This window comes from Luteolibacter sp. SL250, from assembly GCF_026625605.1.
Classification (GTDB): Bacteria; Verrucomicrobiota; Verrucomicrobiia; order Verrucomicrobiales; family Akkermansiaceae; genus Luteolibacter.
This window is the reverse complement of the sequence record NZ_CP113054.1, coordinates 1,654,785-1,770,127: the sequence shown is the minus strand read 5'-3', so window position 1 is coordinate 1,770,127 and position 115,343 is coordinate 1,654,785. Positions and strand designations below refer to the sequence as shown.

Genomic DNA, 115,343 nt, shown 5'->3' with positions numbered 1-115,343 from the left:
TGGCTTGGTGGAAAACTTGGTCATCGGCCTGATCGGCGGCGTAGCCATGGGCATCACGCTGTCCGTGAACCGGACCGCGCCTCCCGTGCTGCTCACCCTCTCCTTGTGTGGGATTCTGTTTTCCATCCTGCTCATCCTGGCAGCGAGCAACCGCCCGGCCTGGGCCTTCGCGGGATATGCCGCCGCAGGAGTGGTGTTTTTCATCTCTCAGTGGGCCTACATCAGATCGTTCCGCATTTCCGGAACGGACCCGGCCGGGATTGATCCTTCTCAAGATCCCGGGGAGCCGCTCTAGTTCCCCGCGATGACCGACCGCATCCAGGACCTGCCCAGCGGCGAACGCCCGCGCGAGAAACTTTCCCGCCTGGGCCCCGCCTCGTTGGACAATGCGGAGCTGATGGCCCTGTTCATCTCCACCGGGACGAAGGGTCGCAGCGCCATCACCATCGGCCGAGATCTGCTGAGGAAGTACGGGTCCATGAGCGCTCTGGGTGCCCTGCCGGTCACCGAGCTGGCGAAAGAAAAGGGCATGGGCATCGCCAAGGCGTCGAAACTGGCGGCGGCGTTCGAGCTGGGTGCCCGCGTGGCCCGGGAACAGATCGACCAGGAAACGCTGGACGCCCCGGAGACCATCCACCGCTTTTTCGCCCCCCAGATGGCCCACCTGGCGCACGAACAGGTGGTCGTGGCGGTGCTGGACACCCGGAACCGCCACATCGGCACGACGGTCATTTCCATGGGCGGGGTGAATGAGGCCAGCGCCCACCCGCGGGAGATCCTGCGCCCCGTCATCACCCGCGCGGGATACAGCTTCGTCCTCATCCACAACCACCCGTCCGGGGATCCCTGCCCCAGCCGGGCGGACGAGATGATCACCCGCCGGATCGCCGAGGCTGCGGAACTGATGCAGATCAACTTCCTCGACCACATCATCATCGGAAAACCCTCTCCCGGCAGGCGGCCCTACTTTTCCTTTCGCGAATGCGGCATCATCCGCTAAATTGCGGCCTCCGGCAAAATGTGGCGCTGGCATTTCATCCGTAATCTCCGAACGGCGCTATTCATCGCCGCAGCCCTGTCGTTGGTTGCCGTCGGGACCATCATCTGGTGGGCGAACCGCACCGGCCTGCCGGAAACCTGGCGCGCGACGATCGAGGAGGAATGCGGAAAGCAGGGCACCTTCCTCACCATTGATTCACTCTCCTACATCCCGTTCAAAGGGATCATCGCCAGCGGCGTCCGGGTCTTTTCCGACAAGGAGAAGCGGCTGGAGGTCTCCCAGCTCGAACGGATCGTCCTGGATTTCAACAAGGCCGAGCTGATCCGGAAGAAATTCCGCCTCACCAAGGTCGAGCTGAGCGACGCCCGGCTCAGCATGCCGCTGGACCCGCGGAATCCGGATTCCACCCGGCTGGAAATCACCGACCTCAACGGCACCGTGCTCATGCCCGGTGGACGGCTGCTTGAGGCACGGGACGTCCGCGGAAAGATCGCCGGCATCGACGTGATCTTCGGCGCGCGCATGCTGGGCTACCAACAGAAGGAAGGGGAACACAAGGAGGACCCCAACGAGGCCAAGCGCCGGGAAGTCGCGGCGCGCTTCATCCGCGAACTGGAGAAATGGACCTTCGACGAGAAGCGGCCTCCGGTGCTGAGGATCTTCGCGGAAGGAGACCTTTCGGACAAGTCCACCTTGAACGCCCGCATCAGCCTCCAGGCGCGGGAAATGGAGAAAAACGGCCACGTGCTCGACCAGATCAACACACGGGCGACCCTGATCGGGAATTTGCTCACCCTGACCTCCCTCCATGCGGTGGATGAACGCGGGGAACTGGAGGCGCGCGTGGACTACGACATCCATTCCGGGGAGGGCCGTTTCGAAATGACATCCGGTCTGGAGATCCCCGGCCTCCTGAAATCCTGGGCGGACCTCCCCGCCATCCCGCAGATCACTTTCGGCGGCAGCCAGAAACTCGAGGCGGTGGGGAGCTTCAAGCTGCGGAAGGACGCCCCTCCGGACATCCGGGTGACAGGCAGCGCGGCATGCGAATCCGTGATGATGAAAGGCGTCGCCTTCGACACGGTGGGAACTTCCTTCTCGTGGCACGAAGGGAACCTTTACCTGCTGGACACCGTCCTCACCCGGAAAGACGGAGTGGCCACGGGAAAGGCCCTCATCCAGGGTCCCATCGTCCAGATGGCCCTCAGGTCCACCCTTCCCAGTGAGGTCTATCTGCCGTTCTTCACCGGCCAGCCGCTGGAGATCGTGATCAATGATTTCGGGAAACTGCCCGGGGCGAAGGTGGATATCGAGCTGGAAGGCGGATTCGATACCCGTGAAAGGAAATCCTGGGCCTACACCGGCCGCGGACAGGTGGACAATGTCACCTTCAAGGGTGTGCCGGTGGCGATGGCGAAGTGTTCGTTCGACCTCAGTCACCACGCCTTGGACTTCTACGACGGCACCGTGGTCTTCAACTACGACAACTATGGCCTCCGGAATGCCTACGGCGGTCCCAGCCGGGGCACCACCAAGGTCGGACGCGTCCGCTACGACCCGGCCCCGCGGCACGTGGAGATCGAAGGAGTGGAGGGCACCATGTGGGCCGCGCCCCTGGTCCGCCTGTTCGCCCCCAAGATCGCGGACGATCTGGAGGCCTACCGGTTCCAATCCCCACCGAACCTGAAAGGATCCGGCATCGTCGATGTGACACCGCAGGGCCGCACCAACCTCACCGTCTCCTTCAGCTCCGAAAGGGCGGCGGATTACAAATTCCTGGGAGAGACCATCACCCTGTTCCAACCGCGGGGCCAGGTGCTGATCCTCGGGGATCAGGTGCTGGTGGATGACCTCACCTTCCGGGCGTTCGGCGGGCCGGTCAGTTCCCGGTTTGAATTCCACAAGGGCAAACTGGGCGGAGAAGTGAGCTGGACCAAGGTCGGCCTGCCCGAGGTGGCGTCCACCTATGGATTCCAGATGGAAGGCGGCGGGACCACCACGGGCCGGATCGAATTCGACTGCAGCAACGGAAAGATTGAGACGCTCAACGGCACGGGATTGCTGGGTCTTGAGAAGGCGGAACTCTTTTCCGTGCCGGTGTTCGGCCCCCTCTCCAAGCTGGTGGCCGCCGCGCTCGGTGACCGGAGGGCCGGCCATGAGCGGGCGAAGGACGCCTTCCTCAACTTCCAGATCCACAAAGGGGTGCTGAGCAGCCATGACTTCCGGACCAGCACCTCTTCCTTGGTCTTCACAGGAGACGGCAACATCGACCTGGCCACCCGCAACATCGACATGACCGTGCGGATGAACGCGCGCGGCTTCCTAGGTCTCATCACCCTGCCGCTTCGGCCGTTCTACGGCCTGTTCCAGTTCCACGGAACCGGACCGATGCGGGACGCGGACTGGAAGAGCGAATTGTTCACCTCCCCGCCGAAAGATCAGGAAGAAACGCTGCTCAATCCGCCGAAGGCACGCGCCGTCGAAGAACCCGCCCCCAGAGCGCTCCGGGTCAGATAAGCGCACCACGCTTTTCAACCGCCCGGCTCCAACCGGAAACGGGAAACCGGAAGGCCAGGATCCTTTCTGAGAACCACCTGCCCCTTCCCTGCATCCACGGCCAGGAAGAACCCCGGGAAATTCACCGCTTCCAGCCTCACGGCCCCGTCATCGAGGGGGACCACCTTGAACGTCGCGTCCTCGCGGAACAGCGGCGTCATCTGGTCCGGCCGCTCGTGGCAGTTCAGCACATATTTGATGTGCCGGAGATAGGAGCCTCTGCCCGGCGGATACTCAAAGGAAACGTGATCCGGATCCGACAGCCCGCAGACCATGCGGACCGTGTCCGCCTCCTGACTGGTCCGGGCGGGCCTTCCCTTGCTGAAGGAAAGACCCGTCTTCGCGTCATCCGCCAACCTCAACCGGACGGTCCTGCCATGATGGGGGTTCGTCACCTTGGTTGCCGATACCTTGCCGCCGTCCGCGAGTGAAAGTTCGAACGAATCCCAACCCGGGCCGAAGACCCCGGTATTGCCGGCGGCGGATATGCGGAAAGTGCGCGCGTCATCGCACGACCATCCACCCAGCTTCCTCCCGTCATCGGCGGTCGCATTTCCATCCATGCCGAACTCGATCCTGCTGCGGATGGAACCGCTGCCACCGGTCACTTTCCAAACCGATCCGGCAAGGAACGCTCTGAGATCCTCCGCCGTCCGGATCTCCGGCAGGCTGACAGAACCGGGGGAAGCGGCCATGCCTGCTCCGGTCCCGGATCCAGCCATGTCCTTGGAAAGCTCCCCCAGCAGACGTTCCCCGTCACGACGGATTTCCAAAGCTCCATCCACATCACCGGCTTTCACCAGCTCGCTCTCCTTCCCCGTGACCGCCTGTTTCACGCCTGCCAACAGTTTCGCCCGCTCCTTGTCCGTCTCCCTCCGCAGGTCCTCCCGTAGCTGGAGGTACTTCCCGCGGAGCCCGACCAGAGCGGTACCGGAATGTCCCGACGCCGTGCCATTCTCCGCAACCGCCTTCTTCTCCTCCCGCAAACCGACAATCCCGTCCAGATCCCCCTCCGCCGCCAGTTTCTTTTCAAGCAAGTCCAGTGCAGCCAGGTATTTCTTGGCAAGCTCCGCCTCTTTGAAAACCTCGTCCGTCTCCAGCTCCGCCATGGTTTTCCCCGCTGTCTCACGGAGAACCCCGACCACCGGATGTTCCTCCGCCCTGACATCCGCCGCCCACCAGCAGATGAACGACCATCCAACGACCAGATACCAGGTGGAACCCAAGCACATGGAAATCCGTATATGCCGGATCCAGGCCTGATTGCGAACCCTTTCTCATCTTTCCCGGCTTCCCGCCATCCGCCACGCGCCCGTGCCGTCCGCGGATGAACGTGCCATCCGCAATTGGCTAACAGGATGACGCGGCCCGGCAGGAATCATGAAGTCACTCCTTGCACCCCGGCACTTGCGGTGCCAACCTTGCGGAAGTTGACGCTTCAACCAAGTCATCGGTAATTCAACCTAACCACCCAAATGTCAGACTCATTCGCCACCCCTAACAACCTGGATCCGGAAGCAGGCTTCACCCAGGGTTCCCCATCGGTCGCGCAGGCCGCAAATGATCTCCGTGCCGCAGCCGGCGAGAAAGTCCGCGAACTGGCCAGCACCGCCTCCGCCCAGGCGAACGCCCTCAAGGAGAAGGCCGTCGAATCCGCCCACCAGTTCCGCGAGGTCGCCAGCGAGAAGGCCTCCCAATTCAAAACCACCGCAGCCGAAAAGGCGGAGGCCCTCAAACATGCCGCCTCCGAACGCGCCCACCAGTTCCGTGAAACCGCCACCGAGCAATGGCAGGATACCCGCGTGAAGGCGAAGGAACTCCATGTCACCGCAGAGGACTACATCCGCCAGAACCCCACCAAATCCGTCCTGGGTGCCCTTGGCGTCGGTTTCCTCATCGGCCTGATCCTCCGCCGCTGAGTCCTGTCCTCTCCTTCCACCCGTTGCCGTCCTCCACCGGGAGCGGCAGCGGGTTTTCTGATATGAATCATCCTACTGGCACGAATCCATCTTACCCGGCGGCCCCTTCGGGCGGCCCTTCCGTGCCGCCCAACTGGCGCACGGCGCTGGCGGACCTGGTGGGCTCGCGGATCGCACTGGTCCAGCTCGAGTTCCAGCAGGCCGCTGGTTCCGGGTTGAAACGGGGCATCCTGTTCGCGGCGGCGGCCATTCTCCTTCTGCTCGCCTGGATCGTCCTGGTGGCGGGCGGGATCGGTGCCATCTCCGCTTCCGCAGGCTGGCCCTGGTATTGGGTGACCCTATCCGCAGGCGGCATCCACCTGTTCATCGCCCTGATCCTGATCCTCATTGCCAGAAAGCCGGGACCCGCCACATTCGAGTTTACCCGTGCCGAATTCAAGAAAGACCGCGAATGGCTAGCGAACTTCCAATCTCCGAACAAATCCAACGACTGATCCGTACCAGCGCCGAGGCCCGCGGTGTCCTCGGCTCGGAGATCCGCACGCTCAAGCACAAGCTGGACGTCCCCTCCAGGGTGAAGGATTCCCTCCGCAGCCACCCCACCGGTTGGCTCGGCGGTTCCTTGGTCGCGGGCATGGCCACCAGCCTTCTTTTCCGCCGCAAGGCGAAGAAAGAGAAACTCCCGGCGAAGAAGAAAACCCTGCTGGGAGTGCTGTTCACCCTCGCCATCGCCGCGCTCCGTCCGTTCCTGAAAGTCTGGCTCACGGGCCAGTTGAAGAACTACATCGCCGCAAAATTCGCCGGAGATGAAATTCCTTCTCGCCCTCAGCGGCGTGTTACTCCTTTTTATAAATAAAACCCCATCCCATGTCCGACCATCAGGTTCTCGACCACGTTGACCAATACCTCCAGTTAGGGCGCGAATACCAGTGCTCCGATCTCCATCTGCCGACCGCCTACCCGCCCGCATGGCGGCGTTTCGGGCACCTGTCGCCGATCTGGTCGGACCATCCACCGCTGTCCGCGACCGATACCGAACGCCTCGCGCGATCCTTCCTCACGGATGACAAATGGGACCGCCTGCAGAGCCACGGGGACATCGACTTCGCCTATCAGAACGCCCAAGGCCGCTTCCGCGCCTCCGTGGTCAAGCAGCGCCTCGGCTATGACATGACTTTCCGGATCATCGACACCAACATCCGCTCGATCGAGGAGATCGGCCTGCCGCTGGAGAGCGTGGTCCCGCTCACCCGCTACCAGAACGGCATCGTCCTGGTGACCGGGGCCGTGGGCTCCGGGAAATCCACCACCCTCGCCGCGTTGGTTGACTTCATCAACAGGGACCGCGAGGACCACATCCTCACCCTGGAAGACCCGATCGAGTATGTCTTCGAGTCCAAGGGCTGCCAGGTGAACCAACGGGAAGTCCACACCCACACGGATTCCTTCGCGAAGGCGCTGCGTGGCGCGCTCCGGGAAGATCCGGACGTCATCATGGTCGGTGAAATGCGCGACCTGGAGACCATCCAGCTCGCCCTCACCGCCGCGGAAACCGGTCACCTTGTCCTTGGAACGCTCCACACCGGCAACGCGCCACGGACGCTGGACCGTGTGCTGGACGTGTTCCCCACGGACCAGCGGGACCAGATCCGCATCATGGTCTCGGAATCCCTGCGCGGCATCCTTTCCCAGCAGCTCGTCCCGCGCGTGGACGGAAACGGCCGGACTCTGGCCGTAGAGCTTCTGGTGAACACCCCCGCGGTCGCAAACTGCATCCGTGAGGGCAAGACCTTCATGCTCCCCGGCATCATGCAGACCGGCAAGCACGTCGGCATGGTCACCATGGACGAGTCCCTCCGCCGTCTGGTCACCGCAGGCGTCATCTCCCGCGAGGAGGCGATCTTCCGCTCCGAGGACAAGGCCCAGATGCATTCGTTCTTCAAATCCTGAAGCGCTCCTTCCTTTCCACCAAATTTTCCAAAACCCACCATCATGGCTCAGATCGACGCCTACTTCCAATACCTCATCGAATCCAAAGGTTCGGACCTCCACCTTTCCGAGGGCCAGCCCCCGAAGATCCGTGTCCACGGGGCGGTGACCGCCATCCCGGAGCAACCTCCGCTGGAGGGCGATTCCTTCCGCGACCTGCTCGCCGAAATCTGCGACCCGAAGGCGTTCGAGCGCTACCTCGCCACCGGCGACCTCGACTTCGCCTACGAGATGGATGAGAACTCCCGCTTCCGCTGCAACTACCTCAAGCAGCAGAACGGCCTTGGCGCCGTGTTCCGTCTCATCCCAACGGAGATCGCCGCGCTCGAATCCCTCGGCGTGCCGGAAGTCGTGAAGGAATTCGGCCACATGCGCTCCGGCCTGGTGCTGGTCACCGGCCCCACCGGCTCCGGAAAGTCCACCACGCTCGCGGCCCTGCTCGACTACATCAACACGAACTTCAACCGGCACATCATCACCATCGAGGAGCCGATCGAGTTCGTTCACTCGAACAAGAAGTCCATCATCACCCAGCGCGAGGTGCCGATCCAGACACCGTCGTTCTCCGATGGTCTGCGGGCCGCCCTGCGGGAAGACGCGGACATCGTTCTCGTCGGTGAGATGCGGGACCTGGAAACCATCTCCCTGGCGCTCACCGCGGCGGAGACCGGCCTGCTGGTGTTCGGAACCCTCCACACCAACAATGCCCGCAAGACGGTTGACCGGATCATCGACGTGTTCCCCGCCGACCAGCAGTCGCAGGTGCGCACCATGCTCGCGTCCTCCCTCCGCGGCGTCGTCGCACAGCTTCTCTGCAAGCGGGTGGACAAGCCCGGCCGGACCGCCGTGCACGAGATCATGTTCGCCACTCCCGCCGTCAGCGCCATCATCCGTGAAGGCGCCACCCAGAAGCTCTATGACGTCATCACCGGCGGCAAGGCGGACGGCATGCAGTTCATGGACGAGTCCATCTGGAACAAGCTCCGGGAAGGCATGATCTCGCCGGAAGAAGCCTACATGAAGGCGATCGACAAAAACCGCTTCAAGAAGTTCCTTCCGGAAGACAAGCAGCACCTCGGCGATGCTTCCGGCGGAGACCCGAAGGCACATTGAGCTGACTTCGCAACACGTTCAAAAAAGAACGCCGGTCATCCGACCGGCGTTTTTTTTTGATGGGATATGATGGGATAAAGTGTGATGGAGATATCTCGCACTGGGACCGCGGGATTCATCCCGCTTGGCTTGACTGATGCTGGATTCTCCGGAGCGGAATGAATTCCGCGGTCCCAGTGACTCACTTCTCCGCCGCCCACTTCACGGCATTCGCAAGGAACTTCCGGAACTCCGGCTTCTCGAAATCCGACTGCACGCCCAGCGAGGTGTAGAACACCTTCCCGCCCGCGTGCTTACGGGTCCACGCCACCGGTTGGCTCTGGCCGGATGCATTCTTCGCGGTCATCAGCACCGTCACATCCACAGCCAGGTTCTCATTCTTGTAGAGTTTTCCATCCGTGGTGAAAACGGCTACGTCCTTGAAAACGGGATGACCTTCCTGCCCGGCATTCCTGGAAAGCTCCGCCGCCTCATTGTTCTTGTAGTGACCGTCATAGCTGCCCCCCAGCACCTCTTTGTCGAAGGCCTTCACATCCGGCACCCAGTTCTGGATGCCATGACTGGCCGTGCGGATGCCCACGACCGGCTTGCCCGCATCGACATGCTTGCGCACCAGCTCCATCTGTTCCGGAGGAAGCACGATGCGGCGGGTGAAAAGCACCAGCACATCGGACTCCGCCAGTTTCTCCAGACCCGGCACGCCGTTCCCCTTGTCCTCGCCGAAAGCACGGAAGCAAGTCATCCCGTTCTTTTCCAGATCCTCCTGCAGCTTTGCCAGCGAATCACGGGAGCCATACTCCGCGGAGGCGGAAACCAGACAGACCTTCGTCTGCGAGAAAACCATCAGCGGCAGGGCCCATAACAGAAGCAGGAGTTTTTTCATCATGCACCGTTACCTTCCGGATGCTGTCCATCTTTCGGGCGGACCTTCCACCACCTCACTCCGCGTTCACCTCGTTGAGCGCCGCCTCCACCACGGCGGAGTCCTTCTCCCCATAGAACTTCACCCCGCGCACGATCTTCGGACGCCCCTTCGACACGTGCCACGCGTTCGTGTCCCGCAGGGAGTAGATGCAGCCGCAGTATTCCTGCTGGTAGAAATGTTCGCGCTTCGAGATGTCGATCATCCGCGCCGAACCGCCGCCCTTCCGCCAGTTGTGCTTCCAGTAGGTCACGCCGGGGTATTTCGCCGCGGACCGCTCACCGGATTCATTGATCTGCTCCATGCTTTTCCAGCGGGAGATACCCAGGCAACTGGTGATCAGCGGAAAGCCGTTCTCGTAGGCATACAGCGCCGTACGCTCGAACCGCATGTCGAAGCACATCGAGCAGCGCGCGCCGCGCTCCGGGTCCATCTCCATGCCCTTCGCCCGCGCGAACCAGTTGTCCGTGTCATAGTCGCAGTCGATGAACGGGATGCCGTGCTTCTCCGCGAAGCGGATGTTCTCCGCCTTCCGCAGGTCGTACTCCGTGCGCGGGTGGATGTTCGGGTTGTAGAAATAAATCGTGTAGTCGATCCCGGAGGCCGTCATCGCCTCCATCACCTCGCCGGAGCAGGGCGCGCAACAGGAATGCAGCAGCACCTTCTTGTGCCCGCCGGGTGTCTCCAGACACGGCCGGCCGGCCATCGTGTCGTCGGGGAAAGGCTCGCTCATGGAAAGGAGTGTCCCGCACCTTCCCTTTCGCGTCAATCCCGGCGGAAACAGCGGAGTTTTTCCCCTTGCCGTGCCTCAGCCCGCTCCGTAGAAACCTCCCGTCCTCGCGCTTCCAAATCGGTCAATCCACTGAAGAAGCCATTCCAATTCCTGCTTGTCCTGCTCGGCTGCCTCCATCTGGCGGGCGGACCTTACTCGATCATGCAAGGCTACGCATGGATCGGGATGCTGGTCAGTTACTCCCAGCAGGATGGTCTCGTACAGGCGGCCAAGGATACCTTCAGCGGTGAGAAGCCGTGCGACCTCTGCTGCAAGATCGCAGACGCGAAGAAAGCGGAGCCGGAGAAAAAGGAACCCATCACTCCCCTGCCAACCATTTCCTCCGCAAAGTTCGTGCAGGACATGCTGCCATCGAAAGACATGGCGCTGGCTCCCCCTTCCTCGACCGATCTCCCCCCTGTTTCCTTTCCCGGCGTGGCAGTTCCCGCCGATTCCCTCCGGGCATCCCCGCCCGTGCCGCCGCCGTGTCTGGCCGCATGAGGCGGACATCCCCGTCCGCTGACTGATCCATGGATACCGGCATGCCCATTCCGCATGCCGCCAAACTTTTCCGGCCTGCACACCGTCGAAAACCGGTAGCGCAAGGACAAAAGGCCGGACCTTCCGCCGGATCACGCCCTCATGTGTCCCCGGCGGAAGGAATCCTCCCTTCCCAAATTTTTTCCCAAACCATTTCCGTGAAATTCATCCCCTATCTTCTCACTGCCACCACCACCGCGGCCATCGCCCAGACCGAACTCGAAACCCTGACCGTCGAGGCCGCCCGGGAGCGTGCCTCCAAGACCGTCCCCACCGTGGCCGAAAGCAAGGTGGAGCTCGCCAAGACCGCGGGCGGAACCGAGGTCGTCGATTCCGAACGCTACCTCACCGGCCGCGCCAGCACGCTGGCGGACACCTTCGCCCTTTCCCCCGGCGTCTTCGCCCAGCCGCGCTTCGGCTCGGATGAAGCCCGGCTTTCCATCCGCGGCTCCGGCCTCCAGCGTACCTTCCACGGCCGCGGCATCCGCGTCCTCCAGGACGGCGTGCCCGTCAACCTGGCCGACGGCGGCTTCGACATGCAGGCGCTGGAACCGTCCGCCTCCCGCTACATCAACGTCTGGCGCGGCGGCAACGCCCTCGCCTACGGCGGCTCCACCCTCGGCGGGGCCATCGACTACGTTTCCCGCAACGGACGCACGGATCCCGGCGGGTTCGCCCGGTTGGAAGCCGGATCCTGGAACTACTTCCGCGGCACGCTCGCCGGAGGCTTCTCCAATGATGCCACCGATGCCTACTCCTCCTTCACCTGGCAGTCGCAGGACGGCTTCCGGGACCATGCGGAGCAGAACAACCAGCGCCTGTTCAGCAACATCGGCTGGAACATTTCCGACGGCATCGAGTCCCGCCTCTACATCACCGGCGTCCTGACGGATTCGCAGATCCCCGGCAGCCTCAGCAAGGCCCAGCTCGAGGACGACCCTCGCGACGCGAACCCCACCAACGCGACCGGAGACTACCACCGCGACTTCGAGCTCTACCGCATCGCCAGCAAGACCACCTTCACCAACGGCGACAACCAGTGGGACCTCACCGCCTCATGGACGTACAAGGACCTCAACCATCCGATCTTCCAGGTGATCGACCAGCGCTCCAATGACGCGCTGCTCGGTGTGACCTTCACCAATACGTCGGACCTGTTTTCCCATGAGAACCAGGTCCGCGCCGGGGTCTTCCTCACCCGCGGGGTGACGCATGCCGCCCAATTCCAGAATCTCAATGGCTCGCGCGGAATCCTGCTCCAGAACAGCGACCAGATCGCGACCAATCTCGAAGCTTTCGTTGAGAACCAGTTCACCATCGGCAACGGCTTCACCGCCATCCTCGGAGCCAGCGCGGCCCACAACCGCCGGGAAATCGAGCGCATCCTCGCCGGACCTCCGGACTACACTTACGAATACAACGAATTCGCGCCGAAGGTGGGCCTCCGCTACGACGCGGAAAACTACCAGATCTATGCCAATGTGAGCGGCAGCTATGAGCCGCCGTCTTTCAGCGAGACCTACACGGCGAACACCGCCCGCGACGCGCAGACCGCCACCAGCTTCGAGCTGGGCACCCGCGGATCTTGGAACTTCGTCCGCTGGGATGCCACCGCCTACCATGCGGAGATCGAAGACGAACTCCTCACCGTTCTCGACCCGGTTACCGCCATGAGCACCACGACGAACGCGGACCGCACCACGCACTCCGGCCTGGAGATCGGTGCGGAGATCGACCTGCTCGGCAAAGATTGGAATGACGATCCGGCGCACCGCCTCGTCTTCCGCACCGCATGGACCTACGGCCGGTTCGAGTTCGACCGACACTCCGCAGCAGGGTATGACTATTCCGGCAACAAAATCGCCGGGCTGCCGCCGCACCTCATCCGCGGCGAACTCCTGTGGGAGAACGACCAGGGTTGGTATGCCGGTCCGTCCTTTGAATGGGTGCCCGTGAAATCCTACGTGGACCACCGCAACACGCTCTCTGCGGATCCCTACGCGCTGGTCGGCTTCAAGTTCGGCCGCCGCCAAGAGCAGGGACTCTCGTGGTTCATCGAGGCACGGAACCTCACCGACGAGCGCTACGCCGCCACCCATGACGTCGTTGATAATGCGCTGGCTGTCGTGCCGCAGCCTGCGCGCGTCTTCCTCCCCGGCGATGGCCGCAGCGTCTTCGGCGGCATCGAGTGGCGCTGGTGATCCGAATTGGAGAAACCACCTCTTTCCTCTGGAAGCGCCGGCATCACGCTGGCGTTTCCTTTTTCCATCCCCCATGCCATCCTGACTCCGTGCAGTCACCCGTCTCCCCCGAAAAGCAAACCGCGCTGGAACAGCGGATGGCCGCGCTCGGCATCACGGAGGACAACCTTCTTGAGAAATTCGTCCACGGCTCCGGCGCCGGCGGGCAGAAGATCAACAAGACCTCCAACTGCGTTTTCCTGAAACACCTGCCGAGTGGAGTGGCCATCAAATGCCAGATCGACCGTTCACGGGAGATGAACCGCTTCCTCGCCCGCCGTGAACTGTGCGAGCAACTGGAGATGATCCGTGACGGGAAAGCCGTGGCGAAGACCCAGGCCATCGAAAAGATGCGCCGCCAGAAACGCCAGCGTTCCCGGCGTTCCAAGCAACGCTCCGTCGCGGACAAGCGGATCCTCTCGCAGAAGAAATCCCTCCGGCGCCCCCCTTCCGATTGAACAAAGGAGAAGCCCGGAGGATTCCTCCCCCGGGCTTCGCCAGCCAATGTACGTTATCTCCCGTCAGAATCTCACGCTGATATACACGCCGTTGCCCCTGTAGGTGGCAGGATACCAGTAGCCACCGTTGGCGTAGTAGTAGCGGTGGCCGCCGCGATAGACGGTGCGGTAGCCGCGCGGCAGGTGGCTGATGTAACGGTAGTCAACGTATCCCGCCGGTGGATAGGAACCGTACCAACCCGGACGGGACCAACCACGGTGGACCGGGCGATGATGGTAGCGGGGAACCGGGCGGTGGTAGCCACGGTCATAGTGATGACGGTGGTGGTGACCACCGTGGAAGCCATGGCGGTGCGGGTGGCCGCGGCGGCCGTCGCCGGGGCGGGCTTCAGCCATGGGCAATGCCAGTAGGGCAGCCAGACCAGCGAAGACCAAAATCTTGGGAAGCCTGGTGAGCCTGTGAAGGAAGCCTTGTTTTGATGTCGGATTCGTTTTCATAGGATGGTTTCTTGTCACCCGATATGACCCGCGTCATCGCCCCGTTATTCAAAGAAATCTCCACCGCCTTCCCCAACCGACTGTTATCCAGTCGGTAAGGAGTCGAATTTTTTCAACGAATCCGGACTTGTGCGGAATCTCCGCTCCCCGACACTTCGCGCGTGATCTCTCCCGGTGCCGTCATCATCTCCGTGCTGCCGGTGTACCTGCTCATTTTCACCGGAGCCCTGTTGAGGAAGGCCCGTATCCTGAAGGCGGAGCATGATGATGGTGTGATGCGCGTGATCTACAACGTGCTCTACCCCTGCTTCATCCTCGACAAGATCCTCGGCCATGAGGTGCTGCGCAGCGGGCCGACCATCGCCTGGGGTATGGGCCTGGGATTCACCATCCCGTTGCTGGGTGTGGGTCTCGGTTGGTGCGTGGCACGCCTCTTCGGCTTCCAGCGCGGGACCGGTCTGCGCACCTTCGCCATCGCATCCGGCATCCAGAACTTCGGCTTCACCGCCATCCCCGTCGTTCAGATCCTGTGGGGCGGCGGCGCGCTGGCCGTCATGTTCATCCACAACATCGGCGTGGAGATCGCCATCTGGACGGTCTGCGTGATGATCATGAGCGGCGACCGCGGCTTCACGCTGAAGAAGCTGCTCAACGGCCCGGTGGTCGCCGTCGCCACCGGCTTGCTGCTGGTGGCACTGGGACTGGACACGAAGATCACCGGCCCCGCACGGGAGGCGATGGCCATGCTGGGCATCGGCAGCTTTCCTCTGGCCATCCTCATCACCGGAGCTTCCATGGCGGACCTCATCGCCAGCGAGCGACCTTCTCTGAAGATGATCACCGCCTCCGTGGTGGTGCGGATCATCCTCGCCCCGCTGCTCATCCTGGCCGCAGCGAAGTTCCTGCCCATCCCCTCTGAATTGCGCCAGGTGCTGGTGGTGCAGGCCGCCATGCCCGCCGCCCTCAGCACGGTCCTGCTGGCACGCCTCTACAACGGGAGGCCGGCCGTCGCCGTCCAGGTCATCATTGCCACCACCATCGTCAGCATCGGTTCGTTGCCATGGATCATCACCTGGGGCTGCCAGTGGGTGGGTCTGAAACCTTTGTTGCCATAGGCCGGTTCCAGCTTGAAGATCCGGCCATGAGAGCCATCGGCGCACGCCAGTATCTGCCCGCTTCCGATCCCCTTTGCCTGGTCGAATTTGAGACCGCGAAACCGACTCCCGGACCGCTCGACCTGCTGGTGAAAATCTCCGCCGTGGGCGTGAACCCGGTGGACACGAAGGTGCGCAAGCTCATCGGCGACGGACCTCTCGATGCCCCGAAGATCCTCGGCTGGGACGCCGCCGGAACGGTGGAAGCGGTCGGCCCGCTGGTGACCGACTTCTCCCCGGGGGATGAAGTGTTCTACGCCGGGGATGTCACCCGCCCGGGGTCGAATGCGGAATACCAGCTCGTGGACCAGCGCATCGCAGCGAAGAAGCCGGCCTCATTCAGCTTCGCCCAGGCGGCGGCCCTGCCGCTCGTCACCATCACCGCGTGGGAACTCCTGTTCGAGCGGATGGGCGTTGACCCGGACGGAAAGGATGCGGGCAAGGCGCTGCTCATCATCAACGGAGCGGGCGGAGTGGGCTCCGCCATGATCCCGCTGGCCAAGCGCGCGGGCCTCATCGTCCACGCCACCGCCTCCCGCCCGGAGACCCGCGAATGGTGCGTGAAGCTGGGCGCCGACCACATCCTCAACCACCGCGAGCCGCTCCGCCCCCAGGCGGAGGAGGCCGGTGTGACGGAGTATCCGTTCATCGCGAACCTCTTCGACACCGACGGCTACTGGCAGATCACCGCCGACCTGCTCGCCCCACTCGGTGCGCTCGGCCTCATCGTGGAAAACCAGCACCCCATCCAGATCGGGAATCCCTTCCGCCTGAAAAGCCCGCGCATCGTCTGGGAATACATGTTCTCCCGTTCGAAATTCCAAACCCCGGACATGAAGCGGCAGGGAGAGGTCCTCGCCTCCATCGCCGCGCTCGCGGACGCGGGACAGTTCCCTGACCTCGCCAACCGCATCTTCGGCAGCATCACCCCCGAAACACTCCGCGAGGCGCATGCTGCCATGGAGTCCGGCACCGCCGTCGGAAAGTGGGTGCTCGAAAACTTCTGATCCATGGCCGCGCACACCGCCAGGTTCAGCCTCTCCACCCGGGGAAAGGGAACGGTCGAGATCACCGGTCAGGTGGAGTCCATCGTCGCCGCTTCCGGCATCCGCAACGGCACGGTCACCGTCTTCGTCAGGCACACCAGCGCCAGTCTGGTTATCATGGAGAACGCCGATCCCAGCGCCCGCAGGGATCTGGAGAAATTCTTCGACCACCTGGTGCCGGAGAACACCCCTTGGTTCATCCACACCGCGGAAGGCCCGGATGACATGCCCAGCCATATCCGGATGGCGCTCACCCGCACCAGCGAGGTCATCCCCATCATGGATGGCCGCATGGTCCTCGGCACCTGGCAGGGCATCTTCCTCTTCGAGCACCGCCGTGCGCCCCACCACCGGGAGATCGCCGTCGCCGTGGTCGGTGAGTGATGATTTCCGCAAAGAAACACGATCCCCCAAGCGTTCCGAACCATGATGAAAGCCACGCTCCTCCTGTCCGCCGCCCTGCTTGCCCTGCATTCGTGCGCCAATGTCGCCGCGCCATCCTCGTCCGGAGACACCCCGGATCTGGTGGCCGGTGTCCTTGCCGGTGAACTGGTGGATGAGAACGCCTACACCTCGAAGGATCCCGCCCGCATTTCCGTCCCCATCCTGCGCGCGCCGGATCTGGAGGCGAAGTATGGCAAGCCGGAGTACTCCGTCATGGCGGACGGCAGCTACGCCGCCCGCCACCAGATGCCCGGTGGGAGTTACCTCAGGATCGTCGGCACCCCGCGTCCTCCGAAGAAACTCCCCTATGACGCGCACGGCCCGCTCACCCTCATGGGCCGGGACATCGGCTTCTTCACCACCGGCAACGAGGATCCGGAGATCACCTCGGAGTCCATCGTCATGAGGGCACCGGACGGCAGGTCCGCCACCTATGTGGTCACCCACGGCGGACGGACCGGCAGCGTCACCGAAAGGTCGCTCTCCAGAGGCCTGCCGCGCCTGTCGTGGTGACGGTGGCAGGGACTGCATTCCATGCGGTCCTTGCCATATCCCGCGGAAGCCGCCCAAAGCATTTCCGGACATTCACCTTGGATGCCGGAGGGAGACCGTCTAGCATCTCCGCCAAGCATGTCCCAGACACTCATTGATCTCGCCCTTGCCGAGGATATCGGCGCGGGTGATGTCACCTCGCTCTATTTCATCCCGGAAGAACGCAAAGCACGCGCCTTTGTCGCTGTGAGAAAGGAAGGTGTCGTCTCCGGGGTCGAGACCGCCGCCCGCGTTTTCGCCACGGTGGATCCCTCCCTGGATGTGGAAATCCTCATCCACGACGGCAGCAAGGTCGCCTCGGGAGCACTGCTTATCCGGGTGGAAGGCTCCGCCCGCTCCATCCTGACCGCGGAACGGACCGCGCTCAATTTCCTCCAACGCCTCAGCGGGGTGGCCACCATGACTGCCCGCTATGTCGAGGAGGTCCGCGGCACGAATGCCCGCATCCTGGACACGCGCAAGACCACTCCCGGCTTCCGCCTGCTGGAAAAGAAAGCCGTCGCGGACGGTGGCGGCACGAACCACCGCATCGGCCTCTACGACCGGGCGATGGTGAAAGACAACCACCTCGTGGCGGAGGGCGGACCTGCCGTGATCCAGGCCGCGATCCACAAGCTCCGCGAGGAAAGGCCGGGCGTCGAGGTCGAGCTGGAGGCGGACAGCCTGGAGCAGGTCCGCACCTTCCTCTCCATGGATGGCGTGGACCACATCCTGCTGGACAACATGACCCTCTCCCAGCTCCGCGAAGCGGTGGAGGCACGCGGTGAAAGCCACAAGCCGTTCCTGGAAGCCAGCGGGGGCGTCACCCTGGCCACCCTGCGGGACATCGCGGAAACAGGCGTGGACTTCATCTCCGTCGGAGCCGTTACCCACTCCGCGCCCTCGCTCGACGTAGGCCTCGATTTCACTCCGGTCTGACGTGGACGAGTTCTCCGCCATCGCCCCGGATCTCCCGGAACCATTCCGCCTGCTGATCAAGCAGACCGTGGACTCCACGAACGATGAAGTCCGCCGTCTGGCCGACCAAGGTATGCCGGAAGGGCTGATCGTCATCACCGACCACCAGACGCAGGGCCGTGGCCGGCGGGGTGCCGCGTGGTTTTCGCCTCCGGGGGAATCGCTGGCCTTTTCCGTGCTGTTGCGTCCGGACGTGCCGAAGGCACTGTGGCCGCGTCTCGCCCTGGTCGCCGGTCTTGCGGTCGCGGAGGCGCTGGAGGAATACATTCCCCTCGTCGGCATCAAGTGGCCCAACGACGTGTGGGCCGGGGGAAAGAAGATCGCCGGCATCCTGGTGGAGGCCGGGCGGGACTTCGCCGTCGTCGGCATCGGGCTGAATGTGAACACCCTCGCCTTTCCCGATGAGGTCGCGCAAACAGCCACCTCGCTCGCCCTCGAAATGGGGCGCGAGGTTCCGCGCGCGGAGATGCTCGCAGCCATCATCCGCCGCCTTTCTCTCCGCCGCCACCAGATCGGCACGGAATTCGGGGAAATCATCAACTCCATCCGCCTCCGCTGTGTGCTGACCGGTCAGGACGTTTCGCTCACCGCCGCATCCGGCCCCCTGTCCGGAACGGTGGAAGGCATCTCCCCGCAGGGCGAACTGCTGCTGCGCACGACCGCCGGGCTGCAGCCTCTCCTGCAAGCGGACGAGGTGAGGATCACAGGACATAGTGGACAGACCGCCACCTGAACGGAGCGCGAACTTCAGTCCGCCTGGCTTCGCTGGCATGATTCTCCGGGGCGGACTGAAGTCCGCGCTCCATCCTTACGCCCTCCTCAGCGGAAACACCGCCACATCCACCGCATCCGCGAGGAGCATGGAGTCCGGCGGGCGTCCGGGATCCGCGAAGCCGTTCAAGCGCAGTGGCTCCACCGACCATTCCAGACAGCTTGCAGGGGCGATCCGGTAGGGCGTGTGGTTCACTTGCCCGGTGAAAATACGCCCGGCGCGGTTCGTCGAAAAAAGTAGATACCGCTCGGCGAGAAACCACTCCAAGGTACCCTCTCCCGCTGGCACGGCATCCACCGTCCTCGCATAACGGAAAGTGGCGATGGGATGCCCGGCACCTCTGCGACGGCTGTGATACAGGATCTCGCCACCAATCCGCTCCGCACTCATCCTCGCATGCTGGTAGGGCAGATGGAAAAATTTCCGGGCGAACTCCACCGCGAGCGGCTGGTTGCAGTCCAGGGAGAAAAACCACACGCCCGGCCGCCCCAGATCGTCATGCACATAGGTCCTCACGTTCAGCTCCAGGAACCACGACAGCCATGGCACCGCCGGCAGCCCCACCGGACGGATGCGCTCCATGAAAAACGGCACCACTCCGATCCACGCCTCCCCGCCGAACGTATCCACATGCAGCCCCTCCGGCAGACGCCGCTGGATTTCCGCAGGTTCGATCTTCCAATGCAGGAACAACAGCTCCGACCACCGCTGGAACATGACGGGCCTGCCCGACGGACGCTGCCGCATCTCCAACCTCAGCTCATCCGTTGGAGCTACGGCACCCACGGACCGTCACCCCTCCCCCCCGCCCTTTTCGTTGGCGGAATCCACGGCGGTTTCCTCAATCTCACGGCTCCGCTTCGCCGCATTCCGGAAAATGGTGAAAAGGATCAGTGCGACCACGACGAATGCCGAAAGCAGCACCAGAAGCATGGTCAGGGCGAAGGCGTCGCCTTCCGCTGTGGGTCCCGGAGGCATGGCAGGTCAGTCGATGATCCGCCGCATGGGGATCATGTTCGAATACTCGAAGCCGTTCTTGGCGAAGAACTCCTGGGATTCCTCGCTGATCTTGTCCGTCAGGAGAGTGATGCGCTTGAAATTCTTCTGCTTCGCGAACTCCACCACGTGCTGGAGCAGCATCCGCCCGTAGCCTTGGCCGCGGTGGTCCGGATGGACGATGACGTCCTCCATCAGGATCACGAAGCCGCCCCGCGCGGTGGAGATGGTGAACAGCAGGTTCACCATGCCGAAAATACGGTGGTTGTTCCGCAGGACGAAGATGCGCCCGCGGCTCGGCTGCTCCAGGATCAACTGGAGGCCCTTTTCCTGGACATCATGGTCAGGGGCGAAGTCCTTCGACTTGGAGAACAACTCCATCACCAGCTCCACAAGGGCTGGCAGGTCCTCGATGGTCGCGGACTCCACCCTTGGCGGATCCTCGTCCATCGACTCACGGGCGTCTTTCATCGCTGCCTCCACGGCCAGAGGCTGGCACGATAAGGGGCCGGGATCACGACATTTTCCCGATTCCGGGAAAATTCCGCCGGATCCAAGGTTCCGGCAGCCTTCAACCCCGGCGGGGCCGCGTTCCGAGGATCAACCGGAGAAGGACAAGGGGAACCGCGGAAATCAGCACGGCGGCGGCGGCCACCTGCCAGCCGGTATAGACCCTGGCCTTGTCCGCATCCAGCGCGGAAATGGACTCCGCAACCACCTGTTCCTTGTCCACGTAAAACCACTCGCGGCCCGGCATGTCGGAATCGCCGCCGTTCTGGCGGGCGACTTCGCCGAACTCCGTGTGGACCGGTCCTGGGCAGACCGCCAGCACGGAGATGCCGTATTCGCGGGCCTCGATGCGCAGAGCTTCGGAAAAACTGGTGACGTAGGCTTTCGTCGCCGCATAGACGGCGAAGTCCGGAATGGGCAGCAGGCTGGCCAGCGAGCTGACATTCACCACCGCACCATAGCCGCGGTTCATCATATGCGGCAGCAAAGCGTGTGTCAGGTGGGTCAGCGCCGTGATGTTGAGCTGCAGCATCGCATCGAGCTTGTCCCAGTCAGCATTGGCGAACTCCCCGTAGTCGCCCATGCCCGCGTTGTTGACGAGCAGGTCCGGGATGAAACCTCGCTGTTCCAGCAGATCGACAAGCTGCTCCCGGTGGGATGGCAGGGTCAGGTCCGCCGAAAAAACCGCGACGGCCACATGCGGGAACCTCTCCCGCAGACGGTCCGCGATGACGGCGAGCCGCTCCTCCCGCCGCGCCACCAGAACCATCTTGTGAACCCGTGGCGCGAGCTGGAAGGCGAACTCCTCACCGAGGCCCGCGGAGGCCCCAGTGATCAGGGCGCATGAATAGTGGTCAGACATGGCCCTCAACAATGTGTGTCAACTATCAGGCAAGCTGGGCTTCGCCGTTCGCGCCTTGGTTGACGAGGAGGACGCGCAGTGGCAGGCGGACGAGCACTTCGCCGTCGCAGCCGATGTCGATCGAGTAGATGCCGGCTTCCGGGAAGCGGAGGCCCTGCAGGTTCATGACGATGTTGCGGGTCAGGAACGGGACGTTCTTCGGAAGCTGGACCTCGAACTCGGGTTCAATCGGCATGTTGTTCGGATCAAGGGAATCACCATCCTCGTTGATGATGTTGATCGAGAGCTTGTGACGGCCCGCATCTTCGGGAGTGAAGCAGAAGCGGAGTGCCAGCGCGCAGGAAGGATGCACGACCGGGACGGCACGCGCCGCGAGGGTATCGAAAGTTCCCGAGATCACGAGCTTGCCGTTATAATCCGCAGCGAAGTCGCAGAGGGTGGCGATTTGGATGTCCATATTGATAGTATAATTGGGATTCCCGCATGCGGCAAACCGCTGGAGGGGTCACCTGTCTGAAGGGATCAGGGCGCGGCGTCCAGCCGAAAGAGACGGGACGGAATGTGGTAAAGCCGCCCCCTGCCGATCTCCTCCCCTGCCCGTGTCGAGCCGGACAGGGTGGTCCGGAGATATGTCCGGAGGCGTGCTTTCAGCGCTTTCCTTTTTTCCCGGGTCTGGGATGCTCCTCCCGGTTGAAAGCAGAGGACTACAGGGCCATTCATGCGGAACTTCCGGAGCTCTACCGGCTGCGCGACGCCGCCGCCCTGCCGGGCGTGATGCTGGAAGCCATCCGCAGGCTGATTCCCTGCCTTTTCTGCACTTACAACCACGTCAGCCAGCGGACGGGAGCCTTGGTCGCCGCCTATCATCCTGCGGACTGGCAGCCACGCATGGAAGCGATCATGCCAAGGATGGCACCGCACATTGGCAGTCATCCGGTCTACCGGAACGTCTATGACAACGGCGACAGCAGCCCGCATTTCGTCTCTGATTTTGCCAGCGAGGAGGAATGGAGCATCACTCCTTTCGCCAGCGCGCTGGAGACGATCGGAGTCCGCGACAGCCTGATCTTCTGCCTCCACACATCCCACCAGGATTTGATATTCATCGCGCTGAACCGGGGGGAGCGTTCGTTTTCCGAGGATGACCGTGAAATGGCGGCCTATCTGCGGCCCCATCTCACCGCCGCTTTCGAGAACGCCGCCGCATTCACGGAGGCCCAGGCCCTGGCCCTGCTGTCCGCACGGGCGATCGAGCAGTCTTCACAAGGAGTCGCGCTGGTTGACCGCCACGGAAACATCCTCCACATCAACGCTCCCGGCAGTGATCTGCTCCGGCGTTTCTTTCCTCATGGCTCGTCCTGGAAAGCCATACTCCCGGATCTGTTGAAGACGTGGCTGGAGCGCCAGATGGCACCTACACCCGCCCCCGCCGAGCCCCTGCTGGTGGAGACGGATGGTGCGCGTCTTTCGATCCGTTCCGCCACCCTGGCCAACGACCGCTTCGTCATCCTCTTCCAGGAAAGCGACCCTCGCGGCAATGCGAGGAGGTTGCAATCCCTCGGCCTCAGCAGCCGGGAGGCCGAAGTCCTGCTCTGGGTGAGCGAGGGCAAGAGCAACGACGAGATCGGCACCATCCTGGGCATCAGCCCGCGCACGGTCGCCAAACATCTCGAATTGATCTTCAGGAAAATCAAAGTGGAGACCCGCGTCGCCGCAGCCCTGCGGGCAAAAGAGGTCTGCCCGGGCTAGTCCACCACCCCGGCGTCATTCACTTCCTCATCCTCCCCCACGGGAAGAGCACGGATGGGCATGTCTTCCGGAGCAGGAGCATCTTCCATCTCCTCCTCCTCGACGATCAGCGCCCGCCTTGGCTCCTCCACCAGTGTGCCATCAGGATTGATCAAGGGAGCCTCCCCTCCCTCCGGACTTTCCGCATTCTCCAAATTCTCTCCGGACTCCTCGACCACAAGAAGCGCCTTCTTCGGCGGGGCGATGATGTCCTTGATGTCGTCTTTGATCGGCTCGAAGAAGTTCCTCACCATCGGCGCCGCCATCCTGCCGCCGGAAACCACTTCGTTCGGCCGGCCTTCGTAGAGAACCGCGAACGCATAGCGGGGATTGTCGAACGGAAGGAATCCCGCGAACCACGCCAGCCGCTGGTTCTTGGACGGAGGCCCCCACTGGGCCGTGCCGGTCTTTCCACACAGCGTGGTGTAGCTGAGACCCGCACTGCGGCCCGTGCCGTAGCCGGAGTTCACCACGTCCCGCATGCCCTCACGAACGATCTCCACCGCTTCCGGCTTCGTTCCCAGCCAGTTCCGCCGCTCTGGCAGGGTGGCGCGCACGACCTTGCCACGGGTGTCCTGCACCTGGCTGACCAACTGGAGCTTCGGCAGTACCCCGCCGTTGGCGATGCCTGCCATGGCCTGCGCAACCTGCAGCGGAGACGTCAGCAGGTCCCCCTGGCCGATGGACATGTTCGCGGTGTCTCCGTCCAGGATCCGGCGCTTGTGGACACGCATCATGTACTGGTCGTTCGGGACCAACCCCTCCGCCTCACCCACCAGCGGCAATCCGGTCTTCGATCCCATGCCGAGGCGCCGGGCGATATCAAGGAACGACGTCGGCCCCACATCGATGCCCACCTGGTAGAACCAAGGGTTGGTGGACCTGGCGATGGCACGTTTCACATTGATCGAACCCTCCGCCCTCTTGTTGTGGTTGTGGAACACGTGGTTCCCGATCCGGATCGACGCGGGGCAGTAGACGGTCGAATTCTCCGTCACCACACCGTTGTCCAGTGCGGCAAGGGCCACCAGCGGCTTGAACGTGGAGGCGGGAGGATAGAGGGACTGGAACGCCCGGCCATGCAAGGGGGCTGCGGGATCCTCATTCAGCGCCGCATAGTCGGTTTCGCTGATTCCGGGGATGAACTTGTTGAGATCAAACGAAGGACGGGACGCCATCACCAGAACCTCTCCGGTCACAACGTCGATCACCACCAGCGCACCACGCTTGCAGCCTTTCCGCAGCACCTCCTCCGCCAGCTTCTGCCACTTCAGGTTCAGCGTGGTGACCACGGTGCCACCCGGCTTCGGACGCCCAACCTGTTCCTCCTGGAGCTTCGCGCCGCTCTCGTCGAACAGCAGCTTCTTCATCGCGGGCTCCCCGGTCAGTTCCTTGTCGAAAAGTTTCTCCAGCCCGGCGCGCCCCTCACTTTCCTCCCACAGCGGCTCGTTGAAATTGATCGGCCCGGTGGGCAGCTTGCCCACACTGCCCGTGTAACCGACAATGTGCGCCGCGGAGTCCCCACCGGGATAGTGGCGGCGGTACACCGCCTGCAGCGTGAGCCCCGCCGTCAGCTTCGGCTCAATCGCCTTGGCCTCCTTCGCGCTCATCTGGCCGGATACCAGCAACGGCAGCCAGCGGCGGTGGCGGTAGTGGTCATAAAGCTCCGCGTCCGTCTTCGGGATCGAGTTTTTCACCAGCCCCTGGAGGGCATCCAGACGCTGCCGGCCCCAGTTCACCACGAAATCCTGGTCCGCCACCTCGAATTGCTTGTATTGCAGCGCCACTTGGTAGGCCACCTCGTTCTGGGCGAACGGATTGCCCTCACGGTCAACAATCTGCCCACGCGGAGCGGGGATCTTGAGAGTGATGGTCCGGGCATCCTTCCGGGACTGGATGGATCCGTCACTGGCCGACTTGCCGACCGGCGGTGCGATGCCCGCCACTTCCTTTGAAGCGAGATCCTGTGCCGGAAGCATTGGTCCGCTGGTGATGGCGGCGGCCAGAAGTCCGTGGAATGGGCGGAATTTCAACATGGTCGGTTGAGGAAGCATGGAACAATTCCCGCAGGGCCGCAATGCCCAATCCCGGGGCGGGCGGGGCACCGGATCCGCCCTCCGCCACACCCGCCCTTGCGGCACCCGGCACCGCGTGCATCATCCCCCCCAATGACCGACTGGAATTTTCTCACGATCATCATCATGATCGCCCTCCTCGCGCTGTGGAAACTGGAGTTCGCGGCCACCCTACTGAACCTGAAGGCCTTCCCGTCGAAAGTCCCCGCCGGTCTGGAAGACGTGATGGACGCGGGAAAGCTGGAGAACGCGCGCGCCTACCTGATGGCGAACTCCCGCTTCCACCTCATCGAGTCCATCGCCTCGCTGGCCGTGCTGCTCGTGTTCTGGGTGCTGGGCGGCTTCAACTGGCTGGACGGACTGGCCCGCTCCATGGGCGGCAACGAAGTCGTCACCGGCCTCATTTTCCTGTCGCTGCTCATGCTCGGCCAGTCACTGGCCTCCCTGCCCTTCCAGATCTACGGCACTTTCGGGATCGAGCAGAAATTCGGCTTCAACCGTTCCACCCCCGCCGTGTTCATCATGGACCGGCTGAAAGGTCTGCTGCTGGCGGCGGTGCTGGGCCTGCCCATTGGCGCGGCGGTGCTGTGGATCTTCGGCAACGTGCCGAACGCCTGGTTGTGGGCATGGATCACCGTCACGGTCTTCCAGCTCCTGCTCACCTATCTGGCTCCGTCGCTCATCATGCCGCTGTTCAACAAGTTCACCCCCATGCCGGAGGGAGAGACGAAGAAGTCCATCGAAGCCCTCGGTGACAAATGCGGTTTCCCGCTGGACGGCGTCTTCGTCATGGACGGCTCGAAGCGCTCGACGAAGGCCAACGCCTTCTTCACCGGCCTCGGCAAGCGGAAGAAGATCGCGCTGTTCGACACGCTGATGGAGAAGCACACGGAGCCGGAGCTGCTGGCCGTGCTGGCCCATGAGATCGGCCACTTCCGCTGCGGCCACATCAAGCAGCGGCTGGTGGTCGGCATCCTCCAGATGGCGGTGATCTTCTTCCTCCTCGGCCTGGCCACGGATCCGACGGGAAAATTCTCCCGTCTTCTCTTTGATGCGTTCGGCGTGGCGAAGATCTCGCCGCACGTCGGTCTGGTCCTTTTCGGCATCCTGCTGGAGCCCGTCTCAAAGCTGCTCTCCATCTTCGCCAACGCATGGTCCCGCAAGCACGAGTTCGAGGCGGATGCGTATGCCAAGAAAGTCACCGGCGACCACCAGCCACTGGAGGAAGCCCTGAAGAAACTCTCCGCCGACCACCTTTCCCACCCCACCCCCGCCGCGCTCCGCGTCTGGCTGGACTACTCCCACCCTCCGCTGCTCACCCGGCTGGCGGCGATGAGGCGTGACCAGTAAGGAGGGGGGACATTGCGGCTGCGCCGCTATGTCCGCTGCGCTCCCATTCCTGTTCCCCGGCTGCAACCGGAACCCGGAGCAAAGACCTCCCGATTCCCGGTTAGCCTTCTTCTCTTTCCTGAACACTTCTCCTTCTTGATTCGCCAATGCCCCCGGGGCACAAGAGTGTGCCCCCTCCTTACTCCATCTATTTCTTGGCAGCCTCCTCTCCTCCATCCAGAGTCCCCACCATGTTCGACCCGAATCGCTATGATGGCCGCATGCCCTACCGCCGCTGCGGGAAATCCGGCCTCCTTCTGCCGGCCATCTCGCTCGGCTTCTGGCACAACTTCGGCCATGTGGATGACTTTGAGGAAGCCCGCCGCATGATGCGCCGCGCCTTCGACCGTGGCGTCACCCATTTCGACCTGGCCAACAACTACGGCCCGCCCGCCGGCTCCGCAGAGGAAAACGTCGGCCGCATCCTGGTGGAGGACTTCGTCGCCCACCGGGACGAACTCATCATCTCCACCAAGGCAGGCCACAACATGTGGCACGGACCGTATGGCGAGTGGGGTTCCCGCAAGCACCTGCTGTCCTCCCTGGACCAGTCCCTCAAGCGCCTGCGCCTGAACTACGTCGATATCTTCTACTCCCACCGCCCGGACCCGGACACCCCACTGGAGGAAACGATGTCCGCACTGGCCACCGCCGTGCATTCCGGCAAGGCGCTCTACGTAGGGCTTTCGAAATACCCGCTCAAGAAGCTGAAGAAAGCGGTGAAGATCCTGAAAAAGATGGGGATCCGCACCCTGGTCTACCAGCCGCCCTACTCCATCCTCAACCGCTGGCCGGAGTCCGAGGGCATCCTCGACTGGCTGCAGGAAGAGGGAATCGGCTGCGTGGTGTTCAGCCCTCTCGCCCAGGGCATGCTGACGCCGAAGTATTACAACGGCATCCCGGAAGGCTCCCGCGCCGCCCGCTCGGAAGGATTCCTCCAGACCTCCCAGGTGGAGGCCCAGCAGGAAAAGATCCGCGCGCTCGGCGACCTCGCCGCCGCCCAGGGCACCCCGCTCCACCACCTGGCCATCCAGTGGACGCTGCGCTCCCCCGCCGTCACCTCTTCCATCATCGGCGCTCGGACCGTCGCCCAGCTCGACGATTGCCTGGACGCGCTGCAATCCACCCCGCCAGATGACGCGGCGCTGGAACAGATCGACGCCATCGCCCCCGGCACCCGCGGCCGCGACGCGGAGGGCTGATCCGCTTTCCCGTTTGAATTCTGGAATTCCGTGCTCTCTTTCACCATGACCTGGAACGACCGCTTTCTCGCCCTCTTCGACCGTTGCGTGGCCACCTACCGTGGCGGCAACACCGACTTCGGAACCTACTACTCCGCCGAGGACCTCTCCTTCCTCGGCTCCCTCGGCTACAAGCCGCGCGAGTTTTTCGATTTCGTGGAAGACTTCTGCGAGGAGGGTGAACCCAGCGCGTCGGACGCCCTGCTCATTGCCGCCGCCCGCCGCGACTACTTCCTCACCGTTCAGAACGGCGGCTCCAGCGACGCAGTCCTGACCCGTGACAACATTCCCAGCTTCGGCGACGAGCTGGAGGGAATGACCTATTTCCCCCGCATCCTCGCCAAGGCGAAAGCAAAGCTCCGCGGTGAACTGGACCCCGACCTCATGTTCTCCTGCGGCGGAGACCGCAACTTCCTCCAGAAGCACGGCGGCATCCACCCGGCGGATTTCCTGCGCCATGTCTGGGCCGAGGGCGACGAGCCCGCGAAACTCGCCACCTGGGTGAAGGCGCAGGGATGATTTCCCCTTGAAATGAGCATCCACGGAGTACTCCCGCCCCCCATTTCCCACGGGGCGGCGGAATTCCGGCTTGCGCTGGCGGCCCTCCCCGCCTAATCCCTCCAGCCCGAAACCATGCCAAGCGTACCCGCCATCAACCTCCGCAAAGGACACGCCGTCCGCCACAACAACGAGGTCTGCCTCGTCACCGAGACCGAGCTGAAGACGCCTCCGCGCATGGCTTCCTACGTGCAGATGTCCATCCGCAGTGTGGCCACCAAGAAGGTCTTCAACCTCCGCATGACCTCGAACGACTCCCTCGAAGGCGTCGTCCTGGAGCGCACCCCGCACGAATATTCCTACAAGGACAGCGGCGGCTACCACTTCCTCGACCCGAACACCTACGAGGACGCCATCGTCTATGAAGATCTGATCGAGAACGTGAAGAACTACCTCATTGAGGGCCAGATCTACACCCTCCTCATCGCGGATGGTTCCGTGGTTTCCGTCGAAGTCCCCCTCTCCATGGTCATGACCGTCGCCGAGTCCTCCGAAGGCGTGAAAGGCGACTCCGCCAACAACGTCTACAAACCGGCCACCATGGAAACCGGACTGGTCGTGCAGGTCCCTCTCTTCATCAACGTCGGTGAGCGGATCAGTGTGAAGACCGAGGACGGCACCTATCAAGGCCGCTCGAACTGATTTGCCCGAATATTTTCCCGGAATTTCCGTCCATAAAGGCAACCCTTCGCTGGGTTGCCTTTTTTTATACCCATCCGGCAATTTTGAAAATTTAGTTAACTTTCATTAAATTAATCTTGCGACCTTGGTTCAAATTTGAAAAACATCCCACCATGAAAACCACGCTGTGGCTCACCACTTTCTCGATGCTCGCCGCCTCCCCCCTGGCTTTCTCAAACCCGGAACTGGACAAACTCCGGGCCTTGGTGACCGAGCAGGACCGCCAGATCCGCCAGCTTGAGGAGGAGAACACCAAACTCCGTCACATGGAGGAGGAGAACATCAAGCTCCGCGCCTTGAAGGAGGACGTCAAACCCGCCGTCACCAACACGGCCCCCGCGAAAAACGCCGCCACTCCGGCCACCGCAGGCTCCGCCGTGCACACCGTGAAGGCCGGCGACACGCTCGCCAGGATCAGCCGCAACGCAGGGACCACCCCGGCGGCGATCGCCCGCCTGAATGGCATCAAGGATCCGTCCAAACTGCGGATCGGCCAGAAGCTCAAGCTTCCCGGCGCCCCCGCGGCGAACACCCGTACCGCAGCGGCGACACCTTCCCCTGCACCAGCTCCCGCCAATCACGGCGAGACCTATGTGGTCCGGGATGGAGACACGTTCTACAGCATCGCCCGCAAGCACAAGGTCTCCGCCGAATCCCTCATCGCCGCAAACCCGGACATCAAGCCATCCGCCATGCGGGCGGGCCAGCTCGTCCGCCTGCAGGCGAAACCCGCTCCCGCACCGGTCGCAAAGTCCTCTCCCGCTCCAGCGGCCGGACCTGCGGAACCCACCGCCGGCAAACCTACTCCAGAGAGCACCCCGGTGGCCAACCACAGCCCTGTCGCCAGCCGGCCAACCTCCCCTTCTCCCGCGGAAATTCCGGACAGCCCAGCCCCTGTCAGTCCGGAACCACCGAAAGGCGCCCTCAAATCCGTCATCATCGACGGTGAGATCACCTATGGAGAATTCGCCGCAAAACACGGCACCCAGATCGACCGGCTGAATGAACTCAACGGGCTCGATCTGATGCAGGACACCGTTCTGGCCAAAGGGTCGGAACTCTACGTGAACGCCCAGCCATAAGCCCACGCAGGCCCCCTTTTGGCCTCCCACAGAACGAAGAAAGCCCGCCGGAGGAACTCTCCCGGCGGGCTTTGTTTTTTCCGCCGGGGCGGAGAAAAGTATCTTCAGGGAATAGTGACAGGATACAGCCCTCCATGGGACCTCACCTGGAGGCCGTCACGTCCGGCGGTGCGCTTGAGATAGCCCAGCAGGTAACGCGGGCCGTCATCCGCGATGGGGGCGACGCTGGTGACGGCGCCGCATTCGTCCCCTTCCTCCGAAATCAGGATGTCACCCGGCTCGACGGGGACGTTTCCTCCGGCCGTCAGGCGGACCAGATTGCGGTTCACCTTTCCGGCGGTCTTAACCCGGGAAATGACTTCCTGGCCGATGTAGCAACCCTTGTGGTAGGAGATATCCGTGGCCTCGAGGGCGGCTTCCGGCGGGAGCATGCCCTCCACCAGCTCGCTGCCCCATGCTGGCACGCCGTTGGTGATGCGGAAGGTTTCCAGGTCATCGGCGGAGATCTCCGGGAGCGTCGCGGGAAAATCGATGGGATAGTCCACCGGCACCCAAAGGTCGATGCCCTCCACGCCGTAGCGGTTCGACCTGCGGGCGAGAGAGTGACCGGCGGCAGGGGCCGGCGCTCCGACGAGGTGATAGAGCTGGTATTCGCCCGAGTTGTCCGTGACCTCCACGTCATCCGCGATGAGATACTTCGTCAGGCGGGCTTCCAGTTCCTCCGCGACACCGACCGGGGCGGTCACCCAGATGACCCCTTCCTTCATCGCAGTGAGGTGGACACGGAACTGGAGCTTTCCTTTCGCGTCGGTGATGCAGGAAGGCAGCGCCGCTTCACATGTCGCCAGCTTCACATCCTGGGTCATCTGGCCGTTGAGGAAACGCACGGCATCCGGGCCGCGGAACTCCAGGATGGTGGGATAACCGAGATCGACACGGAAAGAGCGGCTCATGGATCAGGATGGAGATAGGGTTTCGCCAGCGCGGAGAAATCCAAGTCCGCGAGGCCATCGTCACAAAGTTCCTTCATGCGCCCGGAGACGGCGCGGATGGCGGGGGCGTCCAACCCGGCCTGCTCCGCCAGGGTCATGGCGTAGCTGCTGTCCTTCCACATGTTCGCCATGGAAAAATGGGTGTCGAAGTCCCCCGTCGCCATGCCGGACAGCTTCATGGCGCTGAGACCAGAGGCGTGCGCGTTCAGCGAGACGGCCCGTTGGAAATCCTCCGCGGAGACACCGTGTTTCACGGAAATGGCCAGCGCCTCCGCGAGAGCCTGAACGGTGCAGGCGGAGATGAGATTCGTCGCCAGCTTCACCACCGTGGCGGAGCCGATACCGCCGCAGGGCAGCAGCGACTTCGCGGTGAGCATGAGATACGGTTCCACCTCCGCCGCCAACGCGGGGTCTCCGCCGGTGTAATAGACAAGCTGGCCGCCTGCCGACGCGTTCTTGCTGCCGGTGAACGGCGTGTCGAGAAAACGGGCGCCGCGATCCGCGCACCGCTCCGCCAGCCACTGGGTGGTCTCCAGATCCACGGTCGCATGGTTGAGCACGATCTGTCCTTCCGTGAGGTGTGGGGAGATGCGCTCCACCACCTCACGCACGGCGGCGCGGTCCTTCAGGTAGATGGAGATGACCTGTGCGTCGCGGATCGCGTCTTCAGGCGTGACCACTTCATCCGGCAGGTTCTTCGGCGTGCGGTTCCAAGCTTTCACCTGCCAGCCCGCTTCGCGGAGTCTGGCCAAGGCGCGGGAGCCGATGATCCCCAGCCCCAGCACGGCAGCCCTTTGGATGGTCGGCGTGCCGCTCATTTCTGCCGTTGCAGTGCCAGTTCAGCCAGCTTCGCCGCCTGCTTCCGGATCTCCGAGATCTGTTCCTTGGTCGGCTCCTTGCCGTCCTCAATGACCATGGCGTGGCGCAGACCGGAAAGGATGTCCCGCATCTGGGTGTAGTTGGGCCGCTCCGAGATGCGCGGCTCCAGTCCGGCGACGGATTCCGTGTAGTAGTCCGCGATGTCCTCACGCATGACTTTTCTCGCCCGTTCCGGGGAGAATTGCTTGTCCACGGCAACCGTGGAAACTTCCAGCGCGCGGATCCATCCGCCGAGGGAAATGAGATGGGCAAGGTCCGCATCACGCAGGGTGATGAGCTCCCGCACCACATCCCGCTGGGTGGAGGCCAGCTCCTTCTTGAGTTGTTCCACTTCCTGTTTCTTCGAGCTTTCCAGCAGGCTGGCGGCGTGGCTGTTCACACGGTCGCCCACACCGAGCGCCTTTCCATAACGGGTGAGGTCGGCGGCCAGCGCCTCCACCTTCTCCATCTGTCCGGCCTGCACGACGAGGAAGCCATCCGCGATCAGGAAACCCAGCTCCATCGCCAGGTCCGCGCGTTCCCGCGGGGTGGACGGCGGGTATTTCCGCTCCGTCTCCGCCACTGGCAGCGGCATCAGGAACTGGAGGGTGTCGAAAAGCTTCGCGATGGACGGCGCGGTGAATTCGTTCACCGCCAGTTCCTCCAGCACGTGCGGATCATCCAGCAGATCCGCGGGAACTCCGCCCGGGGAGGCATTTTCCGCAGGTGCGGGCGGTGCCGGGGCTGGTGCCTCATTCTGCGCCGCGAGCGGCAGACAGAGCACGGAGAGGAAGGTCACGATCCGATGTTTCACAACAGAATCGTGACATCGTCCCGCAGCTTCGGCAACCGGCAAAGTGGGTATCCGGCCATCATCGCCCCCACCGCGCGGTGAAAAGGAAAAGCGGCCCGACTGATCATCTCGAAGGAAAAACCCATTAACCCTTGAGCATCTCAGTCGGACCGCCTGTGTCTTGCGACATCCATAGAAAAGCACCCGGCATGCCAACTTTGGAACCGAAACACGGAAACAGATCCGTCACCCGTGCCCGGCAGACGGCGGGATGCTCCTGCTTCCGTCTTGCGGCCCCAACTGGTCCGTGAGAATCTGGGAACACATGGCCGACAAAACGCTGTTCCAGAAAATATGCGACAAGGAGATCCCCGCGAGCATGGTCCATGAAGATGACGTCTGCGTCGCCTTCCGCGATATTTCCCCGCAGGCGCCCGTCCACATCCTCATCGTCCCGCGCAAGCCGATCCCACGGATCGCCGCCGCCACCGCGGAGGATGCCGCCACGCTCGGCCACCTCCTGCTCACCGCCGGAGAGATCGCCCGCAGCGAGGGCATCGCGGACACCGGCTTCCGTGTCGCCATCAACAACGGACCGCACGGCGGGGAAACCGTCCCCCATCTCCATGTCCATCTCCTGGGCGGACGCCCCCTGCAATGGCCACCCGGCTGAACCCCACCATGAAACGCCTCCTTTCACTGGCCCTCGCCTCCCTCTTCACCGCCTCCGCCCACGCCGGCGAGGGAGTCTCTGGGAAGCCCATCGCCACCCACGCCGTTCTGGTCCACGGGATCTTCGAGGACGGGAGCAAATTCAAGAAAATGAAGGCGCGGCTGGAGAGCCACGGCATCCGCTGCATCGCGCCGAAGCTCATCCACCACGACGGCATCGGCGGGCTCGACTTCCTCGCGGAGCATCTGAAGAAGGACATCGACCAAGCGTTCGGAAAGGACGAGAAGATCATCCTCATCGGCTTCAGCATGGGCGGCATCGTTTCCCGCCACTACCTCCAGCAGCTCGGGGGTGCGGAGCGTTGCGCCACCTTCATCACCATTTCCTCACCCCACCACGGGACCGCCGCCGCGTGGACATTCCCCAGCGAGGGAGCCGTCCAGATGCGCGCCGGGAGCGACTTCCTCGCGGAGCTCGCGCGCACTGAGGACCGGCTGGGTAACATCCCCATCGTCTCCTACCGCACTCCCATGGATCTCATCATCCTGCCGGCGGAAAGCTCCGTCTGGGACCGGGCGGAAAACGTCTCCTTCAACATCCCCGTCCACCCCATGATGATCCAGTCGCGGAAAGTCATCGCCGACATCGAGCGGCGGATCCTGAAACCTCACCAGGATACCCGCTCCTGACACGGAGGAGTGGCCATGAGATTTCCGTCTTATTTTTGCTATTGCATTTTAAATGCGCTATTGGAGATTCCGGCACCCGATGTCCGAATCCCGAATGCGCACCCAGCTCGCCGATGCCACCCGCGGCATGGCCCAGCAGATGATCTTCTGGGGACATGACGTCCGCCACCCGGATGGCAACGCGCTGGTACGCTTCGGTCTGGTCCGGCGTCCGTCCACCGGCCTGCAGGGGACCAGTTGCTATTCCGCGGAGTGGGAGGACGGCCTGATCGAGTTGCATGGGACGGTCGCCTCCTGGACCGCACCGTCCGGGAAATGCGGCTGCATCTACTGCCGCGACCGGAAGCTCATCACGGTGTGGAACTCCGACCAGCCACCGGTTCCCGGCCGGCATGATGCCCCCGCCGCCGCGCCCGCGCAGCGCTGGGAAGCCTTCCAGCCGCTGTTACGCTGGGTGGTCCGCTACGAGGAGTGGATCGCTTCCCAGTTCCAGCCCTCATTCCGGACCAGCATCTGGAAGACCATCCGGCGGCTGCCGAAAGGAAAGCCGTGGCTCGCTCCCACCTCCGCCATCCAGTGGTGGACGCTCGCGCTTTCCGGCACCCCACCCCGCCCGAAGCAACTTTCACCCCAGGCATGAGCCCAGGGTCAGCGTGACATGCGGGCGAGGGCTTTTCCGGTTGGAGATGCCTTGTCCTTCCGGATCTTCGCCGGTGATCCTTCGCTGACGAGGCTGCCGCCATGCCGGCCGCCCCCAGGTCCCAGCTCGATCACCCAGTCCGACGCGGCGATGACATCGAGCTGGTGCTCCACCACCAGCACGCTGTGCCCGGCATCCCGCAGCTTCATGAATGCGGCCAGCAGTTTTTCCACATCGCCGAAGTGCAGGCCGGTGGTCGGCTCATCAAACAGATAGAGCGTGTGCGGTGCCTGCGGCTTCGCCAATTCCACGGCCAGCTTCAGCCGCTGCGCCTCCCCGCCGGAGAGGGTGTTCGCGGGCTGTCCCAGTTTCAGGTAACCGAGGCCGAGTTCCTCCAGGATTTCGAGAATCTTGTGCAGCTTCGGGATGGGCCGGAAAAACACGCGGGCATCGCTCACCGCCAGCTCCAGCACATCCGCGATGGACTTGCCCTTGTAGGTGACCTCCAGCGTCTCGCGGTTGAAGCGCTTTCCGAAACATCCCGGACAGACCACCCAGGCATCCGGCAGGAAGTGCATCTCGATCTTCAGCCGTCCGTTGCCCATGCAGCGCTCGCACCTGCCGCCCGCCGCATTGAAACTGAAACGTCCCGGGCCGTATCCACGCTGCTTTGACAGCGCCAGCTTGGTGAACAGGTCCCGCACCAGATCGAACGCGCCGGTGAACGTCGCCGGGTTCGAGCGCGGACTGCGGCCGATGGGTGACTGGTCCGCCACCACGCACTTCTCGATCTGCTCCAGCCCGTCGATGCCATCATGCGCGCCCGGCATCTCGCCGGAGCCGTTGAAATGGCGCATCAACACCCGGCGGAGGATGTCATCCGCGAGGGTGGACTTCCCGCTGCCGCTGGGACCGGTGAGGCACACCAGCCTGCCGAGCAGGATCTTCACATCGATGTTCCGCAGGTTGTGCTCCCGCGCGCCGCGGATGACCAACTCCCCCAGACCGAGCGACGATGGTGCCGCCGGAACGGAGATCTTTTTCCCACGCAACCATTCCCCCGTGGGCGATGCGATCCCATCCGGAAGCCCCTCCGCCAGCACCAGCCCGCCGCCCGCACCCGCGCCCGGCCCCATGTCGATGACCCAGTCCGCCGCACGGATGATCTCCTCATCATGCTCCACGACGATGACCGTGTTCCCCAGATCCCGCAGGCGGGTGAGGGCGCCGACCAACCGTGCGGTGTCCGCCGCATGCAGGCCGATGCTCGGTTCATCCAGCACATACAAGACTCCCGACAAGCCCGCGCCGAGCTGCGTTGCCAGCCGGATGCGCTGGGCTTCACCACCGGAAAGCGTGCCACTGGTGCGGTCCAGCGTGAGGTAGTCCAGCCCCACCTCCGACAGGAAGGAAAGGCGTGAGCGCACGTCATCCGCCAGCCGCTTGCACACCTCCGCCTTCGACGGGTCCGGTTGGAATCCCTCCAGCCACTCGACCGCCCCGGCCACATCCAGCGCACAGAAATCCTGGATGCCCAGCCAGCGGTCATCCGGCCCCTCGATCCGCACCGCGAGCCACTCTCTCTTCAATCTCCTGCCCCCGCACACCCGGCATGGCCGGTGCGCCATCACCCGCGCCAACCTGCGGCGCCCCGCCTCACTGGAAGCCTCGCGGTATTTCCGCATCGCCTCGACGGTCAGGCCCTCGAACCGTTTCGTCTGCGGCTTCTTTTCTTTGCCCAACTTCCATCCGGTGACCAGGTGGCCACCTTCCAGCAGCACCCGCTTCACCTCATCCGTCAGACTGGAAAATGTCGAAGCCTCCGGCAGTTCATACTGTGCCAGCAAGGCGGTGGTCTCCCTCTTGAACTGTCCGTCGCGCTGGGACTTCTCCTTCCACCATCCCTTCATGCCACCCTTCAGCAGGGGCAATTCCTTCTCCCCCAGCAGCAGCGCCGGGTCGCAGAACATCTCCGTGCCAAGGCCCTCGCACGCCTCACACGCACCGAGGTGGGAGTTGAAGGAGAAATGCTTCGGCGAAAGCTCGCCCACGGTGAAGCCTGTCTCCGGATTCCGGTAGGAGGTCTGGAAGGAAAGGTCCGACCAGGCGTCCGCCTCCGGCTCCTGAACGGAAGCCCTCGCCTCACTGCCACAGAGGCGCAGCGCGGTTTCCACGGAGTCCGCCAGCCGCGACTCCACACCCGCCCGGATGACGAAGCGGTCCACCACGATCTCCACGGCGGACGGCAGCTCCGGCCAGTTCTTCGACGCTTCCTCGATCTCCATCACCTCTCCGTCCACCCGCAGGCGGATGAAGCCCTGCCGCTGCAGGTCCCCCAGCAACCGCACCGGCTCGCCCAATTCCTCCTTCGGCAGCGGCGCGAGCAGGATCACCTTCGTGCCTTCCGGCAGTCCGGCCAGCCGCGTCACGATATCCATGGGCCCCATTTTCTGCAGCCGCGCACCGGTCAGCGGGTCATGCGGCACGCCCGCCGCCGCCCACAGCACGCGCAAGTAGTCATAGATCTCCGTAGCGGTGGCCACGGTGGAGCGCGGGTTCAATCCCCCGCCCCGCTGCTCGATGGCGATCGCCGGGCTCAGCCCCTCGATCGAATCGACGTCCGGCTTCTCCAGTTGGTCGAGGAACTGCCGCGCATAGACGGACAGGGACTCCACATACCGCCGCTGCCCCTCCGCATACAGGGTGTGGAAGGCTAGGGAGGATTTCCCGCAGCCGCTGGGTCCGGTGATCACCACGAGCTTCCCCTTCGGAAGATCGACGTCGATGTTCCTCAGATTGTGCTGTCTCGCTCCCCGGATCCGGATGGTGTCCACGCCCCCACCTCACCGCTGTTCGCGCGAACTTCCAACATCAATCCTTCGCGGAGATCTTGAAATTTATGTGGACCCATCCTATCTACGACATGCCATGAAACGATCACTGTTAGCCGCCATCGCGTTGATCTTCATATCTCCACTGGCCCTCGCCAAGGACGCCGCAGGGTCCAAGGACCACCCGGATTTCAAGCGCATCACCGGATCGGAGATCATCTGGCACAAGGCGTCGAAGTTCGACGAACTCAACATCGCGCTGGAGCGGGTGGAGTTTGACTACGACAAGCAGGCGTTCAAGAAGACCAAGCGCGACAAGGCGGAAGGCCAGCTCACCACGCTCTACTACAAGCTCCCGGCTGACTCCACGACACTAGAGGCCGTCCGACAGTATGAGGCGGAACTGAAGCCCGCCGGCTACGAGACGCTCTTCACCGCGGAGAATGACAAGCTGGATGATGGCTACGGCCGCTTCGTGGAGCAGACCTTCCCGATCGCCAAGAAGACGGGTCAGCTCCAGTACCTGCATGAGTTCAACAAGGACGAACAGCGCTACTCAATCCTCAAGGGAAAGGGCAAGGAAGGTAACGCCATCTATGTTTCCGTCTATGCATTCAGGCTGGATGACGTGAACACCGGCTTCGACAAGCTGGTGGAGGGCCACAAGCTGGAGAAAGGCAACGTCGTCGCCCGCGTGGACATCCTGGAGACGAAGGCCATGGACACCCGCATGACCGCGGTGAAAGCGGAGGAAATCACCAGTTCCATCGACACCGAAGGCCGGATCGCCATCTACGGCGTCTTCTTCGACACCGACAAGTCGGACATCAAGCCTGAGTCCGCCGAATCCCTCGCGGAAATGGCCAAGGCCATCAGCGCGGGAAAGGGCACCTACCTCATCGTCGGCCACACGGACAACCAAGGGGACCTCAACTACAACCAGACGCTGTCCCTGAAGCGCGCCACCGCCGTCACCGCCGCGCTGACCGGCGAATACAAAATTCCAGCGGACCGTGTGATCCCCGTAGGTGTCGGCATGGCGGCCCCGCTCGCCCCGAACACGGATGACAAAGGCCGGGCGAAGAACCGACGGGTGGAGATCGTGAAAATGTGAGTGGCTGGCTTCCGATCTGAACGGACGGCAGGGACCTCATCGCATGCGGTCGCTGCCGATACTTCTATGATCACTTCACCGGCAGCAACTGGACCGCATCCACGGACACGATGCCGTCCGCGTCCGCGTTGCCGACCTTCACCACCACTTCCTCACCCGCCGCAAACTTTGAGGTCCCCAGCGAGGAGAAGGCCGCCAGCTTCCGCTGGTCCACCTCCATGGTGGAGCTGCGGTCGCCGCGCAGGATGGTGACCTTCGCGTTGGACGCGCGGTTGGAGGCGGCGCTGTAGTAGAATCTCAGCTCATGGTTGCCGGCCTTCGGCACCGTCAGGCGGAAAGTCGCGCTCTTTTCCCCTTTCCCCAAGCCACCGTCATGGCTGCTGCTGAGATTCACAGGCGCCCCGTAGCCGCTGTGCGTCCAGTCCCCCACAAACTCCGCCTCCGCGTCATCCATCACCACGCCCGGCAGATCCTCCACCATGATGGCACCGGGAACGTCCAGTTCCAGCACCGCTCCCTGGTCCTTCAGCCGGGCACGGAGCGCGGCCACATCGATCTTCTGCACGGGCACCTTCCCCCGCGCCGCCCGCACCGCCGCAAGACCGGATGCCTGGCCCATCGCCATGTACACCGGCTCCATCCGCATGGAGCAATATGCGATGTGGGACGCGGAGAAACACACCGGCACCAGGAGGTTCACGCATTCGTCCTCCTTCGGCGTCAGGCTCCGGTAGGGGATCTGGTAGGGCTGGGACGGGGCATCCGGGAATGATCCCTCATCCGCCACGGTGCCATCCTCCGCCACGATCCGTTGCACGATGTGGCAGTCGATCACGAACGACCCCATGCCCACGCTGTCCGGCTTCCTCACCGCGCGCTGGCAATCCGCCTGCACCATGACATACGCCCCCTTCATCCGGCGGCCTTCCCTTATATAAAGTGCGTACGGCCAGTTCGCATGGTCCGTGAACTCGTCACGGCACAGGCCCCACGCGTTCGTTTCCTCTCTGAGTTCCTCAGGCACGCGTTCATCATTCCCCAGGAACCACAGCATGCCCTGGATGTAGTCGATGTGGTCCTGCCGGATCTTGTTCCTTTCCTCCCAGTCCCCGTCCGGATAGCCGGTGTTCCCACCCGGATAGTCGGTGGAGAAAAGTCCCTGCGCGTTCAGGTCATACTTTCCGTTCGCGATTTCACCCAGGTGGAACAGCCTGTTGAACGCCACCTTAGGGAAAGCATGGATCAACCGCAGCAGCAGTTCATACCGCTCCGGTTGGTAGGTGGCGGGCTTCGGGAAAGGAATCCGGATATCCTCCCGCTTCGTCACCAACACGCGGAAATTGTAGGCTTGGGTCAGGCCATCGGCACTGCCCGGCTCCGCACGGATCTTCCTGACTCCGAAGACCGGCTTTCCATCCGCATCCAGCGCGGAAATCTTCGCGGGCGTACCGTGGATATAGCTCGGCCCGATCTTCCCGCTGGCCATGACTTCGTTCGGCCGCGGCCTCACCGGCATCGGGTGGTATCCCGCCAGCGGCTCGTCATACTCCGCCCTGCTCTCACGCCCCACGCGGTAGCCCACGCCGGACATCGCCATCAGATCACCCTCATAAGACGCATCGATGAACTGCAGCGCGGAATACTCCGTCCCATCAGCAGTGGTGAGCGATTTGATCACTCCCCCTTCTTTCCGCACGGACTTCAACGTCTGGCCTTTCACCACCTGCACCTTCGCCTCCGCCAGCATCGCCTCGAACGCCCTCATGTTCGCCTGCGGCTCCGCATACCACATCCACTTCGCATCCAGGCCTTCGGCCGCCTTTGTGAAAAACTCCTTCGGAAACCCGCCGATGGTTTCCTTTTTGCCAATGTCACTCCGCGCCAATCCTCCGGTCACCATGCCACCGATCCATGGTGTCGGCTCGATCACGACCACCGATGCCCCTTCCCTCGCCGCCGTGACGCCCGCCGCGATCCCCGCCGGAGTCCCCCCATACACCACCACATCAGACGAACCGGCGCGGACGATGCCAACCAACATCAGGAATATCGCAATGAACCTCATGGACACACTCCATTCTCTACCCTTTCCGGCAGATGCCCGTCCACCGAAACTTCCCCATTCACAAAGGCGGATTCCGCGCTAGTTTCCCCCGCGTGACGCTCGAACGTTTCCTGGATTCCGACCATGTATCGCTGAAGATCTGCGGCGTGACAACCCGTGCCGACGCACAGCGGTTGGTCGACATGGGAGTACCTGCACTGGGCGCGAACTTCTGGCCCCAGTCGAAACGCCATCTCCCCCCGGAAGATGCATCTTTTCTCAGAGACTTCGCGGGGAGAATCCTCCGCGTGGGAGTTTTCGTGAACCAACCGGACGAACTTGCCATCCGCCTCTTCGAGGAAGGCATCATCGATGTCGTGCAGCTTCACGGCGATGAGAAACCGGCGGATGCGGCGCCCTATCAGGCTGCTGGCATCCCTTTCATCAAGGCAATCGGAGTGAAGACACTCTCCGACCTGTCCCGCGCCGCGGAGTTCGGCGCGTCCGCCATCCTGCTGGATGCCCATGCACCCGGTGTCTATGGCGGCACGGGTGAAGTCTTCGACTGGAACGTTGCGAACTCATTCAAGAAAGACCACCCCGAACTCCCCATCATCCTTGCCGGAGGCATCATCCCCGGAAATGCGGCTCTCGCCGCGGACACCGTGGCGCCAGCCGCGCTCGATGTCGCATCCGGCGCGGAGATCTCCCCCGGCGTGAAGGACTTCGACAAAGTCGCCCAACTCCTCTCCGCGCTCCAAGACTGATCCATGCTGACGGATTCCCACTGCCACCTCGCCTCCCACCGCTTCACCACCGATGAAGCGCCCGACCTCATCCAGCACGCGCACGATGCCGGCGTGAACCGCCTCGTCACCCTGGCCACCTGCTTGGATGACGTGGAGCCGAACCTTTCCATCGCGAACGACCCATCCGTCCACGCCTGCATCGGCATCCATCCATGCGACGTCCACAATGCTCCGGATGATGCGGTGAACCAACTGGCCGCCTACGTGGCGGACCCGCGCGTCTGCGCCATCGGCGAGACCGGGCTGGACTACTACCATCCCGCGCCGGATGGCTGGGAGGAAGAAGCGTTCCGCTCCCGCCAGCGGAAGTTTCTACACCAGCATTTCCGCCTCGCCGCGGAAGCCGGTCTCAATGTCGTGATCCACACCCGTGACCAGAATGGCCAGGCATCGCTCGATGACGCGCTGTCCATCTACGCGGAGTACCACCGGGATGTCCGCGCGGTCTTCCACTGCTTCATCAGCACCGCCGCCAACGCACACCGCGTCTTCGATCTCGGCGGTATCGTTTCCTTCGGCGGCGTTGCCACGTTCAAGAGCGCGCGCGAGGTGCGGGACACCATCCTCTCATGCGCTGCCGGCACTTTCATGCTGGAGACGGATGCACCTTACCTCGCTCCCGAGCCCCATCGCGGAAAGCGCAACGAGCCTGCCTTCGTCTTCCACACCGCGTCGTTCATCGCATCACTCCGTGGAGAAGACATCGACACGCTGGCCTCACACACCAACGATGTCGCGTCATCCTTCTTCCGCTTCCGCGCGTGAATCATTTTGAATGAACCCCGCGCCCCGCATCGTTTCATCATGTGATGGGAGCAACGTGAGATTTTCATCTTCCGTTCTTTCCAAAATTCAAACCATCCGCTAACAACTCATACCAATGAACCCGATCAAGCTGATCATTCCATCGGCCATCGCCATCGCCCTCTCTTCCTGCGCGACGAAGAACGACGAATACGACACCAGCTACGCTCCCGCGGACGCCGGTTATGACGCTCCAGCGCCCTCCAACCAGACCTATGATACGCCCGCGGCGTATGAGGACGCCGGCTCCGCTTCCACTCCCAACATCCCGGTGCCATCCACTCCGTACGCACCATCCGCGCCAGAGTCCGCTCCTGCAGCGGGCGGAGGAGTTGCCACGACACACACCGTTGTCAAAGGCGACACGCTGGGTGGCATCGCGAAGAAATACAAAGTCTCCATCGCATCCATCAAGGCCGCCAATGGCATGACCAGCGACATCGTCGTTCTCGGCAAGACGCTCAAGATCCCCGCCAACTGATCATCGAGTTCCAGCGGAGCAACGCGGCCCCGGCAACCCCCACTCCATGCGCCCCCACCTTTCGTTCCTCCCTTTGATCCTTTCCGCGCTTGCGGCGGCCGCCGAGCCGAAGCAAGCCGGACCAGGATCGCCGGAAGTTTCACAGAAGGAAGCGGCGATCGAGCATCTGCTGGGGGAACGTTCCTCTCCGGAAGCCCTGGAAGCGGCGATCATCGAAGCCAAAAAGCACGGGGTGACGGATCAGGCCGTGTTGGAGGCACGCTTCATCTTCCACGTGGACCGCAATGAGAACGCGGAGATCGCCGCATTACTCCCGCAGTTCACCGGACGGAAGGACAGCTTCCGGCTGGGAGATTCCGAGATCTTCGCGACGCGTGACGAATGGCTGGCGGTGATCGAGTATGTCAGCGCGCTGGACGCGCTGGAGAAGAAAGACAAGACCGCTTTCAAAACCCACATCACCGAAGCCTTCTGGCTCAGTCCGAAACAGGGAAGCGCCTTCGCCCCGCACATCGAGCGCGTCCGGCTGGAGGAACGGCTGGCAGGAATGAAGGTGGACTTCTCCGAAACCTTTCTCCCTGTCACCGACGGAGATCCCACATCGCTTTCGAAAGCCATGGGCGGAGGCAAAGCGCTCCTGCTCCAGTTCTGGTCACCGCTCAGCGCGGAGTGCGAGGCATTGCTCCCTGACTTCGCCAGGATCGTGGATGAAGTCGCTCCAAAAGGCATCGCCGTTGCCACACTCGTCATGGACCACTCTCCATCCGCGCTGGCCGACACCCGCACGATGATCGGAGGAAAGCCCGCGGGAACATGGCTCATCGATGACGTGCGTGATCCGCTCAGCCCGCGCATGGGCATCCAGAAACTGCCTACCTTCGTGCTCCTATCAAAGGACGGCGGCATCATCGCCTTCGGCTCCGCGGGTGATGCGGAACTCTGGGCCGGACTCAACCGCATCAATCCATCCATCAGCCGTCCGCAGCTCGATTCCACCCGCAGTGATGACACCAATGAATGATACTATTCATATAGTAATAAACGGTTCCTGCGGGATGATGAAAAATATTTCACAAATCTTTAAATTCCGTACGTTTCAACTTGACGTTTTACCAAACTACTAGTTTCATCGTTGAAACCACTGAGGTGAATCCAAATGGCCAGGCCATCCCATCCATCCAACCTCGAACTCCAGGCGCTCTCAGTCATCTGGCACGATGGACCCTCCACCGTCTCCTCGGTGCATGCGGCGCTGCCGGATGGAAAGGAACGCGCCTACACCACCGTGCTCTCCGTGATGCAGAGCCTCGAGCGCAAGAAGCTCGTCAAGCGCATCACCACCGAAGGCCGCGCCCATGTCTATGACGCGACCTACAACCAGGAAGTCATCGTCCGCAGCGCGACTCACGACTTCCTCAACGCTTTTGGAGGACGACTCGATGAGGCGATCCTCGCTATCCTCTCCGCCGGTCAGTTAACTCCGGAAGAGAAAACCAACATCGAACGCGAACTCCAAAGACACAAAGCCATGGCTGCAAAAAAAACAGCGAAGAAGGCCGCGGCCAAAACCGCGAAGAAAGCCGTAAAGAAAGTTGCCAAGAAAGCTCCGGCCAAAAAAGCCGCAGCCAAAAAGGCTCCTGCCAAAAAGGCACCGGCTAAGAAAGCACCCGCCAAAAAGGCTCCTGCCAAAAAGGTAGCCAAGAAAGCGGCGAAAAAGGTGGCAGCGAAAAGCGCCAAGAAAACCGTGAAGAAGGCTGCGAAGAAAACCGTCGCAAAGAAAGCGGCTCCCGCCAAGAAAGCTCCGGCCAAAAAAGCCGCCGCCAAAAAGGTAGCCAAGAAAGCTCCGGCCAAAAAAGCCGCCGCCAAGAAAGCCCCAGCCAAAAAAGCGGCCCCCGCTAAGAAGGCACCGGCGAAAAAGGCAGCTGCCAAGAAAGCCTGATCCTTCCACACCGCAAACAGCTCGCCCCAAACCAACCAGCGAAACCGCTGTTCGCGTAGTTCCTGATGTTTCATGAAAGGCGGGAAGTCTCCGGACTTCCCGCCCTTTTCTTTGCCCTTCTTTGCGTCCCGAAACACTCTCTTCAACAAACACAAAAAAAGGGTTGCGCGGGGGGCATCCACCATCCTAGCTTCGCGCCCGCCCGAAGGGGCACACAAACAAAGCGCGGTTAGCTCAGTGGTAGAGCACTACCTTGACACGGTAGGGGTCACTGGTTCGAACCCAGTATCGCGCACCATTTGTCATCAACCGGGAAGGAGCCACAACGGCTCCTTTTTTTTGTGCACACCCGAGACATGGATTTCCGCTGTAACGGAGATAGATCGGACGGATGTCCGATGAGGATGACCGGAATCTGCTGTGTGCCTGGTGCGGCGGGACAGCGATTTTCAACGCATCGTCTCTTCCCGGTTCCACTCCGACAGGCCCGCATCAAAAAGCCCGGAGGCATGGACATGCCACCGGGCTCGTAGAGAGACAGGATATGGAATTGATGAATCAGCGGCGCCTGCGGCGCAGGATGCCGAAGCCGAGGGCCGCCGCACCGAGAAGTGCCGCAGATGGCTCCGGAACCGCATTCACGTGGATGGTGAACGTCGGAGAGGTGATGTATGTCTCCCCTTCATCGACGATCCTGAACTGGGCGGAGTAGCTGCCCAGCCCGGCACCACTGGCCAGCGCGAAATCGATCTTGTTGATTTCGGCCAGGCTGAGGTGCTCGGCGTTCCCGCCAACCGACATCGTATGGGTGTGGTCGTCATGCCAGAAGCGGACGATGAGGTTGTCAGTGTCGATGCCCGTAAGGCCGATGAGCTCAAGATGGAAGTCGCCTCCCGGTGTCAGGGTGGTGGTGTAGCGCGAGGAACTGAAGGGGGAAATATCCATGGAGGCGAGATCCAGGGTCGCCATCCCTGATCCGGGAATCACCACGAAGGGCTCAGGGACGTGGCTGCCGGCAGTTCCATTGTTCTGCGTGAAGCCGTGATAGTGGTCATCGTGAAGATCTCGCACCCGGATCTGGTTGAAGGTCGTCGGGGAACCCGCATTGGTATCGACACCGAAGGCGAGGTGGAGGGCGGCATCCGCTCGTTGGGCAGAGGACGATGCGAAGACCAAGGCGGCAACCGCGCCGGATCGAAGCAGAGATTGGCTTAATTTACTGATTTTCATGGTAATACACTTGAAGCAGCGAGGCATCTCAACTGCGCGGGCAATCCTCCGTCAAACGCAATCAATATGCAATAGTATATTTTTTACTTTTCGTGCGATGAGCCACTTTATCAAGGCAGACAGCGATGAGCCGACTTCCACCCTATAGCCGCGCCAACTTGCTCGGCCATGGATCGGCGAATGTTCCACCATTCCTCCAGGTGCTGATCTCCCCGGGCGTGCAGAAGCATTTCAGCAACTCTGCCTCGAAGATCCTGACATCCTGCTCCAAGCCGATCAGGGTGAGTTCACAGTTCCGGTCACCGAAGACCGGATACTGTCCCGCAAGCAACCGGCGCAGGTGATCCTTCTCTTCCGGAAGCAGCCGCGAATCGTGCTCCAGCATGTGCACCTTCCAGAACGCGACAAGCTCGATGCCCAGGGCTCCTCCGGCTTGGTTCCAGAGCAGCACCTGGTCCGGACGGCTGGCGAACCAGATGAACCCCTTGCTGCGGTACACACCGATGCCCAGCTTGCTGCGATACAGTTCGTGGAATCGCGCGGGATGGAGTGGACGCGGATCCCGGACCACCCGTGAAACGATCTCCGGAAGATCCCTGGGGGCCTTGACCGGAAGATCGGCAGCAGGAGGTCCGGCCTGCGAAAGGATCTTCCAATCCATCTTCCCGTAGGCGCAGGCAACAAACACGGCCTCCGGGTTCAACGCCATCATCCCCCGGAAGATCGTGCGCAGTGAGTTCTCCGGCACCAGATCGATCTTCGTCATCACCACCACGCTTGCAGCCCCCACCTGGTCGGCGAGAAGATTCTCCGTCGGCCGATCACCCTCGAGGACCGCCTCGATCAGCGTACGGCCTTCGTCGTAGTCGTGGAGAATCATCCTTGAATCAACCAGCGTGACAACCGCGCCCAGATTCGCGCCCGGGGTGGCACGGATCGCTTCCAGCACCTTCGCGGGATGGGATCCTCCGGATGTCTCGATCATCAGTCGCCCGATTCCCCGTCCGCGCATGGTCCGCAAAGCTTCCGAGAAGTCCGTGCTCCTTCCCGAGGAAATGGAGCCATTGAACAAACTGATCAGTGTACCTTTCTCTTCGGACACCTTGTGCCCTCCGCGGATCAACTCGCCATCCACCTCCAGCTCGCTGAGGTCGTTCACGATGACCCCCAGCTCGGCCCCGTCCGCATACTCGCGGATGAATCGGTTCAGGAAGGTGGTTTTGCCAGCTCCGAGAAATCCGGTGATCAACGTGATGTCCATGGTATCAGGAGGAACAGTAGTGGAGTGATCCGGGGGAGTGCTTGCCCCATGCGCCCATTCTCATGCCCGGCATCTGGAGCGCCGGAGCAGGACCGCCGCCAAGCCAGCAGCCGCCAGGCAAAATGAAGTAGGTTCCGGTACCACGTGGAAATAATATGTCTCCGTGGCACTGCCCAATGTCCCGTCAGGCAGGTAAGTGCTGGCGACGGTGAAGTCCACTTCCCAGAGACCGGCCTCCGTGAATCCCATGAAATGGTGGACGTGACCATTACCCGTCAGCGTGAACGAGTCCTGGCTGACGCCTTCCACTGTCGAGAGAAGAGGATTGATGCCTCCTCCATCCAGCCCCGTCCACACGGCGAACTCCCCGCTTCCGGAAGGCGAACGGACCTCACCGAGAGTGAACTGGAAGCCCCCCCACAAGGAGCCATCGAATCCCTCCGTCGAAAACCCGAGGAATGGTGCGACGATGGGATAGGGATCATTGGTCGGAATCACCCAGACCGACTCTCCGGCGGACCCTGCGAGCAACGGAAACTCTCCGGGGAGCGTGGTCGTCAGTTGGACGGGCACGTTCACCCAGATGTCCGATGCGGCGAAACTTTCTCCGAAAACGAACTCTCCGCCGACGATCGCATAGTCCGACTCAGGGGCACCGATGTAGTACTGCAGACTGAGCTGGCCACCCACAGCCCCAACACGGATGTCGCCATGCCCATAGGTATAGAGCGACGCCCCTTGGGAAGACACGAGCGGAAGGAAGACACCTGCAACCAGGCAGAGCGTGCGGAACGGATGACGTTTCGTTTTCATGGTGATCTGTAATGGAAGGTCCCGCCGGAGTCAGGGGCTGGTGATCTGGAAGCGGAAGAACGCCCGGGGTTCGGGTCCGGGCATCATCCGGACACGTCGTTTCATGATCGCGCCCCGGGCATTTCCTTCTTCGGCACTCGTCTCGAATGTCTCCAGCGGGAAGCTGATGATCACCGGCGAAAGGGTCTTCCACTGGATCAGGTCCCGGCTCGCTTGCGGAAGGATCCTCCATCCTGCTCCGGTGAGGGGATCCTTCAGGGTATCACGCAGGAAATCAAAGGCGGCAAAGCCCTCGGCAGTCGGGAAAGCCCGGGGCATCTTCCCCCCATCGGCAACCGCCGGATCGAAACCGTGCCAGAACAGCGCATACTCGCTGCCGTTGGTCAGCCCATCGCCGTCATGGTCTCCCGTAGGATCGGACAACGCTCCCAACGCGATGTCCGCCGACCTTTCAAAACTTGTCGCCCAATCCTGATAAGTGAAATCCGCACCCAATCCGGCCCCGTAGACCACGGTGGCCGAATGATAGGCGGCTATTCCCTGATAGACTCCGCTCACAACGAAGTGGACGCGGTAGATCCCCTTCTCTGAAAAGGTGGCGGTGACGGTCCGTCGCTCGGAGCTGCCGATCGGCAGTCCCGACTGGAGATCGAGCGGAGAACCATTTCCATCCAGCCAGGCGAATTGCCCCGGACCTGTGACCCCGATCATTTTTACGGTCAGATTGGACCATCCGGCCGGCAGCAGCGATGCGGCTTCGGGCGTCACTCCAACCCCGTTGGCGATTGCCAATGGAGCTGTCGCCATGGTCCCGGTGGTCTTCCACCCGGGACCGTCCGGAACGTTGGCGCAGATCATGGCCCTGTCAGCCTTGTAGGCCACTGACTCGGCCGGTTGGGACAGGAGGGGTTCCGGCGATATGCGGATCTCATGCCCCTCAAGCACCTCGCCGGAGAAAGGGACATGGAAAGTGAAGGTTTTCTGCGCTTTGGTGATGGTTTCGGCATCGGGTTGTCCCGGATTGATTTTCCCAAAGACTTCGAAGGTCACATGGTAGGTGCCCGGCTTGGTCATTCCCCAGGAATAGTGGGTGTGACTGCTCGCAGGGATGGTCGGGATCTCATCCGCCGCGGAGATCCCGTTGCTGGTATCGAAGGGAAACACCAGACCACCAAAGGTATCCGTGTACCAGGCACCGAACCTGCCGCCCGCGTCCGGCCCCGTGCCCGTGACCGAAACCAGACGCATCGAGACACTTCCAGCCGGACTCGGCGCGTAGTTTCCGCCCGAACGGGACTGGAAGATACCGGGATTCATGATGGTCCTGACCCCGATATATAGAGCACCGGTGACCTGGTTGATGGGCAGGATCCACATCCACTCCCCTACGGAACCGAACCGTGATAGCGCCGGTGTGATCGGCTGCCGCGTGACCGGCGTCGCCACAAATGGCGTGGTGCCAGGGTCGAGACGGATCACCTGATGGCGGTCGAGGAAATTGCCATCCAGGTCGTAGGACGTCGAAAATTTCCACCCCGCATCGGGATTTCCCGGAGTCAGCGTGTAGTCCACGTGGATCTCATAGTGTCCGTGAATGATCTCACTGAGCGGGTCCGACGCTGAGGCAGCGAGAGGTAGCAAGGTCAGCGGCAGGCTGCGAAGCATCATCCCCAAGACAATCGCAATGATGTTGCTAACGCAAGTCATATGCGTATTTATCCGTTCATGCAGCCTTGCCAGTCGTCCTCCGTGTGGACCACCATCGTTTTTCTTCTAACTGGGAATCTCGTTCTCGCCCAAGAGGTTACGATCTACCCCAACGAATCGGAGGAGGAGTCTCCACTTCTCGACGAAATCGTCGTGAGTGCCTCCCCTGATCCAGGCTCGCAGCTCGGGTTGGGCCAGTACTCCCCTCACGCCGTCAGGGTCGTGGAAACCGAAACTCTCCGCCGGAACGCCACTGGAACTCTCGGCGAGACCCTCGGGTGGGAGCCTGGTGTCTCTTCCAGCTATTTCACGCCAGGGGCCAGCCGACCGGTGATCCGTGGCTTCGAAGGCTACCGGGTGAGGATGCTGAGGGACGACCTGGACACCTTCGACCTCTCCGACATCAGCCCGGATCACGGCGTCGCACTGGAGCCATTCCTTCTGGAAAGCGTGGAGATCCATCGCGGACCTGCCGCTCTTCTCTACGGCAACTCAGCGGTGGGTGGGGCGGTCAACGCCCGTAGCCGCAGCATCGCCCGCATCATGCCGAAGCGGGTCGCCACAGGCGCCCTGGAACAGAGGTTCGATTCGGTTTCCAGCGGATATGAATCCGCCGGATACATGACCCTCAAGGCCGGAGAGTTCCTGTTCCAGCTCACCGGGTCACACCGCGAAGCGGAGGACATCCGCATCCCGGGCAACGCGTGGAGTGACGACTACGAAATGCTGGAACGCCCCTCCGTCTGGGTCCCGGGCACGGGCGGTGCCTCCGGCCAGGTGGTTCCATTGGAGAACCCCAGCGGGAGACTCCCGCATTCGTTCCACGACAGTTCCACCTGGTCCGCGGGGTTTTCGTGGATACCGGAGAATCTTCCCCTGGTCCTGGGAGTTTCCTACTCCCGTTTCGACAGCCGGTACGGGATGCCCTACATCTACCCCGGTGATCCGACCGACTTCTTCGGGGAGTATGACCTGGATATCAGCCAGGACCGATTTGATTTCGAGGGCAGCATGGACTTCGACCAAGGCTTCGTCTCAAAGCTGCAGGCAAGGTTGGGTTACGGCGCCTACCGCCACAGCGAATATTTCATCGGCAGGGGAAAGGATGAGGGAAGCGAATTCGTGGATTCGTATTTCGAAAAGGATGCCTTCGAAGGCCGCATCGACATGCACCACCGGGGATTCAACGACGCCTGGACGGGTGTGATCGGCTTCTCCGCCAGGCATGAGGACTTCACCGCGGTCCGGACCATCTACCCACCACCGGATCCGGTCACCACTGATACCTTCCTGCGCAGCGACAACTACGGCCTGCATGCCCTGGAGCAGTTCGAAGGCGGTGAATGGACTTTCCGTCTCGGCCACCGCCTCGAGTATGTCGAAGTCCTCGATCATAGCATGGAGAGCTTCGGGTTCCTGCGGGGCGAGAAAGACCACTCATCCGCCACTTCCGGATCGGTGACCTGGGCGAGGGAGAATTTCATCGAACTGGATCGCCTCGCACTCACCGGCACCGTCTCGCTCACCGAGCGGCAACCGTCCGCGATCGAACGCTACGCCTTCTGGAACAACGCGGGTATCGGGCGCTTCCTCATCGGCGGGGACCTGGACGGCACACCGCTTGCCAATGAAGAGTCGTTGGGATTTGAAATCGGTGTCGAAGCGAGCCGCGGGCCGGTCGGCTTCCGCTTGAATGCTTACCATTACGATTACGAAAATTTCATCTTCATGCAGGAGGATCCCGCCGCCACCGGTGGATTTGGCAAGGCCGTCCGCTACATTGGGCGCGCGGCAACGTTCACGGGATTTGAAACGGAGCTGGATTGGAAGATCCATGAAGAGGATGGCAAAGTCCTGAAGCTCACGTTGATGAGTGACTACGTGCGTGGGACCAATGAAGACGAAGGCCAACCGATCCCGCGGATGCCCCCGCTCCGGTTTGGCTCCCGTCTGGAATGGCAGGATGAGCGTTTCACCGTGGGACTGGAAATCCGCCACGCGACAGGGCAGGACCGGGTGAAGCCGGAACCCCGCGCCGAACTTCCCACGGATGCCTATACAATGGTGAACATGGATGCCTCATGGAACATCCCCGTCCGGGATCACCAACTGACGCTGTTCCTACGGGCGACCAACCTGCTGAACGAGGAAGCGAGGCTTTCCACCTCTTTCCGCAAAGACGTGGCGCCACTGCCCGGAAGGGGCCTCTCGGCTGGATTGCGTTATGAATTCTGAACCACTGCGGGCAGGGAATCCGGATCGGGATCCAGTCCCATCAGAATGCCCGGTCGTTCCATCGGCCGTCGCCAGGGGGTGGCAGCCGTCGGGACCAAAAGCGAATCGGCAGATAAGCCGGGGGGAGCTCTTCTGCCGATCTGCTTTCGGGGGGATGTGTGTGGGGTGAGTGTCTCCGCTCGCGTCGGGGGCCGTTCGCGCTGACAGGGATAGACTGTCACAAAAACGGCCTTACCAACATTCCGTGATCGCGGCAGAGGTGGCCTCCAACGCACCGGATTCATGGAACGTGTGACCGGATTCACGGCCGTTCCATCCCACCAAAGGAAAACCCCTCATCCCGCGGAGGGATGAAGGGTTTCCGGTTGTCGATCTGCAGGATGGGCTCAGAGCACCATTTCCTTGAGCTTCTTGAGCGGACGGACCTTCACGGCGACGGACGCCGGGCGGGCCTTGAAGGTGACTTCTTCCTTGGTGAACGGGCTGATTCCCTTGCGGGCCTTCACAGCAGGCTTCTTGACCGTGCTGATCTTCAGGAGACCCGGGAGGACGAACTCACCGACGGACTTCTTGTTCACGTGGAGCTGGATCACTTCAGCGAGGCTGTCGAGAACCGCGGAAACCTCTTTCTTGGCAACGCCGGTGCTGGCGGAGATGTGCTCGAGGATCTGGGTCTTGTTGAACTTCGATTCAGTGGAACTGGATTTCTTGGCAGGCATGTGTGAAATGCGCCCACTTCCGGCTTGATTGTCAAGCATGACACGCTGGTCGACTCCACCGTCCCGCGGATGGGATCACGAATTCCAATATACGGGGTGTTCCGAGGGAATCTTTCCCCGTTCCACAGGACATCCATCCCCCACGAAAGAGTCATTTCCCGGCACCGGGAAATCCCTTGTGGTCCGGGGAAATCACGCTAATTTCCACCTCATGTCCAAGACCATTTCCACCCTGACTTTCAAATCCCTTCTCGGTGCCTTCGCGCTCGCAGCCGCCTCCCTTTCCGGCCACGCCATCGCCGCAGAAGCCAACACCAAGTGCCCGATGATGACCGACGAGGACGTCGAGGCGGAGAAGGTCGTCGAGTTCAAGGGCAACAAGATCCTCATGTGCTGCGGCAAGTGCGAGAAGGCATGGAACGCCGCCAGCGACGCGGGCAAGGCCTACTGGGTGAAAGCCGGCATCGAGGAAGGCGTCCTTCCCCAACTGAAGGGCAAGGAAAAGGAACTCGGCCTGGAGGACATCAAGCTCCAGGAACAGAAATACAGCGCCATCAGCTTCAAGACCATCGTCACCCCTGAGAGCCCCACCGTTGAATACAACGGCAAGAAATACTTCGTCTTCAACGCGAAGGAACAGGAGAAGTGGGCGAAGGATCCGGAAGGCTCCTACAAGAAAGCCGTCGATGCAGGTGTGATCAAGTGATCCCGCCTTCCACGGGAGTTTTTCAGAAAACCGCGTGTTGCTTCCGGGCGGCACGCGGTTTTTCTTTTCAGGATGAGGCGCTGTTTCGATCACATCGACCTGCGGGTTCCGGATCTGGCGGCTGCCACGCCGTTTTACTCCGCGCTGCTGCCCGCGCTGGGTTTCACCCGCAAAATGGAAATCGAAGGCTGGCTGCAATACGAAGCCGACAGCGCGGGGATCACCGAGTTTTTCGGCGTGACGGAATCCACTGAGCACCGGCCGAACGAGAACCGCATCGCCTTCCGCGCGGCGAGCGTCGCGGAGATCACCAGACTGGCGGAAATCGCCGCCGCTGCGGGTGCACGGAACATGGAGGGGCCCATGCACTATGAGCAGGGCTACCACGCCGTCTTCTTCGAGGACCCCTTCGGCAATCGTCTGGAAATCTGCCACCGGGTGCCCGCGTAAGCCTGCGGATTTCCATGTCCAAGCGCCTCCCTGTCCGGTATCTACTTTCCATACCCATGAACCCATCGTTCCCATCAGGTTCCCCGTTGCTGCCGCTGACCATCGTGGCACTCGTGTCATCCGCGATCCTTCACGGCCAGTCGGTCATCCCCACCACCCCGCCGTCCGATGGCATCACGGTCACCGCAGGCGACTGGAAATCCGCTGATGGCTCCACGGTAAAGCTCCCCGCCGCGACCCTCAAGGTCTCCGCTCCGGAGATCCGAAAACTGGAGAAATCCGGTGACATCCCGGTGAACTACCTCCCCCGTTTCGAAAGCTTCGACATGTGGCCCGCCGACAAGGGTACCCCGGGCCCGCTCAACCTCAGCCCCGCCCGTTCCGATCATGGCAACACCCAGATCCTCGGCGGCCTTTACCGCCAGTTGGTGCCGGGCAGCCTCACGCTCCAATCCGAGGACGGATCGAAGACCTTCAAGGAAGGCGAGGACTTCAAGCTCCACCCCACCTGGCCGCAGGTCACGAACCTCTCGGACCGCCTGGGCAAGCCCGGCTCCGGCAAGCTGAAGGCCTCCTACGGCATCGCCACCCAGCGGCTGGACCTCCTCCAACTCAAGGACGGCACGCTCACCATCAAGCCAGGGAAATCCTACCTCGTCTGCCCGGTGCTGCCGGAGCCTGATGCGGGAGCGACCGCCATCGCCGGCATCTACGTCGCCCCTTGGCAGACGGACGGAAAGCATGTGGTGTCAAAGGAGGACATCTTCCCCATCCGCGCCTTCACCCCCGCCCCCCCGGTCAACCCGGATGGCATCGCGAAATCCGCCGCCAAGCTCAAGGGCGGAGAGCCTCTCAAAATCGCCTTTATGGGTGACAGCGTGACCCTCGGCGCGGAGGCCACCGCATGGACGCTCAACCTCTGGACGGAAAAGAACCTCACCTATGCCAGCCGGGTCGTAACTGGACTGCGGAAGGCATTTCCTTCCGCGAAGATCGAGCCGATCCAGGCAGTGCAGGGCGGCACCACCTCGAAGGTCGCGCCCCAATTCTTCGATGAGAAGGTCGCCCCACAGAAGCCGGACCTGCTGCTGATCGCCTTCGGCCTGAATGACGCGAACTCCACCATCGGCGGCAAGCCGCGCGTCCCCGTGGAGGAATACAAGGAGGGCCTTCGCGGCGTCATCGGGAAAGCACGGGCCATCGGCACGGAGGTGATACTCGTCACGCCCATGCAGCCGGGACCTTTCCTGAAGTCCGGCATCGCCACCCGCATCGCGGACTACCGGGATGCCATGCTCGCTCTCGCGAAGGAGGAAAAGGTCGCCTGCGCGGACGTCTATGCGGACTGGATGCACCAGGCGGACCGCGGCATCCCTCCGTTCAGCCAGCTCCACAACTGGATCAACCACCCCGGCAACCACGGCCACGGTGTCTATGCGGACACCATCCTGCGTTTCTTCACTCCGGGAGGAGCTGTGAAGAAGGAAACGTCCGCGGTCCCCGCCATCGGCTTGCCGCAGCCGGACGCGGAGTCCCCGCTGTGGCGGACCAAGCCGCGCGAGCTTCCATCCGCACAGGAAATCGCCGCCAAGGCCCGCCCGAACGCGAAGATCTACGGCCTCTATAGTTGGTGGAACGAATACAAGGCCCGCCGCTCCGCACTGAAGGAAGTGGGCTGGAAGTCCATCCGCCTCGGCGGCCCGCTGACGGACGAGGCGATGACCGCCCTGGCCGAGGACGGCGTGGAAGTGCTCCACACCTTCGGCGCACCGAGATTCGACCATGCGAAGGATGGTGGAAAGGAGGACGAATATGTCGTCCGCTACGTCGCCGCCTTTACGGAGAAACTCCGCCGCTACGGACCGGGCGGGAGTTTTTTCAAGGATCACCCTGAAGTTCCGAACCGGCCCATCATCCATTGGGAGATCTGCAATGAGCCGAACTTCCAGTATCTGGTGCCGCCGGACGGGCGGCCGAACAAGGAACTCGAGGCGTTCCGGGAAAATATCTACGCCAAGCTCCTGATCGCGGCCCACCAGGCCGCGAAACTCGTTTCGGACCAGATCAAGGTCGTGGGATTCAGCACCGGCGGCGTCTCCGCGGGTGACCTGCGTTTCATCAAAAACGTCCACACCGTGGATGCGGGGGTCGCACGCTCCTATGACATCCTGGCCACCCATCCCTACGTGGACCCCGCACCGCCAGAGGGATTCTCCATCCAAAAATGGGGGGACTACAGCATCAGCACGAACCTCGCGACCATCCGCAAGAACCTCGCCCAGCACCAGCGCGGCGACGCACCCATCTGGTACACGGAGATGGGCTGGGAGATCCCCCAGGAGGAAGGCGGCCGCTTCCCCGGCAAACGCGCGGGTTCCGTCACCTCGAACCTCCAGGCGGCCTGCATCGTCCGCAACTACGCCCTCGCCATGCGGCTCGGCGTGGAGCGCGTGCATGTCATGTTCATCCACGACTCCGACCAATACAACGGCGGCTTCTTCAACCGGAACGGCACCTGGCGCCCCTCCGCCCACGCGGTGAAGACGATGGTCTCCATCCTCCCGGAACCGAAATTCCTCGACGCCATCCACGAAGGTGAGGAGGACACCTACGCCTACCGCTTCGCCCCCACATCCTCCGCCAGCGGGAAGCCGGTGATCATGGCATGGAACATCAAAGGGCCCGCCACCGCACGCATCCCCTTCCCTTCCGCCCATGCGGTCGTCACTGACATGCTCGGCGGGAAATCCACCGTCGCCGCGGAGGGAGGATTTCTCGTCCTGCCCATTGGTCCGCTTCCCGTGTATGTGACTGAACAGTGAGAGACAGCGGACTTCATGGTAGCGTCATGGCTGCGCCATGACGGCTGAGTGGATCCACGAATTTCTCTACGACTCCGCATGGAAAGGATGCCATCCATGGCGGATTGGGATCGGAAGATGGCACCGCTCCGCCCCGCCGTGATGGCGCAGCCATCACGCTACGGGACGTCAACGCTTCACCTCGTGGTAGCGGCATGGCTGCGCCATGACGGTTGGGAAGATCCACGGACTTCCCCATGACTCCATATGGAAAAGGACGCCATCCATGGCGGATTGGGATCGGAAGATGGCACCACTCCGCCCCGCCGTGATGGCGCAGCCATCACGCTACGGGAGACATCACCGCTTCACCTCATAGTAATAAGCCGCGCTGGTGCCATCGATGGTGAAGGTGCCGTCCGCCTGTGGGGTGATCGCTTCCTTTTTCGGCACTCCCTGGTAGTCCAGCGCGCGGACCTGCGATGGCTTCGCGCCCTTCAGGCGGATGGACGCCTGAACCGGTTCCAACAGCAGCGGCGCGGTGCCCACGGCCTCCAGTTTCGTGCCGTCGTCACTGTATTTCGCGCCGCTCTGCTTGTCCCGCGCCAGCGCGGTGATGAGCACATGCTTGCTCGCCTCCAGCGGTTGGTCGTCCAGCGGCGTGAACAGGAGGCTGACAAAGTCCGTCGAAACCTCAACGGCGACACCCGGGAGGTCGATCGCACGGCCCGCCGCCTTTCCGACCACTCCCTGGGTCTTCGGGGACTTCACCAGGATCGTTTCCCTGCCGTAGTCCCATACCAGCTCGCCCGTTGCACTGGTGATCGTCCTGGCGCCCTCATCCCACAGGCCTTTGGCTTCCGCCTGTTTCGGCTCGCCTCCGTCGAAACCGACCGTCACCCGCCCCACGGCGAACATCTCATCCGCCACCGCGCCGGGTGAGTTCACCTGGGTCTTTCCATCATAGTAGTTCTGAGCCCACGCCGGCGTGCCGGAGAAAAGCTGCTCCGGCCTGGCGGTGCGCGCCGCCACAACCGGAGCTTCCTTGAAGTGCCCCTTCCTCACCGCGAACGCGAGCGCGGGGAACTGGCCCATGTAGTGCGGCGTGTCCGTGCTGTAGCTCCTCATCCCCGGCCAGCCGTCGCCGATCCGGGAACCGCCCTGCGCGAAATGCAGCGAAGCATCCCAACCCTGGAGGCCCATGCCATAGAACGCCATGATCGGCGCGGCCTCCACCTTCCATTGGTTCGGCGGGCACATCGTCCATTCGCTCAGGGAAAACGGCTTGTCCCCCACCTGCTTGAAGCCGATGGAGAACAGGTACTTGCCTGGTTTCCCAAGATGGGAGTCCGCGTAGATCGGCCCCTCATGGATGTTGTGGCCGCCCGCACCGCCGCCCGCATAGTTATGGCGGTCGATCATCGAGCCAATGGTGTCCGTGTAGATGTTCGCCTGATCGACCAGCGAGGATCCTCCCAACCAGTTCGTGGTCACGGTCTGCGCCTTGAAGCCGGTGGCCCGCACCGCTTTCTCGGTCTTCTCATACAGGCCGCGCTGCATTTCCGTCATGAAGCGGATCTGGTCCCCCGCCCGCTTCGTCTGTCCGGGCAGCCTGCCGCGGATGCGCCGCGCGTCCATGTCATACGGCCCCATCAGCGCGAGTTCCCCGGAGTCCAGGGACTCGTTGAATCTGCCCCAGGCCGCCTTCACCCCGGCGTCATCCTTGTAACGCTCCTTCACCCACGCGGCGAACCGCTGGCGCAGCAGCTTCGCGTGCAGCGGCCACTTCTTCCTCCCCGGATTGGAAAGCTCTCCCAGCGGATTCCAGAAAAAGATGCAGTCCTCGTTCTGGAACTCCACCGTCGCCAGCGCCGGATCATCCGCGTAGCGCAGCCCCGTGTACGGGTTCTTGTGATCGAGGAGCCCGGTCAACGCCTTCAGCCGGAGATCCCACAGATCCGGCGACATCTGGATGATCCCATAGGTGTCCCGCAGGCGGCTTTTCCCCAGTTCCGGCAGTTCGTTGAAAAGCTCCGCCGGATAACCGTCCGATGCGGAGACCGGGAAATGGTAGAACACGCTCCAGCACGAATAGATCCCCGCCTTCTTCAACTCCGCGAACCACCAGTCATACTCCGCCAGCTTCTCCGGATCGATCCTGCCATTGGTCGCCACCGTATCGAACAGCGGATGCTGGCGTACATAGTTGATCCCGTGTTTCCGCAGATACCGGATTCTCTGGAGCGATTGCTCCCTGGAGTCCTTCGCACTGAAGTCCGCACCCGCCCCCCACAGCTTCACCGGTTCCTTCCCATCCGCGAAACGGAGCTGGCTGCCGTCCGCCACCACCGGGCCGAATTTCCCCGCCGGGACATGGTTGAGCGATGACATGTCGATGACGGACTCCGCCGAGAATCCATCCCCATCCGGCATCAACGGAAACCAATCCGCAGGCCCCGCCGCCGTGACCGCATCCGGCCTGACGATGCCCTGCGGCACGAACGCATCCGTCGTCAGAACGAAGCAATCCAGCCCGCCGTGGTTGTTGTTGGCGCTGGCCATCCGAAACTTCATTTTCAGCGTCCCCTTCTTCAGATCCAGCACGCCCGCCTTCACCCAGGTGATGAAGCGCATGTCAGGCTTGTTGTCCTCCGCGATGTTCTGCTGGCCGCGCGTTTCCTTGAAATCCACCGCCACCCACGGTCCGTCACCGATGGAGTAGTCGAGCTTCGCCTGCAGCGGGTTCGCGCGGATCCAGAACGTGTAGGCTCCGTCCTCCGGCACCTCGATGGCATATTCGCCGGTGCCTTCCTTCGCCCCGTAGTTGCTCAGCCATTCGCCACCGCTCAGCAGATCCTTCTTCACCTTGTCATACCACCACGGGTGCCGCTGCACGCTGGCAGGGGATGCGGATTCACCCTCGGTCCAGATGCTGGCCGCGGAAACCGGGGCACCGGAGAAAGTAAAGGCGGCCGCCGCACAGAACGCGGCGCGTGGAATGACGGTTCTTTTCATGGATGGGTTGTCGGATGAATGATGGAAAGCCGTCCTCAATCCCGGATCTCCGCTTCGGAGATCTGGAGCAGGTCACCGGCATCGAGAACGGAGATGGAAAGGTTCGCCAGCCGGGTGCCGGATATGCCCGCGCCGTTCGCCGGGGAGAGTATCCCAATCCCGGCGATATCCCCCTCATAGACCCTCCAGCCCGTGGCATCCTCCGGCAGGGAGGAGGCGCGGAACTTGACCTCGCGGTTCCCGGCGAAGCCACCCTTCCCATCCCGGCAGTGGAGGAATATCCGCACCTGTGCACGGGGGTCCGCCACGCGGAACTTCACCCTCAGCCTGCTCTTCTCCCCCAGTTCCACCATCCCGTCGAAAACCCGCTCCCCGTCCTGACGGAACATCACACCATGATGGATGATCGGCTGCGCGGACGTACCTCCCGCACGGAACGGCTGCGCCGTGAAGTATCCCCCTTGTGGCGGCACCGCCCTCCATGAGACCGGTGCGGTGGAAAATGTCCGGGTCTCCAGCCCGCTGCGGGCATCCAGCGTGGCGGTCGCCATCCTCTCCTGCGGGATGTCCACGGTGTCACCATCCGCCAGCCGTTTGAACCTCACCTTTCCGGAAGTTACGGCGACCGTCGTACTGGATGAAGTCGCATCCACGGAGAAGCGAGTCCCAACCACCTCCACCCGTGCCGTCGCCGTCTCCACATAGGCGGGCCGGCCCGCCGGTTGCGGGGTCATCTCCACCTCCAGGTTCCCGTTGCGGAGGACCAGACGCTTCGACTTTTCCCCGGGCACCTTCAGTTCACCCTCCCCCGACAGCATCACGGTGCTCTTGTCCGCAAACCGCAGCTTTGCGAACGAGCCGGCCCCCTCCGTCAACAGCGCCCCGTTCCTCCCCAAGGTTTGCCCCACCTCCAGCGGATGCTTTCTGCCTGCGGCATCCAGCCAAGACCATTCGCCGTAGCCCTCCACCAGCACCGGAGCCGGTGCCGGCCGCAGGCCCCACCATACCGCCACGGAAAGCAGGAAGGCTGCGGCGATACCCCAGCCCGCCATGGTCCGGGACTTGCCCCTCTTTCCGGTGACCGGAGATACCACACCCCGCTGCGGCCTGCGCACCAACGGCGCGGGCTCCCGGAACTCCGCCATCCGGGGAAACTCATGATGGAGCATCGCCTCCATTTCGATCACCGCGCCATACGTCTCCCTCGCCGTAGGATCATCCCGCAACCGCTCCAAAAGCACGCCGCGCTGTTCCACCGGTAGTTCCCCCGCCATGAGGGCATGCAGCAGCTCCTCCGTGGCGGGTTCGGGTGATGACGGACCGTCTTGCATCGCTCTCAGGTGGGGGAAGTGGGCAGGCGTTTCTCGATGCAGGCCTTCAGCGCCCTGCGGATCCTCAGCAACGAACCACGTAGGGCGACCGCGCTGCGGCCCAGCTCCTCCGCGATCGACTTGATCGGAGAGCCGTCCGCGTAGTGCCATTTCAGCAGCCGGGTGTCTTCCGGACGCAGATGGACCAGGCAGTGCTTCAGCGCGTTCGCCTTCTCATCATACTGTGCCAGGCGGACCTCCGCCTCTTCCGACAGCAGGTTGAGCAATTGCTCGTCCAGCTCGAAGAACGACGGTCGCCGGGAAAGCCGCTTCCGCTCCGCGAGCGTCTGGTAGTAGGCGACTTTGAACGCCCAGGCGCGGAAATTCGTCCCCGGTTCGTATTCAGCCAGCTTCTTCCAGACGGTGACGTTCGTTTCCTGCAGGATGTCCTCCGCATCCACCCGGTTCGGGTGGAGGCTCAGGATATAGGCATACAGGGCCGGCTGTAGCTGGCTCAGCATGCGGATGGGTTCGTCCGGCATCATTCGTCATGGTTGTACAGCCGCGCGGACCGCCGCGTTAGGGTGAAATCGGGAAAAAATTTCCCCACGGATCACTGCGCGGTCAGAACGACCGCTCCGGGGAGTGCGTCGAACTTCACCACCCCGTCCTTCACCTCCACGGTCGCCTTCGCATTCCCCTGTGAAATGACCGCCTTCTTCCAGTCACCGGGGACCTCGGTGATGAAGGTCAGCACACCATCATACCACTGCGCGTCCACGGAGCACTTCACCTCCAGCCGGATCTCAGTGGGAGACGCTCCCGCCACTTTCACTTCGGTGGCCTCCCGCTGCACCTCGTATTTGTGCTGGGTGATGTGATCGGTGATCCAGAGTTCGCCCCTGTCCGACTTTTCCTTCAACCGGTCGAGCAGCGGGAAAAAGACATCCTGCTTCAGCGCCCAGAAATCCTGGTAGCCCCAGTCCGGTTCCTTCCGCTCCACACCATGGAGAACGAGATACTCCATGCCCTTCTCTCCGATCGCCTTGTCAGCCAGCGCCATCATCTGGTCCGTCGTCTGCAGGTGATAGACCGCACCATGCCCCTTGAATGGCGGACGATCGATGAGGTGGTGCTTCTTGAGCAAATCATCCAGCTCCTCCTTGGTGATGTTCCATTTCCCCGGTCCCACTCCCGGCTGCCCGTAGGACAACAGTTCCGGCTTTTCCTTCGCGGTGACCTTGCGGATGTATTCCGCACATGCGCCCACCTCATATTCCGCATGCTCCGCGTCCCTCACGCCCTGGTGGGTCATCGTGTGGTTGCCATAGACCATGCCCGTCCCGGGAATCTCCTTGGTCCATTTCTCCTCATACTTCTTGTACTCCCCCTTCTCCGGGTTGATGTAGAAGGTCCCAACCAGACCACGCTTCACCATCTCCGGGATGGCCACCTGCCAGTGGCTCGGCCAGCCGTCATCGAACATCAGCAGGAAGGCCCCCGTGCGGTCGTCCTTCCATTTCGCGATTTTGGTGTCGCCGGGAGCGGCAGCCGCCAAACCGCTGCCCAGAGCGGCCAACATCAGGATCATCCAGTGCTTTTTCATCGATGGTTTTTGGGGAAAGGAATCCGTCCGCCGCAGCATGACATCCTGAGCATTCCGAAAAGTGGAAAGCCTGCAAGCAAAGCCTGCCGCCCACCCCACGCACCTGCGGATACGCCATCACGGAATGGAGTACGGGCCGGTTTTGTGTCATCTTCCTCTCGTTGCCGCGAGGAACTCGCCCCAACCCGGAACGGCAGCCACACATCCCCCCAAGCCAAATCCCCCCGAAGGAACAACGGCGGCAGACCACTCCCCCCTGGTCTCCGCCGTTTCTCTTTCCCAGGAAGCAATTCGGGAGAAAATAATCACACTTTCCCCATCCGGGAAATCGTCCATTGGTGGATCGCCGTCCACCGCCACGCATCCCACCATCCCGGAACCCATGCCAGAGATCAACGAATACACGGATGTCGTCCAGGCCCACCACTCCGGCCTCCGCTATTTCATCCGCTCCCTTGGTGTGCAGTCCGCGTGGGTGGATGACCTCGCCCAGGAAGCCTTCCTCCTCGCCTACCGGAAATGGGATGATCTGGACAAGGCGGAGAACGCCGGAGCCTGGCTCCGTACCATCGCCCGCAACCTGGTGATGAACGAGTTGACCAAAACCAGCCGCCGCCAGCGCCTCATCGACGAAAACCTGACCACCCTCCTGCTGGACACGGAGAACGAAGGCCGCGGCCCGGGCGCCGCCGAGGATCACGCCATCCGCAACCGCGCGCTCATCGAGTGCATCGACGGCCTTTCCACCCGCTCCCGCGAGATCATCCGCGCCCGTTACTTCGACGACCGGAACTCCAGCCAGATCGGTGATGATCTGAACATGCAGTCCGCGACGGTGCGAAAGGTCCTTTTCCACTCACGGCAGCTCCTCGCGGACTGCCTCCGCTCGAAAGCCATCTACGACGCCCACTGACATGCCAACTCCGGACCACCCACAGGAACTTCTGGAAGAGCTGCTCGACGGGCAGGCGGACGAGCTGTCCCGCGCCGCCCTCATGGACGCGCTGCGCGGGGATGCCGCGTTGCGCGCGGAGCTGCGGCTGCATCTGGAAATGTCAGACTCGCTCGGGCGGCTGAAAACGGAACGCCAGGATGAGAACTTCGTCCGCAGCGCCGCCGGCCATGCCATGGCCGTGGGCGCGGAGCAGGCGGATGATTTCGTCAACGGCCTCACCCGCAGGATTTCCCGCCGCACGTGGGCACGCCGGCTGGCAGTCGCCGCCGTCATCACCCTGGCGGCCACAGGGGCCTTCGTCGCCTACCGGCCATCCACCACATCCGCAGTCGTGGCCTCCATGATCGAGCTGGATGACCAGGGACGGGTCATCGCCCGGCATGACATCACGCCCGGCTACCACCACGCCCCGCAGGAGGGTCTGTTCCGCCTCAACTTCAGCAACGGGGCCGTCGTCGCGGTCGAAGCTCCGGCGGATTTCAGGATCGAGTCCGCCATGAAGATGAGGCTCCATTCCGGGAAGCTGAACGCCTGGTGCCCGGAAAGCGCCCATGGCTTCCAGGTGGCCACCGCCACCGGCATGGTCACGGATCTGGGCACTTCCTTCGGTGTCTCCACCCACCGCAACGGCGCATCGGAGTTCCTCGTTCTGGACGGACTCATCGAGGTGAGCCAAGGCAAGGAAACACGCCGCCTGGAGGAAGGTCAGGCGGTGCGAACCGCCAGATCCGCCGGCATCGAGGATCTGGCATTCGAGGCCACGCCCTTCGCACGGACCTGGCCGCTGGCCTCCGGCATCATCGCCACCCACGGCTCGGTCAAACCCGCCCCTCCGGGGACCGCGGAACAGCTCTCAAAGCTCGAAAGCAACGACACCGTCCTCGTCATCCCGGAAAAGCGGAACGTCATCTTCGACCAGTCGTTCCAGGCGGAGATCACGGAACCCGGCACGTTTTCCTCCGCCAACGCCAGCCAGCTCCATGTGCTGCGGGAGGATCCGGAAAAACGCCTCCGCAGCTTTCTCGTCCGCTTCAATCCTGTCTATGACTTCGGCTTCAAACGGTTCGACGGAGCGGTCACCTTTGACCGCCCGGTACTTGGAATCTGCTGCCAGGGAAAATACCTCGATGCGACCGATGGCATCTTCGCCACCGGCGCATGGACGGATGTGAGCGAGGAGGCCCGCCAGTTCCGCGGGATCGATCTCAACCAGCCATCGGGATATCCGGAGCAAGTCACCCTGTCGGAAGACCGGCGCACCGTCACCATCGTCTTCAACGCGGGCGTCTCAAGCGATGACATCCGGGTGATCCTGGAGGAGGACTGAGATCTCATCCGCGGATCTTTGCCAGACGTCCGGACATTTCCTTCACCTTGTCCGGATGCTCCGCGGCTACATTCCGGCTCTCCGCCAGATCATCGGCCAGGTTGAAAAGCTGGGGTTTTCCCTTCTTCGGTAGGATCAGCTTCCAGTCCCCTTCCCTCAGCGCCAGTTGTCCGCCGATTCCCTGTTGCACGACGAACGGACGGCCATCAGGAGAAGCACCGGTCAACGCCGCCGAGATTTCCTCACTGTCCGGGAACGCGCCTTCCGGAGAAGTGGTTCCGCCCAGCTTGGCGAAAGTCCTGGGAAAGTCGATCTGGCTGACCACCGCATCGCTCGTCCCGCCGTCCTTGATCTTCGCCGGCCATCTCACCAGGAACGGAACCCGCGTTCCCCCTTCATGGATCGAATACTTGCCACCCCTGAGAGGTCCTGAGGGTTTGTGGTCCCCGACTTTCACGACAGATCCGTCCACATAGCCGTCATCCAGCACGGGGCCGTTGTCACTGGTGAAGATCACCAGCGTGTTGTCCGCGATGCCCAGGTCATCCAGGGTCCGCAGTACCTCGCCCACCTGCCAGTCCGTTTGGATGATCGCATCCCCACGTGGACCCATTTCCGTTTTTCCGACGAACCGCGGATGCGGCACGCGCGGCACGTGGATGTCATGCAGAGCGTGGAACAGGAAGAACGGCTTGTCCTTTGATTCCGTGATGAAGCGCACCGCCTGCGCCGTGAACGCGTCCGCCATGTCCTCATCCTTCCACAGCGCCGCCTTTCCGCCGCTCATGAAACCGATGCGACCGATGCCGTTGATGACCGCATTGTTGTGCCCATGGCTCCAGTCCATCTTCAATCCGGAACGTTGGGTGATGCCCGTCGGCAATCCGGGAAACGGCTCCTTGTAGGAAACACGGATGGGGTCCGCAGGATCCAGGTTCACCACCCGCCCATTCTCCACATACACACACGGCACGCGGTCACCCGTCGCCGCCATGATGTGGGAGAAGCCGAAGCCGATCTCATCCGGCCCCGGCTTGATTTCTCCGTTCCAGTCCGGCCCCCCTCCGCCACCCAGGCCCAGGTGCCACTTCCCCACGACGCCGGTGCGGTAGCCCGCCTGCCGCAGCACGGAGGCCAGTGTCGGCATCTTCGTGTCGATGATGAGACCGGCATCTCCCGGCAGGATGCCGGTTCCTGCCTGACGGAACGCGTACTTTCCCGTCAACATGGAGAAGCGCGAAGGCGTGCAGGTCGCGGAGCTGCTGTAGCCTGACCGGAAATTGATGCCCTCCTTCGCAATGCGGTCGATGTTTGGAGTCGCCACCGCCGTCGCACCATTCACCGAGATATCGCCGTATCCCAGGTCATCCGCATAGATGAGGACGATGTTCGGTGGTGCGGCCATGGTGGTGGCAACGGCAAACAACGGAGCGAGGAACATGAGGAATCTCATCGGAATGGGTCGTTTGGAACAAAGGATCACACCCCCTTATTTCCCGAGATGTTCCGGTGTTCCAAAAAACACCCGGAATCCAATGGAAATTTCATCTCAAGCCTCCGTTTTCCGGAGCTGGTCCACCAACCTGCCGACGAGCTGCTCCACCGCCGCCATCTGCGCGCCGTCGGTCAGCCGGTCATCCGCCGTGAATGCCTCATACGCCTTCGGGATGGTGACTTCCCCGTCGATCACCTCGACGCGGATATTCCCCAGCAGGATGCGGAGCTGCGCCAGGCTGCGCGCGCCGCCATACCCTCCGGGGGATGCGGCGATGATGGCCGCGGCTTTCCCCTTGAACGCCAGCAGCGGCGGCTCGTCATCGGAGTCCGCCCTGGACACCCAGTCGATGGTGTTCTTCAGCACCCCGGTGATGCCGCTGTTGTACTCCGGTGAAGCGATGATGAAGCCATCGCTGCGCACGAACAGCTCCTTCAGCTTCTTTGCCCCCTCCGGCTTGCCCTCCGCCTCCTCATCATCCTCGTCGAACAGAGGCAGGCGGTAGTCCCTCAATGAGATCAGCGTCACCTCAGCACCCGCCTGGTGGGCGGATTCCGCCGCCAGTGCCGCGAGCTTCTGGTTGTAGGACTCAAGGCGGAGGCTGCCGCCAAAAACAAGGATGCGTGGCTTGCTCATATTTACCGGGAGTATGTCACAAAAAATGGCGGCGTCAGCAAGAACACTGACGCCGCCTTGACGATATTGGCACGATCAGGCGCCCGCCTTCACCTCAAGCTTCAGCTCGATGACGACTTCATTGCGGATCAGGTCCTCCGCCTTGCCCGGATAGACCACGCCGAAATCCTGGCGGTTGATGTCGAACTTCGCGTCGATCTTCACAAGGTCCCCGCTCTGGGTGACGGTGGCGGGGAAGGTGATGTTCTTCGTCACGCCATGAAGCGTGAAGTTTCCGGAGACCTGATAGGAAGTGTCCGACTTCTTCTCCAGGGAGGTCGCGGCGAAGGTGGACTCCGGGAATTTCTCCACGTCGAAGAAATCCGCGCTCTTCAGGTGTTCGGTGAGCTTGTCCGCATCGGACCAGGTGGAGTTCATGTCGATGGACACCTTGTGGTCGTTGCCGGAAAGAGCGCCGTCCTTCACGCTGAAGTGTCCGGTGACGGTCTTGAAACCACCGCTGTGGCTGCCGGTGACTTTCGAACCCACGAAGTTCACGGTGGAGTTCTCCGTGAAGACATACTTCGTGCCGCCGTCAGCGGTGGCCACGGTGCCTTCCACCGCCTCCTTGACGGCGGCGGACTCGGTCTTGTCAGCGGGGTTTTCGCAGGCCGTGAAAAGGACGGGAACCGCGAGGGCGATGATGATGGATGTTGGTTTCATGGTGTGAGGTATCTGTGTTTTCGTTTTTTGGGAGCTTATGCGAGATCGAACAGGAGTGCCTCGGCAGGTCCGCCAGTGGCCGTTACTTTGACTTCGCCCGCTTGTTCGAGCGACACGGCGTCTCCTGCTTCCAATTTTATTCCATTTACTTCCACATCGCCTTTGGCGACGTGCAGCCAGAGGCCGCGCCCCTCTTCCAGCAGGTGGGAAGCGGAAGCAGTGCCATCCAGTTTCAGCAAATGGACAAAGGCATCCTGGGCGATGGTGGCGGAGCCGTCCCGGCCGTCCGGAGAGATCACCAGTGTCTTCCCTCCGGCGGAGGGGCCGGAAGGCTTCCACTCGGTATAGGCCGGTTCAAGGCCGCGTGTCGCGGGGGTGATCCAGATCTGGAGCAGATGGGTGCGGCCGGAGGCGGATGGATTGAACTCGGAGTGGCGCACACCGGAACCCGCCCGCATGAGCTGGATCTCACCGGGGTTCAGCACCCTCTTGTTGCCCATCGAATCCTCATGGGCCAACGCCCCTTCCAGCACGTAGGAGAAGATCTCCATGTCCCGGTGGGGGTGCATGGGGAATCCACCCTTCGGAGCCACCTTGTCGTCATTGATCACACGCAGGGAGCGGAACCCCATGTGCGCGGGATCATAGTAGTCCGCGAAGGAAAACGTGTGCCAACTGTCGAGCCAGCCATGGTTGGCGTGGCCGCGCTCCGTCGCGCGGCGGACTGTCAGTGCGGGATTGCTTGTCATGCCCCCATCATACCGGAATCCCCCGCCCCGCATAATGCCACCTCCGCAGCCTGAGCATGCCTTCCCGGCATGCGGTGGAAGTAGGGGCGTGGCTTCGCCACGACGGCTGGCAAGACCCTCCTTCCTCTCCCGTTCCGCATGCGAGCGATGCCATCCATGTCGCCTTGGCATCGGGGGATATTACCGATCCACCCCGCCGTGATGGCGCAGCCATCACGCTACGGGAGAGGAAATGTGCATGGCAACCCATCCACCTCCTGCTAGAAGCAGGTATGGAACTGAGGCAACTGAGGAATTTCCTGACCATCTGCGAGGAAGGCAGCATCACCGCCGCCGCCCGCGCCCTCAGGATCACCCAGCCCGCCCTCAGCCGCCAGATCAAGGGCCTGGAGGACGACATGGGAGTCCAGCTCCTCGAACGCGGCGCCCACTCCGTGAGCCTCACCCCGGCCGGGGAAGCACTCATGACCGAAGGGAAGAAATTCGTCCGCGCGGCGGATGCGATGATCGAAAAGGTGAAGCTCGCCGGCATCGGGGAACCATTGAGGATCGGCTACGCGCCATCACTCGCCGGGGATTTCCTTGGCATCGCAATCGAGCGGTTCACCCAGATCCACCCCCGCGTCCGCATCAGCCTGAATGATTGCTCCTCCTCCGAGATGCGCGCCGGGCTGGCCTCCGGGAAGCTCGACCTCATTCTCGCCCCACCCGGCCCCCAACAGGACATCCGCTGGGAAACCCTGCGCACCTACGGCTGGCGGCTGGTCGTGAAGACCAACCATCCGCTCGCGGGCCGGAAAAAGATCTCCACAGCCGATCTGTCGGGAGAGAAACTCCTGCTCTACGACCGGGAGCACTACCCGGAATATTGGGAACGCATCACCGGCTTCTTCCGCGAACACAAGCTCCAGGCCAAGGTGGCCGGGGAATTCGACGGCATCACCAGCCTGCTCTCCGCCCTGGAAGCAGGGCTGGGCGTGGCCCTGCTGGCGGACAACATCGCCATCGGCAACGGTCGCCGCGACGCGTTGGCCGGCATCCCCATCGAGAAGGAACCCGGAAAGATCGTGGTCGCCGCCGGGGTCCTGGCCGACCAACCGTGCCGGCCCTCCGTGCTGGCATTCATCGAGGAACTCAAGCAGGCGGCGAAAGGGAGATAGTCCCTCCGCCGAAGTTCCATGAGCTTTGCCAAATGAAAAAGCGGCGGCCATCTTCCGACGACCGCCGCCCGAGAACAAAGCGAACCCAAGGATCAGAACACCTTGGTCACACCAGGGATCGGGGCCGGGTAGAGGCCATCCGCACCGGCTTTCGGGCCGGGATCCGCGTCCCAGGCGAGGACCTTGGGCATGGTGTCGAGGCTGGAATTGAGCGCCTGCTCCCAGGTCACTTCCTGGCCGGAGTAGGTCGCCATCCGGCCGAGGATCGCACTGAGCGTGGACTCCGCGGTGAAGTAGGCGTCGTTGACCGGCTTGTTCTCCTGGATGTGTTTGACCAGCACGTCGTGCTCGGTCTGGTAAGGGTTGTTGTCAGGTCCCTTGAAGCGCCAGATGACCTTGCCCTTGCGGTCCTTGATCTGGCCGGGCTGGGCCGTGCCCTGGCTGCCCATGATGGACTCGCTCACGCGGGACCAGGTGCCATCCCAGTGCTTGCACTGGCTGTTCATCACCGTACCGTCCGCATAGGTGAACTCAACGTAGTGGTGATCGTAAATCTCACCCCAGTCCTTGCCGACGCGTTTGGTGCGTCCGCCGATGCCGTTGGCCTTCACCGGGTGTGCGCCACCCTTGAACCAGTTGACGACATCGATGTTGTGGATGTGCTGCTCGACGATGTGGTCGCCGCAGATCCAGTTGAAGTAGTACCAGTTCCGCATCTGGTATTCCATCTCGCTCATGCCTTCCTTGCGCGCACGGGTCCAGACGCCTGCGCCGCTCCAATAAACCTGGGCGGAGACGATGTCACCGATGATGCCTTCCTTCACCTTGGCCAGCGTTTCCAGGTAACTGTTCTGATAGTGGCGCTGCAGGCCGCCGACGATCTTCAGGCCCTTTTCATCCGCCTTCTTCGCGGCTTCCAGAACCTTGCGGACACCCGGGCCATCAACCGCGACGGGCTTCTCCAGGAAGACGTGTTTGCCCTTCTCCACCGCGTATTCGAAGTGAGCCGGGCGGAAGCCGGGAGGCGTGGTGAGGATCACCAGGTCGCACGCGTCGATCGCGGCCTTGTAGGCGTCGAAGCCGGCGAAAACGCGCTCCTTCGGCACGTCCACCTTGTCACCGAACTGCTTCTTCAGGTTGTCCAGCGCACGCTGGGCATTGTCCGGGAAGGCATCCGCAATGGCCACCAGGCGGGTCCCGGGGCAGTTGAGGGATTGCGCGGCGGCGCCGGTTCCACGGCCACCACAGCCGACGAGGGCCACTTTGATGTCACCGGCTGCCTTTGCGGCATCCTGCGCGCGCAGGATGGTGGGCATCGCGGCGGCGGCCGTGACAAGGCCGCCGGTTTTGAGGAAAGAGCGTCGGTCGGTAGGATTTGACGGATTCATGAGTGGACCTAAACGACCCTCCACCCGCCGTTCTTACCAGAAAAATCAGATTCAGGGAGCTTCAGGAGCGGTGCTGGCATCATCCCCGTAGAAGCTTTTGATGTAGCCGAACTCCACCAGGGTATCCTGCCACGGCGCCAGCACGTTGGGATCCTGGAAAATGCGCCCGCTCATCGCCAGCCATTCCTCCGCCTTCAGGAGATCCTTGCTCTCGTATGCCAGCGCGGCCTGCGCGAAGTAGTAGAAAGGCGACTCATCCAGATAGTCATACTTGCCCGCCAGGAGGATCACCTCGTTTTTCTTTCCGAGCTTTTCCTTGCACAGCAGCAGCTTGAATTCGACCAGCCGTCCCAGCGCGACGTCGTTTTGCGGCAGCAGGGTGAGCAGCTTTTCAAAGGCATCGTGGGCTTCCTGCCATTTCCTGGTCACGAACAGCACCTCCGCGATGTTGAACTCGATGCTCGGATTGTTCGGCGAGAGCTGGCTCGCCTTGCGGAAATCCTCCATCGCTTTGTCGAAGTCGCGGAACTCAACGTAGCAGGAACCACGGAGATTGTAGATCTCCGGAGCTTCCTTGAAGATTTTCTCAGCCTTGAACAATTCATCCAGGGACTCGAACACCCGCTTCGCCTGAAACAGCCGGGAGGCCTCCCCCAGGTGTTTTGCGAATTCCTTCCGCTGCTCTTCGGGCAGATTGAGGAATGCCTTCTGGTTCGCGTTGAGTTCCTGCTTCGGTGCTTCGCCTTCCTTCTTCGGATCAGCGGCCGGGGTGGGCGCGGGAGCGTCCTGCGCCATCAATGGAGCAAGTGCCAGGGCGAGAATGAGGGATGAGAAAGCGGAAAATTTCATAAAGGGGCGATTCCTGTGTTCAGGCTAAACCGCCGGAACGGAGTCGGCAAGCTGTCGTTCATCTCGAAAATCCTCAGTTTTTCACATACCGGGACTCGATCAGCGTGTCGATGAACGGAGCATTCAGTCCGCGGTCCGGGTGGAAGGCCTTCACGTCCTGAAGAAACCCCGCCGCAGCGCCCCGGTTCCGGTTTTCGAATTCGATGACCGCCTTCGCATACCATTGGAACGGAGTGGTGGCATCATCGGCGCGCTTGGCCGCCAAGGCACCGGCGTCCGCCAGGGCACCCAGCTTGCAATGACAGACCAGCAGCTTCAGATCGACCAAGGCTGCGAGCGTTCCATCTCCACCCGCCAGCTTCGGCTGCAGCGCGCCGAACGCTTTCATCGCCTCCTCCCACCGATGTTCCACGAAATGAACCTCCGCGATGTTGAAGGAAATGCCCATGTTCCCCGGCATCAGCGCATCCGCCTTTCTGAAAGCTTCCATCGCCCGGCCGAAATCCCGCGCCTCGACATGGCAGGAGCCCCGCAGGTTGTGGGTTTCCGGGGAACCGGCGAAGATGGCTTCCGCTGCCGCCAGTTCATCCAGGCTTGCGGGGATCCGTTTCATCCGCAGCAGGCGTGACGCCTCGCTGACATGGGCTGAGAACTCCTTCCGCTGGTCTTCGGTCAGTTCATGGAATGCCTCCCTCCCCACCACGCCTTGTTCCTGCCTTGGTTGCACCGGTGGAGCTCCCCCCGGAACATCCGCGACCGCCGCGTTGACGCCCAACAACCCGACGACGGAACCGATCATGCAGAAGGACGCTTTTTTCATGGAATTCCCGTTCTATCGCAAAATGCCCGGGGTTCAAGGTTTCTGTTCTTGGGATCCCTTGTGATTTTGGGTTTCCCCCGGCCTGCGGGGGTGCTTCCCTTCCCCTGCAATCCATGAAGATCGGCCTCGCGCAAACCAACGCCGTCATCGGGGACTTCCCCGGAAACATCAAACGCATCCTGGCCGCCTACCGCGAATGTCTGGAAGCGGGGGCGGACCTCGTCATCACACCGGAAATGGCACTTTCCGGCTATCCGCCGCGCGACCTCGTCTTCAAATCCCAGTTCGTGCCGAAGTGCCTGCAAGCGCTGGACCACCTCGCGGAAGGCATCCGCGAGGTCCCGCTCATCGTCGGCTATCTGGACCACAACACGTCCGCCCGCCCCGGCAAGCCGTTCCGGAACGCCGCCGCCTGGCTGGAGGGTGGGGAGATCCGCCACCGCATCTGGAAAACCCTGCTCCCCACCTACGATGTGTTCGATGAGCGCCGCTACTTCGAACCCGGGGAGTCCTGTGAGCCGGTGATCTGGAAGGGACACCGCATCGGCATCACCATCTGCGAGGACATCTGGACGGAGGACTACCTCCAGCGCCCGCTCTACGAGAGGGATCCCGCCGAGGAACTGGCGGCGAAAGGCATCGATCTCCTCCTCAATCTCAGCGCTTCCCCCTTCCACCTCGGAAAGCCCGCGCAGCGCCGGGAAATGCTGGGCGCCGTCGCCAGGCAGGCGAAGGCTCCCGTCGTCTATTGCAATGCCACCGGCGGGCAGGACCAGCTCATTTTCGACGGCCACTCGGTGGTCGTCCGTGCGGATGGAAGCACCGCCGTGCAGATGTCCGGCTTTGTGGAGCAGACGCTGGTGATTGACCCGTTCGATGCCGCAGCCGGCGCACCGGTCACGGATGAAGCGGACGCCGCCCAGCTTTACCACGCCCTGGTATTGGGCCTGCGCGACTACGCGACGAAGTGCGGATTCACCAGTGCCTGCCTCGGCCTCAGCGGCGGCATCGACTCCGCTCTCACCGCCGTGCTGGCGGCGGACGCCCTCGGCGCGGAAAACGTCCACGGCCTCACCATGCCCAGCCCCTACTCCTCCGGCGGCAGCGTGGATGATTCCGTGGCCCTGGCGGAAAGCCTTGGCATCCGCTGCGACAGGGTGCCCATCAGCGACATCTACCATACCATCAAGGCCACCCTGAAACCGCTCTTCGCCGGCAAGCCGGAGGATGTGACGGAAGAAAACATCCAGGCCCGCATCCGCGGCGTCCTGCTCATGGCCCTGTCCAACAAGGACGGCCACCTCCTGCTCACCACCGGGAACAAGAGCGAGCTGGCCGTCGGCTACTGCACCATCTACGGGGACATGTGCGGCGGGCTCGCCGCCATCTCCGACCTGCCGAAAACCCGGGTCTACGAACTCTGCCGCTGGATCAACCGCGAAAAGGAGATCATCCCGTGGAACACCATCGACAAGCCACCGAGCGCCGAACTCAGGCCGGACCAGAAAGACCAGGACACCCTGCCTCCTTACGACATCCTGGATGCCATCCTGGAGCTCTACGTGGAGCGGCAGCTCTCCACGGACGAAATCATCTCAGCGGGTTATGAGGAAAACATGGTCCGCTGGATCCAGCGCCGGGTGGATCTCAACGAGTGGAAGCGCCAGCAGGCGGCTCCCGGTCTGCGCGTCACCTCGAAGGCATTCGGCATCGGCCGCCGTATGCCGGTGGTCCAGCGTTTCGTCGGCTGATCCCGAATCCTCCCTTTCCCTCACTTCCGCACGCTGTTAAACAGGCTTTGTTGACACCCCCATGACTCTTTCCGATGCGCGCAAAACCCTGGGACTGGGACCGGACGATGATCCGCGTCCTTTCCTGAATGAATTCAAGGAGGCCCGCGAGCGCATCGCGGAAATGGTCCGCACCGCCCCGAATGACATCCTGGCGGAGCGCTACCAGAAGGGCCTGGTGGATTTCGACCAGGCACTGGCCGCCGTGCGGGAGCACCTGGAAGCCGTCGGCCTCCTCCCACGCCCTTCCGGAGGCCTCCAGCCTGCGCCCGAGGTGGAGAGTCCTCCTGCCGCAACCATCCCTCCGGTCGCCGCCAATCCCGTTCCTCCCGCCACCGGGGAACCCGCCCAACCGGTAACGGCGGAGGAAATCCCGCCCCCACCGGCTCCCCTTCCCACCGACGCCGAAGCAGTCGCCCTCCCTCTTCCGACACCGCCCACCGGGGTGGCCGTGGAGTCCGCTTCCCCACCAGCTCCGCAAACACCACCTGAAACCCCAGCCGTCGCCGTTGCGCCACCGCCAGCCCCGGAGACACCGGTTCCAGCTTCTCCGCCCGCAGGCAAGCCCGCTCCTGAGAAACCCGCTTTCATTTTCGAACGCGCGGAATCCCTCCCTCCATCCGCTCCTCCCCTTCCTCAAATCACGGACGTTTCGGATGATGAGGCTGAGGACGATGTTCCTGTCCGGGGTTCAAAACGTGCGGCCCGCGTGGCATGGTTGCTCACCGTCATCCTGCTGTGCATCGCCGGAATGATGTTCTACCTGAAACGGGAGGAAGACCTGCGGCTCCAGAAACTCGAGGAAGTCATCGAGCTGGGGAAAAAGGGCTACTCCATGATCGAGAACCGCAGGTGGCCGGAAGCCGCCCGGATCTTTGACCAGATTGAAAAACTGAATCCCGAATCCTCCCTCCTCACCGAAGGGCGTGCGAAAATCGCAGCCGGCATCGCGGAAGAGGACAGCCAGTTCATCGGCTTCCTGACCGGACAGGCGAAGGCCTCCCTGGAAGCGAAGCGGTGGGATGAGGCCACCGCCTCCGCCCAACAGGTGCTGGACCGTTTCCCCAACGAAAAGGAGGCCACCAGCCTCCTCAAGCAGATCGCCGAAGGGAAGGCGCTCGAGGCGGACCGTCTCACGCTCGCCTCCGCGCGTGACATGCTGCAGCAGCGGAAATGGGACGACGCCATCTCCGCCGCCAACAAGATCCTCGCCTCCCGACCGGGTGATGACGACGCGGAGGCCTTGCTCGCGGATGCGACCGCCGCCCGGGACAAGGCCGCCGCGGACATCCGGAAAGCCAGGGAGCTTCTCGGACAGGCACGCGCGCGGGACAAGGGCCAGTTCGACCAAGCCATCCTTGATCTGCTCCGCGAAGCCAGCCTCCTTTCGCCGGAGGACCCGGAGATCAAGGCACAGTTGGAAAAGCTTTCCTCCTATGCCCGCACCATCCGTGTTCCCGGGGATTTCGCCACGCCGGCGGAGGCCCTCGCCAAGGCACGGGACAGGGACCGCGTCATCATCGCCGCCGGCACATGGGAAGGTCCGCTGGTCGTGACCGCCGCCATCGACCTCCAGGGTGCGGGTCCGGACACCACCATCGTCCAGTGCGCGGCACAGGATGGCTCCCCCATCACTCTCGCGGCCAATGCGAAGGGTGCCCGTGTGACCGGTTTCTCATTCCGCCATGAATCATTCGATCCCGGAGAGGAACGCTATTCCGCAGGCCTTGTCCGGGGAGTCGCGGTGGATTTCGTGGACTGCCGCTTCCAGGACGCCAGCGGTCATGGACTTGCCGTCATCGAGGGCGGGCACGCCATCATCAACCGCTGCCGCTTCGCCGACAATGGCTGGAACGGCGTGGCCGCCTCCGGACCCGGCACCCTGTTGGAAGTCCGGGAGTCGGAGTCCCTGCGGAACTTCGGTCACGGCATCGAATCATGGGACGGCGCCGCCATCATCCTCGTCGGCAACCGTTGTGACGACAACAGCGCGAACGGAGTGCACGCGGACAATGGCGGTGGCTCCGTCTCGCTCGAGAAAAACCAGTTCTCCGGCAACCGTGAGTTCGGCGTGGTCCTCAGCAGCGCCGGCTCCGGCAGGGCCACGGGCAACACCGCCCGCAACAACCTGCTGGGAGGCTTCGCCATCCGTGCCCCCGCCGCCGGTGTGGCGTTCTCAGGAAACGAGGCTTCCAAGAACACCGGCCCGGGCCTCATCCTCGACATCGGTCTGACCGCCGCCAGCTATTCCGGAAACACCAACGTCGGCAACCTGGGCCAGCAGGTCCTCCTGAACGCGAACCTCACGGTGAAGGACGAACCTGCTCCGGAGAAAAACGCGGAGACCCCGCCGAAGGCAACCGCCGTACCCGAAGACCAGTGACAGCCGGCGGCAGGGGAATCCCAGGATCCTGGAGAATGGCCCCGCCATGGAGACCCGCAGCCAGGCAGGAACCGCAGGCCGGATCAGCGCAAGCTGCGCGGACGTAATGCTGTTCCGCCATCCCCGGAAATGACCAGTTTCCCGCCCTTCAAACAAACGGTGTTCCGGGCCGACGCCGGGACCGTCTGCACCCGCACCCCTTCCATCCCAGGGCTCCTACATTGGGGATGGGCAGTTCCCTGATACGTGCATTTTTCAACCGCCATGGAAGCGAAGCGACATGGCGGTTGGATTTCTCCCTAATGTAGGGACCCTGCCTTCCACCCCCTCCTTTATCCTTGCGCCTCACTTTCTCCCGGCAAGAATCCGCGCCCGCGCTTCGCGGTTCCATCCCCATGAGCGACCCAGTTCCCAACGCGTCCATCGAGCAACTCGGCGAAATTTTCCGCAACCATGATTCCTTTGTGATCATGAGCCATGTCCGTCCCGATGGGGATGCCATCGGCTCACAGATCGGCCTCGGTTTCGCGTTGATGGCCGCCGGGAAAAAAGTCCGCCTCATCAACGAGGATGGCCTGCCGGAGAATCTGGCCTTTCTGCCCGGCTCCGAAAAGATCGAAACCCCACCCGCGGAACCGCTCGATGTGGAGGTTGCCATCGCGCTGGACACAGCCACCAAGCCGCGTCTTGGGGACAACGTGCTGCACGCCGCCTCGAAAGCAAAGGTCCTGCTCAACATCGACCACCACATTTCAAACCCTTCCTACGGTGATCTGAACCTGATCGACTCCCACAGTCCGGCCACCGGCCAGATCATCTACAACATCATCACCGCGCTCGGCCTGCCTCTTCCCGCGGAGTCCCGCGACGCCATCTACGTCGCCGTCTCCACGGACACCGGCTCCTTCCAGTATCCCTCCACCACCGCAGCCACCTATGAAATGGCGGCGGACCTGATCCGGCGCGGACTGGACGTGGGGACGATCAACTCGAAGACCTACGATGACCATCCCTACCGCCGCGTGGAGCTCATGCGGGCGCTGCTCAACACGCTCCAGCTCTCGCCGGATGGAAAGGTTGCCAGTTGGGAACTGAAGGACAGCACCCGGCTGGAGCTGGACCTGCGCCCGGAGGACAGCGAGGGACTCATCGACATCATCCGCGCGATCCGCGGAGTGCGTGTGGCGGCTTTCTTCGAAGAGCTGCCGGACGGAAAGATCCGGGTCTCCATGCGGTCGAAGGACAAGAGCGTGGACGTCTGCAAAATCGCCATGCAGTTCGGTGGCGGCGGGCATTCCCTCGCCGCCGGCATCCGGATGGCGGGCCCCATCGGGGAAGCGCGGGCCAAGGTGCTCGCCGCGGTGGAGCAGGCCATCTGAGCCATCCCGTCCACCGGCGAATCATTTTTTATCAAACATGAGAAGAAATCCATCGGATGACAATGGTCCCAGCGGTGTGCTGCTGATCGACAAGGCCCCGGACATGACCTCGCACGATGTCGTGGCGATCGCCCGCCGTGCCCTGAATACAAAGAAGATCGGCCACTGCGGCACCCTCGACCCCATGGCCACCGGCCTGCTGATGCTGGTCATCGGCCGCGCGACGAAGATCCAGGACCTGCTCATGAGCGAAGACAAGGAATACGAGGGTACGATGACACTAGGTGCCGTTACCTCCACCCAGGACCGCCAGGGAGAGGTTCTCGAATCGAAGCCGGTTCCGGAGCTTTCCGACGCCGAGATCAAGGGTGCCTTCGACAGCTTCATGGGCCCGTTCGATCAGATCCCGCCGATGGTGTCCGCCATCAAGAAGGATGGAGTGCCCCTCTACAAGCTCGCCCGCAAGGGCCAGGTCATCGAGCGGGAACCCCGCCCGGTCCACGTCACTTCCTACAAGATCACCCGCACTGCTCTGCCGGAGATCGACTTCACGGTGAACTGCTCGAAGGGCTTCTACGTCCGCACCTACGCCCACGACATCGGCGAAAAACTGGGCTGCGGCGGCCACCTCAGCGCACTGCGCCGCACCCGCTCCGGAAAATTCACGCTTGAGCGGGCCGTCACCGTGGACGAACTGAAGAACGCACCCCGCCAGGAGCTGTACAACGCTCTGGTCTCCCTCGCGGAGATATCGCTCATGCGGGGTGCCTGAACCCATCATGATCACCGTCAACCGCCTCGAAGATCTCCCGGCACTGGATGCTCCGCTGCATCTCGCGCTGGGTGTTTTCGACGGCGTGCATATCGGCCACCGGGCGGTGATCGGACGGGCGGTGGATGCCGCACGCCGTCAAGGCGGGCTGGCCGGCGTGCTGACCTTCGACCCCCATCCCATCCGGGTCATCGCCCCGGCCAAGGCCCCTTCCTCACTTCTCGCCACCCTCGGGCACAAGGCCCACATCGTGGGCGGTCTGGGTGCGGAGCTCCTCATCCCCCTGCGGTTCGACCAGGAACTGGCAGCCATGGACGCAGCCCGGTTTCTCGACCAATTGCTCGCGGCGCCGGTCCGCACCATCGCCGTTGGTGAGGATTGGAGATTCGGAAAAGGCCGCCACGGTGACGTTGAACTGCTCCAGTCCCGGGCGGAGACCTCCGGTTTCCGGCTGGAGGCCGTGCCCCCCGTCATGATTGAGGGCGAACGGGTGAGCAGTACCCGCATCCGCCAGGCCATCCGCGATGGGAATCTCTCCGCGGCGGCCACACTCCTCGGCCGCCCGTATTCCGTCTGCGGCCCCATCGTGCACGGCCGGCACCTCGGACGGACGATCGGCTTCCCCACCGCCAATGTCTCGACCGGAGATGCCCAGCTTCCTCCCGATGGAGTCTGGGCCGTCACCACTGCCCTCCCGGATGGGAAAGTCCACCAAGGTGTCGCGAACCTGGGTGTCCGTCCGACCGTGGATGGCACCACCCGCGCTCTGGAAGTCCATCTGTTCGACTTTTCGGAAGAGATTTACGGCACCGAATTGGAGGTCACCTTCGTGGAATTCCTCAGGCCGGAGAAGAAATTCGCCGATTTCACCGCACTTCAGCGGCAGATCGAGGCCGACGCCGCCGCTGCCCGGAAAATTCATGACCGGCGGCGAAGTCCAGGAGCTTGACGGATCGAAGTGTTCATATAAACACAAATTCATATGAACACCCTGACTCCTGCATTCAAGAAACTCCGTGCACTGTGCCTGTCCCATCTGCAGGCCCGGGGCTGGGTCCGGCGCCCCCTCCCCCGCCGGGAGTTCCAGATGGAGTTCCGGTGGCGCTAAAAAGGTGAATTTTCCCGGATTTTGCGCTTACCCTCCCGCGCCCGGCCCTCTATACGTCTCCAAAACCTTTGTATGGAGAACTCCAGAATTCTCATTCCTCCGACGGGCAGGGCCGCCTTGCTGGCCACCGCATGCCTGCTTTCCCCGCTCTTCGCGCAGGGGCCTTCCGACGTCTCCGGTCTCGCCGCCCGTGAACTGGCGAAACGCGGAACCAGCACCCAGGAAGCCCACGAGCTCCTCCTGAAAGGGGATGAATCCTACAACGCGGGCCGCCATGGCGATGCCGTGGAAGCTTACGCCGGAGCACTCTCCCTGCTGCCGGACGCGCCCACCACCGCCGAACTCCGGTCGGCCGCCAGGGAACGCTACGCCCAGGCATCCGTCGAATACGGCAGAACCTTGGTGAAGAAAGGTGATCTCGCCGGAGCAAAAGCAGCCGTGGACAAGGTTCTGCAACCGGACATCGCCCCCAACGATCCGGGAGCGCTCGCGTTCCGTGCCGACCTGGACGACCCCATCCGGAACAATCCGGCGATGACCGTGGACCACGGCAGGAATGTCGACCAGGTCCGCAAATTGCTCTATACGGCCGAAGGTGCCTACAACCTCGGTAAATACGATCAGGCACGTTCCACCTACGACGACGTGCTGCGCATTGATCCATACAACTCCGCGGCGCGCCGTGGACTGGAACGGTTGGCCGCGGCGAAATCCGACTACCAGCGGACGGCAACCGATCAAGCCCGGGCCGAGATGCTCGGCCAGGTGGAAGGGGCTTGGGAGCTTCCGCTCGCCCCCCTCCCGGTGGATCCAGCACTTCCCGGCCAGCTCGGGCAGACGGCGGACACCACCTTCGTCCCCATCTCCCGCAAACTCGACCAGATCATCATTCCGAAGGTTTCCCTGGAGCAGGCCTCCATTTCTGATGCCATCGACTTCCTGCGCATCCAGGTCTCAGCCAACGAAGGCACCGCGGGCACCATCAACTTCAACCTGAATCTCGGCGAGCCGGACAAAGCCGCCCAGATCAACGCGCTCAAGTTCGATCTCCAGCTCAACAACACGCCTCTTTCCCAGGTCCTCAAGTACGTCACCGACCTGACGAGAACCCACTATACGACGGATGACTACTCCGTGATCATCCAAGCCCTCGGAGGTGACGCGACCCGCCTGACTTCCCGCAGCTTCAAGGTCCCCCCGGGATTTCTGGCGAGCCTGAGCGAAGGAGCGTCCACCCCGGCCGCCTCCGCGGACCCGTTCGCTTCCACGCCTGCCGCCGGTGGAGGACTCCTGGCGAAACGGCTGGGAGCCCAGGAAGCACTGGCCATGCAGGGCGTGCCTTTCCCGGACGGAGCCAGCGCCACCTTCAACGCACAGAACAACACCCTCCGCGTCACGAATACGGAGACCAATCTCGACACCATCGCCCGCATTGTCGAATCCATCTCCGAAGCGGAGCCCGTGAACGTCATCACGCGGGTCACCATGATCCGCACCGACCAGCGGAACCTCGAGGAACTCGGCTTCGACTGGACCCTCGGCGGCGTCGGCTTCGACGGCGACCGCTACACGCTCAGCGGAGGGTCCCAGGGAAGTGGTGATGATCTTTTTGATGTACCTGTCACCATCCCCCCTGGCAACAGCCTCCGCCCGATCACCGCGGGCAACCGGAGTGGCGCCACCGCCATCGACGGAAATGCCATCGACGATCTCATCAACATGGGAAGCGACCGGACCCTGCCGGCAAACCGCGCCCCGGGCATTTTCCGCATTTCCGGCGTCTTCGGAGGCAACCAGGCGAACATGCTCATGCGGGGACTGAGCCAGAAGAAAGGTGTCGATCTCATGACCAGTCCCTCCACGGTCACACGGAACGGCCAGGCATCTTCCGTGCGGGTTGTGCGCGAGTTCATCTATCCGACGGAATATGAGCCCCCGGAGATCCCCCAGACCATCAGCTCGACGGAAATCTACCTCAACGGCGTCTACGTCGGCTCGGAGGGCAACAACTCATTTCCCGTGACGCCTGCCACACCAACTGCGTTCGACATGCGGGAAGTGGGGGTGATCCTCGAGGTCCTGCCCACTGCGGACGCGAACAAGCGCTTCATCGAAGTGGTCATGAAACCTTCCATCACTGATTTCGATGGATTCGTCAACTATGGCACCCCGATCAACATGCCCTCGGGCTCCGGTTCCATCCGCGTGACCGACAACTCGATCCTGATGCCGGTCTTCAGCACCCAGAGGGTGGACATCCCCACCCTGAGCGTTGCGGACGGCTCCACCATCATCGTCGGCGGCCTGCTCAAGCAGAACCTGCAGAGCGTCGAGGACAAGAGCCCGGTTCTGGGGAACCTTCCCGTCGTGGGACGCCTCTTCCAGTCGAAAGCCCACCAACCGGTATCAACCGCCATCATCTTCATGGTGAACGTCCAGCTTGTGGATCCCACCGGTCGTCCGTTCCGGCAGCAGCAATGACCCGTCGTTCCTTCCCATCATCCTAACCGCCGATGTCTTCACAACCCGCCGAGCCGGAGAAATATTCGCTCGATGAAATGCTGGAACGCTTGCAAGGCAAGTCATCCCCCACTCCTGAAGATTCGGGCGAACTGGTGACCCGCGCCGACGGTACCCAAGCCATCAAGGTGAGGAAGCGCAAACGGCGGAGCACCCAGCCCCACAAGGATGCGGCGAAGAAGGCGTCACGCCTGCGTGCCTTCCAGGTGTCTTCCGTCGTCGTCCTGATGATCCTGGCTGGCATGATTTTCGGAGGTCTCATCATCTACGCGAACAGCGCCCCCTACCGGAAAAAAATCATCTCGAAGTTCAATACCGGAACCGGTGCGAACATCCTCTTCCAGCAACTCCAGATCAGCCCGACCGGCATGGTTGCCCGGGGTGCGGATCTGGAATGGCCGGAGGGCAACCTGCTGAAATCCCTTTCCCTCACCGAGATCCGGGCGCAGTCCCTCATGGGCGGCGTCATCGGAAATCGATGGAGCGTCAATGAGGTTTCCGCCACTGGCGGGAAGCTCGTGATCGGTTCACAGCAAGGAGGGCAGCCACTCCGCTATTTCCCGGCGGCCGGGTCATCCCCCATCTCGGTCGAACGTCTGGCGGTGGCGAATCTCGATATTCTCCTTGGTGACACCAACGCCCCTTCCCTCCGCCTTCTCAAGACCGAGGGATCATTCTATCCCGGCAACGGTGAAGGGCCCCCCTCCGTCCGGCTTTTCAGAGGGGAAATGCACGTTCCGGAGTGGCCCGTCTTCCGGATGGACCGTGCACTTCTGGATATCAAGCAGAACGGCGTGGAGATCGTGAGCATGCGGCTCTTCCACGAACTCGACAACCTCGGGAACATCGAACTCACGGGAGCATTCGATCCATCCGCAACAGGCAAGGAACAATCGTTGGAGGTGAAAATGAACTCCTTCAACATGAACGGCATCGCAGGAACCTCCCTTGGTCACCTGGTGGCCGGGAGGGTGGACACCCGCGAGATCCCCGGAGGCAGGAACGAACTCTCTTTCTCATCTTCCAACCCCGCTGGCAGACTCCACGTCGCTTTCTCCTCTTCATCAAACTCCCTGCCCCGCCTCAACAACTTCTCATTCCTCCGGAAACTTTCCCAGCTCACGGACAATCCATGGTTCCTTGACCCCCTGTTCCACGATGGCTGCACCGGCATCCTCCATCGGGAAAACGGCGTGGTCAGGATCAGCGAACTTGCCATCGTCTCAAAAACCCAGCTCAAAGTCACCGGAGATCTCTCACTCGAAAAGAACGAAGTGCTTTCCGGAACACTTGAGGTGGGGCTCCCGGAAGCAACCGTCACCGCAGGCCGGAATCCCGCTCTCGCCCAGGTGTTCAAGGAGAGCAAGGACGGATTCCGATGGGTAACCCTCAAGATTTCCGGCACCAGCGGCCGGCCCGTGGACAACTTTGCCGAACTGGCGCAAGCTGCCGGCGAGACGGTGGGAGAGCCGGACGAGAGCAAGGATCTGTTCGAGACCCTCACCACTCCACAGGGCCGCTGATGCCTGTCCGCCCGCAAGGGGGCCACGGCGAACACAGGTTGCTCATGGGAACGGAGAACCACGCATCCGCGGCGACTCCATGCCGGAACAGACACTCGTTCCGGAAGGCAAGGCAACGGCCGGGCGGCAATCGTTGTTAGAAGCGCGGAATCAGATTTTTTGTGAAGATCAGCATGGCTTTCCTTTGAAAGGTGGTCCAATGTGTCAGGTGGACAAGGCGGATGAAACCGCCGTCCATTTCACCTGTAACACATAAAGAACCATGCAAACTGCCAACGTCAATCTGCCGATCACCGTCACGGTGCGCCACGAGCAAGTGACCGATGCCCTGCGCGATCACGTCCACAAGAAGATCGAAGGACTCCATCTGGACTACCCGCGCATCATCGAAGCCAAAGCCATTCTCGACGTTCAGAAAAACCGATTTATCGCCGAAGTCATCCTCCACTGCGCGAACCACATCCACATCGAGGCCCACACCGAGGGCAAGGACATGTACGCCGCGATCGACGAGACCGTTGACAAGATCGCCCGCCGGATGCGGAAGCACAAAACCCGCCTGCTGAAGAAGAACCGCCCCCACCGGAACGAGTCGATCCGGCACCTGGAGGAGCGCTTCTTCACCGAGGACGCCCTCGATCACCCGGAAGAGGCGGAACACGATCCGGAACCGTTCATCATCCATCCGGACAACTACGCCATCAAGACGATGTACAAGGAGGATGCCATCATGCAGCTCGAGCTCTCCGACCGCCCGTTCGTGCTCTACAAGAGCGCCCGCCGCGGCTGCCTGACCATCGTCTACCGCCGCAAGGACGGCGAATACGCCGCCATGGACATCAAGGGAGAATGATCCTGCGGTAGGACCGCGTTCGATTGAAAAAGAAGAGCCGGACGGGAGGAATCCCGTCCGGCTTTTTCCTTTCTAGCGGAAGTAGTCGATTCCCACGCCTGCCACCGAATCCTCCTTTTTGTAGATCGCGGCATCGCCCGCGATGACCACGGCCAATCTTCCATCCTGCGTCCAGGAAATGCGCGCGGAATCCTGACCATCGATACTGAACACATTGCCGCCTTCTTCCGCCAACTGCCCTCCCACCGGCAGGATGGTGGCCTGGGTGTTGGAACCCGTCGTCGCCCCGCAATCCCGGGAAAACACCACCACCCGGTGCCTGCCGTCCGGCGAGGGCAGATCATGGGAAATCTCGTTCTCACACGCAGGATCACAACCCGCCAGCATCAGCAGCGGGGAAATCAGCAGCAGGCAGGATCTCATGCGCGTCCTCTTATCAGGGATGAATCCGAACTCCAAAAAGAAAGCAGGGGCGGGAGGCCTGCCGTGATGGTGAGCCATTCCGCTACATGCCATTTCACGACGGCTCGATAAGCCCACAGAGCTCCCGCAGCGCCGTACGATGAAAAGATGGATCATTCTTTATTGGGGTCGGAGGACGGCACCCATCCACCCTGCCGTAATGGCGCAGCCATTACGCTACGGAAGGATCCGCCGCTCTGATGGCGGAATCAGGATCGGAGGATCGCACCCGTCCCACGACGGCGACCGATGATCGCCGCCACCATACGAAGAAAGCCGGCCGGGAGAACCCGGCCGGCTTTTTGAATTTCAGACGGAGGAGGATTATTCCTCGCCCGGACGCCACTCTTCGGAAGCGGCTGCCGCAAGGTTGAACGCTTGCTCGAGGCCCACCATCTCGGAAGACGGACGGAGGCTTTCGAAGCTGGCGGACTCTTTCTTGAGCTGCTCTTCGGAGTAGTTGACGGCCTTGATGGAGAGGCCGATGCGGCGCTCCACCTTGTCCACCTTGATGACGCGGGCTTCGATGGTGTCGCCCACCTTGATGATGTCCTTGACCTTCTCCACGTGGTCCTCGCTGAGTTGCGAGATGTGGATGAGGCCGTCGATGTCGCCGTCGAGGCTGACGAACGCGCCGAAGGAAGCGATCTTGGCCACGGTGCCCTTGACCAGGTCGCCCACCTTGAAGCGGCTGTCGATGAGGCTCCATGGATCGTCTTCGGTCTGCTTGATGCCGAGGGAGACGCGCTGGTTGGCCTTGTCGATCGCAAGCACGATGGCTTCCACTTCGTCGCCCTTCTTGAGGACTTCGGACGGGTGGTTGATCTTGCGGGTCCAGGACATGTCGGACACGTGGATCATGCCGTCGATGCCTTCTTCCAGTTCCACGAACGCACCGTAGGCGGTGAGGTTGCGGACCGGTCCCTTGATGGTCGCGCCGACCGGGTAGCGGAGTTCGATCTCGTCCCATGGGTTCGAGTCGAGCTGGCGGACGCCGAGGGAGATCTTCTGCTCCTCGATGGAGATGCCGAGAACGACGGCTTCGATTTCCTGGCCAATCTCAAGCACGTCCGAAGGACGGGTGATGCGCTTGACCCAGCTGAGCTCGGACACGTGCACCAGACCTTCGACACCGCGCTCGATCTCGACGAACGCACCGTAAGGGAGGAGCTTGGTGACCTTGCCCTTGACCTGTTGGCCGATGGGGTACTTGCGCTCGATGTCTTCCCATGGGTTGTCGGACATTTGCTTGAGGCCGAGCGACACGCGCTCTTTCTCGCGGTCCACGTCGAGGATGATGACTTCGACGGACTGGCCGATGTGGAGGAGTTCGGAAGGATGGTTGATCCGGCCCCACGACATGTCGGTGATGTGGAGCAGTCCGTCCATGCCCTGGAGATCGACGAACGCACCGAAGTCGGTGATGTTCTTGATGGCGCCGACGACCTTGTCCCCGACCTTGACGGTCTGGAGGAAGCGCTGGCGGAGCTCGGAGCGCTCGGCTTCGATGACTTCGCGGCGGGAGAGAACGATGTTCTTCCGCTCGTCGTTGACCTTGACGATCTTGAATTCGTAGACGTTGCCGACGTATTCGTTGAGATCTTTCGGTGGGATGATGTCCACTTGGGAACCTGGAAGGAATGCTTCGACGCCGACATTGACGGTGAGGCCGCCTTTGACGACGGACTTGACCTTGCCGCGAACGAGGCCGCCGTCCTGGAACACCTTGACGATCTTTTCCCAGTTCTGCTTGTGGGCTGCCTTCTCCTTGGAGAGGACGACCATGCCTTCGTCGTTTTCGAGTTTCTCGAGAAGGACTTCGATTTCATCGCCGACTTCGATTTCCTCGTCCTCGAATTCGTTGGACGGGATCGCGCCTTCGGACTTGTAGCCGATGTCGACGAGGACGACCTGCGGGCGGATCTCCAGGATCGTGCCCTTGACGATCGATCCTTCGCGGAATTCGCGGAACTTGGAATCGATCAGGTCGCTGAGTTCTTGGTTTCTGGGTTCCGCTGGTGCGTAAGCCATTTTGTTTGTTTGGTTTATGGTTTGGTTGTGGGTTCGTTTTCCTTCCGACATTGTCCCGATCGGTAAAAGCGGACAGACACCGGGACTCCAACCGTCTGCCCGCCCGAAGAAAAGCGGACGGCGAAACTACGATTTCGGCCCGCTTTGACAAGCCGAAACCCGCATGAAATCAGGGTTTTTGCGATGGATGGGAATCCGGTTGAGCCGCGGGAAAATCCCGGTAACTTCCCGCACCATGGATCTGAAAGCTCTCACCCTCTCCGCCGTTGTCCTCTCCGCCGTTGTCCTCTCCACGCTGCCGCTCCACGCGGAAGTCGCTGGCAAACCCATCGCCAAGGGCTTCGAGCGCCCGGTGTGGGCGGGCGTGCCACAGGGTGTGGAGGGCAAGCTCTGGGTCATGGAGCAGGCCGGGCGCGTGTGGATCGTGGACATCGCCAGCGGGAAATGGAGCGACAAGCCGTTTCTGGACGTGCGGGAGCTGGTCAGCCGGAAAGGCAATGAGGAGGGCCTGCTGGGCCTCGCCTTCCCCAAGGATTTCCAGACCACCGGCCGCTACTACGTGAACTACACGGACAAGGAAAAGCAGACGAAGATCGTCCGCTACACCTCCGCGGACAAGCAGACGACCGACCCGGCGACGGCGGAGGAGATCCTGGTCTATCCCAGCGAGTTCGAGAACCACAACGGCGGCTGGATCGACTTCGGGCCGGACGGTTACCTCTACATTGGCAACGGTGACGGTGGCTCCGGCAACGACCCGAAACAACGGGCACAGGATCTGGGTTCCCTGCTCGGCAAGATGCTCCGGATCGATGTTTCCCCGGAGAAGGGCTACAAGGTGCCAGCGGACAACCCCTTCGTCGGGAATGCCAAGGCAAAGCCGGAGATCTGGGCCTATGGCCTTCGGAACCCGTGGCGGAACTCATTCGACCGTGAGACGGGTGACTTCTGGATCGCGGATGTGGGCCAGAACCAGTGGGAGGAGGTCAATTTCGTACCGAAGGGCAAGGGCAGTGGCGCTGACTTCGGCTGGAGGCTGCGCGAAGGACTGGTGGCCACCCCGACCGGCGGTGTGGGAGGCGAGGCCCCAAAGGCATACGAGCCGATCTACGTCTACAAGCACGGCATGGGTGAGAAGGAAGGCCTCTCCATCACCGGTGGTTACGTCTACCGCGGCTCCGCGGTGCCGGAGCTGAAGGGCCGCTATGTTTTCGCGGACTACCAGAACCCGCGGATCTGGTCCTTCGTGGAAAAGGACGGCAAGGCGACCGACTTCAAGGATCACACGAAGGCACTCCAACCCGAAGGCGGACGGATCAACCTCATCTCCTCCTTCGCGGAGGACAACAAGGGCGAGATCTTCCTGCTCGACCACAGCGGTGTGGTCTACCAGATCGTGGAGAAAAAGTAAGACAGGTGGAATTCACGCCGTGCTGGGCAGAGGCACTACGTCTTCCTCCGTGATGAGATACCTCAGGGCGCTGTGCTTCCCAACAAGCTGGGGGTCCGCGGAGAGCACTCCGTCCGCGAGTGCCCGTGCCTCCCTCAGCAAGGCGGTGTCCGCGAGGAAGTCGACGAACTTCAGGTCGGAAACGCCGCTCTGCATGGTGCCCAGGACATCCCCCGGGCCGCGCAGGCGGAGGTCCGCTTCCGCGATCTCGAATCCGTCCGCGGTCTGCTCCAGCACCTTGAGCTTTTCCATGGCTTCCGGTGACTTCCCGTCGGTGAGGAGGATGCAGTAGCCCTTGTGCCCTCCCCGGCCGATGCGGCCGCGGAGCTGGTGGATCTGCGCCAGGCCGAAGCGGTCGGCGTGGTGCAGGATCATGACGCTGGCATTCGGCACATCCACGCCAACCTCGATGACGGTGGTGGCCACCAGCACGGAGATTTCCCCGTCCCGGAAACGCCGCATGACCTCCTCCTTTTCCTCGGGCTTCAGCTTGCCGTGGACCATGCCAACCTCGTAACCGGAAAGCCGCTTTTTCCATTTCTCGAAAGCCTCGGTCGCGGACTCGATCTTGAGCGCTTCGCTCTCCTCCACCAGCGGATAGACGAGATAGACCTGCCGGCCTTCCTTGAGCTGTTCCTTCACGAACTTCGTCACGTCCGGCTGGGATGCCTTCACCCGCATGGCGGTGATGATCTTTGATCGCCCGGGTGGCTTCTCATCGAGCAACGAGACATCCAGATCACCGTAACTGGTCATGGTCAACGTGCGTGGGATGGGCGTTGCGGTCATGACCAGCACATCCGGCATGACACCCTGACGGATGAGCGCGGCACGCTGGGCGACGCCGAACTTGTGCTGTTCATCGATCACCACCAGGCCGAGATCCCGGAAAGCAACGGAATCAAAGAACAAGGCATGGGTGCCGATGATGATCTGCGGCTCCCCCTCGATGGGCAGGTGGGTGTCCTCCCCTCGGTTCCCGGTGCGCAGCGAAATGCGGATGCCCAGAGGGTCCAGCCAGCGGCGGAATGTGAGGTAGTGCTGCTCCGCAAGGATCTGGGTTGGGGCCATGAGGACGGCCTGGCAGCCGGAGTCAATGGCGAGCAGCATGGCAGCCATGGCGACGAAGGTTTTCCCGGAACCGACGTCCCCCTGGAGCAGGCGGTTCATCGGCAACGGGCTGCGCATGTCCGCGAGGATCTCCCGGATGGAGCGCTTCTGCGCGCCGGTCAGATCAAAGGGCAGGCTCTCGTAGAATCTGGTGAGGGAGCCGGTTTTCTTGCCCAGGATGCGCCCGCGTTTTTCCTGATACCGCGCACGCCGCCACACGACATTCAACTGGAGCGCGAAGAATTCTTCCAGGGCGAGACGCCTGCGCGCCGCCGCTGCCTGCTCCACCGACTCCGGGAAATGCACCTGCCGCAACGCCTCCACACGCGGGAACACGGGATCGATCTCGTGCGGGGGCGCCAGGCTCGCGGGATCGATCTGGAGCAGCAGCAGATGGATGATCTCCCGCAGCCGCCTCTGGGAAATCCCGGAGATGTTCCGGTAGATGGGCACGATGCGCTCGATGTGGATGGAGGCGGAGGAGTCATCATCCTTCACCACCTCGAACTCGGGATGGTCGATGATCAACCGTCCGTTCTGGTCCTTCACCTTTCCATAGACGATCACGTCATGGCCGGTGGCGATGACCTTCTGGATGAAGGGCATGTTGAACCAGCGGCAGGTGATCTTTCCGGAGCCGAACACGCCGCCGGTGCCGTCCAGCACCACGGCCTCATAGAACCTGCGTCCGGGGCCGAGGAAGCGCATGCCGGCATCGATCACGGTGCCACGCAGGCAGACGGGCTGCGCGGTGGACTGGGCGGGAAACCTGTCGAAGCGGCGGCGGTCCTCATAGCGCTTCGGGATGTGGTCCAGCAACTGTACGGCGGTGGCATACCCCGCAGCCGCCAGAGCGGCGGACTCCTTGCCCGGCAGCAGCGGCAGATTCACCAGTTCCTCACGCGCGGAAAACACGGCTGGAAGTGGATCAGTTGCCGCTCAACCCGGCAAGGCGCAGAAGGTAGGGATAACTGTAAATCCCCGTCGAGTGGCCGTCCGCCCAGAACACCTGCAAGGCATAGCCGCCCACGCCCTGGAACTTCACGAGATCGAACGCCTTCGGCCCATACTCCACCACCGGCTTCATCACACGACCCAGCGCGTCAGGCTCGCCCTGGCAAGAAGCACACGGGCATGCCCGCCGCATGAGCGGGAGCGCGATGTATGCCTCCGTGTCATCCGAAAAGGAAAGGGCGAGTTCGTTGCCGATGACGGCTGCCTGTTCGAGTACCAATGCCATGGCGGGATGATGACTCATCCCAGCTCGCCGTCCACCCGATAGGCACGCCCACCGAAAATCGCCGAGCCTACCCGCACATGGGTGGCTCCTTCCTCGATGGCCACCTCAAAGTCGCCGCTCATACCCATGCTCAGGGACGGCAGACGGACACCGGTTTTCCGCTCCATGGCATCGCGCAGTTCCCGCAGTTGGACGAACCACCTGCGGGACGCTTCGCCATCCGCACCGGGCGGCGGAATGGTCATCAGCCCCTGGATCTCCACCCGTTCCACGGCGAGGAGGTCATCGATTTCCCGCTCGAGTTCATCCGGCTCGAAACCACCCTTGGACGCCTCGCCGCCGACGTTCACCTGGAGGAACGCCTTCGGGAAAAGTCCGAGATCCGCGGCGACACCGCCGGTGTAGCGGGCGAGCTTCAGCGAGTCGATGGCGTGGATGGTGCCAAACAACGGCAGGATCTTCCTCACTTTGTTGGTCTGCACCCGGCCGATGAAATGCCAATCCAGATTCCCCGGCAGCATCCCGATCTTCGGAGCGGCTTCCTGCTGGCGGCTCTCTCCGAAAATCACCTGCCCGGCATCCGCCGCCTCCCTCACCGCTTCCGCCGGAAACGTCTTGGAGACGGCGACGAGTTCAACTGTCGAAGGAACACGGCCCGCTTTCAGGCAGGCCGCTTCCATACGCGCTTGAATCTCCCGGAGATTCCTCCCGATCCCTGACATGCGGATGCCTCAGTTTGCCTTTCTCAGCAGCCCGGCGGTCTTCGCGTTCTCCGTCATGTGGACAAGGTCACGCAGGACGTTGATGGATTCCCTCTTCACGGGGTCCATTCCGCTCGGCCACTTCGGAGTGTCATCCAGATCGGCATTTTCGTCCTTCGCCTTTCGCATGTACTCCGCGTTCTCAGCGGAGGGATCATATTCGCGCAGGCCCGGCTTGGCCACATCATCAAGGGTGAGCTTCATGAACTTCATCGAAGCCTTGTCTTGTTCCGCGATCTTCGAGAAGCGCTCCCGCCGCTCCGTGTTCCGTGCTTTCTGGGCCGCATCCTCACTATCCAGTTCTTTCTGCCGGGCTTCCTTGTTGAGGGATACCTTGTTGAGACGGATGCGTTCTTTCGCCTTCACCACATCGTCAATGATGTAACTGAAGTCCTTGTTCGCCTTCAATCGTTCCTGGCTCAGTTCCTTCAGGCGGGGCACGAAGAGTACCTGCGGGTCAGCGGCGTTGAAGTCCGCGGCAGGACGGATCCGGTCGTGCGCCAGTGGATTGTCGAGATACCGCTCACCGATCTCCAGCGCGTCACTGAGACTGGGGAACACCACCTGGGGAACCACTCCGTCCATCTGTGTGGAAGAACCGGAAGGGCGGTAGAATTTCTGGATCGTCATCTTGAGAGATCCGGCACGGTTCCTTGCCGCGAACAACGGCAGCATCCTGCCGATGTCCATCATCTGCTGCACGGTGCCTTTCCCGAAAGTGGAGGAGTCACCGACGATGACCGCGCGGTTGTAGTCCTGGAGGGCGCCGGCGAGAATCTCACTGGCGGAGGCGCTGCTCTTGTCCGTCATCACGACCATGGGGCCGTCATACATGGGCCGGCCGTTGTCGGCCTCCTTCACCTGCACCTGTCCGAGGGTGTTCTTCACCTGGACGACAGGACCGCGGTTGATGAAAAAGCCGGTCATGCGGCGGACCTCCTCAAGCGAGCCGCCGCCGTTGTTGCGGAGATCCAGCACCAGACCTTCGATCTTCTCATCGATCATCCGCTGCAGGATGCGCTCCACATCCACAGAGCAGCGGACATTCCCGTCATCGAAATCCGCATAGAAGGCAGGAAGAGTGATGACGCCGATGCGCTCCGCGGTACCATCGCTCTTCTTCATGTCGATGATCTCACCGCTCGCCTGGTCCGCCTTGAGGGCCACCTTGCCCCGCTTGATGACGACAACCTTGGTCTCACCGGGGGGTGCTCCCGCAGGTTCGATCTTAAGGGCGACGGAGGTGCTTTCCTGACCGCGGATCAGGTCGACGACCTTGTCGATCTTCATGAACATGATGTCCGTGAAATCCTCCGGACGCGGGCTGTTGAGGGTGTTCACCGCCACAACACGGTCGTTGAGTTTCAGGGTGCCCTCGCTGTCAGCAGGCCCCCCGACGACAATGCCCATGATCTTGGTGGCTCCATCCTCCTCCGCGGAAAGAAGGGCACCGATGCCGACCAGCTCGTTCTTCATGTCGTCCTTGAACTTGCTGATATCCCGCGCGCTCATGTAGTCCGTGTGGGGATCATAGGCCCTGGAAACCGAGCTGAAGAACATGCTGCTGATATCCTCGTCATCCACGTCCTTGACGCTGTTCAGAAACCGCTTGTAACGGAGGGAAATCTTTTCCTTGGGGTCGCGGTCCGTCTTGCTGGGGTCGGGTTTGCCCTTCTCCGCGGCCAGCTTGGTCATCAGTTCGCGGCGCAGCGTTTCACCCAGGACCGCCTCCTTGATCTGGAGCTTCCAGGTTTCCACCGCCTCCCGCTCATCCTTCGGCCACGGCGCGTCCTTGCGGCTGCGCATCACGGAATCCTGGCCGGTGAAATCAAAGGCTTCCTCCTTGAGGAGTTTCTCGGTGAGTGCGACCCGGGCTTCGACCCGTTTCTCAAAAACACGGTAAATTTCGGTGGCTGCCTCCACGCTCTTGCCCTGCAGCAACAGTTCGTGCAGCCGCTCGCCATACTTCGCATGGAAGGCGTCGATGTCGACTTTCGTGAAATAAAGGCGCCCGGAATCCAAATCCCCGATGTAGTCGTCGAGAAAAAGCTGACTCAGCTTCGCGTCGTACTGGATGCGCGCGAAATGACTGTTCTGCAGCATGATCGCCATCTGCTTGCCGACCTCATTGAAATCCGCCTGCTGGGCGCAAGCGGTGCAGGACGTTGCCACAAATACCGCTGAAAGTGCTGCTTTTCGAAACCGGGAGAGAATCATGGTGAAAACAAGGTGGGTGTTTCGGAAATTTCAAGAAATTGCCATCACTCAGGCAGATGTCGATGGATAAAATCCTAAAACTAGCGCGGTTGTTTCAGCCGTTTGTCTAGCCATCTGCGGAAAAACTCCTCCCTCGCCAACTCGTTCGCTTTGACCGGATCCTCCTCATCGAATCCGCCCGCGTGACGCGCCCTTTCCCCCACTTTCAACGCCTTGCGGACAACCTCACCGTTCTCCAGCAACTGGAGTGTGATCGTGGTCCCGGGACGGGTTCCCTTCACCTGCTCACGGAATTCCATGGCCATCCCTCCATTTTTCCACATCCGCTCCCCCAATCCGACAATGAGGGTGCCTTCGGTGATGCCTGCCTGACCGGCGGCGGAATCCTCGACCACCCTGGTTACCCGGATGGCCTTCACCAGTCCGCCATTCCCCGGCAATTTCACCTCCACCTCCTGCATGCTGATTCCAAGAAAACCGTCCGCATGGTATTCACGCTCCAGCACGATGGCTTTCAGGGCTTCCAGACAACGGGAACGGATCTCCGGATCCTCTTCGTCGCGCACCCGTCCCAACAAGACATCGGTGGACTTCACGGGTGCCTTCTCCGCCCATTGCCGCAGGAGCTTCTGGGCCTCCTCCCGCTCGACGAACTTATCCGCCGAAAGCCCCTCCAAAATGGAAGGCGGGATTCCAGCCTCCTGGCCGGATCCCGCCGTGATCAAACAACCTGCGATGATGCTTTTTGAAATCCCCCGAAGCGAACGTTCGTGCTGCTGGTGACCAAACATCGCCATCGCAGGGAAGAAAATCAGATCATTGCCCGAGGATGGTTTTCTGAGGCACCTCGATCGTGTCCGAGGGAGACAAAGGGATGTTCATGAACTGGGTCTGGGTGACATCGTAGCGGCGTCCTTGTCCGTTCCTGAACAGAACCACCCGCTTCAAGGAACCGAACTCCGTCGCACCGCCAGCCGCCTGGATCGCTTGGTAAAGGGTCAGCTCACGTGAATATTCCACGGGCCCCGGACGACGGACCTGACCACCCACCGTGACACTCTGCTTGTCCACACCCGCACCCTCCATGTTCGCAAAGACCTGGATGGTTGGGTTCCGGTAGATTCCCTCCGATTTGTAGCGGGACTGGATCACGTTCGCCAAGCTGCCCGGGTTCATTCCAACCGCACGGATCGGAGAAAGGTGGGGCATGTTGATCAAACCGGAGTCGGTCACCATGTACTGGCCGTTGATCTTCTGCTGCTCTTCGATGGGAACTCCCTGGATCGTGATCTGAAGCGCTTTCCCGACCTTGATTTCGCTCTGGGCGAGGGCAGGTGTGATCAGGGCCATCGCCGTCATAACGACGGCCAATACTTTTCTGAAATTCATGACGATGGGAATGGGGTATCGGGTTAGTAGAGCTCGGAATCATTCTCCCGCCCGCCGGTCTTCTGCTGGCGTGGTGCCGCAGCGGCGTTCACCGGAGGTCCTACCTGCCCTTCGGCAGGAGCATAGTAGGTGTAGTAGCTTGTATAATACTGATACTGGCTGTCGCTGCGGACATCCACGTTGTTCAGCACCACACCGATCACGTGCCCGCCAACATTCTCGACGGCCTGCTTCACGCGGATCAGCATGTTGCGCGGGAGCTTGCGGTGCTGCACCACGATCATGGTGAGGTCCACTTCACTCGCCAGAACCGACGCATCGCTGACACCGAGGATGGGTGGGCTGTCCACCAGCACCAGGTCGAAGCGTTGCTTCACATCCTGGATCAGTTCCGACATGCGGCGGGAATTGAGGATACCGGCCGCATCCGAAGGCAGAATACCGGATGGCATGAAGTAGAGGTTGTCCACCGGTGTCTGGAGAATCACATCTTCCAGAGCCAGCTCCGTCGTCAGATAGTTGGTGAGACCAACGGCATTGTTGATGTCGAAGAACGTATGGAGACGCGGACGGCGGAGGTCGCCGTCGATCATGAGCGTGGTGTATCCACCCTGGGCGCAGATATAGGCAAGATTGACCAGCGTGGTCGATTTACCCTCACCCGCACCACCGGAAACCACGGTGATCGCATTGTCCTCCGGATTCTTGCGGTTGAATTCGATGTTGGTACGGAGAATCCGGTAGGCTTCCGCATCCGGGCTCATCCCGCTCTGCTTGTGCAGGACACCCACATCCTTGGGAATCACCGCGAGAACCGGAACCTGCAGATAACGCTCCACATCCTCCAGGCTCTTCACGGAGGTATCGAGATACTCGAGGAAGAACGCGATGCCGACACCGAAGATCAGCCCGACCACGGCACCGAGCACGAGGTTCAAGGTCACGTTCGGACTGACGGGGGCTTGTGCGATCACCGGCTCTTCATGGACGGCGATGGATTCATCCCCCATCTTCGTCGAAACCTTTTCCGTCAGGAACTTGAGCTTCATCGTCTGCAGGAGATCGAGATCCGTCTCGAACTCGCGTTTCGCGTCCACATAGTCCTGGGTGTCAATTCCCTTCCGGACTGCTTCACCCTTCTTCTCGATTTTCAGGTTCTCGACCTGCCCGAGCTGCGCGGTCGCCATTTCCAGGCGGGCACGGAGCACATCCCGCAGGTTCACCACGCCGGCATCCAGGTCTTTCTTCATGTTCGCCACACGCCCACCCAGCTCAAGCACAGTCGGGTGACGGTCACCCAAACCCTGGGTTTTCGCCGCTTCAAGTTCACGCCGCATCTCAAGATACTGCGGGTAAAGGGTCTTGACGATGTTTTCAGGCAGATCGAGACCGGAAGCATAGACCATCAACTGCTCGCTGTCGTACTTCAGAAGGCTCTTGATCTGGCTCTCCAACTCGATCTTCTGCTGCTCGAGCTTTGCGTAGGCATCGGCCGCACTTCTCGCGGAATCATCCTCATCGACACCGGAGTTTCCGAAGATTGATTCGGAGCCACGGTAGATGATCTCCTTTTCGCGGACGATGTTCGAAAGAGCCTTGCGCCGCTCCTCCACCTTGTCTTCCTGCTCCCTGACCGCCTTGGACAGCTCTCCCAGAGCCATTTCGGATTCCTTCTCTTCAAGGCCATGCCGATATTGGCGATAGGCTTCAGAAACTTCCGTCGCCACATCGCGCGCATCCTCTTTGTTGACATGGCGGACCTTGATCGAAATCAAATCCGTTCCCCGGATGTTCTGGGTGGTGATGATCCGATATTTGAGCTCGGCGATGATCGCATCCCGGTCCTTGCCCCATTTCCTCACAAGATCCAGATTATCAACAACTTTTGCAATACTCTTGCTACTTTTGATTTTCTCGAACTCGGTTTCGAAGAAACGCGGGGTCATCCTGCCCATACCACTCGCTTCAGCTCCCCGCTCTCCGAAAGGAGACAGAATCTGACCGCGTGGTTTCACTTCGATAACCGCCGAGCTTTCGAACTTCTTGGGCATCACATAGGTGATGACCGCCGCCGTCATGAACACCAGGAGAAGCGTCAGAAGGATGACACCGTATCGGTTCTTGATGACCTGCCAGTAATCTACGGCATGAAGCGCTGCTTCACTCTGTTGGGCTGAGGGAGATTGCATACGTTGGGAAAACGGGGGTCGTTAAAAAGGATTGCCTGCAAACAAGAACTCCCGCAATGGCAAACATTGCGGGAGTTCGGAATAAGTCAAATATTCAGGATAATCGACTCAAGGATAGATCAGAATTCCGCGCGCACACCGACACTGAAGCGGTTGCGGTTGTAATCACCTTGGGCGAAGTCGGAATCGAAGTCAGTGAAGTTGTAGGTGGCCGTTCCGGTCAGGTAGTCGGTGAACTTCACCGAGAGACCGATGTAAGCGTTGATCACCCGGTCTTCGAGACCGCTTGCGGTAGGAGCAGGTCCTGGAGCACTCACCAGATTTCCACTGTCATAGTCGGAAGCGATGTAATCCACGCCGCTGAACACAGTGAACATCGGGGAGATCGCATACTCGGCGGAAATACCGATCCGCAGGGTCTGGCGCTCGCTGAAGTCATAGATGGCAGCTCCCAGAACCTGGGTGGTGTCATACGATTCGACCGAATAGCGCGCAAAGCCACGCACCGTGAACTGTTCGTTCACACGGGTGGACGTGGCCACTTCCAGGAATGGGTTCGTACTGGTGTCACCACCGTCCACATCACGGAACTGAGCACCAGCTTTGGCGATGATGATCGAGTTCGGGCTGAAACGGTGCTCAAGTCCGACCAGCAGGTAGTGGTCGTCGGAATCTTCCGCGAGACCATCGCCATCCGTCTGGGTGTAGCGATAGTCGAGGGTTGCCACAGTCTGCGGCGAGAGTTGGTAACGGAACTGGTTGTAGAGCGACCAGGAGAAACGATCACTGTTCGGCACATCGTCGTAGTCGAGGCCGGACAGAACGAATCCGGAGTAGGTGGCGAAGCGCTCGGACCAGCGGTAGCCGACGGAGTTGTCGGTTTGCCAGTAGAAGTATTCGCTCAACTGGCGGCTGGTTGCAAAGCCGTAGGAGTAATCCGGCTCAAGTTCGTAGGAAAGGAAGTTACGGCTGGAAACCCGGAGACGATCGTTGAAACGATGGGTCATATTGGCGCCGATACGGGCCTGACCATAGACATCATCGACATTGCTTGGAGCGTCCAAATAGTAGATCAAGCCGAGGCGGGCATAAACGTCCCAACTGGTCTGAGGAGTGATGCTGACAACGGAGAGACCGACATACGGATTGAGACTGAACGCGTCCTCCTTGGCACCGGCACCCGGGGTGACGTTGTTGTCATACACCGCATCAAGTCCGATCATCCACTTGAGAGGAAGGGAGTTCTCAGGCTCAGCACCGACGTAGTAGAGACCGCTGCCGGCACTGGCATACCCAGCCATCAGAAGAGAGGCCAGACCGAGGGAAAGTTGCTTTTTCATGTTGGGGAAGTTTTTTCGGGGAAACTAAGACTAATTCGAGCAGTTATCACTCAAGGATCAACAGGGGTGACAGGATCGACAGGAGGAATTACCTCAGGAGGAGGGGTGCTTCCACCGGTTCCAGCACCAGGTCCGCCTGCGCCACCAGGACCACCGGCACCACCACTACCCACACCACCAGGCCCACCAGCACCCACTGGAGCATCACCCGGGCGAGGACCAACCGCACCACCGCCGTCACCAGCACCAGCATTGCCAGAACCAGCAGCGGTGCTACCGGAGCCAGCACCGGAACCGTCCGCACCGGCAGGGAAGTCGAGAGGATTGTTGCCATCGGACACCATGGCGGAAGCCTGCCCGGCCGAGCCGGCCTTGCCGAGCTTCGCGATGACCGCATTGACCTTTGCTTTGGCATCCGGAGCCACGGCAATGGCGCATTGAGCGGAAAGGGTTGCCTGCTCGGGAGCCGCGGTTGCAGCTGCCTCAACAATCGCAGCCACAAGCGTCGGATCCGCCTGGGAGCCTTCGATCGCAGCCTTCACCACTTCGCACGCGCAGCCGGAATTTTCGCCAACCTGCTTGGAGACGATTTCAAGTGTCTTCTCACGATCAGCAGCCACGGCATGCTTCACGGAAACCGAGAGCTTGACACAATCGACAGCCGCGGAAGCGGACATGGAGCCAAGAGCGAGGCTCATGACGGCGAAGTAGATGGTCTTCTTCATTTGTTTAGGTGTTATCCGATTTTGAGAGTTTTATGGAGCGGGCAGCGGGAATCGAACCCGCATGTCTAACTTGGAAGGATAGCGCTTTACCACTAAGCTATGCCCGCGATTTCGTTGAAGATAAGACGCGATCCCCCACATCGGGGCAAGCCTTTTTTTCACTTTTGTCGGATTTCTTTCAGCGTTGTCCGAATGCAGCAATTCATTGCAATTCAAGCGATTTTTTCCGACTTTAATGCGGCTTTCTAACTGAATTCTTTCGCTATCCCGTAGCGTCGATCCAGCGCCCGATCGCCAGGCTCCCTTAAAGCTGACGGCATTCAGAATTTTCTGCTCAGGCAGTTGGAAGCCGCCATTCCGTACCGCCACGGGCGTTCCTCAGCCCGGCTGATACCAATCCTTCGCCCCGTGATGATCTCCACCTGGCCACCCCGTCTGATCCCGGTGGATCTTCCCTCCAGGAAATTCAAACCATGGTGATTTCCATTGATTTCCAAAGCTTTGGTAAGTTTCCCGGGTCCTGAACAAAGTCCCTTCTCATCGGAAACTCCACGTCGTTGGCGCATTTTATCCAAACCCACGGTGGGCTCCAACGCCCTGAATAAGACAAATCCGTTCCCCTCCTGGGATTTGGTCAATACATTGAACAGCCAATGAACTCCGTAGTTGAGGTAGACGTAGGCAGCACCGGCATCGTGTCCGGCGATGAACCTGCGGGCACCCGGGCGGTTCCAGGTGTGGCACGCCGGATCATCGAATTCTTCATAGGATTCAGTCTCAACAATACGACCTTCACAGCCGTTCCACCGAAAGATGCACCCGATGAGCTCCCGCGCACAGACCCCGGGTGGGCGACGGAAGAAATCCGGGGTGAGATCCGCTCCGGGGAGCTGGACGGTGATCCAGGTTTTCAAAGTCCGGTCGGGTGGTCGATGAAGCTCCATGGAGTGCCTAGACGCTCTCCCAGCATGGCGGCAAGCGCCTTCACGCCGAAGGTTTCCGTCGCGTAATGTCCGGCATAGAGCAGGTTCACGCCCAATTCCTCCGCCAAGGGATAGCTCCAATGAGGACCCTCTCCGGTGATGAAGGTATCAATACCTTCCGCAGCCGCCTTCGCGATCTCACTTCCCGCCCCTCCCGTGGCCAGTCCGACGCGCGAAATCTCCGCCGGACCGCCGGGACAGAGATGCACCGGCCCGCCAACCGCCTTTCCAACGGTGGAAACGAGCGAATCCCTCCCACCCCGCCAAGTGCCGCGCAGGCCCATCGCCAGCCCTTTGGTTTCCATGAATGGCGTGATCTCCTCCAGGTCGATCGCCTGTGCGAGGCGGATGTTGTTCCCCCACCGAGGATGGAAATCCAGCGGCAGATGGGACGCATAGATTGCCAGATCCGCATCCATCGCCGTCCGTATCTTCCGGTAAAACGCGCCGGTGAGCGCCTGGGCACCCTGCCAGAACATGCCATGGTGGACAATGAGGAGGCCGGGACCACCAACCGCAGCCTTTGTGATGACCGGCAGGGAAGCATCCACCGCGGCAATGATACGGGGAACCCCGCCGGAGTTCTGGAGCTGGAGACCATTCATGGCCCCCGGGTAGTCCGGAATCCCGGTCGTATTGAGTTCCCCATCCAGATACGCCACCACCTCATCGAGAAAAGCCATGCCGGACGCTAGTCGTGGCGGCTCCAGATGACAACTCCGGGCGTATCCGCCACCTCCGCACCTGCCATGAAATTGGCGAGGTCCGGCGGCAGATCCGAACGCCATTCCACCTTTCCGCCCGCCCAGGGCACTTCAAGCACCGCCGCATGCAGCGCATGGCGCGGCAGATGCAGGCGGGACTTCAGATCCTCCGTCCAACCGGTACGCATCCACTCGATGTATTCCGCACCGTCTCCCGAATAGAGCTTGTCCCCCACGATGGGATGGCCGCCGTGGGCGAGATGGACCCGGAGCTGGTGCATTCGCCCGGTTTCCGGAAAGCAGCGGACGAGGGAAAATCTGCCCTCCACACGCTCGAAACGCCGCTCGACGAGGAAACGCGTGGAACATGGCTTCCCTCCTTCATGTGCGATCTGGCGAACCCATATGGTGGACGTGCCGATCTCACCGGCACGCAGGATGGGCACGCGGCATTCCCACTCATCCATTTCCGGCCAGCCATGGACCAAGGCGAGGTATTCCTTCCGCGCCTCCCGTCTCTCGAAAACCATTCCCAGTTCCCGCGCTGCGGCGGTGTGCATGGCCACCAGCACGATGCCGCTGGTGTCACGGTCCAGCCGCGTGACAATGGCCGGGCAGGCGCCGTTCTCCATCTCGTAGGAAAAGAGAATCTCGATCCCACCGAGCAAGGTCGGCTCCGGCTTGCGGTTCGCCGGATGGACGATGAGCGGAGCGGGCTTGTTGACCACGATCCAGTCCGGTGATTCGGCGATCACCTGGAAATCAACGACCACCTGGAGGCTCATGACACAGAAAATGAATCAACTACCGACGCTAAGGAAGATGCACCGGCCCCGGCATCCGGACAGAATGATGCCAGCGGCCCGGATGACTCCGGTCCGCTGGCATATCAGATCAAAAGGTCAAACCAAGTCCTAGGACTTGTAGCGGAGGCGCTTCTTGTGGCGGTTCTGCTTCATGCGCTTCTTGCGCTTGTGCTTGTTGATCTTGGTCTTACGGCGTTTCTTGATGGAGCCCATGGCTGTTGCGTTCGGGGTTGGTTTGCGATGAAAGGGTGAGGATCAGGGAACGATCTTGTTGAGCGGATACTCGATGATCCCTTCGGCTCCGAGGAGCTTGAGGGCCGGGATAATGTCCCGAACGATCACTTCGTCAATCACTGTCTCCACGGCGACCCAACCTTCTTCCGCAAGCTGGGAGACGGTGGGACGGCGGAGGGACGGGAGTTTTTCGAGCACTTCCGGCAGTTTCGCCGTTGGCAGGTTCATCTTGAGACCCACTTTTCCGCGTGCGGCGAGAGCGCCCTTGATGAGCAGGGCGATGCGCTCCATCTTTTCCTTTTTCCAAGGATCGAGCGTCGCTGTCTTGCTGGCGTAGAAGTGCGGGAACGAGGTGAGGAGGGTGTCAACGATGCGCAGACGGTTGGCCTTGATGGAGGAACCGGTCTCGGTCACGTCCACGATGGCATCCACCAGATCCGGCACCTTCACCTCGGTGGCACCCCAGGAGAATTCGACATCGGCGGTGATGCCCTTCTGCTTCAGATAACGCTCGGTGATGCCGACGCCTTCGGTGGCGATGCGCTTGCCCTGAAGGTCTTCCGGTTTCTGGATCGGGGAATCTTCCGGTACGACCAACACCCACTTCGTCGGGCGCACGGTGGCACGGGAATAAGGAAGCTCGGCGAGATCGACCAGGTCATCCTCATATTCGCAGGCCCAGTCGTAGCCGGTGATGCCGCAGTCCAGGAAGCCCTGGCTGATGTAACGACCGACTTCCTGGGCACGGATGAGGAAGACATCCAGTTCGGAGTCGTTCGAAGCGGGGCGCAGTCCACGGGACGAAACATAGATTTCGTAGCCCGCCTTCGAGAGCAGCTCGATGGTGGGCTGCTCAAGGCTGCCCTTTGGAATGGCGATCTTGAGTGTGTTTTCCGGCATGAAGGGGCCGGGGTTTACGCCCCCTATCCTGGGGAATCAAGCCAAGTTTCTGAAAAAGCGGGGCAATGTCCCCGCAACGGAATGAAATTCTCCGCTTCCCGGCTGAAGATCCCCTCACCTGCCGCCCAACTTTCCCGCACCAATTCGGTCCGGCGTTCCTCCAGTTCCCGCCGGATGGCGGACAGCCCGGCGATGTCCAGCGTGCCTTCCGCGAGGGGTTCCAACGACTCCTCCAGCACATCCAGATCATTGAGGTTCCCCAGATGCTCGGACAGCTCGTGCAACGTCCCGATCCGTGGATGCTCCCCACCCTCCCCGCCGGGCTGCATCACCAGGTCCAGTTGGTGGCGCAGCGTCTTGCAGGCCTTCCGCCAGTCGTGGAAATTCTCCGCCACGGGGTGGATCAGCGTGCGGCGCATGGCCAGCCGCGCCTTTTCAAAAGAACGGAAAAGCGCGCCCTCCATCTGTTTGCCCAGCCCTTCGGAGGGAACCACCCAGACACGCAGGCGGCGGCGTGCGCCGCGGAGCAGTGTCATCACTTCATCCGCCGCTTCTTCCAAATCCTCCGTCTTCACCGTCCCCTGATGAACGGACTGGATGCGCTCCACAGCCTCCTCCAGCGCCCTGCGCGCGGCGGGGTCGGACTGGTCCACCAGGTTTTTCACGAGTTGCAGCCTCACTTCCGCATCGCGGAAGGCGGAGAGCAGCCGCCCGGCATTGCGGAGATCTCTTTGCAGCTTCCGGTGGCGGCGTTTCCCCAGGGTATCCTGCAGCAGCCGCACCAACGCGCGCAGCCGCTTCAGGTCCTTGCGCACCTCATGGACGGCCTCCGCGGGTTGTTCGCGAATCCTCCGCAACCATTTCAAGGATCCGGCGATCCTGCGGCCGGAGATTCTCCGGATTTCATCATCCAGGTCCGCCGCGGGGTCGATGTGGTTGCGATGATTCATGGAGCTGCCGCTGTCGGGTCGTCCGCAGAGTCCCGTCGCGTGCGGGGACCGGCAACCGATATTGTGCCGGTCCGTGTGACAATGTGCGATGCCTCAGTGCTTCACCACGCGGAGCATCGGCCTGCCAACCGGGAAGGCGTGGGCGTGGGATGCGGACCTGTCCGGCAGGCGGCCCGCCACCATGCGGTCGATGTGGAACAGCAGCACCGTATCCCCATCCACATCCCGGCGTTCCGGCGGCGTGTAGGTGGCGGTGTGGAGCGCGCGCTTGCTGAGCTTCACCTCATCAATCGAACCCTGGAACGAACGGCCCGGGAGGCCATCCGCAGTGGTGTCCGCGCCGATGTAGAGGGGCAGCTTGTTGCGCGTGCGCTTGCCGGAGGCGGGTGCTGCGGCGACCTGCTTGCCATCCACATAGAGCCTCGCTTCGGAGCCATCATAGACGGCGGCCAGATCCGTCCAGACTCCCGGCTTGAGGACCGGCCCGGACTTCAGGCGCACGTATTTGCCATTCAGGTGGACGACGAAATGCACTTCGTTGCCACGGGAAATCAGGCCGTATTCCGAGTCCTGGGTCTTCGAGACGATGCCGCAGGAATCCAGCAGCGCCTCCGGATACACGCGGGCCTCCAGGGTGAACGGGCCGTCCGGCAGATCATAGCCGGCGGACTCCACCTTCATCCCGGACTCACGGTCCCGCATGTGGGCTGCGGTGGTTTCCTCCGCCGGGATGAATGCCTCATCCGGCAGTTGGCCGAGGCGGATTTCCAGTGGGATCACCTTCGGCGGCAGTTGGGTCCGCTTTTCACCTTCCAGGAGGTAGGTGTCCATGGTCAGTCCGGGGACGCGGTATTTACCGCCAAAGCCCGCGCCATCGCTGGCGACATCAAAGCTCACCGTTCCTTTGCCGCCGGGCGGGATGGTGGCGGTGCGGCTGGCCGGGGTGACGGTCCAGCCCTTGGAATCCCTCACGGTCACGGTGACCTCCAGCGGATGCTTCGTGGGGTTGGGGATTTCCAGCGGGTAGGCGGCGGAGCCCTTGCCAGCGGCGTCCAGTTCGAAGGGAGTCACCGCCTTCGGCCGGATGGCGCGCGCGCGGGAGATCTCATTCGTGCGCTCCGCGGTGTGGATGGAAGGATCCATCACGCTGCCGACGGGGATGGTGGAGACACTCACGCCATCCGCACGCACGGAGACGAGGTTGATGTGGTGGAGGAATCCGGCGTCCGGGTAGTTGCCCGCGCTGTTACCGCCGGTGGTGGCCAGCGTGTGGTACTGGATGCCGTCCTTCACACCATCGTGCCGCAGGCGGTGGATATGCCCGGCGAAGCAGGCGCGCACCCCGCCATGGGCGGCCAGCATGCCGTGCACCTCCGCCCAGTTGCTGCCGGGGTAGCGGTCCAGGTCCCAGCGCGGCTGGTGCATGAAGACGAAGACATTCTTCAGGTCCTTCATCTCCTCCAGCGACTTCCGGACCCACGCGAGCTGCGGCCCGCTGAACTTCTGCTGCGCCGGGTCCTTGAACGAGCGGCGCACGTCGGGCGTGTCCAGGTTCCCTTCATCCGAGAAGAGGACGAGGAAGCCACTGCCCTTGTGCGCGAACCAGTACCACAGCGGGCCGAAATGCTTCTCATAGGACGCCTCGTGCTCGCCCTGTGGCTTCCCATCGCCGCGGAAGTAGATGTCATGGTTTCCCGCGACTGGGAACCACGGCATGCGCAGCTTCCCCATGGTGCCGCGGTATTCCTTCATCTGGGTGAGCCATTCCTCCGTGCCATTGTAGCCCTGCACCAGGTCGCCGATGGTCATGACCAGATCCGGACTGATGAGGTTGGTCTCCGCTACCGCTTGCTCCAGCACCTTGATGCCTGCGGGCACGCCGCCGGTGCGGTCGCCGAAGACGGCGAAATCGAACGACTCCGCCTTGTCCGGCAGCGGCAGCGCCAGCGGGGCCGGACGGTCCGTGTGGATCTGGGCGGAGACGCCGTTGGCAGCGGCGAGCAGGAGCAGGCAGGTGAAGGCCGGGATGAAGGGTCTCATGTGGATGGAGTCAGGGTTTCGGGTTTCACGGCGGAGGCACCGCAGCACAGGCATACGGAGGCAGACACCGCCGGTGTTGCAGGCACCGGTTATTTCTCCCAGGCCACCCGGCGGAAACCACCGTGGAGTGACAATAGCTTCGCAAACGCATGCTTCCCCCCGGCGGCCATGATATTCCTGGTCCATGGCAGCTATGAAATGGTTACGATACGGAATCGCCATCACCACCGCCCTCATGGGCTGCCTCCCTGCGGCGGCGAAGGAGTTCAAGGTGATCAGTTGGAACGTCCTCTATGGCTTCAACCGGGGTGAACGGATCACCGAAGGTGCGGAGTGGCTGAGGAAGCAACAACCGGATGTGGTGGCGCTGCAGGAGCTCAACGGCTTCGACGAAAAGAAACTCGCGGAAACTTCCGCCATCTGGGGGCACGGCCACAGTGCCATCCTGAAGCTGGATGGCTTTCCCGTGGGACTGACCTCCCGCACCCCCATCACGGTGGTGGCGAAAATCCGCGAGGGCCTGTGGCATGGCTGCCTGCACGTCCGCACGGCGGACACCGACTTTCTGGTGATCCACCTCTGCCCCCACGACCGCACCGTGCGGGTGGGGGAAATGGAAAAGCTGGTCCCGGTGGTGAAAGGACTGCTGGGGGAAAACCGCCGCCTCTTCGCCCTTGGGGATTTCAACGACAAGTCGCCGCTCGACATCGACTTCACCAATGCCCAGCGGATCCTCATCGGGTCGGCGAAGCCCACGAACCTGACCGGAGGGAAGTTCTCCGCTCAGGTGGTCGGCGGTTTCATGGACGCGGGGCTGGTGGACTCCTGCGCGCCGCTGCCCGCCAACTTTTCCGTGCCCACCCGCATGAAACCACACGCCGCGGACCCGACCGATCAGGTGAAGTATCTCCAGAGGATCGATCTCATCCTCACAGATCCCCGCACGGCGGCGGAGGTCCGCACCGTGCATACCAGCCAGGATGTGGTGCTCAACTCCATCTCCGACCACTACCCGGTCATCCACTCCAGCGAGCGGGCGGAATAGTGGAAAATATCAACCGCCAATGGACGCCAATGGACGCCAATGGGAAAAATCATCGGCTGAAGGATTCTTGTCCATTGGCGTTCATTCGCGGTTGAACCACCTCCCTCCGGCTTTTCTTGCGTCTTGTCTCTCCGCCGTGCCGCCCTAGATTCCCGCCATGCCACGCCTCGCCCTGCTCCAGTCCGCCACCTTCTCCAGCAAAGAGGAAGCGTTCGACCACCATGAAAAGCTGATCCGCGAGGCAGCGGCAGGCGGCGCACAGATCGTGGCAACCCAGGAGCTTTTCCTGACCCCGTATTTCTGCACCGTGGAGGACACGGAGCGTTTCGACCTTGCCGACAAGCTTCCGGGACCGGTGACGGACCGCCTTGGCAAGCTGGCGGCGGAGCTGGGCATCGTCCTCATTTCCTCACTCTTCGAACACCGGGGACCCGGCCTCTACCACAACACCGCCGCGATCCATGATGCGGACGGCAGCCTGCTGGGCCTCTACCGGAAGTCCCACATCCCGCAGGACCCCGGCTTCGAGGAAAAATTCTACTTCACGCCCGGGGACACCGGCTGGCCGGTGTGGGACACGCGCTTCGGCAAGATCGGCGTCCTCATCTGCTGGGACCAGTGGTACCCTGAGGCCGCCCGACTGATGGCGCTGGGCGGTGCGGAGCTGCTCATCTACCCGACGGCGATCGGCTGGCTGCCCGCGGAAAAGGAGGAACTCGGCGCGGCCCAGCACTGCGCCTGGGAGACGGTGCAGCGCGGCCATGCGGTTGCGAACGGCTGCTACCTCGCCGCCATCAACCGCAGCGGCACCCACGACGGCACCGAATTCTGGGGCCGATCCTTCGTAGCGAACCCCTACGGTGAGCTGGTCGCGAAGGCTTCCACGGAAAACGAGGAGATCCTCTACCACGACGTGGACTACAAGAAGGTGGAGGATTTCCGCCGGATCTGGCCTTTCTTCCGCGACCGCCGCATCGACGCCTATGGCGATCTGACGAAGCGCTGGAGGGCGTGACAGGGACGACGCCGAAAATCCTCGCCGGATGACCAACCCCGGAGGAGCATGAACGGACCGTGCCGCGATTCCTGAAAAAAGCCGCGCTCCTTTTCCTTCTCTCCGCCTGTTTTCCGGGAGACCTCCTCGCGCAGACGCCGAAGATCGACCCGAAGGCACCGGTCCTGACCACGGCCAGCGCGATCGCACGGCTCCCGAACACGTCGCTGCTGCAACCGGCGGTGAGCCTGGCGTCAGCCACCATCACGTTCATCGATCCGAATGGCACCACCTTCATCCGGGATGAAAGCGGGGCGACGTTTTTCCGCAGCAGCCGCTCCAGCAGCTACCAACCCGGACAGATGATCTCCATCAAGGGGGTGAGATTCCCCGGTCTGTATATCGGCGGCATCATCCCCTCGAAGGTGGACGTCCTTTCCGCAGGCCCTCCGCCCCAACCCCGGACACTCACGCTCCGCGAACTGGAAACCGGCCAGCACCACTATGAATTCGTGGAAGTGACGGGCGTCGGCCGTTCTTTCGAACTCACCGGGGAGACCACCGGCAAACTCCGCCTGAACGTGGAAGGCGGCATCCTGGAGGTCCAGTTCGACCAGGCACCGGAGGACGGATCCTCCCTGGTTGATGCCGAGGTACGTATCCGGGGACTGGCGGCAGGAGCCATCAATGACCACCGGCAGCTCGTTTATCCCTATCTCCGTGCGAGCGACGGAAACTCGATCACAGTCATCCAGTCTCCTCCAGCGGATCCCTATGGAACGGCGGACACACCGCTGTCTTCGCTTTTCGACTTTGCCAGGGCGGGTGCGGCCAGCCACCGGGTGAAAATTTCCGGAACCGCCCTGGGACCGCAGATCCATGGCAGCGTGTTCATCCGCCAGGACAACCGCAGCGTCCGCGTCATCATGGCCGGTCCATCCCCGGGACTACGGGCAGGAGACCATGTGGAGGCTCTGGGGTTTCCTGAAATGGGGGGATTCAGTGCGATGCTGGCGGACGCCACACTGCGGGTCACCTCACATGGCCAAGCCCCTCCCCCAGCCATCAAGCCGGGAGCGACCCAGATCAACAGCGGCGCGCTCGACGCGGATCTCGTCACCATCGAGGGCACGGTCATCCAGCAACTCGCGGACGACAGCACCTTCATCATCCGGACCCCCACGGATACCCTCCGCATCATCTCCCACGGTTGGAAGCTGCCTCCGGTCGATCCGGGGAGTGAAGCACGCTTCACCGGCATCTGGCTGGTCAAGGAGGTGCGGAGCACCAGCCGGAGCTACCGGGCAGCCCCAGCCGCCCATGAACTCTGGCTGCGCTCACCGGATGATGTCACCCTCCTTTCAGCCCCCAGTTGGTGGAACTCAACCAAGCTGTCCATCATGCTCGGCGTGGTGGCCGGAGCCGCTCTCCTCGTCCTCGTCTGGGCGGCTGTCCTGCAACGCCAGGTCGCCCGCCAGGTGAAGATCATCGAGGTGAAGGCCCAACGAGAAGCGATGATCGAGGAACGCCAGCGCATCGCCCGCGAGTTCCACGATACACTCGAACAGGAGCTGGCCGGGCTGTCCCTGCGGCTGGATGCCGCAGTGCCCCGGGTGGCCGATGAAAAGGCGAAGGGCTTGCTCGACCAGTTGCGGAAGCTCCTTTTCCGGCTCCAGACGGAAACCCGGGATTTCGTATGGGACCTGCGGGATGAGTCCCAGCATTCCGAGCCGCTGGAAACCTCGCTCGGCATCCTCATCGACCACCTGCAGACCACCACCGTCATCCCGCTGGACTACTCCGCGATGGCGGACCTGCCCGCAGTCCCTCCCCTGGTCCAGCACCATCTGCTGCGGATCGCACGGGAGGCTGTCAACAACGCCATCAAATACTCGTCCGCGAAGCGTGTCCGGATTTCCCTCACCCACGCACCCGGCGCCATGCACCTCAAGGTGGAGGATGATGGCGCGGGCTTTGACGTCGGAGGGAAGTCTAACGCGTCCGGCCACTTCGGGCTGCAGGGGATGAAAGAGCGCGTGCGCAAGCTGGGCGCGGAGCTGGACATCCGCAGCAAGCCCGGTGAAGGCGCCTGCGTGGAAGTCGTGCTTGCCATCCCTTCCGCCGCATAGGAACAGTCACCCCATGCAGGATGCCTCCCAACCGTTGCGTCTCCTTCTGGTGGACGACCATTTCGTGGTCCGCAGCGGGCTGGCCGCATCCCTCGCCCTGGAGGATGACATGAGCGTGGTCGCGGAGGCCGCCGACGCGAACGAAGCCGTCACCGCGTATGAGACCCACCACCCGGACGTCGTGCTGATGGACCTGCAGATGGGTGAAACCAATGGTGTGGATGCCGTTTCCCGGATCTCCCAAGACCACCCCGCGGCGAGGATCCTGGTCTTCTCATCGTTCGCACGGGACGAGGACATCTACCGCGCCATCCGCGCCGGGGCGCTCGGCTACCTGCAGAAGGCCGCCCCGCGGGAAGACCTGCTGGAGGCCGTGCGCCAGGTTTCCAAGGGCAACCGCTACCTGCCGCGGGAGATCGCCCAGCGGCTGGCCGAACGGCTCAGCCGTCCGGAACCCAGCCCGCGAGAGCGGGAGGTGCTGGCCCTCATCGCCAAGGGCCGCAGCAACAAGGAAGTCGCATCCGACCTGGGCCTCAGCGAGGACACCGTGAAACGGCACGTGAGCAACCTGATGGCGAAGCTTGGTGCCCAGGACCGCACCCAGGCCGTCACGGAAGCCCTGCGCCGCGGGTTGATCGAAGTCTGAGGGCGGCTCCCTGCCATATCACCCGAAAGTGGGAGTACCCTCTCCCCCTTTTACCGAATTGCACCGGAACGGATTCCGGCGTTTCATGCAGGTAGTTCCAACCCATGTCTCCGCTCCGTTCCAGCACCTACCTCACCCTCGCCGCGGCGTCCGCCGTGGCGATCGCCTTCGCCGCCAACGACGCGGACCAGGCGGATTCCCCGGATGCCACCAATGACGCCCCGCCGCAGGAAGCCGCGCAGAACGACTCGGTGAAAATCCCGGTCATCCCGCCGCTCGTCAAATGGACCTTTGACGGCGACTTCCCCGGCAAGCCCGGAGGCAAGGCGAAGATCTCCGGCAACGGGCCGCAGGCACCGATCTATCCATCGTTCGCAGCGGGCAACATGGCGCTCGACCTGGAAGGCGGCGACGGATCGATCCTGGTGAAGGAAACGGATGTCCCCGGGGTGAACCTGCGCTTCGTCCAAGGTGAAACCATCACCATCGAGGCATGGGTGAGGATCGAAGATCTCAAGAACGGCTCCTACATCTACCTCATCGGCAAGGGCCGGAACCGCAAGAAGGCTTTCACCGCTGAGAACCAGAACTGGGCGCTGCGCCTGAAGAACGAAGGCGGCGAGGCGCTCCCGACCTTCCTTTTCCGCAGCCGCAACGAGAAGACCAAGGAAGAAGGCTACCACCGCTGGGTGGCCGCGGAGGGCTTCACCGCCGGCTCCGGCTGGCACCATGTGGCCGTCACCTACACTTTCGGCAAGCCGGACAGCGTCACCGCCCATGTCGATGGCAAGAAGATCACGAAAGGTGCCTGGGACATGGCGGGCAAAACCACCGAGCCTCCGGTGAGCGATGCGGATGACGTCATGATCGGCACCGGCAACGGTGGAGGTCCAGGCAACACGCTCAACGGTTCCATCGATGAGGTCGCCGTGTACCGCGGTGCCGTTGCGGACGCCACCCTCTCCCAGCGCTACGTGTTCGTCCCGCCGCCAGCCGTCGTGGAGGTCGCCCAGATCCCCGCCGGAAAGGTGCTCGTCCAGATCTGTGAGAAAGTTCCGCCGAAGAATTCCTGGCCGGCCATCCAACCTCCTGAAAGCGAACACTACACGGAGGATGTCTTCGGCTTCTTCGAGCTGCCCCACAAATACGTGGACACTGGTGTCCGTGAGGACCGGCCGATCCCGAGCATCATGCGCGCCTCCGCAAAGGTGAAGATCCCCGCCGGCAAGCACCGCCTGCTGGTCCGCGCCCGCAGTTCCTCCCGGCTCCATATCGACGGCAAGCAACTGATCCTGACCTCCTTCACCAAGGCGGACAGCGGCGGCCACAACCATGTTTCTGAACAGGACAAGTTCCTCGATCTCGGCGGCGCGGACTTCCGCTTCGCGCCTCCCGGCACGGAGGAAGCCTGGTGCGAATTCGAAACGAAGGGCGGCGAGCACCTCGTGTCCTTCGAAACCATGGTCGGCGGAGTCGTCGGCAACGCGCGCCGCAGACCGGAGATCGGCGAGGCGGTCGTGGCCATCTCCCACCAAGGCACGGACACATGGGAACTGCTCTCCCCAGGCTCCCGCAAAGTCGCCTACAATGACAAGGGCTGGACGGAATACGAAACCGAACGCCGTGCCTGGCTCCAGGATTTCAACCAGCAGCGCCGTGCGGATGCCCGCGCGAAGCACGCCGCCTACTGGGACAAGCGCAGGAAGGAAGCGGAGAAGTATCTTTCCTCGGCACAGCAGGTCCCCGCCCCGGCGGCGGTGTCCGGCTATCCGGAAGGCAACGCCATCGACCGCTTCGTCAACCAGAAGATCGACAAGGTGGCCCACCAGTACTCCGAAGCGAAGAAGGAAGGCGTGAACTTCTACAAGGAAGTGATGCCCATTCTGGAAACAAAGTGCTTCAGTTGCCACCAGGGCAACAAGACGAAGGGCGACCTCCAGCTCAACACGCTGGAACACGCCATCAAGGGTGGCAAATCCGATGGACCGGCCATCACCCCCGGACACGCGGACAAGAGTTCCCTCTACGACCGCATCACCCAGACGGATGAGGACTACATCATGCCACCGAAGGGTGATCCGCTGACCAAGGAGCAGCAGGAACTCATCAAGCGCTGGATCGACGAAGGTGCGAACTGGCCGGAGCTGAACGTGGAATACACCGATGTCACGGGCCTGAGCGACGACCTCTCCTTCCTGCGCCGTGTCTCCCTGGACACCATCGGCGTGCCGCCGACCGTGGAGGAAATCGAGGCTTTCACCAAAAGCACGGACAAGGACAAGCGCGCAAAGACGATCGACCGCCTGCTCGCGGATGACCGATGGGCGGACAAGTGGATGGGCTACTGGCAGGACGTCCTCGCGGAGAACCCGAACATGCTCAACCCCACGCTCAACAACACGGGCCCGTTCCGCTGGTGGATCCATGAGTCCCTGCTGGATGACAAGCCGCTGGATCTTTTCGTCACCGAACTGGTGCGGATGAACGGCAGCAACCGCTTCGGTGGCCCCGCCGGATTCGGTGTGGCCGCAGGAAATGACGTGCCGATGGCTCAGAAAGGCACCATCGTCAGCACCGCCTTCCTCGGCATCGAGATGAAGTGCGCGCGCTGCCATGACGCACCGGCCCATGAAAGCACGCAGGAGCAGCTTTTCCAGCTCGCGGCGATGCTGGAGACAAAACCCGTCGGCGTGCCCGCCACCAGCAGCGTGCCGATGGACAAACTTTCCGTGGGCGGCCGCAAGCCGCTGATCAAGGTGACGCTGCCTCCCGGCTCGAAGGTGACCCCGGCATGGCCATTCGGAAAATTCGTCGCGGAAGATGTGGGCCTCGCGCTGGCGGAAGACCAGAAGAGCACCCGTGACGTGCTGGCCGCCCTGATCACCGCGCCACAGAACGAACGCTTCGCCCAGGTGATGGCCAACCGCATCTGGAAGCAGTTCATGGGACGCGGCATCGTCGAGCCCGTCGAGGATTGGGAGAAGAACGAGCCGACCCACCCGGAGCTTCTGAAATGGCTGGGCCGTGAACTGGTGCGCCAGAACTACAGCATGAAGAACCTGGCACGGGTGATCCTCAACTCGAACGCCTATCAGCGCGCGATCGACACCCGCCTGCGTGACACCAGCCCGCTCTACACCTCCCCCGCCCCGCGCCGTCTGGATGCGGAGACCATCGTGGACGCCCTCTTCGCCTCGACCGGCAAGCCGTTCCGCACGGAGGAGGTCAGCCTGGACATCGACGGCCGCCGGGACCTGAAGAACTCCATCTCCCTCGGCAAGCCGACCCGGGCGTGGATGCTGACCAGCACTTCAAACGAGCGTGACCGTCCGTCCCTCGCCCTGCCACGCATCCAGGCCGTCGCCGACGTGCTGGAGGCCTTCGGCTGGAAGGGCGCCCGCCAGGATGCGACCAACGCACGGGAGATTTCCCCGAACGCGCTGCAACCCGCCATCATCAGCAACGGCACCATGGGCATCTGGCTCACCCGCCTGAGCGATGACCATGGCATGACGGAACTGGCGCTGCAGGACCAGACGGTGGACCAACTGCTGGACCAGATGTTCCTCCGCATCCTCACCCGCAAGCCGAACGACCAGGAACGCGCGAAATACAGCGCCTATCTCGCCGCCGGTTTCGACACCCGCGTGAAGAGCACCACCATCCCCGTTGCCGTGAAGGCCGAGCGCCGCCCGGAGAAGTATGTCTCCTGGTCGAACCACCTGGACGCCGCCGCGAACGTGCTGCGCCACGAGCAGCAGCTCGCCGCCCGTGCCGGTGACCCGCCGACCGGACGCCTGGACGCCGACTGGCGCCAGCGCATGGAGGACGTCCTGTGGGCGGTCCTCAACTCCCCCGAACTTGTATTCAACCGCTGATTCCTCCATTTCATCCCAACGCGAAAAACCATGAACCGCCGTTCCTTCCTCAAAACCTCCGCCTTCGCCTCACTGGC

104 protein-coding genes and 2 tRNA genes (2 of these 106 cut by a window edge) are annotated in these 115,343 nt (G+C 62.1%); 56 read left to right on the top strand and 50 right to left on the bottom strand.

From position 1 onward, the window contains the following. The 3 genes in view from OVA24_RS07815 to OVA24_RS07805 are tightly spaced (at most 18 nt apart) and all read left to right on the top strand, a layout consistent with a single transcriptional unit that may run on beyond the window. Window positions 1–295: the 3' portion of a hypothetical protein gene (locus tag OVA24_RS07815; RefSeq protein WP_267674641.1), read on the top strand. 80 nt of this gene lie to the left of the window's left edge; only the last 295 of its 375 coding nucleotides appear in the window; the start codon falls outside the window, past its left edge; it ends in the stop codon at window positions 293–295. 9 nt (window positions 296–304) lie between these two features. Next, window positions 305–1,000: a RadC family protein gene (radC, locus tag OVA24_RS07810; RefSeq protein WP_267674640.1), complete on the top strand. Its 696-nt coding sequence runs from the start codon at window positions 305–307 to the stop codon at window positions 998–1,000. Window positions 1,001–1,018: 18 nt separating this feature from the next. Further along, window positions 1,019–3,517, top strand: a complete 2,499-nt coding sequence (locus tag OVA24_RS07805) for an AsmA-like C-terminal region-containing protein (RefSeq protein WP_267674639.1) — start codon at window positions 1,019–1,021, stop codon at window positions 3,515–3,517. Window positions 3,518–3,531: 14 nt separating this feature from the next. On the opposite strand, the gene OVA24_RS07800 is transcribed toward OVA24_RS07805, so the two are convergent. Beyond that, window positions 3,532–4,788, bottom strand: a complete 1,257-nt coding sequence (locus OVA24_RS07800) for an AbfB domain-containing protein (RefSeq protein ID WP_267674638.1) — start codon at window positions 4,786–4,788, stop codon at window positions 3,532–3,534. A gap of 243 nt (window positions 4,789–5,031) precedes the next feature. Between OVA24_RS07800 and OVA24_RS07795 the strand changes: the two genes are divergently transcribed. From OVA24_RS07795 to OVA24_RS07775, 5 genes are all read left to right on the top strand, one after another. Further along, a complete protein-coding gene (locus OVA24_RS07795) occupies window positions 5,032–5,475 on the top strand; it encodes an ElaB/YgaM/YqjD family protein (protein WP_267674637.1) in 444 nt (147 codons plus the stop codon). 122 nt (window positions 5,476–5,597) lie between these two features. Further along, the gene (locus OVA24_RS07790) at window positions 5,598–5,969 is read left to right on the top strand and encodes a phage holin family protein (RefSeq protein ID WP_267674636.1); all 372 of its coding nucleotides are present in this window, start codon (window positions 5,598–5,600) and stop codon (window positions 5,967–5,969) included. Next, window positions 5,927–6,331: a hypothetical protein gene (locus tag OVA24_RS07785; protein ID WP_267674635.1), complete on the top strand. Its 405-nt coding sequence runs from the start codon at window positions 5,927–5,929 to the stop codon at window positions 6,329–6,331. Before OVA24_RS07790 ends, OVA24_RS07785 begins: the two co-directional genes overlap by 43 nt. Window positions 6,332–6,342: 11 nt before the next feature. Continuing rightward, window positions 6,343–7,425: a type IV pilus twitching motility protein PilT gene (locus tag OVA24_RS07780; RefSeq protein WP_267674634.1), complete on the top strand. Its 1,083-nt coding sequence runs from the start codon at window positions 6,343–6,345 to the stop codon at window positions 7,423–7,425. Between the two features lie 42 nt (window positions 7,426–7,467). Continuing rightward, window positions 7,468–8,577 (top strand): type IV pilus twitching motility protein PilT, encoded by a 1,110-nt coding sequence (locus tag OVA24_RS07775; RefSeq protein ID WP_267674633.1) that lies wholly within the window; start codon window positions 7,468–7,470, stop codon window positions 8,575–8,577. Window positions 8,578–8,758: 181 nt separating this feature from the next. Here OVA24_RS07775 and OVA24_RS07770 read toward each other — a convergent pair whose 3' ends face one another. Both OVA24_RS07770 and OVA24_RS07765 read right to left on the bottom strand, forming a co-directional pair. Further along, the gene (locus tag OVA24_RS07770; protein WP_267674632.1) at window positions 8,759–9,463 is read right to left on the bottom strand and encodes a ThuA domain-containing protein; all 705 of its coding nucleotides are present in this window, start codon (window positions 9,461–9,463) and stop codon (window positions 8,759–8,761) included. A 52-nt stretch (window positions 9,464–9,515) separates the two neighbouring features. Beyond that, window positions 9,516–10,232, bottom strand: coding sequence for an epoxyqueuosine reductase QueH (locus OVA24_RS07765; RefSeq protein ID WP_267674631.1), 717 nt, complete (start codon window positions 10,230–10,232; stop codon window positions 9,516–9,518). 201 nt (window positions 10,233–10,433) lie between these two features. Here OVA24_RS07765 and OVA24_RS07760 point away from each other — a divergent pair, with 201 nt between their 5' ends. The 3 genes from OVA24_RS07760 to OVA24_RS07750 all read left to right on the top strand — a co-directional run bounded on the left by OVA24_RS07760 (window position 10,434) and on the right by OVA24_RS07750 (window position 13,509). Then, the gene (locus OVA24_RS07760; RefSeq protein WP_267674630.1) at window positions 10,434–10,772 is read left to right on the top strand and encodes a hypothetical protein; all 339 of its coding nucleotides are present in this window, start codon (window positions 10,434–10,436) and stop codon (window positions 10,770–10,772) included. A gap of 197 nt (window positions 10,773–10,969) precedes the next feature. After that, a complete protein-coding gene (locus OVA24_RS07755) occupies window positions 10,970–13,012 on the top strand; it encodes a TonB-dependent receptor family protein (protein WP_267674629.1) in 2,043 nt (680 codons plus the stop codon). 137 nt (window positions 13,013–13,149) lie between these two features. Then, window positions 13,150–13,509 carry a peptide chain release factor family protein gene (locus tag OVA24_RS07750; RefSeq protein ID WP_345783434.1) on the top strand — a complete coding sequence of 120 codons (360 nt, stop codon included), beginning with the start codon at window positions 13,150–13,152 and terminating at the stop codon, window positions 13,507–13,509. Between the two features lie 63 nt (window positions 13,510–13,572). Here the strand turns inward: OVA24_RS07750 and OVA24_RS07745 are convergent, their stop codons facing one another. Beyond that, window positions 13,573–13,905, bottom strand: a complete 333-nt coding sequence (locus OVA24_RS07745; RefSeq protein ID WP_267674627.1) for a hypothetical protein — start codon at window positions 13,903–13,905, stop codon at window positions 13,573–13,575. A gap of 263 nt (window positions 13,906–14,168) precedes the next feature. Here OVA24_RS07745 and OVA24_RS07740 point away from each other — a divergent pair, with 263 nt between their 5' ends. From OVA24_RS07740 to OVA24_RS07715, 6 genes are all read left to right on the top strand, one after another. Further along, window positions 14,169–15,122 (top strand): AEC family transporter, encoded by a 954-nt coding sequence (locus OVA24_RS07740; protein ID WP_267674626.1) that lies wholly within the window; start codon window positions 14,169–14,171, stop codon window positions 15,120–15,122. Between the two features lie 26 nt (window positions 15,123–15,148). After that, window positions 15,149–16,168, top strand: a complete 1,020-nt coding sequence (locus OVA24_RS07735) for a zinc-binding alcohol dehydrogenase family protein (RefSeq protein ID WP_267674625.1) — start codon at window positions 15,149–15,151, stop codon at window positions 16,166–16,168. Between the two features lie 3 nt (window positions 16,169–16,171). Then, window positions 16,172–16,591 carry a secondary thiamine-phosphate synthase enzyme YjbQ gene (locus OVA24_RS07730; RefSeq protein WP_267674624.1) on the top strand — a complete coding sequence of 140 codons (420 nt, stop codon included), beginning with the start codon at window positions 16,172–16,174 and terminating at the stop codon, window positions 16,589–16,591. A gap of 42 nt (window positions 16,592–16,633) precedes the next feature. After that, window positions 16,634–17,164 (top strand): hypothetical protein, encoded by a 531-nt coding sequence (locus OVA24_RS07725; RefSeq protein WP_267674623.1) that lies wholly within the window; start codon window positions 16,634–16,636, stop codon window positions 17,162–17,164. A gap of 117 nt (window positions 17,165–17,281) precedes the next feature. Next, on the top strand, window positions 17,282–18,121 hold the full coding sequence (gene nadC, locus OVA24_RS07720) for a carboxylating nicotinate-nucleotide diphosphorylase (RefSeq protein ID WP_267674622.1): 840 nt from the start codon (window positions 17,282–17,284) through the stop codon (window positions 18,119–18,121). Between the two features lies 1 nt (window position 18,122). Then, window positions 18,123–18,893, top strand: a complete 771-nt coding sequence (locus OVA24_RS07715) for a biotin--[acetyl-CoA-carboxylase] ligase (protein ID WP_267674621.1) — start codon at window positions 18,123–18,125, stop codon at window positions 18,891–18,893. A gap of 75 nt (window positions 18,894–18,968) precedes the next feature. Here OVA24_RS07715 and OVA24_RS07710 read toward each other — a convergent pair whose 3' ends face one another. The 5 genes from OVA24_RS07710 to OVA24_RS07690 all read right to left on the bottom strand — a co-directional run bounded on the left by OVA24_RS07710 (window position 18,969) and on the right by OVA24_RS07690 (window position 21,757). After that, a complete protein-coding gene (locus OVA24_RS07710) occupies window positions 18,969–19,718 on the bottom strand; it encodes a YqjF family protein (RefSeq protein WP_267674620.1) in 750 nt (249 codons plus the stop codon). 6 nt (window positions 19,719–19,724) lie between these two features. Continuing rightward, window positions 19,725–19,910 (bottom strand): hypothetical protein, encoded by a 186-nt coding sequence (locus OVA24_RS07705; RefSeq protein ID WP_267674619.1) that lies wholly within the window; start codon window positions 19,908–19,910, stop codon window positions 19,725–19,727. A 6-nt stretch (window positions 19,911–19,916) separates the two neighbouring features. Beyond that, window positions 19,917–20,399, bottom strand: a complete 483-nt coding sequence (locus OVA24_RS07700; RefSeq protein WP_267674618.1) for a GNAT family N-acetyltransferase — start codon at window positions 20,397–20,399, stop codon at window positions 19,917–19,919. Between the two features lie 100 nt (window positions 20,400–20,499). Beyond that, window positions 20,500–21,300: an SDR family NAD(P)-dependent oxidoreductase gene (locus tag OVA24_RS07695; protein WP_267674617.1), complete on the bottom strand. Its 801-nt coding sequence runs from the start codon at window positions 21,298–21,300 to the stop codon at window positions 20,500–20,502. A gap of 25 nt (window positions 21,301–21,325) precedes the next feature. Then, window positions 21,326–21,757, bottom strand: coding sequence for a DUF6941 family protein (locus tag OVA24_RS07690; RefSeq protein WP_267674616.1), 432 nt, complete (start codon window positions 21,755–21,757; stop codon window positions 21,326–21,328). 233 nt (window positions 21,758–21,990) lie between these two features. Here OVA24_RS07690 and OVA24_RS07685 point away from each other — a divergent pair, with 233 nt between their 5' ends. After that, entirely contained in the window at window positions 21,991–23,049 is a 1,059-nt protein-coding gene (locus tag OVA24_RS07685) for a helix-turn-helix transcriptional regulator (protein WP_267674615.1), read from the top strand. Here the strand turns inward: OVA24_RS07685 and mrdA are convergent. Further along, window positions 23,046–25,124, bottom strand: a complete 2,079-nt coding sequence (mrdA, locus tag OVA24_RS07680) for a penicillin-binding protein 2 (protein ID WP_267674614.1) — start codon at window positions 25,122–25,124, stop codon at window positions 23,046–23,048. The genes OVA24_RS07685 and mrdA overlap by 4 nt on opposite strands. Before the next feature lie 132 nt (window positions 25,125–25,256). Here mrdA and OVA24_RS07675 point away from each other — a divergent pair, with 132 nt between their 5' ends. The 5 genes from OVA24_RS07675 to OVA24_RS07655 all read left to right on the top strand — a co-directional run bounded on the left by OVA24_RS07675 (window position 25,257) and on the right by OVA24_RS07655 (window position 30,114). After that, the gene (locus OVA24_RS07675) at window positions 25,257–26,513 is read left to right on the top strand and encodes a M48 family metallopeptidase (protein WP_267674613.1); all 1,257 of its coding nucleotides are present in this window, start codon (window positions 25,257–25,259) and stop codon (window positions 26,511–26,513) included. A gap of 230 nt (window positions 26,514–26,743) precedes the next feature. Then, window positions 26,744–27,754, top strand: coding sequence for an aldo/keto reductase (locus OVA24_RS07670; RefSeq protein WP_267674612.1), 1,011 nt, complete (start codon window positions 26,744–26,746; stop codon window positions 27,752–27,754). A gap of 45 nt (window positions 27,755–27,799) precedes the next feature. Then, window positions 27,800–28,312, top strand: a complete 513-nt coding sequence (locus OVA24_RS07665) for a DUF5069 domain-containing protein (RefSeq protein ID WP_267674611.1) — start codon at window positions 27,800–27,802, stop codon at window positions 28,310–28,312. 114 nt (window positions 28,313–28,426) lie between these two features. Continuing rightward, complete coding sequence (locus tag OVA24_RS07660; RefSeq protein ID WP_267674610.1) at window positions 28,427–28,993, top strand: elongation factor P; 567 nt, start codon at window positions 28,427–28,429, stop codon at window positions 28,991–28,993. A gap of 152 nt (window positions 28,994–29,145) precedes the next feature. Next, window positions 29,146–30,114: a LysM peptidoglycan-binding domain-containing protein gene (locus OVA24_RS07655; protein WP_267674609.1), complete on the top strand. Its 969-nt coding sequence runs from the start codon at window positions 29,146–29,148 to the stop codon at window positions 30,112–30,114. A gap of 104 nt (window positions 30,115–30,218) precedes the next feature. Here the strand turns inward: OVA24_RS07655 and OVA24_RS07650 are convergent, their stop codons facing one another. Genes OVA24_RS07650 through OVA24_RS07640 form a run of 3 tightly spaced genes read right to left on the bottom strand, consistent with a single transcriptional unit; the run spans window position 30,219 to window position 32,778 of the window. Further along, on the bottom strand, window positions 30,219–31,067 hold the full coding sequence (locus OVA24_RS07650; protein ID WP_267674608.1) for a CAF17-like 4Fe-4S cluster assembly/insertion protein YgfZ: 849 nt from the start codon (window positions 31,065–31,067) through the stop codon (window positions 30,219–30,221). Further along, window positions 31,064–31,924, bottom strand: coding sequence for an NAD(P)-dependent oxidoreductase (locus tag OVA24_RS07645; protein ID WP_267674607.1), 861 nt, complete (start codon window positions 31,922–31,924; stop codon window positions 31,064–31,066). Before OVA24_RS07645 ends, OVA24_RS07650 begins: the two co-directional genes overlap by 4 nt. Continuing rightward, complete coding sequence (locus OVA24_RS07640; RefSeq protein WP_267674606.1) at window positions 31,921–32,778, bottom strand: hypothetical protein; 858 nt, start codon at window positions 32,776–32,778, stop codon at window positions 31,921–31,923. Before OVA24_RS07640 ends, OVA24_RS07645 begins: the two co-directional genes overlap by 4 nt. A 304-nt stretch (window positions 32,779–33,082) precedes the next feature. Here OVA24_RS07640 and OVA24_RS07635 point away from each other — a divergent pair, with 304 nt between their 5' ends. The 3 genes from OVA24_RS07635 (at window position 33,083) to OVA24_RS07625 (ending at window position 34,759) form a co-directional block, all read left to right on the top strand. Beyond that, window positions 33,083–33,430, top strand: a complete 348-nt coding sequence (locus OVA24_RS07635; RefSeq protein WP_267674605.1) for a histidine triad nucleotide-binding protein — start codon at window positions 33,083–33,085, stop codon at window positions 33,428–33,430. 8 nt (window positions 33,431–33,438) lie between these two features. Then, window positions 33,439–34,119, top strand: a complete 681-nt coding sequence (locus OVA24_RS07630; protein ID WP_267674604.1) for an esterase/lipase family protein — start codon at window positions 33,439–33,441, stop codon at window positions 34,117–34,119. A gap of 79 nt (window positions 34,120–34,198) precedes the next feature. Further along, window positions 34,199–34,759, top strand: a complete 561-nt coding sequence (locus OVA24_RS07625; RefSeq protein WP_267674603.1) for a hypothetical protein — start codon at window positions 34,199–34,201, stop codon at window positions 34,757–34,759. 8 nt (window positions 34,760–34,767) lie between these two features. Here the strand turns inward: OVA24_RS07625 and uvrA are convergent, their stop codons facing one another. Beyond that, entirely contained in the window at window positions 34,768–37,593 is a 2,826-nt protein-coding gene (gene uvrA / locus OVA24_RS07620) for an excinuclease ABC subunit UvrA (protein WP_267674602.1), read from the bottom strand. A gap of 94 nt (window positions 37,594–37,687) precedes the next feature. Between uvrA and OVA24_RS07615 the strand changes: the two genes are divergently transcribed. After that, window positions 37,688–38,704 carry an OmpA family protein gene (locus OVA24_RS07615; RefSeq protein WP_267674601.1) on the top strand — a complete coding sequence of 339 codons (1,017 nt, stop codon included), beginning with the start codon at window positions 37,688–37,690 and terminating at the stop codon, window positions 38,702–38,704. A gap of 70 nt (window positions 38,705–38,774) precedes the next feature. Here the strand turns inward: OVA24_RS07615 and OVA24_RS07610 are convergent, their stop codons facing one another. Beyond that, window positions 38,775–40,769 (bottom strand): FAD-dependent oxidoreductase, encoded by a 1,995-nt coding sequence (locus tag OVA24_RS07610; protein WP_267674600.1) that lies wholly within the window; start codon window positions 40,767–40,769, stop codon window positions 38,775–38,777. A 92-nt stretch (window positions 40,770–40,861) separates the two neighbouring features. Here OVA24_RS07610 and OVA24_RS07605 point away from each other — a divergent pair, with 92 nt between their 5' ends. From OVA24_RS07605 to OVA24_RS07580, 6 genes are all read left to right on the top strand, one after another. Continuing rightward, a complete protein-coding gene (locus tag OVA24_RS07605) occupies window positions 40,862–41,515 on the top strand; it encodes a phosphoribosylanthranilate isomerase (RefSeq protein ID WP_267674599.1) in 654 nt (217 codons plus the stop codon). Window positions 41,516–41,518: 3 nt separating this feature from the next. Next, window positions 41,519–42,322: a TatD family hydrolase gene (locus OVA24_RS07600; protein WP_267674598.1), complete on the top strand. Its 804-nt coding sequence runs from the start codon at window positions 41,519–41,521 to the stop codon at window positions 42,320–42,322. Between the two features lie 115 nt (window positions 42,323–42,437). Beyond that, complete coding sequence (locus tag OVA24_RS07595; RefSeq protein ID WP_267674597.1) at window positions 42,438–42,842, top strand: LysM peptidoglycan-binding domain-containing protein; 405 nt, start codon at window positions 42,438–42,440, stop codon at window positions 42,840–42,842. 46 nt (window positions 42,843–42,888) lie between these two features. Beyond that, entirely contained in the window at window positions 42,889–43,863 is a 975-nt protein-coding gene (locus tag OVA24_RS07590; protein WP_267674596.1) for a thioredoxin domain-containing protein, read from the top strand. A gap of 135 nt (window positions 43,864–43,998) precedes the next feature. Then, window positions 43,999–44,781, top strand: a complete 783-nt coding sequence (locus tag OVA24_RS07585) for a BlaI/MecI/CopY family transcriptional regulator (protein WP_267674595.1) — start codon at window positions 43,999–44,001, stop codon at window positions 44,779–44,781. A gap of 223 nt (window positions 44,782–45,004) precedes the next feature. Then, a tRNA-Val gene (locus OVA24_RS07580) sits at window positions 45,005–45,079 on the top strand. Window positions 45,080–45,339: 260 nt separating this feature from the next. Here OVA24_RS07580 and OVA24_RS07575 read toward each other — a convergent pair. From OVA24_RS07575 to OVA24_RS07560, 4 genes are all read right to left on the bottom strand, one after another. Continuing rightward, window positions 45,340–46,011 carry a PEP-CTERM sorting domain-containing protein gene (locus OVA24_RS07575; RefSeq protein ID WP_267674594.1) on the bottom strand — a complete coding sequence of 224 codons (672 nt, stop codon included), beginning with the start codon at window positions 46,009–46,011 and terminating at the stop codon, window positions 45,340–45,342. A gap of 142 nt (window positions 46,012–46,153) precedes the next feature. Next, the gene (locus tag OVA24_RS07570) at window positions 46,154–47,272 is read right to left on the bottom strand and encodes a CobW family GTP-binding protein (protein WP_267674593.1); all 1,119 of its coding nucleotides are present in this window, start codon (window positions 47,270–47,272) and stop codon (window positions 46,154–46,156) included. A 60-nt stretch (window positions 47,273–47,332) separates the two neighbouring features. Then, the gene (locus OVA24_RS07565; RefSeq protein WP_267674592.1) at window positions 47,333–48,085 is read right to left on the bottom strand and encodes a choice-of-anchor M domain-containing protein; all 753 of its coding nucleotides are present in this window, start codon (window positions 48,083–48,085) and stop codon (window positions 47,333–47,335) included. Between the two features lie 30 nt (window positions 48,086–48,115). Then, the gene (locus OVA24_RS07560; RefSeq protein WP_267674591.1) at window positions 48,116–49,753 is read right to left on the bottom strand and encodes a choice-of-anchor M domain-containing protein; all 1,638 of its coding nucleotides are present in this window, start codon (window positions 49,751–49,753) and stop codon (window positions 48,116–48,118) included. 39 nt (window positions 49,754–49,792) lie between these two features. Here OVA24_RS07560 and OVA24_RS07555 point away from each other — a divergent pair, with 39 nt between their 5' ends. Further along, window positions 49,793–52,027, top strand: coding sequence for a TonB-dependent receptor (locus OVA24_RS07555; RefSeq protein ID WP_267674590.1), 2,235 nt, complete (start codon window positions 49,793–49,795; stop codon window positions 52,025–52,027). Between the two features lie 386 nt (window positions 52,028–52,413). Here OVA24_RS07555 and OVA24_RS07550 read toward each other — a convergent pair whose 3' ends face one another. Beyond that, window positions 52,414–52,746, bottom strand: coding sequence for an HU family DNA-binding protein (locus tag OVA24_RS07550; protein ID WP_267674589.1), 333 nt, complete (start codon window positions 52,744–52,746; stop codon window positions 52,414–52,416). 211 nt (window positions 52,747–52,957) lie between these two features. On the opposite strand from OVA24_RS07550, the gene OVA24_RS07545 reads away from it, so the two are divergent. The 3 genes from OVA24_RS07545 (at window position 52,958) to OVA24_RS07535 (ending at window position 56,724) form a co-directional block, all read left to right on the top strand. Next, window positions 52,958–53,452, top strand: coding sequence for a hypothetical protein (locus OVA24_RS07545; RefSeq protein ID WP_267674588.1), 495 nt, complete (start codon window positions 52,958–52,960; stop codon window positions 53,450–53,452). A gap of 72 nt (window positions 53,453–53,524) precedes the next feature. Further along, window positions 53,525–53,902 carry a VOC family protein gene (locus OVA24_RS07540; protein WP_267674587.1) on the top strand — a complete coding sequence of 126 codons (378 nt, stop codon included), beginning with the start codon at window positions 53,525–53,527 and terminating at the stop codon, window positions 53,900–53,902. A gap of 56 nt (window positions 53,903–53,958) precedes the next feature. Then, window positions 53,959–56,724 (top strand): SGNH/GDSL hydrolase family protein, encoded by a 2,766-nt coding sequence (locus OVA24_RS07535; protein WP_267674586.1) that lies wholly within the window; start codon window positions 53,959–53,961, stop codon window positions 56,722–56,724. A 339-nt stretch (window positions 56,725–57,063) separates the two neighbouring features. On the opposite strand, the gene OVA24_RS07530 is transcribed toward OVA24_RS07535, so the two are convergent. The 4 genes from OVA24_RS07530 to OVA24_RS07515 form a co-directional block, all read right to left on the bottom strand. Continuing rightward, window positions 57,064–59,718 (bottom strand): hypothetical protein, encoded by a 2,655-nt coding sequence (locus tag OVA24_RS07530; protein WP_267674585.1) that lies wholly within the window; start codon window positions 59,716–59,718, stop codon window positions 57,064–57,066. Between the two features lie 35 nt (window positions 59,719–59,753). Then, window positions 59,754–61,049 carry a FecR domain-containing protein gene (locus tag OVA24_RS07525; RefSeq protein ID WP_267674584.1) on the bottom strand — a complete coding sequence of 432 codons (1,296 nt, stop codon included), beginning with the start codon at window positions 61,047–61,049 and terminating at the stop codon, window positions 59,754–59,756. 5 nt (window positions 61,050–61,054) lie between these two features. Beyond that, complete coding sequence (locus OVA24_RS07520; protein ID WP_267674583.1) at window positions 61,055–61,549, bottom strand: sigma-70 family RNA polymerase sigma factor; 495 nt, start codon at window positions 61,547–61,549, stop codon at window positions 61,055–61,057. A gap of 92 nt (window positions 61,550–61,641) precedes the next feature. Then, window positions 61,642–62,634 (bottom strand): polysaccharide deacetylase family protein, encoded by a 993-nt coding sequence (locus OVA24_RS07515; RefSeq protein ID WP_267674582.1) that lies wholly within the window; start codon window positions 62,632–62,634, stop codon window positions 61,642–61,644. A gap of 382 nt (window positions 62,635–63,016) precedes the next feature. Between OVA24_RS07515 and OVA24_RS07510 the strand changes: the two genes are divergently transcribed. Both OVA24_RS07510 and OVA24_RS07505 read left to right on the top strand, forming a co-directional pair. Further along, a complete protein-coding gene (locus OVA24_RS07510; RefSeq protein WP_267674581.1) occupies window positions 63,017–63,547 on the top strand; it encodes a sigma-70 family RNA polymerase sigma factor in 531 nt (176 codons plus the stop codon). A 1-nt stretch (window position 63,548) separates the two neighbouring features. Then, on the top strand, window positions 63,549–64,916 hold the full coding sequence (locus OVA24_RS07505) for a hypothetical protein (RefSeq protein ID WP_267674580.1): 1,368 nt from the start codon (window positions 63,549–63,551) through the stop codon (window positions 64,914–64,916). A gap of 4 nt (window positions 64,917–64,920) precedes the next feature. Here the strand turns inward: OVA24_RS07505 and OVA24_RS07500 are convergent, their stop codons facing one another. The 4 genes from OVA24_RS07500 to OVA24_RS07485 all read right to left on the bottom strand — a co-directional run bounded on the left by OVA24_RS07500 (window position 64,921) and on the right by OVA24_RS07485 (window position 68,498). Continuing rightward, a complete protein-coding gene (locus tag OVA24_RS07500; protein WP_267674579.1) occupies window positions 64,921–66,369 on the bottom strand; it encodes a sulfatase family protein in 1,449 nt (482 codons plus the stop codon). Window positions 66,370–66,465: 96 nt separating this feature from the next. Continuing rightward, window positions 66,466–67,047 (bottom strand): NADPH-dependent FMN reductase, encoded by a 582-nt coding sequence (locus OVA24_RS07495; protein WP_267674578.1) that lies wholly within the window; start codon window positions 67,045–67,047, stop codon window positions 66,466–66,468. 75 nt (window positions 67,048–67,122) lie between these two features. Next, entirely contained in the window at window positions 67,123–67,749 is a 627-nt protein-coding gene (locus OVA24_RS07490; protein WP_267674577.1) for a YceI family protein, read from the bottom strand. A gap of 35 nt (window positions 67,750–67,784) precedes the next feature. Continuing rightward, entirely contained in the window at window positions 67,785–68,498 is a 714-nt protein-coding gene (locus tag OVA24_RS07485) for a pirin family protein (protein ID WP_267674576.1), read from the bottom strand. A 272-nt stretch (window positions 68,499–68,770) separates the two neighbouring features. Here OVA24_RS07485 and OVA24_RS07480 point away from each other — a divergent pair, with 272 nt between their 5' ends. Then, window positions 68,771–69,658 carry a LysR family transcriptional regulator gene (locus OVA24_RS07480; RefSeq protein ID WP_267674575.1) on the top strand — a complete coding sequence of 296 codons (888 nt, stop codon included), beginning with the start codon at window positions 68,771–68,773 and terminating at the stop codon, window positions 69,656–69,658. A gap of 92 nt (window positions 69,659–69,750) precedes the next feature. Here the strand turns inward: OVA24_RS07480 and OVA24_RS07475 are convergent, their stop codons facing one another. From OVA24_RS07475 to OVA24_RS07465, 3 genes are all read right to left on the bottom strand, one after another. Continuing rightward, the gene (locus OVA24_RS07475) at window positions 69,751–71,046 is read right to left on the bottom strand and encodes a Gfo/Idh/MocA family oxidoreductase (RefSeq protein WP_267674574.1); all 1,296 of its coding nucleotides are present in this window, start codon (window positions 71,044–71,046) and stop codon (window positions 69,751–69,753) included. A 51-nt stretch (window positions 71,047–71,097) separates the two neighbouring features. Next, a complete protein-coding gene (locus OVA24_RS07470) occupies window positions 71,098–71,895 on the bottom strand; it encodes a tetratricopeptide repeat protein (protein WP_267674573.1) in 798 nt (265 codons plus the stop codon). Window positions 71,896–71,968: 73 nt separating this feature from the next. Then, complete coding sequence (locus tag OVA24_RS07465; RefSeq protein ID WP_267674572.1) at window positions 71,969–72,715, bottom strand: tetratricopeptide repeat protein; 747 nt, start codon at window positions 72,713–72,715, stop codon at window positions 71,969–71,971. A gap of 113 nt (window positions 72,716–72,828) precedes the next feature. On the opposite strand from OVA24_RS07465, the gene OVA24_RS07460 reads away from it, so the two are divergent. From OVA24_RS07460 to raiA, 8 genes are all read left to right on the top strand, one after another. Beyond that, the gene (locus OVA24_RS07460) at window positions 72,829–74,466 is read left to right on the top strand and encodes an NAD+ synthase (RefSeq protein WP_267674571.1); all 1,638 of its coding nucleotides are present in this window, start codon (window positions 72,829–72,831) and stop codon (window positions 74,464–74,466) included. A 61-nt stretch (window positions 74,467–74,527) separates the two neighbouring features. Further along, window positions 74,528–76,888: a right-handed parallel beta-helix repeat-containing protein gene (locus OVA24_RS07455; protein ID WP_267674570.1), complete on the top strand. Its 2,361-nt coding sequence runs from the start codon at window positions 74,528–74,530 to the stop codon at window positions 76,886–76,888. 395 nt (window positions 76,889–77,283) lie between these two features. Next, window positions 77,284–78,267 (top strand): DHH family phosphoesterase, encoded by a 984-nt coding sequence (locus OVA24_RS07450; RefSeq protein WP_267674569.1) that lies wholly within the window; start codon window positions 77,284–77,286, stop codon window positions 78,265–78,267. A gap of 37 nt (window positions 78,268–78,304) precedes the next feature. Next, window positions 78,305–79,039: a tRNA pseudouridine(55) synthase TruB gene (gene truB, locus OVA24_RS07445; protein WP_267674568.1), complete on the top strand. Its 735-nt coding sequence runs from the start codon at window positions 78,305–78,307 to the stop codon at window positions 79,037–79,039. Between the two features lie 7 nt (window positions 79,040–79,046). Continuing rightward, window positions 79,047–79,988, top strand: coding sequence for a bifunctional riboflavin kinase/FAD synthetase (locus OVA24_RS07440; RefSeq protein WP_267674567.1), 942 nt, complete (start codon window positions 79,047–79,049; stop codon window positions 79,986–79,988). Window positions 79,989–80,219: 231 nt separating this feature from the next. Further along, window positions 80,220–82,628, top strand: a complete 2,409-nt coding sequence (locus OVA24_RS07435) for an Amuc_1098 family type IV pilus outer membrane protein (RefSeq protein ID WP_267674566.1) — start codon at window positions 80,220–80,222, stop codon at window positions 82,626–82,628. Between the two features lie 32 nt (window positions 82,629–82,660). Beyond that, window positions 82,661–84,190: a hypothetical protein gene (locus OVA24_RS07430; RefSeq protein ID WP_267674565.1), complete on the top strand. Its 1,530-nt coding sequence runs from the start codon at window positions 82,661–82,663 to the stop codon at window positions 84,188–84,190. Window positions 84,191–84,452: 262 nt separating this feature from the next. Beyond that, window positions 84,453–85,043 carry a ribosome hibernation-promoting factor, HPF/YfiA family gene (gene raiA / locus OVA24_RS07425; RefSeq protein ID WP_267674564.1) on the top strand — a complete coding sequence of 197 codons (591 nt, stop codon included), beginning with the start codon at window positions 84,453–84,455 and terminating at the stop codon, window positions 85,041–85,043. A gap of 72 nt (window positions 85,044–85,115) precedes the next feature. Here raiA and OVA24_RS07420 read toward each other — a convergent pair whose 3' ends face one another. Both OVA24_RS07420 and rpsA read right to left on the bottom strand, forming a co-directional pair. Next, on the bottom strand, window positions 85,116–85,466 hold the full coding sequence (locus tag OVA24_RS07420; protein ID WP_267674563.1) for a hypothetical protein: 351 nt from the start codon (window positions 85,464–85,466) through the stop codon (window positions 85,116–85,118). Window positions 85,467–85,829: 363 nt separating this feature from the next. After that, window positions 85,830–87,587 (bottom strand): 30S ribosomal protein S1, encoded by a 1,758-nt coding sequence (rpsA, locus tag OVA24_RS07415; protein ID WP_267674562.1) that lies wholly within the window; start codon window positions 87,585–87,587, stop codon window positions 85,830–85,832. A 184-nt stretch (window positions 87,588–87,771) separates the two neighbouring features. On the opposite strand from rpsA, the gene OVA24_RS07410 reads away from it, so the two are divergent. Next, a complete protein-coding gene (locus tag OVA24_RS07410; RefSeq protein WP_267674561.1) occupies window positions 87,772–88,947 on the top strand; it encodes a PQQ-dependent sugar dehydrogenase in 1,176 nt (391 codons plus the stop codon). Between the two features lie 12 nt (window positions 88,948–88,959). On the opposite strand, the gene recG is transcribed toward OVA24_RS07410, so the two are convergent. The 7 genes from recG to OVA24_RS07375 form a co-directional block, all read right to left on the bottom strand. After that, complete coding sequence (gene recG, locus OVA24_RS07405; protein ID WP_267674560.1) at window positions 88,960–91,011, bottom strand: ATP-dependent DNA helicase RecG; 2,052 nt, start codon at window positions 91,009–91,011, stop codon at window positions 88,960–88,962. Between the two features lie 13 nt (window positions 91,012–91,024). Then, complete coding sequence (locus tag OVA24_RS07400; protein WP_267674559.1) at window positions 91,025–91,336, bottom strand: gamma-butyrobetaine hydroxylase-like domain-containing protein; 312 nt, start codon at window positions 91,334–91,336, stop codon at window positions 91,025–91,027. A gap of 14 nt (window positions 91,337–91,350) precedes the next feature. Continuing rightward, window positions 91,351–92,058, bottom strand: a complete 708-nt coding sequence (locus OVA24_RS07395; RefSeq protein WP_267674558.1) for a YggS family pyridoxal phosphate-dependent enzyme — start codon at window positions 92,056–92,058, stop codon at window positions 91,351–91,353. Between the two features lie 9 nt (window positions 92,059–92,067). Then, window positions 92,068–94,269 carry a carboxy terminal-processing peptidase gene (locus OVA24_RS07390; RefSeq protein ID WP_267674557.1) on the bottom strand — a complete coding sequence of 734 codons (2,202 nt, stop codon included), beginning with the start codon at window positions 94,267–94,269 and terminating at the stop codon, window positions 92,068–92,070. A 125-nt stretch (window positions 94,270–94,394) separates the two neighbouring features. Next, window positions 94,395–94,991, bottom strand: a complete 597-nt coding sequence (locus OVA24_RS07385) for a serine protease family protein (protein WP_267674556.1) — start codon at window positions 94,989–94,991, stop codon at window positions 94,395–94,397. Between the two features lie 139 nt (window positions 94,992–95,130). Further along, complete coding sequence (locus tag OVA24_RS07380; RefSeq protein WP_267674555.1) at window positions 95,131–95,703, bottom strand: polysaccharide biosynthesis/export family protein; 573 nt, start codon at window positions 95,701–95,703, stop codon at window positions 95,131–95,133. Window positions 95,704–95,726: 23 nt separating this feature from the next. After that, window positions 95,727–97,364 carry a polysaccharide biosynthesis tyrosine autokinase gene (locus tag OVA24_RS07375; RefSeq protein WP_267674554.1) on the bottom strand — a complete coding sequence of 546 codons (1,638 nt, stop codon included), beginning with the start codon at window positions 97,362–97,364 and terminating at the stop codon, window positions 95,727–95,729. Between the two features lie 24 nt (window positions 97,365–97,388). Between OVA24_RS07375 and OVA24_RS07370 the strand changes: the two genes are divergently transcribed. Then, window positions 97,389–97,880 carry a hypothetical protein gene (locus OVA24_RS07370; RefSeq protein ID WP_267674553.1) on the top strand — a complete coding sequence of 164 codons (492 nt, stop codon included), beginning with the start codon at window positions 97,389–97,391 and terminating at the stop codon, window positions 97,878–97,880. A gap of 131 nt (window positions 97,881–98,011) precedes the next feature. Here OVA24_RS07370 and OVA24_RS07365 read toward each other — a convergent pair whose 3' ends face one another. The 10 genes from OVA24_RS07365 to OVA24_RS07320 all read right to left on the bottom strand — a co-directional run bounded on the left by OVA24_RS07365 (window position 98,012) and on the right by OVA24_RS07320 (window position 106,574). Continuing rightward, the gene (locus OVA24_RS07365; RefSeq protein ID WP_267674552.1) at window positions 98,012–99,232 is read right to left on the bottom strand and encodes a porin family protein; all 1,221 of its coding nucleotides are present in this window, start codon (window positions 99,230–99,232) and stop codon (window positions 98,012–98,014) included. An 88-nt stretch (window positions 99,233–99,320) separates the two neighbouring features. Continuing rightward, window positions 99,321–99,566 carry a hypothetical protein gene (locus tag OVA24_RS07360; protein ID WP_267674551.1) on the bottom strand — a complete coding sequence of 82 codons (246 nt, stop codon included), beginning with the start codon at window positions 99,564–99,566 and terminating at the stop codon, window positions 99,321–99,323. A 424-nt stretch (window positions 99,567–99,990) separates the two neighbouring features. Further along, window positions 99,991–100,064 (bottom strand) — tRNA-Gly (locus OVA24_RS07355). A gap of 213 nt (window positions 100,065–100,277) precedes the next feature. Continuing rightward, a complete protein-coding gene (locus tag OVA24_RS07350) occupies window positions 100,278–100,871 on the bottom strand; it encodes a DNA-3-methyladenine glycosylase (RefSeq protein ID WP_267674550.1) in 594 nt (197 codons plus the stop codon). Continuing rightward, window positions 100,868–101,623, bottom strand: a complete 756-nt coding sequence (locus OVA24_RS07345; protein WP_267674549.1) for a Nif3-like dinuclear metal center hexameric protein — start codon at window positions 101,621–101,623, stop codon at window positions 100,868–100,870. The genes OVA24_RS07350 and OVA24_RS07345 overlap by 4 nt, the downstream gene beginning before the upstream one ends. Before the next feature lie 8 nt (window positions 101,624–101,631). Continuing rightward, window positions 101,632–102,429 (bottom strand): RluA family pseudouridine synthase, encoded by a 798-nt coding sequence (locus OVA24_RS07340; protein WP_267674548.1) that lies wholly within the window; start codon window positions 102,427–102,429, stop codon window positions 101,632–101,634. A 129-nt stretch (window positions 102,430–102,558) separates the two neighbouring features. Further along, on the bottom strand, window positions 102,559–102,663 hold the full coding sequence (locus OVA24_RS07335) for an AURKAIP1/COX24 domain-containing protein (protein WP_200267957.1): 105 nt from the start codon (window positions 102,661–102,663) through the stop codon (window positions 102,559–102,561). A gap of 42 nt (window positions 102,664–102,705) precedes the next feature. Further along, window positions 102,706–103,584, bottom strand: coding sequence for an ATP phosphoribosyltransferase (gene hisG / locus OVA24_RS07330; RefSeq protein WP_267674547.1), 879 nt, complete (start codon window positions 103,582–103,584; stop codon window positions 102,706–102,708). A 23-nt stretch (window positions 103,585–103,607) separates the two neighbouring features. Beyond that, window positions 103,608–104,534, bottom strand: a complete 927-nt coding sequence (locus tag OVA24_RS07325; RefSeq protein WP_267674546.1) for a CHAD domain-containing protein — start codon at window positions 104,532–104,534, stop codon at window positions 103,608–103,610. Between the two features lie 93 nt (window positions 104,535–104,627). Beyond that, window positions 104,628–106,574 (bottom strand): LamG-like jellyroll fold domain-containing protein, encoded by a 1,947-nt coding sequence (locus OVA24_RS07320; RefSeq protein WP_267674545.1) that lies wholly within the window; start codon window positions 106,572–106,574, stop codon window positions 104,628–104,630. Window positions 106,575–106,767: 193 nt separating this feature from the next. Between OVA24_RS07320 and OVA24_RS07315 the strand changes: the two genes are divergently transcribed. The 6 genes from OVA24_RS07315 to OVA24_RS07290 form a co-directional block, all read left to right on the top strand. After that, window positions 106,768–107,619: an endonuclease/exonuclease/phosphatase family protein gene (locus OVA24_RS07315; RefSeq protein ID WP_267674544.1), complete on the top strand. Its 852-nt coding sequence runs from the start codon at window positions 106,768–106,770 to the stop codon at window positions 107,617–107,619. Window positions 107,620–107,776: 157 nt separating this feature from the next. After that, complete coding sequence (locus OVA24_RS07310; RefSeq protein ID WP_267674543.1) at window positions 107,777–108,634, top strand: carbon-nitrogen hydrolase; 858 nt, start codon at window positions 107,777–107,779, stop codon at window positions 108,632–108,634. Window positions 108,635–108,693: 59 nt separating this feature from the next. Beyond that, complete coding sequence (locus OVA24_RS07305; protein ID WP_267674542.1) at window positions 108,694–110,742, top strand: sensor histidine kinase; 2,049 nt, start codon at window positions 108,694–108,696, stop codon at window positions 110,740–110,742. A 13-nt stretch (window positions 110,743–110,755) separates the two neighbouring features. Continuing rightward, window positions 110,756–111,388, top strand: a complete 633-nt coding sequence (locus OVA24_RS07300) for a response regulator (RefSeq protein ID WP_267674541.1) — start codon at window positions 110,756–110,758, stop codon at window positions 111,386–111,388. A gap of 104 nt (window positions 111,389–111,492) precedes the next feature. Continuing rightward, the gene (locus OVA24_RS07295) at window positions 111,493–115,266 is read left to right on the top strand and encodes a DUF1553 domain-containing protein (protein WP_267674540.1); all 3,774 of its coding nucleotides are present in this window, start codon (window positions 111,493–111,495) and stop codon (window positions 115,264–115,266) included. 30 nt (window positions 115,267–115,296) lie between these two features. Continuing rightward, on the top strand, window positions 115,297–115,343 hold the beginning of the coding sequence (locus OVA24_RS07290) for a DUF1501 domain-containing protein (protein WP_267674539.1). 1,222 nt of this gene lie beyond the right edge of the window; the window shows 47 of its 1,269 coding nt (coding positions 1–47); its start codon is at window positions 115,297–115,299; its stop codon lies off the right edge, out of view.

Coding starts and splice junctions, on each gene's coding strand:
- OVA24_RS07460 (WP_267674571.1), top strand. CDS start 72,829: ATGAAGATCGGCCTCGCGCAAACCAACGCCGTCATCGGGGACTTCCCC.
- truB (WP_267674568.1), top strand. CDS start 78,305: ATGAGAAGAAATCCATCGGATGACAATGGTCCCAGCGGTGTGCTGCTG.
- OVA24_RS07480 (WP_267674575.1), top strand. CDS start 68,771: ATGGAACTGAGGCAACTGAGGAATTTCCTGACCATCTGCGAGGAAGGC.
- radC (WP_267674640.1), top strand. CDS start 305: ATGACCGACCGCATCCAGGACCTGCCCAGCGGCGAACGCCCGCGCGAG.
- OVA24_RS07700 (WP_267674618.1), bottom strand. CDS start 20,399: ATGAAAGACGCCCGTGAGTCGATGGACGAGGATCCGCCAAGGGTGGAG.
- OVA24_RS07310 (WP_267674543.1), top strand. CDS start 107,777: ATGCCACGCCTCGCCCTGCTCCAGTCCGCCACCTTCTCCAGCAAAGAG.
- OVA24_RS07695 (WP_267674617.1), bottom strand. CDS start 21,300: ATGTCTGACCACTATTCATGCGCCCTGATCACTGGGGCCTCCGCGGGC.
- OVA24_RS07315 (WP_267674544.1), top strand. CDS start 106,768: ATGAAATGGTTACGATACGGAATCGCCATCACCACCGCCCTCATGGGC.
- hisG (WP_267674547.1), bottom strand. CDS start 103,584: ATGCCGGAAAACACACTCAAGATCGCCATTCCAAAGGGCAGCCTTGAG.
- OVA24_RS07630 (WP_267674604.1), top strand. CDS start 33,439: ATGAAACGCCTCCTTTCACTGGCCCTCGCCTCCCTCTTCACCGCCTCC.
- OVA24_RS07585 (WP_267674595.1), top strand. CDS start 43,999: ATGGCCAGGCCATCCCATCCATCCAACCTCGAACTCCAGGCGCTCTCA.
- OVA24_RS07610 (WP_267674600.1), bottom strand. CDS start 40,769: ATGAGGTTCATTGCGATATTCCTGATGTTGGTTGGCATCGTCCGCGCC.
- OVA24_RS07440 (WP_267674567.1), top strand. CDS start 79,047: ATGATCACCGTCAACCGCCTCGAAGATCTCCCGGCACTGGATGCTCCG.
- OVA24_RS07800 (WP_267674638.1), bottom strand. CDS start 4,788: ATGTGCTTGGGTTCCACCTGGTATCTGGTCGTTGGATGGTCGTTCATC.
- OVA24_RS07570 (WP_267674593.1), bottom strand. CDS start 47,272: ATGGACATCACGTTGATCACCGGATTTCTCGGAGCTGGCAAAACCACC.
- OVA24_RS07520 (WP_267674583.1), bottom strand. CDS start 61,549: ATGCTGAGCCAGCTACAGCCGGCCCTGTATGCCTATATCCTGAGCCTC.
- OVA24_RS07300 (WP_267674541.1), top strand. CDS start 110,756: ATGCAGGATGCCTCCCAACCGTTGCGTCTCCTTCTGGTGGACGACCAT.
- OVA24_RS07320 (WP_267674545.1), bottom strand. CDS start 106,574: ATGAGACCCTTCATCCCGGCCTTCACCTGCCTGCTCCTGCTCGCCGCT.
- OVA24_RS07465 (WP_267674572.1), bottom strand. CDS start 72,715: ATGAAAAAAGCGTCCTTCTGCATGATCGGTTCCGTCGTCGGGTTGTTG.
- OVA24_RS07530 (WP_267674585.1), bottom strand. CDS start 59,718: ATGAAAAGAACCGTCATTCCACGCGCCGCGTTCTGTGCGGCGGCCGCC.
- OVA24_RS07625 (WP_267674603.1), top strand. CDS start 34,199: ATGTCCGAATCCCGAATGCGCACCCAGCTCGCCGATGCCACCCGCGGC.
- OVA24_RS07540 (WP_267674587.1), top strand. CDS start 53,525: ATGAGGCGCTGTTTCGATCACATCGACCTGCGGGTTCCGGATCTGGCG.
- OVA24_RS07650 (WP_267674608.1), bottom strand. CDS start 31,067: ATGAGCCGCTCTTTCCGTGTCGATCTCGGTTATCCCACCATCCTGGAG.
- OVA24_RS07665 (WP_267674611.1), top strand. CDS start 27,800: ATGACCTGGAACGACCGCTTTCTCGCCCTCTTCGACCGTTGCGTGGCC.
- OVA24_RS07725 (WP_267674623.1), top strand. CDS start 16,634: ATGATGAAAGCCACGCTCCTCCTGTCCGCCGCCCTGCTTGCCCTGCAT.
- OVA24_RS07500 (WP_267674579.1), bottom strand. CDS start 66,369: ATGAGATTCCTCATGTTCCTCGCTCCGTTGTTTGCCGTTGCCACCACC.
- OVA24_RS07435 (WP_267674566.1), top strand. CDS start 80,220: ATGGAGAACTCCAGAATTCTCATTCCTCCGACGGGCAGGGCCGCCTTG.
- OVA24_RS07525 (WP_267674584.1), bottom strand. CDS start 61,049: ATGCAAGACGGTCCGTCATCACCCGAACCCGCCACGGAGGAGCTGCTG.
- OVA24_RS07595 (WP_267674597.1), top strand. CDS start 42,438: ATGAACCCGATCAAGCTGATCATTCCATCGGCCATCGCCATCGCCCTC.
- OVA24_RS07295 (WP_267674540.1), top strand. CDS start 111,493: ATGTCTCCGCTCCGTTCCAGCACCTACCTCACCCTCGCCGCGGCGTCC.
- OVA24_RS07375 (WP_267674554.1), bottom strand. CDS start 97,364: ATGGCTCTGGGAGAGCTGTCCAAGGCGGTCAGGGAGCAGGAAGACAAG.
- OVA24_RS07430 (WP_267674565.1), top strand. CDS start 82,661: ATGTCTTCACAACCCGCCGAGCCGGAGAAATATTCGCTCGATGAAATG.
- OVA24_RS07785 (WP_267674635.1), top strand. CDS start 5,927: ATGGCTAGCGAACTTCCAATCTCCGAACAAATCCAACGACTGATCCGT.
- OVA24_RS07615 (WP_267674601.1), top strand. CDS start 37,688: ATGAAACGATCACTGTTAGCCGCCATCGCGTTGATCTTCATATCTCCA.
- OVA24_RS07495 (WP_267674578.1), bottom strand. CDS start 67,047: ATGAGCAAGCCACGCATCCTTGTTTTTGGCGGCAGCCTCCGCCTTGAG.
- OVA24_RS07705 (WP_267674619.1), bottom strand. CDS start 19,910: ATGCCTCCGGGACCCACAGCGGAAGGCGACGCCTTCGCCCTGACCATG.
- OVA24_RS07675 (WP_267674613.1), top strand. CDS start 25,257: ATGACCGACTGGAATTTTCTCACGATCATCATCATGATCGCCCTCCTC.
- OVA24_RS07475 (WP_267674574.1), bottom strand. CDS start 71,046: ATGAATCCGTCAAATCCTACCGACCGACGCTCTTTCCTCAAAACCGGC.
- OVA24_RS07450 (WP_267674569.1), top strand. CDS start 77,284: ATGAGCGACCCAGTTCCCAACGCGTCCATCGAGCAACTCGGCGAAATT.
- OVA24_RS07730 (WP_267674624.1), top strand. CDS start 16,172: ATGGCCGCGCACACCGCCAGGTTCAGCCTCTCCACCCGGGGAAAGGGA.
- OVA24_RS07565 (WP_267674592.1), bottom strand. CDS start 48,085: ATGAAAACGAAACGTCATCCGTTCCGCACGCTCTGCCTGGTTGCAGGT.
- OVA24_RS07365 (WP_267674552.1), bottom strand. CDS start 99,232: ATGAAAAAGCAACTTTCCCTCGGTCTGGCCTCTCTTCTGATGGCTGGG.
- OVA24_RS07690 (WP_267674616.1), bottom strand. CDS start 21,757: ATGGACATCCAAATCGCCACCCTCTGCGACTTCGCTGCGGATTATAAC.
- OVA24_RS07805 (WP_267674639.1), top strand. CDS start 1,019: ATGTGGCGCTGGCATTTCATCCGTAATCTCCGAACGGCGCTATTCATC.
- OVA24_RS07590 (WP_267674596.1), top strand. CDS start 42,889: ATGCGCCCCCACCTTTCGTTCCTCCCTTTGATCCTTTCCGCGCTTGCG.
- OVA24_RS07645 (WP_267674607.1), bottom strand. CDS start 31,924: ATGAGCGGCACGCCGACCATCCAAAGGGCTGCCGTGCTGGGGCTGGGG.
- OVA24_RS07410 (WP_267674561.1), top strand. CDS start 87,772: ATGGATCTGAAAGCTCTCACCCTCTCCGCCGTTGTCCTCTCCGCCGTT.
- OVA24_RS07555 (WP_267674590.1), top strand. CDS start 49,793: ATGCGTATTTATCCGTTCATGCAGCCTTGCCAGTCGTCCTCCGTGTGG.
- OVA24_RS07515 (WP_267674582.1), bottom strand. CDS start 62,634: ATGAAAAAGCACTGGATGATCCTGATGTTGGCCGCTCTGGGCAGCGGT.
- OVA24_RS07420 (WP_267674563.1), bottom strand. CDS start 85,466: ATGAGATCCTGCCTGCTGCTGATTTCCCCGCTGCTGATGCTGGCGGGT.
- OVA24_RS07380 (WP_267674555.1), bottom strand. CDS start 95,703: ATGAATTTCAGAAAAGTATTGGCCGTCGTTATGACGGCGATGGCCCTG.
- OVA24_RS07600 (WP_267674598.1), top strand. CDS start 41,519: ATGCTGACGGATTCCCACTGCCACCTCGCCTCCCACCGCTTCACCACC.
- OVA24_RS07775 (WP_267674633.1), top strand. CDS start 7,468: ATGGCTCAGATCGACGCCTACTTCCAATACCTCATCGAATCCAAAGGT.
- OVA24_RS07340 (WP_267674548.1), bottom strand. CDS start 102,429: ATGAGCCTCCAGGTGGTCGTTGATTTCCAGGTGATCGCCGAATCACCG.
- OVA24_RS07560 (WP_267674591.1), bottom strand. CDS start 49,753: ATGATGCTTCGCAGCCTGCCGCTGACCTTGCTACCTCTCGCTGCCTCA.
- raiA (WP_267674564.1), top strand. CDS start 84,453: ATGCAAACTGCCAACGTCAATCTGCCGATCACCGTCACGGTGCGCCAC.
- OVA24_RS07745 (WP_267674627.1), bottom strand. CDS start 13,905: ATGGCTGAAGCCCGCCCCGGCGACGGCCGCCGCGGCCACCCGCACCGC.
- OVA24_RS07635 (WP_267674605.1), top strand. CDS start 33,083: ATGGCCGACAAAACGCTGTTCCAGAAAATATGCGACAAGGAGATCCCC.
- OVA24_RS07335 (WP_200267957.1), bottom strand. CDS start 102,663: ATGGGCTCCATCAAGAAACGCCGTAAGACCAAGATCAACAAGCACAAG.
- OVA24_RS07795 (WP_267674637.1), top strand. CDS start 5,032: ATGTCAGACTCATTCGCCACCCCTAACAACCTGGATCCGGAAGCAGGC.
- OVA24_RS07735 (WP_267674625.1), top strand. CDS start 15,149: ATGAGAGCCATCGGCGCACGCCAGTATCTGCCCGCTTCCGATCCCCTT.
- OVA24_RS07670 (WP_267674612.1), top strand. CDS start 26,744: ATGTTCGACCCGAATCGCTATGATGGCCGCATGCCCTACCGCCGCTGC.
- OVA24_RS07770 (WP_267674632.1), bottom strand. CDS start 9,463: ATGATGAAAAAACTCCTGCTTCTGTTATGGGCCCTGCCGCTGATGGTT.
- OVA24_RS07345 (WP_267674549.1), bottom strand. CDS start 101,623: ATGGCTTTTCTCGATGAGGTGGTGGCGTATCTGGATGGGGAACTCAAT.
- OVA24_RS07760 (WP_267674630.1), top strand. CDS start 10,434: ATGCAAGGCTACGCATGGATCGGGATGCTGGTCAGTTACTCCCAGCAG.
- OVA24_RS07400 (WP_267674559.1), bottom strand. CDS start 91,336: ATGGCATTGGTACTCGAACAGGCAGCCGTCATCGGCAACGAACTCGCC.
- OVA24_RS07535 (WP_267674586.1), top strand. CDS start 53,959: ATGAACCCATCGTTCCCATCAGGTTCCCCGTTGCTGCCGCTGACCATC.
- OVA24_RS07575 (WP_267674594.1), bottom strand. CDS start 46,011: ATGAAAATCAGTAAATTAAGCCAATCTCTGCTTCGATCCGGCGCGGTT.
- OVA24_RS07655 (WP_267674609.1), top strand. CDS start 29,146: ATGAAAACCACGCTGTGGCTCACCACTTTCTCGATGCTCGCCGCCTCC.
- OVA24_RS07370 (WP_267674553.1), top strand. CDS start 97,389: ATGCCGATATTGGCGATAGGCTTCAGAAACTTCCGTCGCCACATCGCG.
- OVA24_RS07360 (WP_267674551.1), bottom strand. CDS start 99,566: ATGGCAACAATCCTCTCGACTTCCCTGCCGGTGCGGACGGTTCCGGTG.
- OVA24_RS07490 (WP_267674577.1), bottom strand. CDS start 67,749: ATGAAACCAACATCCATCATCATCGCCCTCGCGGTTCCCGTCCTTTTC.
- OVA24_RS07660 (WP_267674610.1), top strand. CDS start 28,427: ATGCCAAGCGTACCCGCCATCAACCTCCGCAAAGGACACGCCGTCCGC.
- OVA24_RS07505 (WP_267674580.1), top strand. CDS start 63,549: ATGCCAACTCCGGACCACCCACAGGAACTTCTGGAAGAGCTGCTCGAC.
- mrdA (WP_267674614.1), bottom strand. CDS start 25,124: ATGTTGAAATTCCGCCCATTCCACGGACTTCTGGCCGCCGCCATCACC.
- OVA24_RS07455 (WP_267674570.1), top strand. CDS start 74,528: ATGACTCTTTCCGATGCGCGCAAAACCCTGGGACTGGGACCGGACGAT.
- OVA24_RS07485 (WP_267674576.1), bottom strand. CDS start 68,498: ATGACAAGCAATCCCGCACTGACAGTCCGCCGCGCGACGGAGCGCGGC.
- OVA24_RS07550 (WP_267674589.1), bottom strand. CDS start 52,746: ATGCCTGCCAAGAAATCCAGTTCCACTGAATCGAAGTTCAACAAGACC.
- OVA24_RS07510 (WP_267674581.1), top strand. CDS start 63,017: ATGCCAGAGATCAACGAATACACGGATGTCGTCCAGGCCCACCACTCC.
- rpsA (WP_267674562.1), bottom strand. CDS start 87,587: ATGTCGGAAGGAAAACGAACCCACAACCAAACCATAAACCAAACAAAC.
- OVA24_RS07470 (WP_267674573.1), bottom strand. CDS start 71,895: ATGAAATTTTCCGCTTTCTCATCCCTCATTCTCGCCCTGGCACTTGCT.
- OVA24_RS07750 (WP_345783434.1), top strand. CDS start 13,150: ATGGCCGCGCTCGGCATCACGGAGGACAACCTTCTTGAGAAATTCGTC.
- OVA24_RS07395 (WP_267674558.1), bottom strand. CDS start 92,058: ATGTCAGGGATCGGGAGGAATCTCCGGGAGATTCAAGCGCGTATGGAA.
- OVA24_RS07325 (WP_267674546.1), bottom strand. CDS start 104,534: ATGAATCATCGCAACCACATCGACCCCGCGGCGGACCTGGATGATGAA.
- OVA24_RS07545 (WP_267674588.1), top strand. CDS start 52,958: ATGTCCAAGACCATTTCCACCCTGACTTTCAAATCCCTTCTCGGTGCC.
- nadC (WP_267674622.1), top strand. CDS start 17,282: ATGTCCCAGACACTCATTGATCTCGCCCTTGCCGAGGATATCGGCGCG.
- OVA24_RS07765 (WP_267674631.1), bottom strand. CDS start 10,232: ATGAGCGAGCCTTTCCCCGACGACACGATGGCCGGCCGGCCGTGTCTG.
- OVA24_RS07780 (WP_267674634.1), top strand. CDS start 6,343: ATGTCCGACCATCAGGTTCTCGACCACGTTGACCAATACCTCCAGTTA.